This is a genomic window from uncultured Serinicoccus sp. (assembly GCF_947487915.1).
In the GTDB taxonomy this organism is placed as follows: Bacteria; Actinomycetota; Actinomycetes; order Actinomycetales; family Dermatophilaceae; genus Ornithinicoccus.
On sequence record NZ_CANKYH010000007.1, the window covers coordinates 54,023 to 167,630 of the forward strand.

Below are 113,608 nucleotides of genomic sequence, written 5' to 3' on the forward strand. Positions count from 1 at the left end.
CGTGGCGTCGACCACCAGGGCGCCGATGCTGCCGGGGTATGCCTCGGGCACCTCCCGGGTACGTCCGTCGCCGTCCGTCTCGCTGACCCGGGTCTGGGGTTGGTCGACGAGCGCCGCGCGGGTGGGCACACCGAGCAGCTCGAGGGTGCGCACGGCCAACGTGCCGCCACCGACGGCGCCGGCTGCCACCGGCCCGGAGGGCAGCGCGCGCCCCCGCCGGAGCCGGGTCGCCTGCGGCACCCCGAGCTGCTTGGCGAGCGGGTTGGTGGTGAGCAGCTGCATCAGGTCGGCCATGTCAGCACCCTTCCAGGATCGCGACGACACCCTGGCCGCCGGCCGCGCAGACGGAGATCAACCCGCGCGAGCCGGGCCCCAGGTCGTGGAGCATCTTGGCCAGGGTGGCCACGATACGACCGCCGGTGGCGGCGAACGGGTGTCCGGCGGCCAGCGAGGAGCCGTGGACGTTGAGCCTGCTGCGGTCCACCGTGCCGAGCGGGCCGTCCAACCCCAGCCTCCCGGTGCAGAACTCCTCGGACTCCCAGGCGGCCAGGGTGGCCAGGACCGTGGAGGCGAAGGCCTCGTGGATCTCGAACCGGTCGATGTCGTCCAGGGTCAGCCCCTGACGAGCGAGGAGGCGGGGGACGGCGTACGCAGGAGCCATGAGCAGCCCCTCGTCGCCGGACACGTAGTCCACGGCCGCGACCTCGGCGTCCACGAAGCGGGCCAGGGCGGGCAGCCGGTGCTCGGCCGCCCACTGCGGACTCCCGAGGAGCACCAGCGCGGCCCCGTCGGACAAGGGCGTGGAGTTGCCGGCCGTCATCGTCGCGCCCTCCCCCTTGCCGAAGACGGGGGACAGTCCGGCGAGCTTGTCGACGGAGGTCTCCGGTCGCAGCCCCTCGTCGCGGGAAAGCCGCAGGAAGCCGGTGGCGAGGTCGTCGAAGAAGCCGGCGTCCCACGCCGCCGCGAGCTGGTGGTGGCTGGCCGCCGCGAGCTCGTCCTGCGCCTCCCGGGTGATGCCCCACTCCCGGGCGGTCAGGGCCTGGTGCTCCCCCATCGACAGGCCCGTGCGTGGCTCGGCGTTGCGCGGCGTCTCCGGGGCGAGGTCACCGGGGCGGACCGCCGCCAGCGCCTTGGCCCGGGCCATCGGGGTGCGTGCCCTGCTGGCGCCGAGCAGGGCCTTGCGCAGCCCCTCGCCGACCGCGATGGGCGCATCGCTGGCCGAGTCCACGCCCCCGGCGACACCGGAGTCGACCTGCCCGAGCCGGATCTTGTTGGCGACCTGGATGACCGTCTCCAGGCCGGTGCCGCAGGCCTGCTGCAGGTCGTAGGCCGGAGTCGTCGCGGCGAGCGCCGACCCCAGGACCGCCTCCCGGGTGAGGTTGAAGTCGCGGGCGTGCTTGAGCACGGCGCCCGCGGCGACCTCGCCCAGGCGCTCGCCCGCCAGCCCGAAGCGGGCGACGAGCCCGTCGAGGGTGGACGTGAGCATGGCCTGGTTGGAGGCATCGGCATAGGCACCCCCCGCCTTGCCGAACGGGATCCGGTTGCCGCCGAGGATGACGGCATCGGTGAGCTGGTCGGGCATGGGGAGATCTCCTCGCGGGCGGGGTCACGACGGGGCAACTATCTGATACCGACTGTAGCCGATACAGCGGGTACGCGGTACTCTCGAGGGTATGACGATCCAGACCGCCGGGCCGGGCCGGGCCGCGGCCGAGCCCCGGGACGGGCGGGACTCCCGGTGGGAGGCCCACCGCACCCGCCGCCGCCGACAGCTCGTCGAGGCCGCCCTCAAGGCGATCCGCCGCCACGGTGCCGGTGTCGGCATGGACGAGATCGCCGCGCAGGCCGGCACCAGCAAGACCGTGCTCTACCGCCACCTGGGGGACCGGGCCGGGCTGTACGGCGCCGTCGTGCAGGCGGTCGACGAGAACGTCCTCACCGACCTGGAGGCTGCACAGCAGCAGGGTGGTGACGTCGTCACCCGGATCGAGGCCATGGTGCGGTCCTACCTGGCGCTGGTGCAGCGGGACCCGGAGATCTACCGCTTCGTCATGACCCGCCCCCTGGAGACCACCGAGGGCGATCCCGACGACCCGGTGCATCGACTCACCGACCGGGTCGGCGAGCAGATCGCCGTCGCGATCCGGGACCACCTGGTCGCCGCCGGCCGCGCGGCCGAGGCGGACACGCTGGCCCTGGCCTGGGGCCACGGCATCGTCGGGCTCGTGCGCGCCAGCGCCGACCACTTCCTCACCGGCCGCAGCACCACCCAGCTCAGCGTCGACGCGGCCACCCACGCCGTCGTCGAGCTCATCCGACCAGCACTCGCAGGAGGACCCCGCCCATGACCACGTCCGCCCAGCCGCAGACCCACACCCCGCAGCCGGACACCGACGTCAGCATGCCCGCCAGTGCCGACGCGGCGGCGACCCGACCGCGCTCGCAGGAGGAGCTCACCGACCTCGGTGAGGCGCTGCGCCGGGCGACCGGAGGCCGCTACGGCCCGGTCCGCGACCTCGCCCGGGCGACCGTCTCGGCCGCGACGATGGTGCGCGACCCCGAGCTCACGATGCCGCAGGCCCGCGAGTGGACCACCGACGCCCTGCGGCGGCTCGTCGACCTGGGGATGGCCGGGAGCGGCTTCCCCGTGGCCCAGGGAGGCCTGGACGACGTCGGTCGCTCCTGCGTCGACTTCGAGATGACCGCCCACGGGGACCTGTCGCTGACGGTGAAGTCCGGCGTCCACTTCGGCCTCTACGGCGGGGCCGTCACCGCGCTCGGCACGCAGTGGCACCACGAGACCTTCCTGCCGCCCATCCTGTCCATGGAGCAGGTCGGGTGCTACGCCATGACCGAGTTCGGGCACGGGTCGGACGTCGCGTCCTTGGAGACCACGCATACCTATGACCCGAGCACGGACGAGATCGTCGTGCACTCCCCCACCCCCTCGGCGACCAAGACCTACATCGGCGCGGCCGCCCACGACGCGCACGTCGCCACGGTCTACGGCCAGCTCGTCGTGGACGGGGAGTCGCACGGCGTGCACGTCGTCGTGGTCCCGATCCGCGACGAGGACGGGCACCCCGCGCCCGGCGTCACGCTCGGCGACAACGGCGCCAAGGGCGGGCTGGCCGGGGTGGACAACGGGACGATCACCTTCGACCAGGTGCGGGTCCCGCGCAGCCACCTGCTGAACCGCTACGGCGGGATCGACGACGAGGGCCGCTACGTCTCCGACATCGACAGCGACGGCAAGCGCTTCTTCACCATGCTCGGGACCCTGGTGCGCGGGCGCATCTGCGTGGCGGCCGGCGCCGCCACCGCGTCCCGCAAGGCGCTCTCCATCGCCACGCGGTATGCCCTGCGCCGGCGCCAGTTCAGCGCGCCCGGGCACGACGGCGAGGTCCTCCTGCTGGACTACCTCGCCCACCAGCGCAAGCTCATCCCCGGCATCGCCACCGCCTACGCCCACATGTTCGCGGTCAACGAGCTCACCGAGCGGCTGCAGGAGCTGCACGAGATGCCGACCAAGGACCAGGAGGCGCAGCGCGAGCTGGAGACCCGGGCCGCCGGGCTCAAGGCCGTCACCACCCGGTTCGGCAACGACACCATCCAGATGTGCCGCGAGGCGTGCGGCGGCGCGGGCTACCTCGCCGAGAACGGCCTCACCACGCTGCGTGGCGACGCGGACGTCTTCGCCACCTTCGAGGGCGACAACACGGTGCTGCTGCAGCTCGTCGCCAAGGGTCTGCTCTCGGGATACAAGGAGATGTGGGGCGACCTCGACATGCGCGGCATGGTGCAGTTCGCCGCGCGCGCCTTCGGCGGCCAGTTCGTCGAGGCCACGGCCGCCCGGCCGCTGGTCGAGCGGCTGCGCTCGGCGGCCGCCCGCAAGGGCGACGACGACACCCTGCTCGATCGCGGCTGGCACCTGGCGATGTTCGCCGACCGTGAGCGCCACGTCCTGGAGACCCTCGCGACCCGGCTGCGCCGCCGCGCCGACGACCAGGACTCCTTCGAGGCCTTCAACTCGGCGCAGGACCACGTGCTCCTCGCGGCGCGCACCCACATGGACCGGGTCGTGCTGGAGGCCTTCGTCTCCGGGGTCGAGGCGTGCGAGGACGAGCAGGTCCGTGAGGTGCTCGAACGGCTCTGCTCGCTCTACGCCCTCAGCTCCATCGACGCCGACGCCGGCTGGTTCCAGGCCCACCACCGGATGTCGGCGGGCCGCGCCAAGGCCGTCATCGCCCAGATCAACACGCTGTGCGCCGAGCTGCGGCCGCAGGCGCTCGAGCTGGTCGAGGGCCTGGGCATCCCCGAGCCCTGGCTCAACTCCCAGATGCTGCAGGACGAGACCGCCGCCCGCTGGACGCCCGGCGCCCCGGTCTGAGCGCCGCTCAGCGCACGCCGTGCGCCCACAGGTCGCGCAGCAGCGCCACCTCGGCGAGGTGGTGGATGACCTCGCGGTTGATGTGCAGCACGAGGGTGAGCATCGGGGCGTCCGCCCACGGACCCTCCGCCGGCCCCACCGGGCGCCCCAGCGCCTCCTCGTCGAGCCCGCGCACCCCGGCCGACCAGGCGGCATACGCCGCGTCCAGCTGGTCGAGCGCCCCGGCCGCGGTGCCCGCGTAGTCCCAGCTGAGGATGTCCGCCGGTGGGCCGCCGAAGTGGCTGTGCGCGCGGGCGCCCAGCACCCCGACGACGACGTGTCCGAGCCGCCACGCGATCGAGGTGACGGGCGCCGGCTCCGGCTCCGGGTGAGCCCAGTCCAGGAGCCACTGCCCGCCCCCGGCCCGCGCCGTCACCGAGGGTGGTGGTGCGGCGTCCCGCGGACGCGCGCTCCAGGTGCCCGGGGCGGACTCCCAGAGATACTCCTCGTCCGTCAGCCCGTCCAGCCTCGGTCTTGCCTGCCCGTGCCAGTGCCAGTCCAGCTGCTCCAGCAGATCCGTCGTCAGTGCGTCCATACGCCGAGGACACCACGCGAGCCGGACAGGTGATGTCCGCGGTCGTGGCACAGTGGCGCCATGACCGATCCGACGACCCGGGTGCTGAGGTTGCTGGGGCTCTTCCAGACGCGGGCGCTGTGGACCTCCGAGGAGCTCGCCGAGCGGCTCGGCGTGACCACCCGCAGCATCCGGCGCGACATCGACCGGTTGCGCGAGCTCGGCTACCCGGTGCGGGCCAGCAGTGGGACCGGGGGCGGCTACCAGCTGGGCGCAGGGGGCTCGCTGCCCCCGCTGCTGCTCGCCGAGGACGAGGCGGTCGCCATCGCCGTGTGCCTGCGGCTGGCCGCCGGCGGCAGCGTGGCCGGCGTCGCCGACAGCGCGGTGCGGATCCTCGCCAAGCTCGACCAGGTCATGCCGGGCTCGGCCCGCGAGCAGGTCTCCGCGCTCCACGACAGCCTGGTCACCGTCGGCACCCCCGCCGCGGTGGTCGACCCCTCGATCCTCATGGCGGCCTCGCGCGCCTGCCGCGACCGGCTGCGCGCGACGCTGCGGTACGTCGCTCGCGACGGCGAGGAGTCGTGGCGCCGGATCGAGCCCGCCAGCCTGGTCGCGGTGAGCTACCGGTGGTACCTGCTCGCCTTCGACCTCGACCGGGACGACTGGCGCAGCTTTCGACTGGACCGGGTCCAGGAGCTCGTCGTGGGCACCCTGCGCGGCGCCGTCCGCGAGGTCCCCGACCCCGCGGCCTACATCACCCGGTCGGTGACCCGCTCCCCCTACCGGTTCGTGGCGACCGCCCGGGTCCGGATGTCCCTGCCGGACCTGGCTGACCGGGTGTCGCCGCTGGCCGGGGAGATCCGCGACCTGGGCGAGGGGTGGTGCGAGCTCGTGACCGGCGGGGAGTCACTGGACTACCTCGTCGTGGAGCTGCTCCTGCTGGGCGCGGAGGTCGAGGTGGTGGACCCGCCCGAGCTGGTCGAGCACCTGCGGACGGTGCTCGACCGGCTCGGGGGCGGGGGCCAGGGCAGCGCGCGTCGCAGCAGCCCGTAGGACGCCAGCGCCAGGAGCGCACGAGGTAGAGCAGGCCCGCCACGGCCCGGCCCTCGGACCAGACGCCGGGCACCTGGAAGAAGACGCTGACGTCGACCGGCAGCAGGGGCACGTGGGCAGGAAAGGGGTGGTCAGGAGGAGAGGCCGGACCGGGTCGCCGAGCGTGGACCGGGTCGCCGACGGCGTCCGGGTGCCGGCGGTGGTCAGCGGGCGGCGAGGCCCGCCAGCAGCGCGCCGCCGAGGACGACGACCGTGGCGAGGGCATGCGCCCACCCGGCCTGCTTGAGCACGATGAGCAGCTCGCGCAGGTAGGCCGCAGCAGGATCCGTCGGCACCCGCACCCCCACCACCCGGATCGGCAGCCGGTGCCGTCGGACCAGCCACCGGGTCCGCGGAGCGTGGTAGGCGCTGGTCACCACCGCGTAGGGCGGCGGCGCACCCCGGTCGCGCAGCAGCGCCGCGGAGAGCCGGAGGTTCTCCACGGTCGTGGTGGCGCGGTCCTCGAGGACGATCGGAGTCAAGGGGTCGACCGCGTGCACCCACCGCCCCATCGCGACGGCCTCGGCGGGGCGACCCCGGGTGCCGCGGCCTCCGGTGAGCACGAGCGGGAGGGCGGGTGCGTCCTCGTCGAGGCCCCCCTCCTGCTCGCCGGCCCCGTCGCCGCGTCCGGACCCTGCCCCGAGGGCGGCCCGTGTCGCCAGCCCGCCCCGCAACCGCGCCGCGAGTTCCTCCCCCACCTCGCCGTCCGGCACGGGGGCGCCGAGCACGACGACCGCCCCGCAGCCGGACGCCGTCCCGGGACGGCAGAGCCGCCACCGCGCCACCAGGAGGATGAGGAGGGCGAGGCCCGGCCAGGCGGCCAGCAGCAGCAGACCCGCGCCCAGCCCGACCGCGACCGGGCCGGGGGCGTACCCCAGGAGGGTGAGCCCGACGACCGGCACGAGCGCCGTGCCCAGCCCGCCGACCAGCGCCCCGCGGGTGTCACCGTCGCGGCGGCCCCGCGCGAGCCGGCTCGAGGCATACCTCAGCAGCAGCCCGGGGAGCCCGAGCCCGAGCGCCGCGAGGACGACCCCGCTCCCGAGGAGCGGGACGAAGAGCGCCTCGCTCAGCCGCGGGCCTCGGCGAGCACGGCGGCCAGCGTGTCGGTGACCTGCCTCAGCTCGTCCTCGGTGATCGTCAGCGGCGGGGCGAGGCGGATGGTCGAGCCGTGGGTGTCCTTGGCGAGGACGCCCCGGTGGGCCAGCGCCTTGCACGCCTCCTTGCCGGTCATCAGGTCCGGGTCGATGTCGATGCCGGCCCACAGACCGCGCACGCGCACGGCCTTCGCGCCCTGGCCGACCAGCGCGCCGAGCTCTGCGGCGAAGACGCCCTCGAGCTCCTTGGCGTGCGCCTGGTGCTCGCCCGTGGCGAGCAGGTCGACCACGGCCTTGCCCACCGCGGCCGCGAGCGGGTTGCCGCCGAAGGTCGAGCCGTGGGTGCCGGGGGTGATGACTCCCATGACGTCGGCGTCCGCGGCGACGGCCGAGACCGGGACGATGCCGCCGCCCAGGGCCTTGCCGAGGGTGTACATGTCGGCCTCGACGCCCTCGTACTCGCAGGCCAGCGACGTGCCGGTGCGCCCGAGACCCGACTGGATCTCGTCGGCGATCATGAGGACGTTGGTGCTGGTGCACAGCTCGCGCAGGCCGGGCAGGTAGCCCTCCGGGGGGATCATGACACCCTGCTCGCCCTGGATCGGCTCCACGAGCACGGCGGCGGTGTTGTCGGTGATCGCCGCCTCGACGGCCGCCAGGTCGCCGTAGGGCACCGCGACGAAGCCGGGGGTGTAGGGACCGTAGTGGTCGTGCGCCTCCGGGTCGTCAGAGAAGGAGATGATGGTCGTCGTGCGGCCGTGGAAGTTGCCGTCCATGACGATGATCTCGGCCTGTCCCTCCGACACGCCCTTGACCTGGTAGGCCCACTTGCGGGCGATCTTGAGCGCCGTCTCGACGGCCTCCGCACCGGTGTTCATCGGCAGGATCATGTCCTTGCCCACCAGGCGGGCCAGCGCCTCGCAGAACGGGCCGAGCTGGTCGTTGTGGAAGGCGCGCGAGGTCAGGGTGGAGCGGTCCAGCTGGTCCTTGGCGGCCTGCACCAGGCCCGGGTGCCGGTGCCCGAAGTTCAGGGCCGAGTAACCCGAGAGCGCGTCGATGTAGGTGCGGCCCTCGACGTCGGTCACGTGGATGCCCTCGGCGTGCCCCACGACCACCGGGAGCGGGCTGTAGTTGTGGGCCGCGACCTGGTCCTCGAGGTCGATGTAGGCCTGGTTCGTGGACAGCTCAGTCATGCTCGTCATCCTAGGGGTCGCGCGGGGGTCGGGAGGCAGGGCCCGGGGGTCGGGGTGCACGACTCCACCGCACCGTGTAGTCATGCATACCTCAGTATACCTATGCAGCCGGTGCACCGGTGCGGCCCTGACCGCGCATCCGGTGCGGCCCTGGGGTCGGGTGGGTCAGGTGGTCTCGAGGGCGTCGCCGGCCTGCTCGGGCAGCAGGAGGTAGGCCGCCACCGCGCCGACGACGAAGGCCGCACCGAAGATCGCGAACAGCGCGGCGTTGCCCCAGGCGCCCAGGATGACCGGCACGAGCAGCGGGGCCGCGATCGAGGCGATGCGCCCGAAGCCGGCCGCGGCGCCCGCACCGGACGCGCGGACGCTGGTGGGGTAGATCTCCGGGGTGATGGCGTACAGCGCGCCCCAGGCACCGAGGTTGAAGAAGCTCATCGCGCAGCCGGCGGCGATGATCTGCCAGACCTCCCCCGCCAGACCGAAGCAGACGGCCGCGGCGGCCGACCCCAGCAGGAAGGTCGCGAGGGTGACCCGCCGGCCCCACACCTCCACGAGGACGGCGGCGAGGGCGTACCCGGGGAGCTGGGCCACGGTGATGACCAAGGTGTAGCCGAACGAGCGCACGAGGTCGAAACCCTGGGCGTAGAGCAGGCTGGGCAGCCAGATGAACGCGCCGTAGTAGGAGAAGTTGACGCAGAACCACACCACCCAGATGCCGGCCGTGCGGACGCGGTAGGAAGCCGACCACAGCGCCCCGGGCGTCTTCGGAGGCGCCTCGGGCAGCGCCCGGCTCTCCTCGTGCGGCACCCCGGCGGACTCCTCGAAGGCCCGCACCACCTCCTCGGCCTCGGCTGCCCGGCCGCGCCGCTCGAGGAAGAGCGGCGACTCGGGCATCCCCCACCGGATGACGACGGCGTAGAGCGCCGGGACGAGGCCGAGCGCGAAGGCCCAGCGCCAGCCGTGGTCGCCCAGCGGCACGACGAAGAAGCCGATGAGCGCCGCCAGCAGCCAGCCCACGGCCCAGAAGGACTCCAGGATGACCACCATCCGGCCCCGGATCCGGGTCGGGGACAGCTCGCTGACCAGCGTGGAGGCGACCGGCAGCTCGGCGCCCAGCCCGATGCCGACGAGGAAGCGCAGCACCAGCAGCGCCGCGAGCCCGGTCGCGAGCGCCGACGCCCCCGTCGCGAGCCCGTAGACGAGCAGGGTGAGGGCGAACACCGTGCGGCGGCCGTAGCGATCGGCGAGCATGCCGCCGAACGTCGCGCCCAGGGCCATGCCGACGAAGCCGATCGACAGCAGCCAGGACTGCTCGGTGCGGGTCAGGTCCCACTGCGTGGCGATCGCCAGCCCGACGAAGGAGATGAGGCCGACGTCCATGGCGTCGAGGGCCCAGCCGGTGCCGGAGCCGAGGAGTACCCGGGTGTGCGCCCGGGTGTAGGGCAGGCGGCCCATCCGCTGCGGCCGCGTGGGCAGGGACTGGTCGGTCACCCGTGTGCTCACCATGAGCATAGATGGTATGCCCCGGCCCCCGGTCGACGCACGCGCCCCACGCGCCTGCGGCCCCGCCTCAGCGCGGCAGGGAGGTGAGCAGGGCCAGGATGCGGTCCACCGAGTCGGGGGGAAGCACGCCGCTGCCGCCCAGCGCGGTGCGCACGTAGATGCCGTCGCTGACCCGGAGCACGAGGAAGGCGAGGTCGGCGTCCCCCAGCGCCTCCGTGAGCGCCGCCAGGAAGTGGTCGTCCAGCCGCACCAGGGCGTCCCTGGCCACCTGGTGCTCATCGAGCTGACCGAGCTTGAGGAGGGCCAGGTAGGTCCGGTCCAGGGGCTGGTCGGCGGCGATCGACTCGCGCAGGAAGACCTCCAGGGCGTCCGGCATCCCGGACAGCCGCTCCTCCTCGGCGGCGCCGTAGACCTCCAGCCGGTCAGCCAGGCCCTGGACCAGGGCGTCCTTGGAGCCGAAGTGGTAGAGCAGCCCACCCTTGGAGACCCCCGCCTGGTCGGCCGTCGCCGCGAGCGTCCCGGCTCGCTCCCCGTGCTCGATGACGAGGTCCTGGAAGGCGTCGAGAAGACGCGACCGTGTCTGCTCACCCTTGGACATGGCCCCATCCTAAGGGTTGGTACTAAACCGTCCAGACGGTACAGTGGGAGCGTGACCACGACCGCTCTGCCCGCACCCGCAGCGACCCTGCGCGCCACCCGGCGCGACTGGGCCGGCCTCGCCGTCCTCATGCTGCCCGTGCTCCTCGTGTCCATCGACACGACCGTGCTCAACTTCGCCCTCCCGCAGATCGCCCGGGACCTCTCCCCCACCGCCGTCCAGCAGCTGTGGCTCATCGACGCCTACCCGCTGGTCCTGGCCACCCTGCTGGTGACCATGGGCACGGTGGGGGACCGGGTCGGTCGGCGTCGAACGCTGCTGGTCGGCGCCACGGGCTTCGCCGGGGTGTCCGCGCTGGCCGCCTTCGCCCCGACGGCCGAGCTGCTGCTGCTCGCGCGCGTGGCCCTCGGCGTGTTCGGCGCCACGCTCATGCCGGCCACGCTGTCGCTGCTGCGGACCATGTTCCTCGACCGCGCCCAGCGCCGCCTGGCCATCGCCATCTGGGCGACCGCCTTCTCCGTCGGCTCGGCCCTGGGCCCGGTGGTGGGCGGGATCCTGCTGGCCCACTTCGCCTGGGGGTCCGTCTTCCTCGTGGCCGTGCCCATCCTGCTGCCGCTGCTCGTCCTCGGCCCCTTCCTCATCAGGGAGTCGCGGGACCCGGCGCCCGGCCGGGTGGACCCGGTCGGCATCGCGCTGTCGATGGCCGCCCTGGGCGGCCTGGCGTGGTCGGTCAAGCACACCGCGGTGGGAGGGGTCGACCTCGTCGCGGTGGCCGCCCTCGTCCTCGCACTGGGTTCCGGCGTCCTCTTCGTGCGTCGCATGCGGCGCACGGCCGACCCGATGCTCGACGTCGGTCTCTTCGCCGTCCCGGTCTTCTCAGGTGCCCTGGCGGTCAACCTGCTGAGCATCGTGGCCCTGACCGGGTTCCTCTTCTTCGTCACCCAGCACCTGCAGCTCGTCGAGGGGATGCCGGCGCTCGACGCCTCCCTCGTCCTGGTGCCGGGGGTCGTGGCCATGGTGGCCTCCGGCCTGCTGGTGGTCCGCGTGGTGCGCCACGTCCGACCGGCCCTCGCCGTGGTCGGCGGACTCACCTTCTCCTTCTCCGCCTACGCGCTGCTGGCCGTGGGCGGCGAGGGGGTCACCGTGCCGCACATCGCGCTGGCCTTCGCCCTGCTCGGGGTGGGCATCGGCGCGGCGGAGACGATCTCGAACGACCAGATCCTCACGGCCGTCCCCCCGGCGAAGGCCGGGGCCGCCTCGGCGGTCAGCGAGACGGCCTACGAGTTCGGTGCCGTGCTGGGCACCACGGTGCTGGGCGGGGTGCTGACGGCCGTCTACCGTTCCTCGCTCCGCATCCCCGCCGGGACCGACGAGGAAGCCGCCGCCGCGGCGCGCGAGACCCTGGGCGGCGCGGCCGCGGCGGCCGAGCGGACGGGCAACCCGCAGCTGCTCGAGGCGGCGCGCTCCGCCTTCGACGCCGGGGTCGGGGTCACGAGCACGGCGGGCGCCCTGCTCGTGGCCGTGGCCGTCGTGGTCGCCTGGACCACGCTGCGCCGGGCCGAGAGCTGAGCAGCCCGGGGGCTACCGGTAGTTGGTGAACTGCAGGGCCACGTCGAGGTCCTTCTCCTTGAGCAGCCGCTGGACCACCTGCAGGTCGTCGCGGGACTTGGAGGTGACCCGCAGCTCGTCGCCCTGGATCTGGCTCTTCACCGTCTTGGGGCCCTCCTCGCGGATGATCTTGGCGATCTTCTTGGCGTTCTCGCTGGAGATGCCGCTCTTCAGTGCCGCCTCGAGGCGGTACTCCTTGCCCGACGCGTAGGGCTCGCCGTCGTGCGTGTAGTCGAGGTGCTTCAGCGACACCCCGCGCTTGACCAGCTTGGTCTGCAGCACGTCGAGGACGGCCTTGCACCGCTCCTCGCTGTTGGCGGCCATCGAGATGCTCTCGCCGGCGAGCTCCACCCGGGCGCCGACGTTGCGGAAGTCGTAGCGGGTGGAGATCTCCTTGGCCGCCTGGTTCACGGCGTTGGCGACCTCCTGGTGATCGACCTTGCTGACGATGTCGAAGGACGAGTCGGCCATGGGCATACCTCCTGTGTCGTGGCGGTCCGGCGGCTCCTGGACGAGTTCGGAGCACCGGGGCATCACTGTTAGCATGTCACCCGCGCTTAGCGCACTGGCAGGTTGTCCGAGCGGCCAATGGAAGCGGACTGTAAATCCGTCGGCGTATGCCTACGCAGGTTCGAATCCTGCACCTGCCACCAGCGAAACCGCAGGTAGAGGGGCATCCGGACTTCAGGTCCGGGTGCCCCTCTCCTCGTCTTTGGCGGGGCAACCCCACCGGAACCCCTCCAGTTGTCCACATCCAGCGGGTCCAGCCAGAGCGGCGCGAGCCAGATGCGAGGATCAGCACCATCCCGACCGCGACGCGCGTCGGCCACGCAGAGCAGACAGACGAGAGGTAAAGTTCAGGCATGGAACATATGTTCGAACTTGACGGCCAGACTGTCCACTTCAGGTCTTCGGAGGATCTAAGCCATCTCCCCGACGAGTCGGTGGATCTCGTCATCACGTCTCCTCCCTACTGGAACCTGAAGGACTACGGCCACCCGGAGCAGATCGGAAACGAGTCCTACGAGGGCTACCTAGAGCGCTTGGATGCAGTTTGGGCAGAGTGCTACCGAGTCACTAGGCCGTCGGGCGTCTTCGTCCTCAACGTCGGCAACCGCCGCCACAAGAAAGTCTTCTACCCGATCGCCATGGACATCGTTGGCCGCATAGAGGGCTGGCAACTGTGGGATCACGTGATCTGGTATATCCCCAATGCCCTTCCGCAGCCGAACGCCTACCGAGAGCGTCTTCTAGACAACAAGTTCGAGAATCTTTTAGTCTTCACGAAGGATGGAAGGACAGACTTCAAATTTCATAAACCCCGTGTCCCGCAGAAGTACGCCACGGCCGATCCCCGAACTCATAATAAGAACCCCCTGGGTAGGTGCCTCGGAAACATCCTCCGGATCCCTGCCTACCGACCCCCGACAGTCAAGAGGATGGGCTACCATGTTGCGGCCTTTCCGGAAGAGTTGGTCGCCTTCTTCCTAGCGTGCTACACCGACCCAGGGGACATAGTCCTCGACCCGTTCGTCGGATCCGGAACCACCCTCAAGGTGGCACGCCACATGGAACGCCAGGGAATCGGGGTGGAGATCAATCCGGAGTTCGAAACGCTCTTGCGACAGCGCATAGTTGAGCGGTTCGAAACTCCTGATTGGAAATCACTTGACATCCTGCACTCTGCTACCAACGTTCCAGGGATGAACGGGTCCCGAAAGGCTCACCTTCTTCGCGGGGTCCAACAGCAAGATGGGACCCCTAATATCCTGCCCTTCTAGCCCTTCTATCCCTTCTAGGTGACCTTGGGGTCCCTCATGCTCGAATGAAGGCCTCCCCGGCATCCACCCATAGGCCCTCTTCGTCCGCCTCCGCATGGATCAGAACGGCATCGCCATAACGGTCGAGGAAATCAAAGTGGTTCCGAGCGTCGGGCAAGACCACGTGCAGTCGTACTCCGGTGTGATACGCGGCCACGACGGCGACCTTCCATAAGGTGGCCAGCTGGAAGAATTCGTCCGCTACCCGCAGGATCCCATCCAGCCCCGCCGTGTTGCTTTCAAAGCCGTGACCGTCAGCTAGCACCGCAAGCACCATGTCCTCATCCACCGCGTTCAGGGCAGACCGGGCTCGCTCGGCGTCCGCCGCCTTGGATTCCCCATACTGACCGATGTTGGACGAATGCAGCATGGAAATTACACACACCCGCGGCTCCGCCTGGGTGGGAACCACCAAGTCGAACGACTCACCGGCAACGCTGGCATCAGCAGTCATGCCATTTTCAGCCTTACCTTCCGGTTCGAATGGGATGCCCAGGCTTCGCAACAGGATCGCGACTCGCTGCTCCGCATAGTGGCCAGACCTCTTCGCGCGTTCCTGTCGAATGTAACCTGGATGAGTGCCTTGTTGGAGTGCTTCCAGCGCTCCAGGCAACGAGGATTCAGGCACGGAGAGCAGCGGAGTGAAGACCATACGCATTCGAGCAAGGAGATACGGCGCCGCCACCCCCCAAGCTGCATGACCGGCGATTTTGTCTATCTTGCTCGGCGTAGGAGTACCGCGCTCGCGAAGTGCTGGTTTTATGTCACTTCGTAACTTCTCGCGTGTTAGCCCAAGCAACTTGACCAGAGTGAAGATCAGTTCAGGGTGAGCTATCAGGCTGCCCTTCAACAAGGAGACAACCAACTCATCTGGCTCTGCGTCGAGGGATTGTATGATCTCGATAAGGGCCTCAACGTGCGCGACCGGGAGCGGCGGGCACTGATCGAACGTTTGTTGGAATGGGTCCTGCGTGTGGTCCCAGACGTGGGCTTCATATTCGCGGCGGCGCTCATGCAGTTGTGTCATGCGTGGCAATGTACGCACCTGTACGCCGCGCAGATGCACCGGGAAGCCGCTCGCCGAACGGCGAGCAACGCGCCGTGCGCCGCGGGAACGAACGCCTCCGGGGACGAGTAGTTCCGCGCAGAAGCCGCAAAGACGACCGGCACTACCCTGGCCGACTCTTTCGGCTATCCCAGCGCGAGTGGGGCACCGGCACCCCCAAGTTAGCCCTGTCCCGCAGCAAGGTGCCCCCGCTGGTCGACGCTCTCGTGGAGGACCTTTGTCGCGTGCCGGGTGCGATGGAGGCTTTCATTCCACGGAAGGATGAGAGTCATGGCAGCACCGAGGAAGTACCCGGAGGAGCTTCGGGACAGGGCGGTCCGGATGGCGCTCAATCTGCGGCGTGACCCGGCAACCAGGACCGGCGCGCTGCGCCGGGTGGGTGAGCAGCTGGGGATCAATCCCGAGACGCTGCGCAACTGGGTCACGCAGGCCGAGATCGACCAGGGTCACCGTCCTGAGACGACGAGCGAGGAGACCAGACGGATCACCGAGCTCGAGCGCGAGGTCAAAGAGCTACGACGGGCGAACGAGATCCTGCGGACGGCCTCGGCGTTTTTCGCCGCTGCGGAGCTCGACCGCAAGCTGAGGTGAGCATCGCGGTGCTGGTCGACTACATCGACCAGCACCGCGACAGGTTCGGGGTCAAGCCGATCTGCACCGTCCTGGCACAGGCCGGGATGCCGATCGCCCCGAGCAGCTACTACGCCGCCAAGACCAGGCCGCCCTCGGCGCGGTCGGTGGCCGACCAGGGCCACCGGGAGGCGATCCGGACCGTGCACGCCGACAACTACGGCGTCTACGGCGTCCGCAAGATGCACGCCGAGCTGAACCGGACGGGACACCGCATCGCCCGGTGCACCGTGCACCGGCTCATGCGGGCCGAGGGACTGCGCGGGATCACCCGCGCCAAGGGACCCAGGACCACGATCCCGGGCACCGGGCCGGACACCCGCCCGGACCTACTGGACCGCGACTTCCAGGCACCCGCACCGAACCGGGGTGTGGGTCGCCGACATCACCTACTGCTGAACCCGGGGCGGTTCAATCTTGACAGCTCGAGCCCCGGAAACCCCGCATCAACGCGGCGACCAGGCAGGCGTGCTGGTCGGAGATCACCAGCTGCACACCGGACAAGCCGCGTTTCTTCAGGCCGGTCAGGAACGCCCGCCAGAAGACCTCGTCCGCCCCCGCAAGCGGGAGGTACCCCCAGCTGTCGCCGACGTCCAGGCCCAGGATCTCCCGGCGGCCGAGCTCGGTGACACCGGTCGCGATCACCACCGCCTTGGACACCACCATCGCGGCCTCGGTCCGCACATGCAGGTACGTCGCGTCCAGGTACACGTACGGGAAGGCGGCGTGGTCCAGTCGGCGGGTGCAGAACGCCCCCACGGACTCGTCCAGGCCGGCGCAGATCCGCGACACCTCGGACTTGGAGATCCCCGTCCCGCCGAGGGCGACCACGAGGTCGTCGACCGAGCGGGTCGAGACGCCGTGGACGTAGGCCTCCATCACCACCGCGTACAGCGCCTGGTCGATCCGCCGGCGTGGCTCCAGGATGGACGGGAAGAAGCTGCCCTGGCGCAGCTTGGGCAGCGCGACGGTGACGTCACCGCCCTTGGTCGTCACCAGCTTCGGGCGGGTCCCGTTGCGCTCGGTAACCCGCGAGGCAGTGCGTTCGTACCGGGCGGCGCCGATGGCCTCGGTGGCCTCGGCCTCGATCAGCTCCTGCAGGACCATGCGCACGGACTCGCGCACCAGATCCACGCCCTCACCGGCGCGAAGTGCATCCAGCAGGTCGGACACGGCAGACTGGGGAAGGGTCATCGGTGAGATCTCCTCTGGTGAGTACTTGGCGGTACACACCTGGGGGCACCTCCCGCTTGCGGGGGCGCATCTCGCCGATGACCTCCCCACGTCACAGAGTCACACCCACTCCCCAAACCCACTACTCCGCGGGACTCTTACCCGTTTCCCCCCTCGCCGCCAGGCCCCGGTAGGCCGTGGCAGCGGCCGGCTCGCGGGCTCCGGCGCGACTGCTGCAACAGCCCGGCCGTCCGCGACATAGTCCAGGTGCACGGGTCGACGTGGCCCGACCCCAGACCGCAGGAGGACCGATGGCCCTACGCCTCGCCGGGACCGGCCCTCACCAGGGCGGGTCCGGGAGCGCCCGGGACACGGCGTGGTTCGACGGGTTCTTCGCCCAGCACGCGACGCAGATCCACCGGTACTTCGTCCGCAGGGCCACCGGCAACGACGTCGAGGACCTCACCGCCGAGGTCTTCGCGACCGCGTGGCGGCGCCGCGACCGCATCCCGGCCGAGCACGAGCTGCCCTGGCTGTACCGCACCGCGTCCTACGTGCTGGCCAACCACCGCCGCAAGCCGACCCTCACGCTGCTGTCCGACTACTCCGGCCAGGACGACGCCCCCGACCAGCACATGCGCAGCGTCGACCCGGCCGACCTCGTCATGGCCGACGACGAGGTGCGCCGCGCCCTCGCCGGGCTCAGCGCCCGCGACCGGGGGATCCTCATGCTGCACGCCTGGGAGGGGCTGGACGGCGAGGGCCTCGCCCAGGCCCTCGGGCTCACCCGGGGCGGGGCGGCCGCCGCCCTCTCCCGCGCCCGGGCCCGGCTGCGCGAGGCCTGGGAGCACGACCACTGACCTCCCGGGCCCGCCCGGCACCACCGCACCACCCGGCACCACCGCACCACCCGGCACCACCGCTCGAAGGAGACCCTCATGGTCCAGCACCACGGCGACGAGGCCCTGCACCGCCTGCAGGCCAGCGACCCGGCCACCGGGTCCCACCCCGACCTCCACCGGCTGCGCTCCCTCGTGGCGCACAAGGCGCCCGCGAGCCAGGGTGCCGAGCGGGCCAGCCGGGTCGACGACGACCTGCTCCGGGGGCCGTCGATCCGGGCCCCGTGGGTGGCCGCGGCGTGCATCGCCGCCCTCGCCATCGGTGCAGGGGGGTATGCGCTGGGCAGCCAGCGCGCCAGCGGCACCCTGCTCGTGGCCGGGGAGGACTCGCTGCTCTCCCCCGCCGGCGCCGGCATCGACGCGGGCCTGGGCGCCGAGCTGGCCGGGCAGTCCTTCTCCACGAGCAGCTCCTCGGCCGAGGGCGCCGCAGAGCCCTACGACCCCGGCCCGGTCCGGCTCGTGCCGGGCGCCGGCCTCTCCGCCGAGCGGACCACCGCGCCGGTGCGCGTGCTGCGCAGCGAGGAGGACCCGCAGGCGTTCGTCGACGACTGGGCCCGGACCCTCGGGCTCCAGGGCGCGCCGATCCCGACCGACGTCGAGTTCCTCCCCGAGGACAACGTCGGCGTGGCCGAGGCGGAGACCGGGCGGATGATCATGGCCTCGACCGAGGGCGGCGGGCTGCACGTCAGCTACACCGACGTCTTCTCCTCCCCCGAGTGCCGGGAGACCCTCGAGCTGGGCTATGCGCAGGAGCGGGAGATGCTGCAGGAGTTCTGGGAGAGCACCTTCGGCCCGGACGCGCCGCTGCCGACGGCGCAGGACTGCCGCGACGTCGGTGACGCACGGCCCAACGACGAGCAGGCCCTCGCTGCCGCCCGGGACTTCCTCACCCTGGCCGGCATCCCCACCGAGGGGTTCGACGTCCGGGTGCAGGACTACCACGACGAGGGCTCGAGCACCGTCTACGTCGAGGCCGCCCCGGAGGGCGGGGCCTACGGGCCGCGCCACATCACCCTGACCGTGGGCCCGGCCGGGGTCGTCGACGCCTACGCGGGGCTGGGCGAGATGGTCTCGATCGGCGACTACCCCGTCATCTCCCCGGTGGAGGCGGTCCAGCGCTACGGGCTCCGGGAGTTCTCGATGGAGTACGGCGTGCAGCTGCCCGAGGACCTCGACGAAGCACCCGTCGGGGACGAGGTGCTGACCTTCGTCGAGCCGCAGATCCCGGACAGCCCGGAGGTCACCGACGGGATGGACCTGCCCCTGCTCCTCAAGGACAAGGAGGTCACCGGGGCCACCCTGGTCCAGGGGACGATCTACACCCAGTCCGGCAGCATGGAGGTGCCGACCTGGGAGCTCACCACCGACGACGGCATGAGCTACCCGGTCATGGCGGTGGCCGACGAGGCCATCGACTGGGTCGCCTGGGAGTGAGCCGCCGGGTGGGACGATGCCGGGCATGAGCCCGCCCGCCCTCCGTCCGGTCTCCCTCCCCCGCCCACCGGCGCTCGTGCTGCGCGGTCGGACCCTCGACGCCGGCAGCCCCGGCGTCATGGCCATCGTCAACCGGACGCGCGACTCGTTCTGGGCGGGCAACCGGCACGCCGCCCTCGAGGACGCGATGGCGGCCGTCCACGAGGCCGTCGCACAGGGCGCCGACATCGTCGACGTCGGAGGCGTCCGCGCCGGTCAGGAGGGTGAGCACGTCGGCGCCGCCCAGGAGATCGACCGCGTGGTGCCGGTGCTCGAGGCGGCGCGGCAGGCCTACCCCGACCTGGTGCTCTCCGTCGACACCTGGCGCAGCGAGGTGGCCCGGGCGTGCGCCGGGGTGGTGGACCTGGTCAACGACACGTGGGCCGGGCACGACCCGGAGCTCGTGCACGTGGCGGCCGGGCTGGGTGCCGGGGTCGTCGTCTCGCACACCGGCGGGTTGCCGCCGAGGACCGACCCGGTCGACGTGGTGTATGCCGACGGCCAGGGCGACGACGAGCTCGCCGTGGTCCGTGACGTGCTCGACGTGCTCGCCCGGGGCGCGCGCGTCGCGGTCGGGGCAGGGGTCCCGCCGGAGCGGGTCCTCGTCGACCCGACGATGGACTTCGGCAAGACCACCCGGCACTCGCTGGTCACGCTGCGGCACACCGCCGACGTCGCGAGCCTGGGCTACCCGGTGCTGCAGGCGCTCTCCCGCAAGGACGTCGTCGGGGCGACCCTGGACCTGGAACCGCAGGACCGGCTGGAGGGGACCCTGGCGGCGACCGCCGTGGCGGCCTGGCTCGGGACGAGCGTCTTCCGGGCGCACGACGTCCGGGCCACCCGGCGCGCGGTCGACATGGTCGCCAGCATCCGCGGGGACCGCCCGCCGGCCCGCGCCGTCAGGGGCGAGCCGGCGGCCGGCACCCCTCACGACGGGCGCGCCGGCTGAGTCTGTGCACGCCACGCGGGCTGGGACGCCTGCCGCCACCTTCCCTACCCGGGCGACACCTCAGAGACGCTCGATGCCGGGCTGGTTGCCCTGAGCCATCTGCTCCAGGCGGGCGATGCGCTGGCCCATCGGCGGGTGGCTGGCGAACATCCGGGTGGCGTCGTTGGCGCGGAACGGGTTGGCGATCATCATGTGGCTGGCGTTGACGAGCTGCCGCTCAGGAGCCAGCGGAGCCCGGGCCGTGCCGGCCTCCAGCTTGCGCAGGGCGGAGGCGAGGGCGAGCGGGTCACCGGTGAGCTGGGCGCCGTCCTCGTCGGCGTCGTACTCCCGGGTCCGGCTGATGGCCATCCGCACGACCGAGGCGGCCAGCGGCGCGAGCAGGGCCATGGCGAGCATGGCGATCGGGTTGCCGCCGTTCTCCCGGTTGCCCCCGAAGAAGAAGGCCATCTGCGCGACCGAGGTGATGACACCCGCGATGCCGGCGGCGACGGAGCTGGTGAGGATGTCGCGGTTGTAGACGTGCATGAGCTCGTGCCCCAGGACGCCGCGCAGCTCGCGCTCGTCGAGCAGGTGCAGGATGCCCTCGGTGCAGCAGACCGCGGCGTTGTCCGGGTTGCGGCCGGTCGCGAAGGCGTTGGGCGCCGCGGTCGGGCTGACGTAGAGCCGGGGCATCGGCTTGCGCGCCCGCTCGGACAGCTCCTCGACGATGCGGTACATCTGCGGCTGCTGCTCCCGGGTCACCGGCTGCGCCCGCATGGCCTTGATCGCCAGCTTGTCGGAGTTCCAGTAGCTGTAGAACGTCGTCCCGACCGCGAGGAGGCCGAACAGCCAGATGAACCGGCCGTTCCCGATGATCGCGCCCATGCCGAGGAAGATCGCCCAGATGGCGCCGAAGAGCAGCGTGGTCTTCAGCCCGTTGTAGTGCCGGTTCATGCCCGCTCAACGACGAGGCGTCGGGCCGGTGTTCCCGACGCCTCGGACCAGGTTCGGTAGCCCTCGGAGCACCCCGCGCCCGCGGTCAGAGGGCACCGACGGGCAGGACGCTGCCGACCACGAGCAACGCCGTGAGCACCCCGGTCAGCGCCCAGAGACGCGCCGGCACCCGGGACGGAGGAGGGCCGGCCTCGGTGGGGGTCGGCGCGAGCAGGACGGCGACCCAGCGCAGGTAGACCGCCAGCCCGAGGGCGATGTTGACGGCGGCGACCAGGGCCAGCCACCACGTATCGTCCCCGAGCACGGGTCGCAGGGCCACGATCTTGGCCACCACGCCGGCGACGGCGGGGGGCAGCCCGGCGAGGGTGAGCAGCGCCAGCGCCAGCGGCAACGCGAGCAGCGGGTGGGTGCGCAGGAGGCCGCGCTGGGACTCCAGGGAGGTGGCGCGCGCGGACGGAGACACGGCGACGACGGCGGTGAGGACGACGAAGGCCAGCACCGTGGCGGTGACGTAGACGACCAGGTAGGACCCCGCCGCGCTGGCCGCCTGCGCGGACAACGAGGCCAGGGGCAGCAGCACCCACCCCGCCTGCGCGATGGTCGACCACGCCAGGAGACGGACCGTGTCCTGCTGCACGAGCGCCACGAGGTTGCCCACCGTCATCGAGGCCGCGGCGAGCACCGCCACGGCGACGAGGGTCGCCCCGTCGACCGGCCCGAGGGCGCGGACGACGACCACGAGCCCGCCGAGCGCCGCCACCTTGGAGACGGTGGCGAGGTAGGCCGTCACCGGCAGCGGCGCGGCGGCATACGTGATGGGCGTCCAGGCGTGGAAGGGCACCGCGGACACCTTGAAGGCCAGCCCGGCCACCAGCAGCACCGCGGCCAGGACGATGAGCTGCGGATGGTCCACCTGCGCGCGACCGTCGAAACGGGTGCTCCCGGTGGCGGCGACCCAGAGCGCCGCCCCCAGCGCCAGCAGGCCGAAGGAGACCAGGGAGGTGGTGAGCAGGGAGACGGCACCGTCCACCGCCCGGGCGCGGCGGTCCGCGGCCCACGTGGTCCGCACCAGGGCGACCAGCGCGACGGTGGGCAGCGTCGCGAGCTCGAGGGAGACGAGGAGCGAGCCGAGGTCGCCGGAGGCCGGGACCGCGACGACCCCGGCGGTCGCCGCCAGCAGCAGGGCCGTGACGACCGGCGCCCGGCCGGTGCCCTCCGGGCCGCCGTCAGGGCCGGGCGCCGCCCAGTCCCGCCAGGTGAGGACGAGCACGACGAGGGCGGCGCCGAGGGCGCACACCTGGAGCGCGGAGACGAGGTGGTCGGCGCGGTAGGCGCACCAGCCGCCGGGCAGGCAGAGCGCCGAGCGGGCCTCGCCGGCGCCCAGCCCCAGCCCGGGCAGCGCCCCCAGGAGCCCCGCGACGAGCCCACCGGCCCCGAGCACGAGGTGCGGCTCACGGCGCCCGGGCACGGCGACGTCCAGCAGCAGCACGAGCACCGCCGCGGCCACGGGGGCCAGGACGGGCAGGACCGACACGAGACCCAGCTCCAGGCTCATCGGGCCAGCACCCCCTCGACGAACGGGGCAGTCACACCGAGCAGGAGCGTCGGCGCCAGCCCCAGGACCAGCACGAGGAGACCGAGCAGGCGCAGCGCGGTCCGCTCGGTGAGCTCGGCGTCCGGGACCCGGGGCTCGACCCGGTCCCCGGCCCAGACCTCGCGGAGCACCCGGACCGTGTAGGCCACCGCCAGCGCCCCGCCCACCGCCGCGAGGACGGCGAAACCGCGGAACCAGCCCTCCGGCCGGTCCGCAGCGGGCCCCCAGGCGGCCAGGACGGAGCCGATCTCGCCCCAGAAGACGGCGAGCCCGGGCAGTCCGCTGGACGCGGCCATGCCCAGCACCAGCGCGAGTCCCAGGCGCGGGGCGACCTCGCGGACGGCGGCGCGTCGCCGGCCCAGGTCCGCGCTGCCCCACCGGTGCTTCAGGCCGCCCACCACCACGAAGAGCAGGGCCGAGACGAGCCCGTGGGCGACGTTGCCGAAGAGCGCCGCCTGCAGCCCGGCCTGCGTGCCGGTGGCGAGACCGAGCACGACGAAGCCGAGGTGGGCGACCGAGGACCAGGCGATGAGCCGCTTGAGGTCCCGCTCGACGAGACACACCAGCGAGGCCCACACGATGCCGGTGACCCCGAGGCCCGCCAGCAGCGGCGACCAGGCCGCGAAGCCCTCGGGCACGACGGGCAGGACCAGCCGCACGACGCCGTAGGTGCCGAGCTTGAGCAGGACCGCAGCGAGCAGCACCGACCCGGCCGTCGGGGCGGTCGCGTGCACCCACGGCAGCCAGGTGTGCAGCGGGAAGACCGGGATCTTGAGCCCGAGACCGACGAGGAGGACCGCCGCGACCGCGAGCTGGGATCCCCGGCCGAGCGAGGCGCCCCCCTCCGCCGCCCAGAGCGCCAGGTCGGTGGTGCCGGTCGCGGACGCGACGGCCAGGATGCCGAGCAGCACGAGCGAGGACCCGACCACGGTGACCAGCAGGAAACGCAGCGCGGCCCCCTCCCGGTCGCTGCCGGGGTCGCCGTAGCGGGCCACCAGCACCCACATGGGCACCAGCACCAGCTCGAAGCCGATGAAGAAGACGAGCGCGTCGCCGGCCAGGAAGGCGACGAGGGCCCCGAGCAGCACGACCTGCAGGCACGCGTGGTAGGTCGCCAGGCCGGGGACGTCCTGGCCACGGACCACGGGGATGGGCGAGGTGGGGTCGGTGTCGGCGAGGTCGACGGGCTCGGGTCGGGGCTCCCGCGCCGGGTGCAGGTGCAGGGCGGTCGCGACCACGCCCACGAGCGCGGTGAGCAGCAGCAGCGGGACCGACAGCCCGTCGGGCCGCAGGCTGAAGGACACGCCGAGGCTGGGGATCCAGCTCAGCTCGAGGACGGGACGGTCCAGGGCGACCCCGGCCACCCCCACGGCGCTCAGACCGGCGGCGGCCATCGAGCCCCGGTGCACGACCCGGCGCCCCGGCGGCACCCGCCGCCGGCCGAGGCCGAGCAGCAGCAGCGCCACGAGGAGCAGCGGGAGGAGGGCGAGGGCATACCACCAGACCCCGAGGTCGGGCACCAGGGCGAGGAGGTCCTCGCGCATCCGGCCGGCGGCGCCGCTCACGCGGTCACCACCCCGATCGCGCCCAGCACGAGCATCCCGACCAGCACGAGGGCGAGGGCCGGCGTGGCCCGACGCGGGCTGGTGAGGTCACCCGCGCGGCCCAGCAGGCGCGCCCCCAGACCCGCACCCCGCACCCAGGAGTCCAGGACCTGGTCGTCGAACCACGCGACCGCCCGGGCCAGCGCCAGGACGGGCGTCGCGACGACCGCACGGTAGGCGAGGTCGGCGTGCAGACCACGCTCTGCCGCCAGGCTCACCCCCGCCGGGATGCGGGCTGCCGCGTCCCGGGTCCGGACGCCGCCCGCGGCCAGCCGCACGAGGAGCGCGCTCACGACCATGAGCAGGAGCGTCGCGACCAGCAGCTGCAGGTCCACGTGCACCTGCGGGCCCCACACCGGCAGCAGCAGGAGGATGCCGCCGAAGAGCGTCATGAGCATGAGCGCGGACGTGCCCATGCGGGCGGAGGAGCTGATCGCCGCTTCGGCGCGCTCGACCCCCTCGGCCTCCTGCACCACCTGCGGCTCGTCGAAGAAGTCGTCGATCCGCTCCACCGGTCCCGGCTCGTAGAGGCGCGCGTGCCCCTGGACGGCCGTGGGCCGGCTGAGCACCAGCCAGGCCCGCATGCAGTAGGCGGCGGTCAGCGGCGCGGTGGCGCCGACGGAGGCCAGGACGAGCACCGGGACGAGACCCCCGTCGGTCGCGGCCGTACCGGCCTCGGCCGTCCCGAGCACGGCCTCCTTGGAGAAGAACCCGACGAAGGGGGGCACCCCGGCGAGCGCCAGCAGCCCCCACCCGAAGCGGTGCCGGAGCACGCGGTAGCGCCGGGCCCCGGAGGCCATGAGGGCCATCGCGGTGCCCCCGACGAGGACGCCGAGCCACCCGGTGGTGAGGAAGAGCAGGGCCTTGAACCAGGCGTGCGCCACGAGGTGCTGGAGCGCGGCGTCCGGCCCGGTCCCCATGGTGGCCGCGGCGAGCACGGCCAGCATGAGCGCGACCTGGCTCACGGTCGACCAGGCGAGCAGCCGCTTGAGGTCGCCCTGCGCGAAGGCCAGCACGGCGGCGCCGATCATCGTCGTGCAGGCGAGCACCGCCAGCAGCAGCCGGGCCGGGCCGGACACCGCCAGGAGGGGGAAGAGCTGCGCCAGGACGACGGTCCCTGCCGCCACCATCGTCGCGGCGTGGATGAGCGCCGAGGCGGGGGTCGGTCCCTCCATGGCGTCCGGCAGCCAGTCCTGGAAGGGGAACAGGGCGGACTTGCCGGCGACACCGACGACGAGCAGGGTCATGGCCACGGTGAGGGTGGGCGAGGTCCCGGCCGCACCCCAGTGCGCGACGACGTCGCTGGTGCGGGTGGTGCCCGCCCCGCTGGCGAGGACGACGAGCCCGAGGACGAAGCCGATGTCCGCGGTGCGCGTGACGAGCAGCGCCTTGCTCGCCGCCCGGGTGGCGGCCGCGCGGGTGGACTGGTGCCCGATGAGCAGGTAGGAGCACCACCCCATCACCTCCCACCCCACGAGGGTGAGGAGCAGGTCGTCGGAGAGGACGAGCAGCAGCATCGCCGAGGTGAACAGCGAGACGGTGGCCGCGAACGGCCGGTAGCGGGGGTCGTACCAGAGGTACCAGCGGGCATACCCCTGCACCACCAGGGCGACCGCCGCGACGGTGAAGGCCACGATCGCCACCGGCCAGGTCACCAGCAGCCGCAGCGGCACGTCGAGCTCGTCGCCCAGCGGGAGGGCGCCGATGGTGCCGACCCCGCGCCGGGCCCCCTCGATCTGGGTGAGGGTGTAGAGCTGCCAGCAGGTGGCGAGGAAGGCGACCAGGCCGCCGCCGACGCCGACCCACGCGGCGAGCCGGTTGGACCGGCCGGTCACCCCCAGGCCGGCCAGCGCGGCCAGCAGGGTCGCGAGCACCGCCCAGTGGGCCGGGGACCCCCACAGGTCGGGGGCGGGCAGCTCGGGCAGCGGCAGCGAGGGCAGCTGCAGGTCGGACCAGGGCACGTCCGGCAGGTCAGGCACGTCCGCCCACCTCGCCCTCGGCGCGGTCGTCCAGCTCGGCGTGCAGGTCGACGTGGCCGCGCGCGCGGAACAGCGCGAGGAAGATCGCCAGGGCGAGCACGACCTCGGCCGCGGCGATGGTGATGACGAAGAGCGTGAGCACGGCGGCCCCGGGGTCGCCACCCGCGCCGGTCTGCGCGACCGTGACGAGCAGGAGCCCGGCGGCCCCCAGCACGAGCTCCACGCCGATGAGCACGAGCACCGCGTGCCGGCGCGCGAGGATGCCGTAGACCCCGAGGCCGGCGAGGACGGCGGCCAGGAGATAGGGCAGGGCGGGACGGATCACGGCCGCTCCCCCTGGACGGCCTCGATCTCGGCCGGGGGGTCCGGTCGCTGGCTGGCGTCGTCCTGGCCGCCGACCGGCGCCCGGGCCACCGCCACCGCGGCGACCAACGCCATGAGGAGCAGCACCGACAGCAGCTCGAAGGGCCAGACGTCGGTGCCGAAGATCGTCGCGGCGACCTGGGTGCTGTCACCGCCGTCGATGGCCACGCTCCCCCACCCGAAGGCCGAGAGCAGAGCACCCCCGAGGACCACCGTGGTGCCCGCCCCGACGAGGCCGGCGGCGACCCGCTGCGGCACGCCGGTGACGACCGGCACGCCCCCGGCGCGGGTGAGCATGAGGGCGAACAGCACGAGGACGACGACCGCGCCGACGTAGACGAGGAGCTGGACCAGCGCGACCAGCTCGGCGCCGAGCACGAGGTAGCACCCGGCCAGCCCGCCGAGGGTCACGACGAGCCAGAGCGCGGCGTGCAGCACCTGGCGGGAGGTCACCGACAGCGTCGCAGCCCCGGCCGTGAGGAGACCTACCGCGAGGAGGAGGACGTCCAGTCCGCTCACCGGTCCGCCTCGTCGTCCGGGGTCCGGTCCAGGTCCGCAGCCGTCGGGCCGTCCGGGGTCGCGGACCCGGCGGGGTCGGCGTCCACGGCCGCCGGCGCGCGCTCGTAGCCCTCGGGGAGGGCGGTGGCCGGCACCGAGGCCATGAACGTCCCCAGGCGCTCCTTGCCGTGCAGCAGGTTGCGGATGTCGCCCTCCGCGTAGGCGAAGTCGGGCGCCCAGAACAACGCGTCGAACGGACAGACCTCGATGCAGATGCCGCAGTACATGCACAGCGAGAAGTCGATGTCGAAGCGGTCCAGGACGTTGTGCGAACGCTCCTTGCCGCCCTCGGTCTCCGGGGGCCGGGTCTCCTTGTGGGAGTCGATGGTGATGCACCAGTCCGGGCACTCGCGGGCGCAGAGCATGCACGAGGTGCAGTTCTGCTCGAGCAGCGCGATGACACCTCGGCTGCGCTCGGGAAGCTCGGGCTCGGTATGCGGGTACTGGACCGTGTGCGGGCGTCGCGTGAGCGTCCGGAAGGTGGTGCCGAGGCCGCGCAGCAGGCCGGTGACGCCGCTCATCCCCAGACCACCACCCCGACACCGGTGACCGCCAGCTGCAGCAGGGCCACCGGGATCAGGACCAGCCACGCGAGACGTTGCAGCTGGTCCTCACGCACCCGCGGCCAGGCGACCCGCAGCCAGAGGAACAGGACGCCGACCCCGGTCGCCTTGAGCAGCGTCCACAGCACCCCGACGACGCCCGCCCCCGCGTCCGCCCAGGGTCCCCGCCAGCCGCCGAGGAACAGCACGGTGAACAGCAGCGCCATGACGACCATGCCGGCGTACTCGGCCAGCAGGAAGAACGCGAAGCGCAGCCCGGTGTACTCGGTGAGCGGGCCGAAGACGATCTCGGCGTCGGCCACCGGGGCGTCGAAGGGCGTGCGCTGGAGCTCGGCGACGCTGGCCGCCAGGAAGACCACCGCGGCCGGGGCCTGCCAGACCAGCCACCACCACGACCACTGCCCGACGATGCCGGTGAGCGACAGGGTGCCGGCCGCCATCGCCACGCTGGCCGCGGCGAGGATCAGGGGCAGCTCGTAGGAGACCAGCTGTGCCCCGGCCCGCAGCCCGCCGAGGAGGGAGTACTTGTTGCCCGAGCCCCAGCCGGCCATGAGCGTGCCGATGACCCCGACGCTCGTGACGGCGAGGACGAGCAGCAGGCTGGCCGGGACGTCGACCGCCACCCAGGCGGCGCCGAGCGGGAGGGCGGCCAGCGCGACGAGGTAGGGCACGAGCGCGACGGCGGGAGCCAGCCGGAAGACCGGGCGGTCGGCCGCCGCGGGGGTGATGTCCTCCTTCTGGGCGAACTTGATGCCGTCGGCGACCAGCTGGAGGACGCCGTGCGGCCCCGCCTCCATCGGGCCGAGCCGCCCCTGCATGTGAGCCATGAGCTTGTGCTCGAGCTGGCCGAGGGCCAGGGGCAGCGTGAGGAACGCCGCCAGCACGGCAGCGGCCTTCAGCACGGCCTCGAGGGCCCAGGGGACATCGGCGAGCATCGCGTTCACCCTAACGAGTGAGCCGGCCGGCCGGGCGACGCCGCACCGCTGGGTCCTCCGGCGCCGGCCGGCGGACCGCACCGCCCCACCCTCCTGGCCCTTGCCATGACGCCATAGTGATGTCATGATGGCGTCATGGACCTGCAGCCATACCTCACCGCCCTGGCCGAGGACCTGGACCGGGCCACCTCCCTGGCCGACGACGCGACCCGCGAGGTGGTGCACCGCATCGCCCCGGCGGTCGAGCCGGCCGTGCGGCTCGCCATCGTCCAGGCCCTCTCCGACGCCGCGGCCGCCATCACCTCCCAGCTGGAGGAGTCGGTGGTGACCCTGCGGATGGAGGGGCGCGACCCGGTCCTGGAGGTCCGGCCCCTGGGCACCGGGGCGGACGGGCACCCCCCGCCGGCACCCGGTGACCACGGTCCGCACCCCGAGGACCTCGACGACCGGGACAGCACGCTGTCGCGGGTCTCGCTGCGGCTGCCCGACCAGCTCAAGCTGGCCGCCGAGCAGCACGCGGCCGGGGCCGGCCAGTCGCTCAACACCTGGGTCGTCCAGGCGGTCCGCACCGCCACCCGGGCGGCCGGTCCCGACGGCCCCGGCCGCCGGAGCACCACCCACCACCGATCCCGCCGGGTCACCGGATGGGCCTGAGAGGACAGCGCATGGACACCACGACCCGGACGACCCGCACCTGCACCTTCACCGAGGACGACCTCGTGCACCTGGAGGTGAAGAACCACAGCGGCGACATCGCCGTCCGCTACGACGCCCCTCCCGGCACGGCCGAGGTCACCCTCTCCTGCGCCCGGCCGGTGGACTTCGAGCCGGTCACCGCGGTCTCCCAGCGCGGCCGGGTGCTCGTCGACGTCCCCGCGCTGGTCAGCCCGGAGGGCGGTGGGCGCGGCTTCTCGGTGTCGATCGGGTCCTTCTCCCTCGGCACCGGCCACGAGCGGGTGCACGTGGAGGTGCACCTGCCCGAGGGCACCGAGCTGCGGGCCAGCACCAGGGACGGCGACGTCGTGCTCCAGGGCGCCGGTGGGGCGGCCACCGTCCGCACGGGATCCGGCGACCTGTCGATCGAGGAGGTCGGCGTGCTGCGCGCGAGCACCGGCTCGGGGGACGTGCGCGTGGGCCGGCTCGTCGCCGGCTCGGTCACGAGCGGTTCCGGCGACGTCGTCGTCGACAGCTCCACCGGCCCGGGTCCGCTCGAGGTCCGCTCGGGCAGCGGGGACATCCGCGTCCACGACAGCCATCAGGACGCCACCGTCGCGACCGGCAGCGGCGACGTGGACGTCGCGCACGCCCACGGCGAGCTGGCGGTGCGCACCGGGACCGGTGACGTGCGGGTGCGGGTGCCCCGCGGCATACCGACGTGGCTCGACCTGTCCAGCGGTCTCGGTGAGGTGCGCCGCGACCTCGAGGGGACGGGCGAGCCGGCGCCGGGCCAGGACTACCTGACGGTGGGCGTCCGCACCGGGACCGGGGACATCACCGTGCACCACTGAGCGGGCAGGATGGAGGTATGCAGATCCTCCCCCTGTCCCCCGACCACGCCGAGGTCGCGGCCCGGCTGTGGTCCGAGAGCGGTCTGACCCGGCCCTGGAACGACCCGCGGGCCGACTTCCGGATGGCGGTGTCCGGGTCGGCGTCCGCGGTGCTCGGCGCCGTGGTGGACGACGCCGTGGTCGGCACCGTCATGGTCGGCCACGAAGGACACCGCGGCTGGATGTACTACCTCGCCGTCGCACCCTCGCACCGTGGCTCGGGCCTCGGGAGGAGGCTGGTGGAGGAGGCGGAGCGCTGGGTCGAGACCCGGGGCATCCCCAAGGTCATGCTCATGATCCGGGCCGAGAACGAGGCCGTCGCGCGCTTCTACGAGCGGCTGGGCTACGTCGACCAGGGCGTGCAGGTCCTGGGCAGGTTCCTCGACGAGGACCTCCAGCGCCTGCGCGAGGACACGCCTGACCGCTAGTCGCGGCGTGGGCCCCAGGACGGGTCGGGCACGCCGGGAGGAAGCAGCCGCCTGCGTGGCCGGCGCCCCCGCGGTGCCGCCCCTTCGGGCCCCTCCCCCGGCTCCTTCGCGCCGGGCCACGGCTTCGAGGCGCGGGCGGCGAGCACGAAGTCCTTGCGCAGCGGGGTGCCCTCGAAGCCCTCCGGCAGCAGCAGCGGCCGCAGCCCGAGCCCGGTGCCGTCGTCGAACCCCTCGACGCTCACCCCGAACATCTCGTGCGTCTCCCGCTCGTGCCAGGCCGCGCCGGGGAACAGGTCGGTCACCGAGCGCAGCGCGCCGCCCTCGGGCACCCGGGTGCGGAGCAGGAGCCGGTCCAGCCCGCCCGGCCCGGGGGCACGGACCCGTAGCAGGTGGCACAGGACGTCGACGCCCGGGAGGAGCCTCGCCTCCCCGGCGTCCTCGCCCGCCGCGGCGTCGGTCCCGCTCCCGTCCGGGGCCTCGGTCGCGACCACGGCGTCGCTCTCGTCCACGGCGGAGAGCCAGTCGAAGAAGGCATACCCCTCGTCGCGGGCGGAGCGCACGGCCTCGTGCCACTCCCCGACGTCGACGCGGCGGGTCTGGGGCGGCAGGGCGTCACCGGGCATGACCCGAGGGTAGCCCCGGCCCTCGTGCGGTCCGTGGCCCGCGCGTCCGGCGCGATAGCCTCCCTTCATGAGGGAGGCCAGGGCGGGGGTGTCGGACGCCGTGCTCGCCGGGGACGCCCTGGCGGCGCGGTCCCTCGTCCGGGACGCACCTGCGGCCGGGTCCGACGACCTCCTGCAGGAGCTGGCCGGGCTCGCCGCCGGCGGGTCGACGCTCGCCACCGAGCTCCTCGTGGAGCAGTTGGACACCTCCGGCCTGGTCCGTCGCTTCGTGCGCAGCTCGCTGCTCGACCCCTCCGCCGTGGACGACGTGTGCCAGGACACGCTCATCTCGGTGGCCAGCTCCATCCGGTCCTTCCGCGGCGGCGCCCGGGTGTCCACCTGGGTGCACAGCATCGTCCGGCGACGGGTGGTGGACCACCTGCGCCGCCAGCGCGCCACCGCGCCCCTGCCCCCGGAGGAGGAGGGGCCCGCCCAGCGGATGAGCTCCATGCTGGCGACCCGAGAGACCGTGCGCGCGGCCCTGACCTCGCTGCCCGAGCTCTACCGGGAGCCGGTGGCCCTGCGGGACGTGGAGGGGCTCACCTACGCCGAGATCGCCGACCGGCTCGACCGCAACCTCGGCACGGTCAAGGCGCAGATCGCCCGGGGCCGGGCCATGGTCGCGGGTGCGCTGGACCCCGCGGAGTGGAGCGCCCGGTGACCACCCCTGCGCGCCACCTCTCCGCGGGCCGCTACACGGCGCAGGAGGTCATCGGCGTCGGCTCGTTCGCGACCGTCTACCGCGCGACCGACGACCGGCTGGACGCCCCCGTGGTCGTCAAGATCCTCGCGGAGAACCACAGCCTCAACCCCGAGGTGCGCGAGCGCTTCATCACCGAGGGCCGGGCCCTGCGCCGGGTCAGCAGCCCGCACGTCGTCACCCTCTTCGACATCGGCGAGAACGAGCGCCAGCAGCCCTACCACGTCCTCGAGCACGCCGACCGTGGCACGCTCGCCGAGCGGGTCGAGGGGCTGCGGCCGACGGGGTGGACCGCGTCGCGGGCGGAGGTGCTGGTGCTCGCAGGGCACCTGGCCAGCGCCCTGGCTGCGGTGCACCGGGCGCAGCTCGTGCACCGTGATCTCAGCCCGGCCAACGTCCTGCTCAGCTCCACCGGAGGCACCGGCGACCCGGAGACCGGGAGCCGCACCGGCCAGCAGCTCGTCCGCGAGGACGAGCGGGTGCTCGTCGCCGACCTCGGGATGTGCAAGGACCTCGCGGTCAGCTCCGGGCTGACCGTGGCGGGCGGCACGACCGGCTTCCGCCCCCCGGAGATGCGCGGCGGCCCCGCGCTCGTCGACGGGCGGGCCGACCTCTACTCGCTGTCCGCCCTGCTGAGCTGGGCCTGCGAGGACGCGGACCTCCCGCCCGCGCTGGGAGCGGTGCTCGACCGGGGGCAGGCGCCCGACCCCGAGGACCGGCAGCCCGACGTCGAGACCTGGCTGACGGAGGTCCGCGCCGCGCTGGAGCCGGCCGCCGCCCCGAGAGCCCCGGCCCCGGTCGCCCCGAGCGGCGGTCGGCGTCGCCGGTTCCGGGCAGCAGGGGCCGCGCTGCTGCTGGCCCTCGGTGCCGTCCTCGGCTGGGGAGCGGCCGCTGCCGGGCCGGACGACCGGACGACCAGCGCCAGCGTCGGCATCGCCGGGCCGGAGGAGCTCACCACCGGCACCAGCGCCACCTTCAGCATCGAGCAGGAGGGTCTGGAGTCGTGGGTGTGGCTGCTCCCCGGCGGCCGCTACGTCAGCGACCAGTCCTCCGTCACGCTCTCCCCGACGCTGCCCGGACGGGCCCGCCTCGTCCTCACCGGCCGGGACGAGCAGGGTCGCGAGCTCCGGGCCGTCCACCAGCTGTCGGTGGCCAGCGCGCAGGGGTGACCCGGCTCCGGTCACAACCGCCTCGATCCGGACGCAACCTTCCGGCCGGTCCTGGCGACATACCTCCTGTCAGATCCACTCCACGACCACGAGGAGCACCCATGCACACCAGGACCCGCACCACGGCGCTGGCCCTCGCGCTGGCCGCCGGGCTCGCCCTGTCGGCCTGCGCCGGGGACGACCAGGCCGAGTTCGCGCAGGAACCGCCGTCGGGCTCGGCGGCCGACCCGGGCACCGAGCAGGAGGACCCGCCGACGGACCAGGCGGACGCGACGGAGGAGACCGAGGGGGCCGAAGAGGCCACGACCGTCGAGCCCGCCGCCGAGCGGACCGTCGAGGTCGAGGAGAGCGAGTCGGTGAGCACCGAGGACGTCGCCTTCACCCTGACCGTGCACCGGCTGGTCGTGCACGACTACTACCTCGAGGCGGAGGTCACCGTCGTCAACGACGGGACCGAGTCCGTCGACACGTGGTACGGCTCCGGCAACGGGTCCACCGAGCCGCGTGTCTTCGACGACCGAGGCCGGGTCTACCCCTTCGTCGTCCAGGCCGGCGGCGACGGCCAGCGGTTGACGCTGGAGCCCGGCCAGGGCGTCGAGGCCGGCCTGGTGTTCCCGGGCCGCCTGGACCCCGACGCGGAGCAGGTGACCCTGGACTTCGAGGCCATCGGCGGGGAGTGGGAAGGCCTGCTCTTCGAGATCCCCGTCGGGGGCGCGTCGTGAAGGCGGCTGCCCGCACCCCCGGTGCCATGGCCGTCGGCGCCCTCCTCGTCCTCGCCGGCTGCGGCGCGACGGCGGTCGCCGGTGAGTCCGCCCCGGTGCCGGAGGACTTCCAGGCGCCGCGCTCGACCGTGGACGTCTACACCGCGTGGGAGGCTCCCCTGACCTCGGTCTCGTTCTTCTACACCGACCCCGAGGACGTGGGGACCGAGGAGCTGGAGGAGGCCCTCGACGCCGAGAGCGAGGGGGAGGCGACCGTCGTGCAGATCTCCGACCAGTTCCTCTTCGACTTCGGCTCCGCGCAGCTGCGTCCCACCGCCACCCGGAGCCTGGACACCGTCGTGGCCGTGCTCGAGGAGGGCGAGGCTCCGGTGGAGGTCACCGGGCACACCGACCCGGTCGGCGGCGACGCCGTCAACCAGCCGCTCTCGCAGGACCGGGCCAGGGCCGTGGCCGACTACCTGGTCGAGCAGGGCATCGAGGAGTCCCGGATCACCGCCGAGGGCCGGGGCTCCTCCGAGCCGGTCGCCCCCAACACCCACGAGGACGGGCGCGACGACCCCGAGGGCCGTCAGCAGAACCGCCGGGTGGAGATCAGGTACTCCGAGGGGTCCTGAGGCGGCTCACCCGAGGTGGCTCACCCGTGGTCCGGCGGCGCGACCAGGCCACGGGTGACCTCGGCCCCGCTCACGGGGCGGTCGGCATACCTCGAGCCGTGCACCGCCCCGGCCCGCGCGCGACCCGGGGTCTCCGCGGCGATCTGCTCCTGCAGCGTGACGATGCCGTGCAGCAGCGCCTCCGGCCGCGGGGGGCAGCCGGGCACGTAGACGTCGACCGGGATGATCTGGTCGACGCCCTTGGTGACCGAGTAGCTGTCCCAGTAGGGCCCGCCGGAGTTGGAGCAGGCGCCGAAGGAGATGACGTACTTGGGCTCGGGCATCTGGTCGTAGAGCCGGCGGATCGCCGGGGCCATCTTGTCGGTGACCGTGCCCGAGACCACCATGAGGTCGGACTGCCGCGGCCCGGGCGCGAACGGGATGACGCCCAGCCGGATGAAGTCGTGCCGCGCCATGGAGGCGCTGATGAACTCGATCGCGCAGCAGGCCAGGCCGAAGTTGAAGACCCACAGGGAGTACTTCCGGCCCCAGTTGAGCACGACCTGGACCGCACGGGGGGCGCGCTCGACCGGCGCACCGACCCGAGGGGTCGGCAGGCTGGTGGTATGCCGCTCGCTCACCTGCTCGCCCACGTCACCACCACCGCAGCAGACCGCGTCGCCACACGTGCAGGAGGGCCACGACGAGCACGCCGATGAACAGGCCCATCTCGACCAGGCTGGCCGGCCCGAGGTCGGAGCGCAGCACCAGCGCCCAGGGGAAGAGGTAGACCGCGTCGACGGCGAAGACGACGTAGAGCAGGGCGTAGACGAGGTAGCGCACGCTGCCCTGCTCCCAACCCGAGCCGACCGGGTCCACCCCGGACTCGTAGGTCGTCACCTTGGCGGGGGTCAGGTCGCTCGGCGCCAGCAGCCGGCGCGCGCCCGTGGCGGTCGCCACCAGGGCGACCCCGAGCAGCGTCACCAGGGCGACGACGACGTAGTCCGACATCACCGGTCAGCCTAGCCGCCGGAGTCCACGAGGTGCTGCAGGCCGGCACCGACGACGGTCGCGGCGCGCAGCTGGTCGACCGGCTCCGTGCTGCGCGTCTGCACGACCAGCACGAGGCCCTCCGGCGCCCCGGCCCCGGGGCTCTCGCCCTCACCCTCCTGCGGCTCGACGTAGAACGACATCGCGAGCACGCCGGGCAGGGAGCCGCCCTTGAACGCCTGGTAGCCCACGCCCTCGGGCGGAGGCAGCCCCGGGTTGCGGGCGAGGATCTCCCGCACGGGCCCACCGGCGGGCCCCCCGGCGAGCTGCTGCAGCCGGGCGTGCAGGGAGCAGACCTGCGCACCGGTGAGGAACCAGCCGATGCCGTCCTGCCACCGCGGCTCGGTCACCGTCTCCGGGGCGATGTCGAGCTCGTCGGGCAGGTCCGCGAGGATCGCCTCGCGGGTCTCGGGCACCTGGGCCTCGGCCCACCGCGTCCGCACCTCGCTGTCCACCTGCCACCCGAGCTGGAAGACCTGCCGGGTGGTCGGGACGGGCATGGTCGCGGTCGGGTCCAGGCCCGCGTCGACCGCGGCCTCGCGCAGGGCGCGCTGGCCCACCCGGTCCATGAGCAGGTCGGTGGCGGTGTTGTCGCTGATCGAGATCATCAGCTCGGCAGCCTCGCGGACCGGCACCGTGGACCCCTCCGGGCGGTCCTGCAGCTCACCGGAGGGCAGGCTCACGACGCCCGCCCCGAGGGTCAGCTCCTCGTCCCACGTCAGCCCGCCCGACCGCACCTCCTCGGCCACGGCGAGCAGGACGAGCAGCTTGACCACCGAGGCGCTCGGGACGGCGTCGCCGCCCGGCTCCACCCCCGAGGTCGTGTAGGTCGTCTCGCAGGTGCCCCCCTGGACCCGGCCGACCACCACCTGGCTGGTGCCGCCGAGCTCGGCGAGGGCGGCGTCGAGGTCGGGCCAGGCGTCGACCACGGGCGGCTCCCCCGAGGTGTCCGGCTGGAGGAACACGGTGGCGATCCGGCCCTGCTCGTCCACACCGACCGTCATGAGCAGCGGGTCCTGCGCCGCCAGGCTGAGGGTGGCGGCGCGGCCCACCCCGGAGCTCGGGACGACGCCGGTGACGACGTAGGGGCCGGCGCTGCGGACCTGGGCCAGCACCAGGCCCAGCTCGACCGGGGAGACCTCCTCCAGGAAGTCCGGGGCGAAGCGCTCGGTGGCCTCCTGCACGGTCGGCCCCTCGGCGTCCTCCTCCAGCAGCTCCAGCACCCACTCGACCGCGCCGAGCAGCTCGGCGTCGCCGATCGCGTCGGCCGGGTCGACCGGCTCCGGCGGGGACGGGGTGGCGCCGCCCTCGGGCGGGCCGGAGGTCGCGGCGGAGTCCTCCGGCGCAGCCGTCTGCACCACCAGCGGCGGGGTGGAGGTCACCGCGACGTCGTCGTCGTACTCGTCCGTGCACCCCGCGAGCAGCAGCGAGGCCACGAGCACCCCACCGATGACCCGCCGCACGACCGCCTCCTCACCTCACACCCCATCTCAGCACGTGCCCCGGCCAGCCGGCGGACCGGCCTGTCCCTCGGTCAGCCCCGGGCGGCGCGCAGCGCGTCGCCGGCCTGCGCGGCATACCCGCCGCCGAAGAGGAGGACGTGCACGAGCAGCGGCACCGTCTGGAAGACCGCGGTCCTGCGCTCCCATCCCTCGGCCAGGGGGAACGCCTCGACGTAGGCCGCGAGCACCCGCCCGCTGAACCCGCCGAACAGCTGCATCATCGCGAGGTCCACCTCCCGGTGGGCGTAGTGCGCGCACGGGTCGATGAGCCAGCTGCGGCCGCGGTCGTCGACGAGCCGGTTGCCGGCCCACAGGTCCCCGTGGACCAGCGTGGGCGGCTCGACCGGTCCCAGGTGCCCGGCACCCAGGGCCCGGGCGTCCTCCATCGCCGAGGGGTCGAGCCGGCCGGACTCGACCGCCCGGCGGGTCAGCGGCACCACCCGGCGGTCGAGCCAGGACTCCGCGAGGGTGTCGCAGGGGGCGAGGTCGACCGGGCAGTCCCCGAGGTATGCCGTGGGCTCGCCGTCCACCGCGCCGTACCGGTCTCCCGTGGTCCGGTGGAGGGCGGCCAGCTCGCGACCGAAGGCCTCCTCCGAGGCGGCGGTGCGGTGACCTCCGGACGGCACCTGCTCGATGCTGATGCGGGTCCGCGAGACCCCGAGCACCTCGGGCACCCGCGCACCCGCCGCAGCCAGGGCCCGCAGCCCCACGGCCTCCCGGTCGAAGAACAACGCCGGTGCGTCCGCGCGGGTCTTGGTGAAAGGTCCGTCCGCCCGTGTCATGGCCCCACCCTTGCAGCCGGCGCCGGTGAGAGGGTGGGGGGCATGCACATCATGACCGTCTGCCTGGGCAACGTCTGCCGCTCCCCCGCCGCGGAGGCCGTGCTCGTCCGCGCGTTGGACGAGGCCGGGATCGAGGGCGTGAGCGTGAGCTCGGCCGGGACGGCCGACTACCACGTGGGTGAGCGACCGAACCCGGCCTCCAGCGCGGAGGGCGAGCGCCGCGGCTACGCCTTCACCACCCGGGGGGCGCAGTTCGGCGCCGACGACTTCGACCGGGCCGATCTCGTGCTCGCCATGGACTCCTCCAACGAGGAGGACCTGCTGGCGCTGGCCCGGACGCCCGAGGAGGCCGCCAGGGTGGTGCGCCTGGGGGCCTTCGCCCCCGACGCGGGCGGGGGCGTCCGGGACGTGCCCGACCCCTGGGGCCGGTCCCGCGAGGCGTTCGTCGCGATGTACGACCAGGTCGAGGAGGCCGTGGCCGGCCTGGTCGCCGCCCTCCGGGAAGGCCGGCTCGAGGAGGTCCTCACGACGCAGCGGGCCCGGCGCTGAGGTCAGGCGGGCCCGGCCCGGCCCGGCGCGGTCCCGTCCAGACCCACCTCGCGCCGCATCCAGGCCACGGTCCGCGCGGCCTCCCCGCGGTCCAGGGCCCGCGCGGAGCGTCGGATCAGCGTGGGCCGGCCGCGCAGGTGCTGCCACCCGTCGGGACCGACGTAGGACCCGGGCGGCAGCGGCTGGGTGAGCGAGAAGAGCACGGCGGCGGCCCCCTGGGCGGCCGTCATCGCGAGCGGCCGGCTGGCCATGGTGACGAGCCGGTCGACGCGCGCGTGGCCGCTGGCGTTCTGGAGGTTGGTGACCACCCAGCCGGGGTGCGTCAGCTGCACCTGGGTGCCCGCCGGCATCCGGGCGCCGAGGTCGAGCCCCCAGAGCATCGCGGTGAGCTTGGCCCGGGAGTAGGCCCGGGGCAGGGTCCACCGGGTCCGCCGGAAGTGGGGGTCGTCGTGGTCCATCCGGCCCGAGGTGTGCGCGTGCGACGTGACCAGGACCACCCTCTCGCGCACGACGGGCAGGAGGGACTCCGTGAGGAGCATCGGGGCCAGCGCGTTGACCCCCAGCAGCAGCTCGAACCCGTCCACGGTCTCCCGCCGACCCGGCGACACCACCCCGGCCACGTTGACCAGGTCGGCCCGCTCGCCGTCCAGCAGACCGCGGATGTCGCTCGCCGCGCGCCGGTCGCGCACCGGGAGGACGAGCCGGGCACCCCACCGGGCCAGGTGCAGCGCGCTCTCCCGCCCGATCCCGTCGCTCGCCCCGGTCACCACCACGGTCCGGCCCCGCAGGTCGGGCGGCACCAGGTGCTCCCACCCGAGGGCGTCGACCGCCTCTCCCGCGACTGTCTCGACCATGGTCCCCGAGTGTGCCAGCGCCCCGGCTCGTCGTCCTCGGAGGGTGCCCGCCCGACGGCTACCCTGTCGCCATGACCCTGACCCTGGAGACGGCCACCGACCGCGCGTCCTACATGGCAACCCTGCTCGACCTGCCGGTGAGCAGCCCCCTGCAAGGCTGGGGCTACGGCGAGGCCCGGCGGGTGCTGGGTCAGGAGCCGGTGCGCTACCTCGTGCGCCAGGGCGGGCGCACCGTCGGTGCCGTGCAGCTGATGCGCAAGTCGCTGGCTCCGGGCGTCAGCACGTTGTATGCCCCCCGCGGGCCGGTCCTGGCCGACCGGTCGCTGCTGCCCGAGTTCGCCCGGGCGGTCCGTCAGGTCGCACGCCGCACCGACCACTTCCTCACGATCGAACCGCCGGAGCCCCTCGTCGCCGGTGACAGCCCCGAGCAGGAGGACCTGGCGGCCGAGCAGGCGGTCATCCCCGACCGCATCGGTCCCTTCCGACGCGCCCGGACCGAGCAGCCCGAGCACACCATCCTCATCGACACCAGCCAGGAGCCGGACACCGTCTTCGCCGGGCTGCACAAGATGGCCCGCCGCAACGTGCGCACGGCCGAACGGATGGGGGTGCAGGCCGGCCGGGACGAGAGCTTCGAGGACTTCTGGGAGATCTTCACCGCGACCAACGAGCGGTCCAGCCTGGGCGCCTTCCCCCGCCGCTACTACGAGACGCTCCTGCGGGAGGCCGACCAGGACGGCGGCGAGGCCTACCTGGTGCTCTCCCGGCACGAGGGCCGCGCGCTCGCGGGCGGCTTCTTCCTGGGGCTCGGCGACACCACCGCCTACCTCTACGGCGGGTCGGTGCGCGACGACCGCCCGCCCTCGGAGGGCGAGAAGCGCAAGGACGCCAAGGCGCCCGACGCGTTCTACTGGTCGGCGATCACCGACGCCCACGAGCACGGCTACTCCCGGCTCGACCTGTGGGGCATCCCGCGGCTGCTGGACGAGAAGAAGCACTCCTTCGGCGTGCTGCGGATGAAGCTGAAGTTCGGGTCGCAACGCTACTGGTTCCCGGCCTACGACCTCTCCCTGTCGCCGCTGAGCACCCCGCTGCGCACGGCGCTCAAGGTGCGCCGGTCCTACCTCAACTACCGCAGCTTCGGCACCACCGACGACATCCTCTGAGACGCCGACGGACCCGCCGCGTGCCATGCTGGGCCGATGGACGAGCAGGCGCGTGGGGAGCTGGAGGCCAAGCGGGCCGAGGTCGTCGCCCAGATGGAGCAGCTGAGCGCCCCCGTCCAGGACCAGGGCAGCATCTCCTTCGGCAAGCGGGTCGGGGACGGCACCGCCATGGCCGTCGACCGGCTGACCGCGGTGAGCGCCCACGACAACCTGCAGGGCCTCCTGGCCGAGATCGACACGGCGCTGGCCGCGCTCGAGGACGGCGGTTACGGGCGCTGCCGGGTGTGCGGCGAGCGCATCCCCGAGGGCCGCCTGGAGGCCCGGCCCTGGGCGACCACCTGCGTGCGCCACGGCTGACGGCGGGCTGCGGCGGGGTCCGAACCGCTATTAGGGGAGAGTAGTCTTGTCTATTGACATGTCTTCTACTCCACTGCACCAGCTCGAGCGCGTCGTGATCCGTTTCGCCGGGGACTCCGGGGACGGGATGCAGCTCACCGGCGACCGCTTCACCTCCGACACCGCGGCCCTGGGCAACGACCTGTCCACGCTGCCGAACTTCCCCGCCGAGATCCGCGCGCCCCAGGGCACGCTGCCGGGCGTCAGCTCTTTCCAGGTCCACTTCGCCGATCACGACATCGCCACCCCCGGGGACGCGCCGGACGTGCTCGTCGCGATGAACCCGGCGGCGCTCAAGGCCAACCTGCCGGACCTGCCGCGCGGCGCGACGGTCATCGTCAACTCCGACGAGTTCACCCGGCGCAACCTCGCCAAGGTGGGGTATGCCGCCAACCCGCTGGAGGACGACTCGCTCGCCGACGCGGGCTACCACGTGCACGCCCTGCCGCTGACGTCGATGACGGTCGAGGCGCTGGCCGCGTTCGACGGGCTGACCCGCAAGGAGAAGGAACGCGCCAAGAACATGCTGGCGCTGGGCCTGCTGTCCTGGCTGTACTCGCGCGACACCGCCTCGACCGAGGCCTTCCTGCGCGCCAAGTTCGCGCAGGCGCCCGAGATCCTCGAGGCCAACCTCACCGCACTGCGCACCGGCCACGCCTACGGCGAGACCACCGAGGACTTCGCGGTGCGCTACCAGGTGGCGCCGGCGCCGATGACCCCCGGGACCTACCGCACCATCACCGGCAACCAGGCGCTGGCGCTGGGGCTGGTGGCCTCGGCCTACCGCACCGGGCTGCCGCTGGTGCTCGGGTCCTACCCCATCACCCCCGCCTCGGACGTCCTGCACCAGCTGTCCACGCTCAAGGCGCACGGCGTCACCACCCTGCAGGCCGAGGACGAGATCGCCGCCATCGGGATGGCGCTGGGCGCCAGCTTCGGGGGGGCCCTCGGGGTGACGACCACCTCCGGGCCGGGCCTGGCGCTGAAGAGCGAGACCATCGGGCTCGCCGTCGCGACCGAGCTGCCGCTGCTCGTCATCGACATCCAGCGCGGTGGTCCCTCGACCGGGCTGCCGACCAAGACCGAGCAGGCGGACCTGCTGCAGGCGCTGCACGGCCGCAACGGAGAGTCGCCGGTCGCCGTCGTGGCCGCCCAGTCGCCGACCGACTGCTTCGACGCGGCACTGGAGGCGGTCCGCATCGCGACGACCTACCGCACCCCGGTCATCCTGCTGTCCGACGGCTACCTCGGCAACGGCTCCGAGCCCTGGCAGATCCCGGCGGCCGCCCAGCTGCCCGACCTCACCGTCCGGCACACCACCGAGCCCAACGCCACCGACGAGCGCGGCGAGCCGGTCTTCCACCCCTACCTGCGGGACGAGCAGACCCTCGCCCGACCCTGGGCGGTGCCCGGCACCCCCGGGCTGGAGCACCGCATCGGCGGCATCGAGAAGGCCGACATCACCGGCAACATCTCCTACGACCCGGCCAACCACGACCGGATGGTGCGCCTGCGGCAGGCCAAGATCGGGGCGATCGCCGACTCCATACCGCCCCTGGAGGTGGACGACCCCAGCGGCGAGGCGCGCGTCCTCGTGCTCGGATGGGGGTCGACCTACGGCCCCATCGGTGCCGCCACCCGGTTGGTGCGCGCCACCGGTGCGAAGGTCGCCCGGGCCCACCTGCGCCACCTCAACCCCTTCCCCGCCGACCTCGGGGACGTCCTGCGCCGCTACGACCGGGTCGTCGTGCCCGAGATGAACCTCGGTCAGCTCGCGCTGCTGCTGCGCGGGACCTACCTCGTCGACGTCCGCAGCCATACCCAGGTCCGTGGCCTGCCGTTCACCGCCGGTGAGCTCGCGCAGGTCGTCCACGAGAACCTCATGGAGGTCCAGTCGCAGGAGGTGACGGTATGACCACGCACAGGGGCTCCGCCCCCGTGAACCCCCGGAACGACTCCAGGGGCTCCGCCCCCGTGAACCCCGGGAACAGCACCACCGAGCTCGGCCTGCCGACCCGCCGGGGCACCGAGGGCGTGCCCACGCTCGGGGACGGCTCGACGCAGACCAAGAAAGACTTCACCTCCGACCAGGAGGTGCGCTGGTGCCCCGGGTGCGGCGACTACGCCGTCCTGGCGGCGGTGCAGGGCTTCCTGCCCGACCTCGGGCTGCGCCGCGAGAACATCGTGTTCGTCTCCGGGATCGGCTGCTCCAGCCGCTTCCCCTACTACCTCGACACCTACGGGATGCACTCCATCCACGGGCGCGCGCCGGCCATCGCCACCGGTCTGGCGACCTCGCGGGAAGACCTGTCGGTCTGGGTCGTGACCGGGGACGGTGACGCGCTGTCGATCGGGGGCAACCACCTCATCCACGCGATGCGGCGCAACGTCAACCTCACGATCCTGCTGTTCAACAACAAGATCTACGGCCTGACGAAGGGGCAGTACTCCCCCACGTCGGACGTCGGCGCGGTGACCAAGTCGACGCCGTCCGGCTCGGTGGACCATCCCTTCAACCCGGTCTCGCTCGCGCTGGGCTCGGAGGCGACCTTCGTGGCGCGGACGATGGACTCCGACCGTGCCCACCTCACCGAGGTGCTCAGGGCCGCCGCCGCGCACCGCGGCACCTCCCTGGTCGAGATCTACCAGAACTGCCCGATCTTCAACGACGGCGCCTTCCAGCTGCTCAAGGACCGGGACGAGGCGACCGGCCGGGTGGCGCACCTGCGCGCCCACGAGCCGGTGCGCATCGGCGCCGAGGGGAGCCCGGAGGCCAAGGTCGTCGTCCGCGACCCCGAGGGCCGCCTGCAGGTGGTCCCGGAGCAGGCCGTGCCGCAAGGGCATACCGTCGTCGTGCACGACCCGGCCGACCCCGACCCGACGAGCGCCTTCGGGCTCTCGCGCCTCGACGACCCGAGCATGCAGACCGTGCCCATGGGCATCTTCCGTCAGGTGGAGCGCCCCACCTACGACGACGGCGTGCGCGAGCAGGTGCAGCAGGCCACGGCCGGGACCACCCGGGACACGGCCTCGCTCGACGCGCTGCTGCACGGCCGGGACACCTGGACCGTCGACGGCACCCGGCCGGGGCAGGTCGAGCAGCTGCTCGAGGGGGAGACCACCGAGGGCCCGACGCCAGCCGCCGGGGAGGCGCTCGTCGAGGAGGGCGAGGAGGTCTACGAGGACGAGGGCACCCCCTAGGATGCGACGGTGACGGATGAGGCCGAACGCCGACGGCAGCACGGCACGGCCTACGGCTTCCTCGCCTACCTCCTGTGGGGCGTCTTCCCGCTCTACTTCGCCGCTCTCCGGCCGGCCGGGCCGTGGGAGATCGTCGCGCACCGCATCGTGTGGACCCTGGTGCTGTGCCTCGCCGTCCTGCTCCTCACCCGGGACCTGCGCTGGATGGTGGAGCTCGCCCGCACCCCCCGGAGGCTGGGTGGGGTGATGCTCGCGGGGCTGCTCATCACGACCAACTGGGGCATCTACACCTACGCCGTGCTCACCGGTCATGTCACGGAGGCGGCGCTGGGCTACTTCCTCAACCCCCTGGTGACCGTGGCCCTCGGCGTCCTCATCCTGCGTGAGCGCCTGCGGAGGCTGCAGTGGACCGCGGTGGGCATCGGCGCCGCTGCCGCGGTGTACCTCTCCGTGGACTACGGCTCACCGCCCTGGATCAGCCTCGCCCTGGCCTGCTCGTTCGCGAGCTACAGCCTGCTGAAGAACCGCCTCGGGGTGTCGTTGAGCCCGCTGCGCTCGCTCGTCGGCGAGACGGCGACGGTGCTGCCGCTGGCGCTGCTCATCCTGTGGTGGCTCGACCAGGCCGGGGAGACCACGTGGGGCGGCCACGGCGAGCTGCACACCGCCCTGCTCATGTCGACCGGTCTGGCCACCGCCGTGCCGCTGCTGCTCTTCGCCGCCGCGGCGAGCCGGGTGCCGCTGTCGACGGTCGGCCTGCTGCAGTTCCTCACCCCCTTCCTGCAGCTGCTCACCGGCGTCCTGCTCCTCGGCGAGACCGTGCCCGCCTCCCGCTGGGTCGGCTTCGCCCTGGTCTGGGTCGCCCTGGTGGTGCTGTCCGCCGACATGGTGCGCCAGGTCCACCGGACCAGGGCGCAGCGTCGCGCCCGGGCCCGGGACGCCCGGGACGCCCGGGAGGAGCGCCCCGACCTGGCCGACCCGGCCTCCTGCTAGGTCGAGCACACCTGCACGCGGTGCAATTTTGCACACCGTGCAGGTTTACGTATGCTCGATGGTGTGACTGTGCGACCGGACTCCGTGGGGGGCGGCGGGCCGGACCCCGCAGCGCCGGGCCGTCGCGAGCTCAACAAGGTGCGCACGCGTGCGGCGATCGTGGGGGCGCTGCGCGAGCTGGTCGCCGAGCTCCCCGCCGCGGACGTCACCGTGGACCAGGTCGCCGAGCGGGCCGGGGTGTCCCGCCGCACCTTCTTCAACTACTTCGGCAGCATCCCGGCGGTGCTCAGCGCCGTCTTCGCCGACCACGCGGCGGCGATGATCGTCCAGCTGGACCCCGAGGTCATCGGTGACGACCCTGTCACCGCCCTGCGCGGGCTGACCCGCACGCACGGCATCCCCGAGGACCTCCTCGGGTGGTTCGTCGCCCTGAACCGCCACGGCGCGGACACCGACGCCACGGTCCTCCTGGAGCGCACGGTGTGGGCCGACCTGGCCGCGTGGCTGCGCGAACGGCTGCACGACGTGCTGCCCGGGGCCGACCCGCTCTTCGTCGCCACCCTGGCCTCGGCCGTCATGAGCTGCTTCCAGGCCACCGAGGAGGCGTGGCTCAAGGACCTCGACGTCGACCGCCCCGAGCAGCTCTCCCCCGCCGACGTCACCCGCTTCCACGACCACCTGGACCGCGCCCTCGGCCTGCTGGCCGACGGCTGGCGCTCCCCCTCCGCCTGACCCACCGAAAGGACCACCGTGGCCACCCTGCTGCACCGACTGGGGCGCTGGTGCGCCCAGCACCGCCTGGGCGTCGTCGCCATCTGGGCCGCCGTGCTCGGCCTCACCGTCACCGGCATGCTCACCATGGCCAAGCCGCTCTCCAACGAGTTCTCCATCCCCGGAAGCCGGTTCGAGGCGGTCCTGGAGACGCTGCAGGAGGAGATCCCGGACGCCGCGGGCACGACGGGCACCGTCGTCTTCCGCAGCGACGACGGCTTCACCGACGCCCAGCGCTCGGCCGTCGCCGACGCCGTGCAGGAGTGGGAGGAGCTGGACGGCGTCACCGCCGTCGACCCCTTCGAGGCCCAGGACCAGCTCGACGCCACCCAGGGCGACCTCGAGGACGGGCGGGCCGAGCTCGCCGACGCCCGCGAGCAGCTGGCGGACGGACGGGACCAGCTGGAGCAGGGACGCGCCGACCTGGAGCAGGCCCGGCAGGAGCTGACGGACGGGCGGGCCCAGCTCGAGGAGGGCCAGGAGGAGCTGGACGCCCAGGCCGCCACCCTCGAGGAGTCGCAGGCCGAGCTGGACGCCCAGCTGGAGCAGCTCGAGGCCGGTGTCGCCGCCGGTCAGGTGCCCCCGGAGGCCGAGCAGCAGGCCCGCGCCGAGATCGCGGCCGGGCAGGCGCAGCTCGACGCCGGCCGCGAGCAGCTGGCCGCCGCCCAGGCCGAGATCGACGCCCAGCGCGAGCAGCTCGAGGCGGGCGAGGAGGAGCTCGCCTCGGGCGAGCAGGAGCTGGAGAGCAGCGCCACCGAGCTGGAGGACGGGGAGGCCGAGGTCGCCCAGGGCGAGGAGGACCTCGCCGCCGCCGCCCGTCTCGCCGACCTCACCGAGGGCTTCCGGGTCGTGAGCGAGGACGGGACCACGGCGCTGACCCAGGTCTCGGTCGCCGACGCCGAGGGGTTCATCCCGCCGGAGACCACCGAGGCGATCCAGCGCATCGGCAACGACGTCGAGAGCGAGGGGCTGGCGGTCGACTTCTCCAAGGAGATCACCGACGACCTGTCCAGCCTGCTCGGACCGGGCGAGGTCATCGGCCTGGTCATCGCGGCGGTCGTGCTGCTCGTCATGCTGGGCAGCCTCATCGCCGCCGGGCTGCCGATCCTCATGGCGCTCGTCGGCGTCGGGGTCGGCCTCACCGGCGCCCTGGCCCTCTCCCGCTTCGTCGACATGCAGTCCATCACCCCGGTGCTGGCCCTCATGCTCGGCCTGGCGGTCGGGATCGACTACTCCCTGTTCCTCATCAACCGGCACCGCGAGCAGCTCCGCCGCGGTATGCCGATCGCTCCCTCGATCGCGCTCGCGGTGGGGACCTCCGGCAACGCGGTGACCTTCGCCGGCCTCACCGTCATCATCGCCCTCGTCGCGCTCACCCTGACCGGGATCCCCTTCCTGGGGATCATGGGTGTCGTGGCGGCGGCGACGGTCGCCATCGCCGTCCTGGTCGCCATCACCCTCACCCCAGCCATGCTCTCGCTCATGGGTGAGCGGGTGCTGCCCCGGCGGGAGCGCTCCGGCGGCGTCCAGGGGCGTCACGAGGAGTCCCCGGCCGAGCAGGCCGACGATCTGGGCCGCGGGTGGGCCGCCCGTGTGCAGCGCCACCCGTGGCTGTCGCTGGCGGGGGTCCTCCTCGTCGTCGGCGCGCTCGCCTGGCCGACCGCGCAGCTGCGCCTCGGGCTGCCGGACGGTGGCACCGAGCCCGCCGGCTCCACGGCATACACCACCTATGACACCGTGCGGGAGGAGTTCGGCGCCGGGGCCAACGGCCCGGTCCTCGTCGTGGCCGAGCTGGACGAGCCGGTCGCCGAGGGCGACACGGCGCTCTTCACGACCCAGGCGGACCTGGGCGAGGAGCTGGCCGCCGTCGACGGGGTGGAGCAGGTGCTCCCGGCCGGCGTCAACGACGACCGGGACGTCCTGGCGTTCCGGGTGCAGCCCGAGGGCGGGCCGGCCGACGCCTCCACCGAGGCGCTCGTCGACCGCCTCGGCCCCGCGGTCGAGCAGATCGGGCAGGACCAGGGCGCGACCCTGGGGCTGACCGGCCAGACCGTGGCGAACATCGACGTCTCGGAGCAGCTCGCCGACGCGCTGCCGATCTACCTCGTCGTCGTGGTCGGGCTCTCGCTCATCCTGCTGCTGCTCGTCTTCCGGTCGGTGGTCGTGCCGCTGCTCGCGACCGGCGGGTTCCTGCTGAGCATCGGTGCGGCCTTCGGTGCCGTCGTCGGGGTCTACCAGCTGGGCCTCGCGTCCAGCTTCTTCGGGGTCAATGAGGCCGGTCCGATCCTGTCCTTCCTGCCGATCCTGCTCATCGGCATCCTCTTCGGCCTCGCCATGGACTACCAGGTCTTCCTGGTGTCGGCGATGCGCGAGGAGCACGTGCACGGGCGGGCGGCCCGGGACGCCGTGGTGGCCGGCTTCAACCACAGTGCGCGGGTCGTCACCGCCGCGGCGATCATCATGATCTCGGTCTTCGCCGGCTTCGTGTGGGCGCACCTGACGATGGTGCGACCCATCGGGCTGGGCCTGGCCGTCGGTGTCCTCGTCGACGCCTTCCTCGTGCGGATGACCCTGACCCCGGCGGTGATGTCGCTGCTCGGCGAGCGGGCGTGGTGGCTGCCGCGCTGGCTCGACCGGATCCTGCCCGACGTGGACGTCGAGGGGGCCAGCCTGGAGCGTCACCTCGGTGCCGGAGCCGGTGCGCAGACCGACCTGCCCGGTCAGGAGGCCGAGCCCGCTCCGACCCGCTGACCCGCGGCGCGCAGCAGCGTCCGGGCGCCGACCCGCGCGGCCTGGTCACCCTCGGTGATCTGCAGCGCGAGCCGGCGCCCGGTGCGCAGGTAGACCACGATGCCGGGACCGCCGGCGTCGACGATGTAGGCGGTGCGGTCCGGGAGGGCCCGCAGCCCGATCCCGCCCCAGCGCATGGGGTCGAGGTCCTGCACGTCCACCCCGACGACCTGCCCGGCGCGGACCCGGAGGACGGGCACCCGGAGCACGCGCGACCGCACCCGGAGCCCGTCCTCGTCGACCTCGACGGTGACGGCGGACCACAGCAGCGCCAGCCCGCCCGCGCCGAGCCCGGTGACCAGGACGACCACGAGCAGCACCACGCCCTCCCCGGCCGCCAGCAGCACCACCGCGACGACGGCGAAGACCACGAGCAGACCGACGGCCAGCACCCTCAGGGTCCGGGACGAGACGTCCGAGACCCACGGGTGCACCGGCTGCACCGCCCGTCCACGCACCGGCTGCACCCGCGACCGCTCCGGGACCAGGTCGGCCAGCTCCTCCGCGCTGGGCACCCACCGGCCGTGCACGGCATACCCCACGAGCCCGGCGAGCAGCGCCCCCAGGACGGCCAGCAGCGGCCACCCCTCGCGAACGCCCTGCGCGCCGTCGACGCCCACCCTCCAGGCCGTCACGAGGTAGAGCAGGACCGCACCCCAGGAGACCCCGGCGACCGCCGCGAGGACCCAGCGGCCCCAGCTCGGGGGGACCAGGCGGCGCGCGACGGAGGCGACGGCCGCGAGGACGGTGCAGACGACCACGGTCGCGAGGACCCCCGCCACGAAGCCCGGCCCGCTCGCGAAGCCGTCGGGCACCCGGCCCGACCAGTGCGTCGGCACGCGGTCCGGGGGCGGCACGACGGCCAGGGCGAGCAGCAGGGCCGCCAGCGGCAGGATCGCCCAGAGTCCGGCCAGGGTGCGGCGCACGTCCGGCCTCCTTCCAGTGGGGAGGTCCAGCGTAGTCGCCGCGACCGGCGCGAAGACGTCACCGGACCGACCGCGGGGATTCATCTCCGCGTCGTCGGGAGGGGTGCTGGCCGGGCCTAGGTTCGCAGACGTCCGGGGTCACGGCCCGGACCTGTCCCTACGGGAAGGACCCCCATGAACCCGCTCACCGAGCGCCGGAACCTGCTGCCGCTCCTCGCCGCCCACCCCGGCGGACGCAGTGCCGCGACCTGCCGCTACCGCTGCGGGGACGCCTGCTCGCAGCCCGTGCCGAACACCAGCGACAACAGCTACTTCGGCGACGTGGTGCGGTCCGCCGTGGCGCGCCGCACGGTGCTCACGGGAGGGACCGCCGCGCTGGCCGGGGTGGCGTGGACCGCGGCCGCGACCCCGGACACGGCAGCCGCGGCCGGGGAGGCGCAGGGCGACCTGGCGGGACCGGAGGGCCGTCGGCGCGGCTTCCCCTCCATCTCCCCCACGCCCGCCGATGTCGACGACCTGGTCGTGCCGGAGGGGTTCACCTGGGCGGCGGTCATCTCCTGGGGCGACCCGGTCGAGCCCGGCGCGCCCCGTTTCGACGTCGACCGGCAGAGCGTCGAGGCCCAGAAGGGACAGGCCGGCTACAACGCCGACTACCTCACCCTGCGTCAGGACGGCGATCGGGGCTGGCGGAGGCGGCGCGGGGTCATCGTTGTCAACAACGAGTACACCAACCCCGAGCTGATGTTCCCGGACTGGAGCGGTGCGGTCACCCCGGAGCAGGCCGAGATCGAGATGGCCGCACACGGGATGACCATCGTCGAGGTCCGCCGCAAGAACGACCGGTCCCCGTGGACCTACCAGCGGCGCGGGGACCGGAACCGCCGCATCCACGCGTGGACCACCTTCGCGCTCGACGGCCCCGCCGCCGGGCAGGAGTGGATGCGGACCAGCACCGACCGTCGTGGGCGCCGCGTGCTCGGCACGCTGAACAACTGCGCCGGCGGGGACACCCCCTGGGGCACCGTGCTCTCCGGTGAGGAGAACGTCAACCAGTACTTCGACGCCACCGGCGCCCCGGACCCCGAGGGCAGGCTGGCCCGTTACGGCATCACGTCCGGGGGACGCGGCTGGGAGCAGGCCGACCGCCGCTTCTCCGTCCTCGAGGAGCCGAACGAGGTCAACCGCTTCGGCTGGATCGTCGAGGTCGACCCCGACGACCCCGGCTCCACCCCCGTGAAGCACACGGCGCTCGGGCGTTTCAAGCACGAGGGAGCCACCATCCGGCTGGCCCACGACGGGCGGGCCGTCGCCTACATGGGCGACGACGAGCGCTTCGACTACGTCTACAAGTTCGTCTCCCGCCGCCGCTACCGCGAGGGCGACCAGCGCCACAACATGCGGCTGCTCTCCGACGGCGACCTCTACGTCGCGCGGTTCACCGGCGACGGCCTGCAGGACGGGCAGTACGACGGCGACGGCGAGTGGCTCCCGCTCGTGGTCGGCGGCGAGTCACGGGTCGAGGGCATGACCGTGGCGGAGGTCTGCACCTGGACGCGGCTGGCCGCCGACACGGTGGGACCCACCAAGATGGACCGACCCGAGGACGTGCAGCCCGACCCGTCGACCGGCCGTGTGTACGTCGCGTTGACCAACAACACCGCGCGCACGCCGGGCCAGATCGACGAGGCCAACCCGCGGGCGAACAACAAGTTCGGGCACGTCATCGAGTGGCGTGAGGACGGGGACGACGCCGCGGCGCTGCGGTTCCGGTGGAGGATCGTCCTGGTCGCCGGCGACCCCTCCGACCCCAGCACCTACTTCTCCGGCCTCGACCGGCGGGAGGTCACCCCCATCAGCTGCCCGGACAACGTCGCCTTCGACGGTGAGCCCGGCCACCTGTGGATCAGCACCGACGGGGCGCCCGGCACCATCGGTACCTGCGACGGCCTCTTCCGCATGCCGACCACCGGGCCCGACCGGGGCCTGGTCCAGCAGTTCCTCTCGGTGCCGACCGGTGCCGAGTGCTGCGGGCCGGTCATCTCCTGGGAGGACCGCTCGGTGCTCGTCACCGTGCAGCACCCCGGGGAGGGTGGGGCCAGCGCGTACCCCTACCTGGGCGACAGCGTCCCCCGGCCCGGCGTGGCTCACGTCTACCCGGGGCGGCGCCGGCGCTGAGCCCGGCCCGCGGCGCCCGCTCCCCCGGACCGCGGCGCCCGCTCCCGCGGACCGCGGCTGGTCAGCGGGAGCGGTCGGCGACGCCGTCGACGAGCGCCCGGAGGGCGTCCACCGCCGCCGAGGGCTCCAGGCCCTCGAGGAGCGAGCGCGCCCGTGCCGCCATGGCGAGCGTGCGTTCCCGGGCCTGCGCCATCGCCGGGTGGGCGCGCAGCAGCTCCAGGGCCTCGGCCAGCTCGGCCGGGTCCTCGATCGGGCCGGCGAGGAGCTCGTGCAGGCGGGCGTCGGCGGGGTCCGAGCTCCCGCGGGCGTAGAGCACGGGCAGGGTTGCCTTGCCCTCGCGCAGGTCGGTCCCGGGGGTCTTGCCCGAGGCGTCGGCCTCGGAGGCCACGTCGAGCAGGTCGTCGGCCAGCTGGAAGACGACCCCGAGGGTCTCGCCGTAGGCCGTGAGCGTGCGCACGGTGTCCTCGTCGCAGCCCCCGAACATCGCGCCGTAGCGCGCGGCCGTGGCGATGAGCGACCCGGTCTTGTCGGCGAGGATCGACAGGTATGCCTCGACCGCCGCGTCGTGCCCGTCCGCACCCGGCGCGGCGGCACCCTGGCGGTCGTCCCGGATCTGGCCGGCGCACAACCGGATGAAGGTCTCCGCCTGGATCTTGACCGCCTCGGGGCCGAGGCCGGCCACCACGGCGGAGGCGGTGCCGAAGAGCAGGTCCCCGACGAGGATCGCCGTCGCGTTGCCGTAGCGGGCGTTGGCGCTGCGCACGCCCCGTCGCAGGTCCGCCTCGTCCATGACGTCGTCGTGGTAGAGCGAGGCGAGGTGGGTGAGCTCCACCCCCACCGCGGCGTCCACCACCTGGTCGTCCCACCCCCGGCCGACCTCGCTGGTCAGCAGGGTGAGCAAGGGCCGGAACCGTTTGCCGCCCGCGCGCGCCAGGTGCAGGTTCGCCTCCGCGATGAAGGGGTCGTCGTGGTCGACGACCTCCTCCAGGCGCGCTGCGACCCGGTCCAGCCCGGTCTGGACCCGCCCGGTCAGCGCGTCGTCGGAGCCCGGGACGGTCGCGGTGCTCACCGCAGGAACGCCGCGGTGCTCTGCGCGAGATCCAGGACCGGGGAGGGCATGACCCCGAGGGCCAGGGTGATGGCGACGCCCACGAGGATCGCGAACGACGTCATCCAGGACGGGCGCACCACGACGGTCCCGGCCGCGTCGCTCGGGTCGCCCAGCCACATCTGCACGACCAGGACGAAGTAGATGTAGGCCGTGACGGCGCTGGCGAGCACACCGACGACCGCGAGCCAGGCCCAGCCCTGGCTCACCGCTGCGGAGAAGACCGCGAACTTGCCGGTGAAGCCGGAGGTCAGCGGGATGCCCGCGAACGCCATGAGCAGGAAGGTGAAGCTGGCCGCGATCCACGGCGAGCGACGACCCAGGCCCGCCCACTGGTCGACGAGCGTGGCCTCGGTGCCCGCGCTGCGCACGAGGGCGACGATGGCGAACGCCGGGATGGTCATGAAGCCGTAGGTCGCGAGGTAGAACATCGTGCTCGACACGCCGGCCACGTCCAGGGCGACGACGCCGGTGAGGATGAACCCGGCGTGGGCGATCGAGGAGTAGGCCAGGATCCGCTTGACGTCGGTCTGGACGATCGCGAGCAGGGCACCGACCACCATCGACAGGGCGGCGACGACGGCGATGACCGGCTGCCACTCCAGCCGGGCGCCCTCGACGGCGACGTAGAGCACGCGCAGCATCGCGCCGAACGCGGCGACCTTGGTGCAGGCCGCCATGAAGCCGGTGACCGGCGTGGGCGCGCCCTGGTAGACGTCCGGGGTCCACGCGTGGAAGGGCACGGCGCCGACCTTGAAGAGGAGCCCGACGGTGACGAGCAGGACGCCCGGGACGAGCAGTCCGTCCATGCCGACGTTGCTGCTGATGGCGGCCGCGATGTCGGAGAACCTCGTCGAGCCGGCGTAGCCGTAGAGCAACACCGCCCCGAAGAGGTAGAAGGCGCTGGAGAAGCTGCCGAGCAGGAAGTACTTGAGCGAGGCCTCCTGCGACAGCAGGCGGCGACGCCGGGCCAGGCCGGCCAGGACGTAGAGCGGCAGGGACAGGATCTCCAGCGCCACGAAGAGCAGGATGAGGTCGTTCGCGGCGACGAAGAGCATCATGCCGCCGACGGACATGAGGGTGAGCGGGTAGACCTCGGTGGTGGTCGCCCCGACCTTGGTCGCGAGCGTCTCCTCCGCCGAGCCCGGAGTGGACACCCCGGACTGGGTGAAGGCGTCGGGCTGCTCCCCGCCGAACCGCTCGCTCATGACGAGCAGGCCCAGGATGGACAGCACGAGCACCAGGCCCTGCAGGGCCAGGGTGACCCCGTCGACGGCCACCGTCCCGGCCGCCGTGATGCCCTCGTTGTCCCGGCCGAGCAGGACCAGCGCCAGCAGCGCCAGGACGAGGGTGGCGATGGACAGCGGGACCTGCACGGCATACCTCGTGCGCCGGGAGGCGAATCCCTCGACCGTGACCCCCACCAGGCCGCCGACGAAGACGATGATCATCGGGAGCAGCGCCGTGTAGTTGATGTCGGGCGCGACGAACATGGAGCCACCCATCAGTGGTCACTCCCCTCGGTCGAGTGGTTGGCGGTGTCGACGGCGGGTGCCGGGTCACTGATCCCGACCGTCTGCAGCGTCTGCTGCACGGCGGGCTCCAGCAGGTCGAGCACCGGCTTGGGGTAGAAGCCGAGCACCAGGAAGGCCGCGATGATCGGGGCGACCACCCACTTCTCCCGGCCGCTCATGTCCACGACGTCCTCGACCTCGGGCCCCGTCGGCCGGGGGCCGGTCGCGACCTTCTGGTACATCACGAGGATGTAGACGGCCGCCAGGATGACCCCGATCGCGGAGATGACCGCGAGCCACGGGTGCCGCCCGAAGGTGCCGACGATGACGAGGAACTCGCTGACGAAGGAGTTCAGCCCGGGCAGGGCCAGGCCGGACATGCCGGAGACGAACAGCGCGCCGGCCACCAGCGGGGTGACTCGCTGCCAGCCGCCGAAGTCCCGCAGGTCGCGCGAGCCGCGGCGGACGATGAGCATCCCCGCGACGAGGAACAGCCCGGCCGTGGTGAAGCCGTGGTTGACCATGTAGAGCGTCGCCCCGGTCTGGCTCACCGTGGTGAAGGCGAAGATGCCCAGCACGATGAAGCCGAAGTGGCTGATCGAGGTGTAGCTGATGAGCCGCAGCATGTCCGTCTGGCCGATGGCCAGGAACGCCCCGACGAAGAGCGAGACCAGCGCGAGGGCCAGGATCACCGGGGTGGCCCACTGGCTCGCCTCGGGGAACAGCGTGAGGCAGAAGCGGATCATGCCGTAGGTGCCCACCTTGTCGAGGACGCCGACCAGCAGGACCGAGGTCGCCGGGCGGGCCTGCTCGGCGGCCAGCGGCAGCCAGGTGTGCACCGGCCACATGGGGGCCTTGATCGCGAACGCGATGAAGAAGCCGACGAACAGCCACCGTCCGGCGTCCACCGACAGGTCGATCCCGGTGAGGTTCGACAGCAGGAACCCGTCGGTGCCCCGCGGCCCCGCGAGGTAGACCCCGATGACGGCGACGAGCATGATGAGCCCGCCCGCCAGGGAGTAGAGCAGGAAGGAGGTGGCCGCCCGCGCCCGACGGCTCCCGCCGAAGACCCCGATGAGGAAGTAGACGGGGATGAGCATCGCCTCGAAGAAGACGTAGAAGAGGAACACGTCGATGGCCGCGAAGACGCCGACCATCATCGAGGTGAGCGCCAGCATGAGCGCGAAGTAGGCGTGCTGCCGCCGGCCCACGGCCGGCACGTCGTCCCAGGCCGCGACGATGCAGATGGGCACGAGCACCAGCCCGAGCAGGATCATCGACAGCGAGATGCCGTCGACCCCGAGGGCGTAGGACACCCCGAACTGCGGGATCCAGGAGTAGACCTCGGTGAGCTGGAACTGCTCCCCCGCGGTGCCGCCCCCGATGCGGAACTGGGTGGCCGCACCGATGCCGACGACCAGGGTCACCAGGGCCACGCCGAGCGCGACCGGGCGGACGATCGTGCTGCCCTTGGGCAGCAGGGACACCACGAGCGCGCCGACGAGCGGCAGCACGAGCAGCGTGGTCAACCAGGGAAAACTCATCACTGCATCACCCAGACGGCACCGAGGATCACGACGACGCCCAGGAGCATCGTCAGGGCATAGGAGCGGACGAAGCCGTTCTGGGCACGGCGCAGGACACGGGACAGGCCGTTGAGCCCGCCGGTCGTGCCACCCGTCACCGCCCCCTCGACCAGCACGCTGTCGGCCTCCACCGAGGTCCGCGCCAGGGTCATGGTGGGGCCGGTGAAGAGCGCGTCGTTGACGTCGTCCTGGTAGAAGTCACGTCGGGCGGCCCGGGTGAGCGGCCCGGCCTCCGGCGCGGTCTGCGGGACCTCGCGCCGGCCGTACATCATCCAGGCCAGCCCGGCTCCGACCAGCATGAGGACGAAGGCGAGGATCTGGATGGCCAGGACCGGGATGAGCGGCTCACCGTGCTCGGCGTGCCCGAAGACCGGCTCCAGCCACGCGGTGATGATGCCGGTCGGGTAGAGCACGACGCCCAGGACCAGCGACCCGAGAGCGAGGACCATCATCGGGACGGTCATGACGAGCGGCGACTCGTGCGGGTGGGCGTCCTCGTGCCAGCGCTGCCCACCGAAGAAGGTCATGAAGAACAGCCGGGACATGTAGAAGGCGGTGATCCCGGCACCCAGGAGCGCGACGCCGCCGAAGACCCAGGCGCGCCAGCCCGGCTCGGCGAAGGCGGTCTCGATGATGTAGTCCTTCGAGTACCACCCCGCGGTGAAGGGGAAGCCGATGATGGCGAGCCACCCGGCCATGAAGGTGAGCCAGGTGATCTTGATGTCCGCCCGCAGGGCACCGAAGCGGCGCATGTCGACCCGGTTGCCCATCGCGTGCATGACCGACCCGGCACCGAGGAACATGTTGGCCTTGAAGAAGCCGTGCGTGACCAGGTGGAAGATCGCGTAGAGGTAGCCGACCGGGCCCAGCCCGACCGCCAGCATCATGTAACCGATCTGGCTCATCGTGGAGGCCGCGAGGGCCTTCTTGATGTCGTCCTTGGCGCAGCCGACGAACGCGCCGTAGAGCAGGGTGACCGCCCCGACGATCGCCACGACCAGCCGCGCGTCCGGGGTGAGGTCGTAGATCGCCTGGCTGCGGGCGATGAGGTAGACGCCGGCGGTGACCATCGTCGCCGCGTGGATGAGCGCCGACACCGGGGTCGGGCCGGCCATCGCGTCCCCGAGCCAGCTCTGCAGCGGGAACTGGGCCGACTTGCCGCAGGCCCCCAGCAGCAGCGCGAGGCCGATGAGGGTGAGCGTGAGGTCGCTCGCCCCGCCGGCGCTGCCGTGGACGGTCGCGAAGTCCAGCGCCCCGAAGGTCGCGAGCATGATGGCCATGGCGGTGATGAGCCCGACGTCACCGACCCGGTTGACGACGAACGCCTTGTTGGCGGCCGCGGCGTAGTCGGGGTTCCAGTTCCAGAAGCCGATGAGCAGGTAGGAGGCCAGGCCCACGCCCTCCCAGCCGACGAAGAGCAGCAGGTAGGAGTCGGCGAGCACGAGGATGAGCATCGCCGCGACGAAGAGGTTGAGGTAGGCGAAGAACCGGCGCTTGTCCGGGTCGTCCGCCATGTAGCCGAGGGAGTAGACGTGGATGAGGCTGCCCACGAAGGTGATGAGCATGACGAAGGCCAGCGACAGCGGGTCCAGCAGCAGCCCGGCCGAGAGCGACAGCTCGCCCACGCTCACCCAGTCCCACAGCGGCACCGAGAGCGAGCGCTCCTCCGGGCCCAGCCCGGTGAGCTGGACGATGACGAGGACTCCGACGACGAAGCTGCCCCAGGACAGCGCGGTCGCCAGCGCGGGCCCCCACCGGTCGGTCGTCCGGCCACCGAGCAGCAGGACGGCAGCGCCGACCAGCGGGAGCGCGACGAGCAGCCAGCCGAAGGCCGCCAGGCCGTCGGCCTGGGTGGCGTGGACGGCGCTCGCTCCCCCTTCATGTTCGGCCGCCGCGAGGCTGAGGGTGGCCAGCCCGTGACTCAGGTCGTGCACAGACACGAGCGCTCCTTACAGCTTGAGCAGGTTGGCGTCGTCGACCGAGGCCGAGCGACGCGCACGGAAGATGGACATGATGATCGCCAGCCCGACGACCACCTCGGCCGCGGCGACCACCATGACAAACAGGGCGTAGACCTGCCCGTCGAGGGTGCCGTGGATGCGGGCGAAGGTGACCAGCGCCAGGTTGCAGGCGTTGAGCATGAGCTCGATGCCCATGAAGACGATGATGGTGTTGCGCCGCGTCAGGACGGTGATCGCGCCCAGGGAGAAGAGCACCACCGACAGGTAGATGTAGGCCTCGAGTCCCATCAGCGCTCCTCCCCGTCCGACCGCTCGCCGCGCTCGGGGTCAGGCCCGTGGCCACCCCGGTCGGGCTGCTCCGAGCCCTCCTGCTTGGTCATCTCGTTGTCGGTGGCGGCGTTGGTCCCCGTCGGCAGGTCCTCGCGGGCCTGCTCGGCCGGTGGCTGCCCGTCGGAGCGGCCGCTGCCCGCGGGCAGGCGGTACTCCCCGGGGTTGGTGACCTGGCCTCGGGCGACCAGCACGCGAGGGACGGACTCCTCGACCGGGCTGCCGTCCGGCGCCAGGGCAGGGGTGTCCGCGGCGTTGTGCCGGGCATACACGCCGGGATTCGGCTTGCCGGCGAGCCACTCACCGCCGCGCAGCCGCTCCTGGGACAGCTGGCGCTGGGTCCGCTTCGGGGTGAGCCGCTCGCGGTGCGCCAGGACCATCGCGCCCATGACGGCGATGACGAGCAGCGCTCCCAGCGTCTCGAAGGTCAGCACCTGCCGCTCGAAGATCTCCCGGGCCAGGGCGGTGACGGTGCCCTCGGCCTGCACGGTCTCCAGTCCGACCGCCGCCGGCCAGGTGACGCGGGTCAGGCCGTAGACGGCGGCGGCGACGAAGAGCGCGCCCAGGCCGAAGGCGAGCACCCGCTGGAGGGGCAGCGTCTCCACGGGGGAGTCGGAGGCGTCGACGCCGACGAGCATGACGACGAAGAGGAAGAGCATCATCACGGCGCCGGAGTAGACGAAGATCTGGATGATCCCCACGAACTCCGCCTGCTGGACGATGTAGATGACGCCGAGGCTGATCATCGTCATCGCCATGGCCATGGCCGCGTGGACCGCCTTGCGGGCGAAGAGCAGTCCGAGGGCGCCGGCGACGGCGACGACGGCGAGCACCCAGAAGAGACCGACCTCCATACCGTCGATCCGGTCGGGGGTCATGAACGCGCCTCCACCTGCGCCGCGTCGGCGTCGGCGTCGGCGTCGGGCTCGTCGCGCCGCGCGTCCCGCTGCTCGACGTAGTCCTGCTGGCCGCGCGTGGCGCCGGTGACCTTGCCCCGGTAGTAGTCGCGCTCCTCCATGCCCTCGGCCATGGGGAACGGCGGGGTGAGCATGTCCGGGCGCAGGGGGGCCAGCAGCTGGTGCTTCTCGTAGATGAGCGGGGCCCGCTCGGAGTCGGCCAGCTCGTACTCGTTGGTCATGGTCAGCGCCCGGGTCGGGCACGCCTCGATGCACAACCCGCAGAAGATGCAGCGCAGGTAGTTGATCTGGTAGACGCGGCCGTAGCGCTCACCGGGGCTGAACCGGGCGTCGTCGGTGTTGTCCGCACCCTCGACGTAGATGGCGTCGGCCGGGCAGGCCCAGGCGCACAGCTCGCAGCCCACGCACTTCTCCAGGCCGTCCGGGTGCCGGTTGAGCTGGTGGCGACCGTGGAAGCGGGGCGCCGTCGGGCGCTTGACCTCGGGGTACTCCTGCGTCGGCACCTTGCGGAACATGGTGCCGAAGGTGACGCCGAAGCCGGCCACCGGGGCGAAGAGCTGGCCGAGCAGGCCCGGCTCCTTCTTGCCGCCCTCCGGGGCGGTCTCGCCGCGACGGGCGGGGGTGCTGTCGGCGTGGGTGCGGGCGGGCTCGTCGGTATGAGGCTCGGTCGGGTCAGCCACGGCGCTCCTCCTCGGTGGTGCGGTCGGTGCCAGGGTCGTCGCCGTCGCGGTGGCCGGCGGCGACGGTCACCGGTCGGGCCTGCTCGACGGCCGGCCGCGGCTCGACGAGCCGTTGGCCGGGCATGGGTGGGACGGGGTACCCGTCGGCGAACGGGTCGATCTCCTCGGGGACCTCCTGCGCCTCCTCGCGTGCCGCGGCACGCCGTTGGGCGTAGCGGTCCCAGAGGAGGATACCGATGAGGACGAACACGCCGATGCCGCCCAGCGTGAGCACGGTCACCCAGCGGCCCTCGCCGAAGTAGCCCTCCTGGGCGGACCGGATGAGCATGACGGCCACGACCCACACCAGCGAGAGCGGGATGAGGATCTTCCAGCCGAGCGCCATGAACTGGTCGTAGCGCACCCGGGGCAGCGAGCCGCGCACCCAGACGTAGAAGAAGATGAAGCCCCACATCTTGGCGGTGAACCACAGCAGGCCCCACCAGCCGGAGTCCAGGGCGCCGTCGAAGAGCACGTTGAGCGGCCACGGGGCGTGCCACCCGCCGAGGAAGAGCGTGGTGGCCAGCGCGGACACCGTGAACATGTTGATGTACTCGCCGAGGAAGAACATGCCGAACTTCATCGAGGAGTACTCGGTGTGGAACCCGCCGCCGAGCTCGCCCTCGCCCTCCGCGAGGTCGAAGGGCAGCCGGTTGGTCTCACCGATCATCGTGATGACGTAGACGACGAAGCTGAAGAACAGCGGCACGATGTACCACAGCGGGATGCCCAGCACGGTGCTCTGCTGCTGCGCCTCGACGATCTGGCTGGTCGACATCGAGCCGGCGTAGAGGAACACGGCGACCAGGGACAGGCCCATGGCGATCTCGTAGGAGATGACCTGGGCGGTGGACCGCAGCCCGCCGAGCAGCGGGTAGGTCGAGCCCGAGGACCAGCCGGCCAGCACGAAGCCGTAGGCGGACACGCCGGCCACCGCGAGGACGAGCAGCACCGCGACCGGGGTGTCGGTCAGCTGCAGCGGGGTCGTGTGCCCGAACATCTGCACGTCCCCGCCGAGGGGGATGATGGCGAAGGAGACGAACGCCAGCGACGCGACAATGAGCGGCGCGGCGTAGAACATCAGCTTGTCCGCGCCCTTGGGCGTGACGTCCTCCTTGAGGAACAGCTTGATGCCGTCCGCGGTGGTCTGCAGGATCCCGAGCGGGCCGAGCCGGTTGGGCCCGGGGCGCTGCTGCATGCGTCCGATGACGCGCCGCTCGAACCAGATGACGATGACCACGGAGATCATCACGTAGACGAACAGCAGGAACGCCTTGAAGAGCGAGAGCCACCACGGGGTGTCGCTGAAGTCGGCGGCCGGGAGGTCCTGCGCGACGAGCGGGACGCTCGCCAACACCTCGGGGTATGCCGTGAGCAGGCTCATGCCTCACCTCGCGCGGTCGGTCGGTCGGGTCCGGCGGAGCTGCCGGCGGACAGCGAGACCACGGCCCCGGCGTCCACCCCGAGGGTGGCCCGGACCGTGGAGCCCGGGGAGTTGGTCGGCAGCCAGACCACGCCGTCCTGCATGGGGGTGACCTCGACCGGCAGCTCCAGCGAGCCGGTGGTCGTGGAGACCCGCACCGTCCCGCCGGGGCCGACCCCGGCGTCGGCGGCCGTGGCCGCGGACACGCGGGCCACCGCCCGCGGTGCGGTGCCCGCCAGGAAGGGCTCCCCGTCCTGGAGGCGACCGGCGTCCAGCAGGTGGTGCCAGGTGGCGAGGACGGCCTCGCCGTCGGCGGGGCTGGCCGGACCCGCCGCGGCCACCGTCGGGGCGCTCGGTCGGGTGCCTGCCCACCGGTCCAGCCCGGTGAGCTCGCGGCGCACCTCGGTGACCGTGCCGGTCCCGAGCCGGACGCCGAGGGCGTCGGCGAGCCGGTCCAGGATGACGTGGTCGGAGCTCGCCCCGCTGTCGATGGCGCGCTCGAAGGGCCGCAGCCGGCCCTCCCAGGTGACGTAGGCACCGGCCTTCTCCTGCTGCGGCGCCACCGGGAGGATGACGTCGGCGTAGGCGTGCACCTCGCTCTCGCGGACCTCCAGGGAGACCACGAAGGCGCGCTCGAGCGCGCGCCGGGCCAGGGCGGGGTCGGGCAGGTCGTCGATCTCGATGCCGCCGACCACCAGGGCGGCCAGCTCGCCGTCCGCGGCCGCCTGGAGGATCCCGGTGGCGTCCCGTCCGACGGTGCCGGGCAGGGCGTCCACGCCCCACCGGTCGGCGACCTCGGCCACCGCGCCCGCGTCGCCGACCGGGCGACCGCCCGGCAGCAGCCCGGGGAGGGTGCCGACGTCGACGGCGCCCCGTTCCCCGGCGCGGCGGGGCACCCACGCCAGGGAGGCGCCGGTGGTGTGCGCGAGGGCCACGGCGGCCGACAGCGCCCCCGGGGTCGCGGCGAGGCGCTCCCCCACGAGGATCACCGAGCCGGCGGCCAGCGCGTCGGAGGCGGCGTGCACGGGGTTGACGTCGAGGGCCTCGACCGGGCCGTCGTCGGCCGTGCCGGGGCCGTCGGTGCGACGCCGGGCCAGCGCGTGCAGGACCTCCGCCTCGGTGCCCGGCGCGGAGGACAGCAGCATGCCGTCCAGCTTCTCCAGCCCCCGGGTCGCGAACGGCGCGACCGCGAAGACCTGGGTCGCGTGCTTGCGCAACCCCTTACGCAGCCGCAGGAAGACGATGGGGCTCTCCTCCTCCGGCTCCAGCCCGACGAGCAGGACCGAGGGCGCGGCCTCGAGGTCGGCGTAGCTCACCTCACGCTGCCCGGCGACGGCGGCGGCCAGGAAGTCGGCCTCCTCCGTGCTGTGCGGGCGGGAGCGGTGGTCGATGTCGTTGGTGCCGAGCGCGACCCGCGCCAGCTTGGCGTAGGCGTAGGCGTCCTCGACGCTCACCCGGCCACCCGGCAGGACGCCGACTCCGCCGGCCGACCGCGCGCGGGACAGCCCGGCCGCCGCGGCGGCATACGCGTCGCGCCAGGAGGTGACGGCGTAGTCGCCGTCGCTGCCGCGCACGACCGGGTCGTGCAGACGGTCCGGCAGGGTGGCGTAGGCGAAGGCCCACCGGCCCTTGTCGCAGTTCCACTCCTCGTTGACCTCGGGGTCGTCGAGGGCCATCCGGCGCAGGACCTGACCGCGGCGGTGGTCGGTGCGCAGGGAGCAGCCGGAGGCGCAGTGCTCGCACACGCTCGGGGTGGAGACCAGGTCGAAGGGGCGGGAGCGGAAGCGGTAGGCCGCGCCGGTCAGCGCCCCCACCGGGCAGATCTGCACGGTGTTGCCGGAGAAGTAGCTCTCGAAGGGCTGCTCCTCGTAGATCCCGACCTGCTGCAGGGCCCCGCGCTCGATGAGCGCGATGAACGGGTCGCCGGCGATCTGCTCGGAGAACCGCGTGCACCGGGCGCACAGGACGCACCGCTCGCGGTCCAGCAGCACCTGGCTGGAGATGTTGACCGGCTTGGGGAAGGTCCGCTTGACGTCCTCGAAACGCGAGGTGGGACGGCCGTCGGACATCGCCTGGTTCTGCAGCGGGCACTCGCCGCCCTTGTCGCAGACGGGGCAGTCGAGGGGGTGGTTGACGAGCAGCAGCTCCATGACGCCGGTCTGCGCCTTGTCGGCGACCTCGGAGGTGTGCTGCGTGCGCACCACCATGCCCGGCGACACCGCGATGGTGCACGACGCCTGGGGCTTCGGCATGGGCTTGAGGTTGCCCTCGCGGTCCGGGGTGGACACGTCCACCAGGCACTGGCGGCAGGCCCCGACCGGCTCGAGCAGCGGGTGGTCGCAGAAGCGCGGGATGTGGATCCCGACCTCCTCGGCGGCCCGGATGACCAGGGTCCCCTCCGGGACCGCGAGCTCGACGCCGTCGATGGTGACCTCCACCTTGGGCACGTCCTCCTCGGCCACCTCGTCGGGGATGGTCGGGTCACTGATCTCCACGCTCATGCGGGCTGGCTCTCCTTCGCGAAGAGGGTGTTGCGCCCGGCCGGGAAGGTCTCCTGCCAGGGCGTGTGCATGGCCTCCTCGAACTCCTCCCGGAAGTACTGGATGGCCGAGGTGATGGGGCTGGTGGCGCCGTCCCCGAGGGCGCAGAAGCTGCGGCCGAGGATGTTGTCGCAGATGTCGTCCAGCTTCTCGATGTCGCCCGGGCGACCCTGGCCGGCCTCGAGCCGCTCCAGGATCTGCTTGAGCCAGAAGGTGCCCTCCCGGCACGGTGTGCACTTGCCGCACGACTCGTGCGCGTAGAAGTCGGTCCACCGCGAGACCGCCCGCACGACCGAGACCGTCTCGTCGAAGATCTGCAGCGCCCGGGTGCCCAGCATGGATCCCTCGGCGGCCACCGACTCGAAGTCCAGGGGCACGTCGAGGTGGGCGTCGGTGAAGATCGGGGTCGACGAGCCGCCGGGGGTCCAGAACTTCAGCTTCTTGCCGCCGCGCATGCCGCCGGCCATCTCCAGCAGCTCGCGCAGGGTGATGCCGAGCGGGGCCTCGTACTGACCGGGGCGCTCCACGTGTCCCGAGAGGCTGAAGAGCCCGTAGCCCTGGGACTTCTCCGTCCCCATCCCGGCGAACCAGTCGGCGCCGTGCAGGACGATCGAGGGCACCGAGGCGATGGACTCCACGTTGTTGACCACGGTCGGTCGGGCGTAGAGGCCGGCGACGGCCGGGAACGGAGGCTTGAGACGGGGCTGTCCGCGACGACCCTCGAGGGAGTCCAGCAGCGCGGTCTCCTCGCCGCAGATGTAGGCCCCCGCCCCGGCGTGGACGGTGATGTCCAGGTCGAAGCCGGACCCGAGGATGTCCTTGCCGAGGTAGCCCGCGGCATACGCCTCCTCCACCGCCCGCATGAGGCGGCGGTAGACGTGGACGATCTCGCCACGGACGTAGATGAAGGCGTGGTGGCAGTCGATCGCGAACGAGGTGATGATCATCCCCTCGATGAGGAACTGCGGGGCCGCCATCATGAGCGGGGTGTCCTTGCACGTGCCCGGCTCGGACTCGTCGGCGTTGACGACGAGGTAGCGGGGGCCGCCGTCCGGCGGGGGCAGGAAACCCCACTTCATGCCGGTGGGGAAGCCGGCGCCGCCGCGGCCGCGCAGGCCGGACTCCTTGGCGGCGGAGACGAGGTCGGCCGCGTCCCCGGCGAGCGCCGTGCGCAGGGCGCGGTAGCCGTCGTGCTGCTCGTAGGTCTCCAGGGTCCAGGACCGCTCGGCGTCCCAGAACTCGGACAGGATCGGGGTCAGCTGTGCGCTCACAGCTCGTCTCCCTTCGTCTCGTCGACGTCCTTGACGCCCTCGGAGGTGGGCACCTCGTCGGGCTCGTTGGCATTGGTGTTGACCGAGCCGTACTGCCCCTGCGCCCTGCCTCCGGCCTGTCCCTCCGGGGTGGCCTCGGTGTCGGTCCCGGAGTCGGGCCGCGGTGCGGTCCACCCCTTCTCCTTGGCGAGCAGCGTGCCCCTCAGCGAGGCCTCCCCCGCACCGGGCCCCTCGTCGGCCAGCCCGTCGGGGAAGCCGGCCAGCACCCGGCTGACCTGCTTGAAGGTGCAGACGCGGGACGGGCCGCGGGTCGGGGTCACCGGCTCACCGGAGCGCAGCCGGTCGGTGAGCTCCTTGGTGCTCTCCGGGGTCTGGTCGTCGAAGAACTCCCAGTTGACCATGACGACGGGGGCGTAGTCGCAGGCCGCGTTGCACTCCACCCGCTCCAGGGTGATCCGGCCGTCCTCGGTGGTCTCGTCGTGGCCGATCCCGAGGTGCTCGCTCACCTCGTCGAAGATCTGGTCGCCGCCCATGACGGCGCAGAGGGTGTTGGTGCAGACCCCGACGGTGTACTCCCCGTTGGGGTGCCGCTTGTACTGGGTGTAGAACGTCGCCACCCCGCTCACCTCGGCGGTCGTGAGGTCGAGCAGCTCGGCGCACAGCCGCACCCCCCGGCCGGTGACGTAGCCGTCCACCGACTGCACGAGGTGCAGCAGCGGCAGCAGGGCCGAGCGCTTCTGCGGGTAGCGCGCGATGACCTGCTCGCCGTCGGCCTTCAGCTGGGCCAGCACGTCCTCAGGGTAGGGCTCCTCCGAGGCGTGCAGCGGGGTGTGGTGGTGCAGGGGTCCGTGGTCGGAGTGACCGGGCACGCTGTGGTGCACGCGTCGCTCGGACGCCTCGTCCAGCTGGCTGCGCATGTCCTCGCGCTCGTGGGTGCTGCTCTGCTCCGGGCTCATCGGTCCACGCCTCCCATCACGGGGTCGATCGAGGCCACCGCGACGATCACGTCGGCGACGAGGCCTCCTTCGGACAGCGCGGAGGCCGCCTGCAGGTTGGTGAAGCTGGGGTCCCGGAAGTGCACGCGGTAGGGGCGGGTGCCGCCGTCGGAGACGGAGTGCACCCCGAGCTCGCCCTTGGGCGACTCGACCGCGGCGTAGGCCTGCCCGGGCGGCACGCGGAAGCCCTCGGTCACCAGCTTGAAGTGGTGGATGAGGGCCTCCATGGACTCGCCCATGATCTCCCGGATGTGGTCCAGGCTGTTGCCCTGGCCGTCCGCGCCCACGGACAGCTGGGCCGGCCAGGCGATCTTCTTGTCGGCCACCATGACCGGCTCGCCCTCGCTGGCCCGCAGCCGCGCGATCGCCTGCTCGGCGATCCGCAGCGACTGCCACATCTCGTCCAGCCGGATGCACAGGCGGCTGTAGGCGTCCATGTCGCGCCGGGTGACGACGTCGAAGTCGTAGGTCTCGTAGCCGCAGTAGGGCTCGGCCTTGCGCAGGTCGTGCGGCAGCCCGGTCGAGCGCAGGATGGGCCCGGTGATGCCCAACGCCATGCAGCTGGCCAGCGACAGGTAGCCGACGTCGACCAGGCGGCCCTTGAGCACCGGGCTCTCCAGCAGCAGCTTCTCCAGCTCGCTGATCCCCCGGCGCAGCAGCGGCAGCTCCTCCTCGAACTGGTCGAGGTGTTCGGGCAGGACGTCCTGCGCCACGCCGCCGGGGCGGACGTAGGCGTGGTTCATCCGCAGCCCCGAGACCGCCTCGAAGAAGCGCAGCAGCCGCTCCCGCTCGCGGAAGCCGATGGTCATGACGGTGGTGGCGCCCAGCTCCATCCCGCCGGTGGCCACCGCGATGAGGTGGGAGCCGATCCGGTTGAGCTCCATCATGAGCACCCGGATGTCGTTGGCCCGCTGCGGGATCTGGTCGGTGATGCCCAGCAGCTTCTCCACGGACAGGCAGTACGCCGCCTCGTTGAAGATGGGGGTGAGGTAGTCCATCCGGGTGCAGAACGTGGTGCCCTGCGTCCAGGTGCGGACCTCCATGTTCTTCTCGATGCCGGTGTGGAGGTAGCCGATGCCGGCCCGCGCCTCCTGCACGGTCTCGCCGTCCAGCTCCAGGATGAGCCGGAGCACGCCGTGCGTGGATGGGTGCTGCGGGCCCATGTTGACGACGATCCGCTCGGCACCCAGCGCCGCCACGTCCCGGGCGATGTCGTCCCAGTCCCCGCCGGCCGCGGTGAAGACGGCGTCCCCGTCGGGGTCGCTCGTCGGGCCCCCCTCGGCATACAGGTCGGTGGGGGTGGAGTCGAGGTATGCCGCGCCCTCGTCGGCCGGGCTGCCGGCCACCTGCTCGTCGGTGCTGTTCGTCGTCGCCATCAGGTGTAGCTCCTGCGCTGGTCGGGGGCCGGGATGGTGGCACCCTTGTACTCGACGGGGATGCCGCCCAGCGGGTAGTCCTTGCGCTGCGGGTGGCCGGGCCAGTCGTCCGGCATGAGGATCCGGGTCAGGCCGGGGTGGCCCTCGAAGACGATCCCGAACATGTCGTAGGTCTCGCGCTCGTGCCAGTCGTTGGTCGGGTAGGTGGCGACGATCGAGGGGATGCGCGGGTCGTCATCAGGGCAGGTGACCTCCAGGCGGACCCGGCGCACGCCGTGGGTGATCGACTGGAAGTGGTAGACCGCGTGCAGCTCCGCACCGGTCTGCTGCGGCCAGTGCACGCCCGAGACGCCGGTGCACACCTCGAAGCGCAGCCGCGCGTCGTCGCGCAGCGGCCGCACCAGCGCCTGCAGGTGGTCGCGGTGCACGTGCAGCGTCAGCTCGCCGCGGTCCACCACCACCCGCTCCAGGCCTGCGGCGAAGGCCTCGGGCGCCGCGGCCTCGAGGGCGTCGACCACCTCGTCGAAGTAGGAGCCGTAGGGACGCTCCGCGGCGCCGGGCAGCAGGACGGGCACGTCGAGCCCGCCGTAGCCCGAGGTGTCGTTGCCCAGGGACCCGCCGAACATGCCCTTCTTGCGGGCGACCTGGACCGGCTCGCGGTCCTCGGCACGGAGCTCGGCCGGGACCGAGCCCCCACCGCTCTCCTGCGCGTGGGTGGGGCTGACCTTCTGGTCCTCGGTGCGCTCCGGGGCGTTGACCGGGTCCTGCGTGGTCTCGTGGACCACCGGCTGCTTGTCCGGGGTCTCCGGACCGCTGCTGCGCCCGCTCACGCCAGCAGCCCCTTCATCTCGCTGGTCGGCATCGCCTTCATGGCGGCCGACTCCGCCGCCCGGGCGGCCTCCTCGCGGTTGACCGAGAACTTGAACTCCCGGATCTGCTTGTGCAGCTCGAGCACCGCGTTGAGCAGCATCTCGGGCCGCGGCGGGCAGCCCGGCAGGTAGACGTCGACGGGGACGATGTGGTCGACCCCCTGGACGATCGCGTAGTTGTTGAACATGCCGCCGGAGCTGGCGCAGACGCCCATGGAGATGACCCACTTGGGGTTGGGCATCTGGTCGTAGACCTGCCGCACGACGGGGGCCATCTTCTGGGACACCCGGCCGGCGACGATCATGAGGTCGGCCTGCCGCGGGGTGGCGGCGAAGCGCTCCATGCCGAAGCGGGCGATGTCGTAGTCGGGCGTGCCCACGGCCATCATCTCGATGGCGCAGCAGGCGAGCCCGAAGGTGGCGGGCCACACGGAGTACTGGCGGAGGTGACCGGCCAGCCCCTCGACCGTGGTCAGCATGATCCCGCCGGGGATCTTGTCCTCGAGTCCCATCGTTCAGCTCACTTCCCTCGTGCTCAGTCCCATTCGAGGCCGCCCCTGCTCCACTCGTAGACGAAGGGCACCGACACCACCACCAGGAAGAGCAGCATGGCCAGGACGGAGAAGAGCCCCACCTGGTCGAACGCCACCGCGAAGGGGTAGAGGAAGAGCACCTCGACGTCGAAGACGATGAAGAGCATCGCGGTCAGGTAGTACTTCACCGGCACACGACCGCCCTCATGGGCCTGCGGCGTCGGCTGGATCCCGCACTCGTAGGCCTCGGCCTTGGCGCGGTTGTAGGTCGTCCGCCCCAGCAGGGCACCCCCGAAGACCGACCCGAAGGCGAACAGGAGGCCGAACAGCAGGAAGAAGACGACCGGCAGGTACGGGTGGTAGTCCATCAGGGCCAGCACTCCTTTCGAGGGATGCCCGGCGTCGGGCTCGCCAGGGTCGCGCGCGTTCCAATCCTAGGGGTGGACGTGGCCGTCATGCCGCAGGGGTCATCCGGCTCAGCGCGTTGATCACCCGGTCGTCCATCCCACCGCCGCGCTCCTGCGGCAGGTTGGCCATGATCTTGAGGAGCAGGCGCATGAGGGAGCGCCGCGGCAGACCGTACCGCACCGCCAGGCGCATGACCTCCGGCTTGCCGATGAGCGTGGCGAAGTGGCGACCCAGGGTGTAGTAACCACCCAGCGAGGCCTTCATGGCCGCGGTGTAGGAGCGCAGCACCGCCTCGGTCTCCCCCGGGGTGGGCCGCACCAGCGCCGAGGCGATGACCTCGGCGGCGTGCCGGCCGGACTCCATCGCCTCGGCGATGCCCTCGCCGTTGAACGGGTTGACCATCCCCCCGGCGTCGCCGACGAGCAGCAGGCTGCGGTCGTAGAGCGGCTGGCGGTTGAAGCACATCGGCAGGGCCGCCCCACGGATCGGGCCCTGCTGCGTCTCCTCCGAGAAGGTCCAGTCCTCCGGCATCGTCGCGATCCAGCGGCGCATGACGTCGCGGTAGTCGAAGGTCCCGAACGCCTCCGCGGTGTCCAGGATGCCGAGGCCGACGTTGGCCGTGCCGTCCCCGACCGGGAAGATCCAGCCGTAGCCGGGCATGAGGACGTCTCCACGACCCTGCTCGGCATCGTCCCCGCGGGCCCAGAGCTCCAACCAGGACTCGAGGTAGGGGTCGGCGTGCCGGGGGGTCTCGAAGTAGGCGCGCACCGCGACCCCCATCGGCCGGTCGTCGCGCTTGGGGCGGTCCATGGCCAGCGACAGCCGGCTGGAGTTGCCGTCGGCGGCGACGACCACCCGGGAGCGGAACTCGCGGCGCTCGCCGGTGGGGCGTCCGTCGGGGCCCATGACCTTCGCGCGCACGCCGCAGATGTGGCCGCGCGCGTCCAGCACCGGCTCCTGCACGTTGATGCCCTCGAGCAGGCGGGCGCCGCGGGTCACGGCGTGCCGGGCGAGGATCTCGTCGAGGTCGTGCCGCGTCCGGACCAGGCCGAAGCCCGGGAAGGTCTCGTTGGCCGGCCAGTCCAGCTCCAACCGCATGCCCCCACCGAGGATGCGCAGACCGCGGGTGCGGTGCCAGCCGTCGGCCTCGTCGATGGGCACCCCCAGGCTGATGAGCTCACGCACGGCGCGCGGGGTCAGGCCGTCGCCGCAGATCTTGTCGCGGGGGAAGGTCGACTTCTCCAGGAGGAGGACGTCGAGGCCGTGGGCGGACAGGTATGCCGCAGCGCTGGCCCCTCCCGGCCCGGCTCCCACGACGATGACGTCGGCGGTCTCGACCTGCTCACTCACGGTGTACGCCTCGCTTGTGACAACCTTCACGAACGGTGCCGAGTCTAGGCCCGCAGCCCCACGGGGATCGGCCCAGGGGGGCCTGAGAGCGAATACGTCATGCGGCCCGCCCCAAATCCCTCACCGGGCCGTCACCGTCACCGCGCCAGGACGTCGCCGAGCCGCAGCGGGCGCCCGTGCTGCTCGGCCAGCTCCGCGGACTGGGCGAGGAAGAGCTCGGCGCAGGCGAGCGCGTCGGTGAGCGCCGAGTGGGCGCGGTAGCGGGGCAGCCGGTAGTGCCGGCGGCAGGCGTCCAAGCGCAGCCGCCCGGAGGCCAGCTCCGGCGTGGGGACCCGGAGCATCCGCTGCGCCAGCGTCAGGGTGTCGACCACCTGGAGCGGCACCTCGGTGCCGTAGAGGCGCCGACAGGCCGCGGAGAGGAACGCCGTCTCGATCTGGGCGAAGTGCGCGAGCAGCACCCGGCGCACGGGCCGCACGCCCTCGCCACCCCCGGTCCGCAGCGCCTCCAGCACCCCCGGCAGCACGAGGGCCAGGTCGGGGCCGTGGGCGAGCCGGTCGTCGGTCAGCCCGTGGTGGACCGCGGACTCCCCCACGGGCCCCTGCGGCCGGACCAGCTCGTGCCGGGCCTGCGCCAGGACGATCCTGCCCTGCACCACGGGGACGTGCCCGACAGAGAGGACCTCGTGGCGGCGCGGGTCGAGCCCGGTCGTCTCCAGGTCCAGCGCCAGCAGCTGCACCTCTGCCAGCGGGGTCCCGCGGTCCACCGCGGACGCCTCCGCCAGGTCGGCCAGGGCGGTGCCGGGGGTGGGACGGGGACGGCGGCCGGGGAGCAGCCCGCGCAGACCCATCACCCCACCTGCGGCGAGCGGGAGGACAGACCGTGCTGCGCCGCCCGCACGATGGCGAAGGCGTCGCGGAGGTGGCGCCGGTCCAGGCTGCCCAGCCGGCGCGGGTCGAGGTGGTTGTCCGGCGCCTCCCCGGCGGCCACCTGGGCCGCCTGGTGGCGCAACCGGAGGTAGGACAGCAGCTCCAGGGCGTCCGTGAGGTCCGTGGCGGCCTCCGCCGCGATGAGGCCGGCGTCGCGGGCCGCCGTCAGCCTCGCGCCGGTGCCGAGCGCCGTGGACCGTGCGCGCAGGGCGTGGACCCGGGCGAGCTGCACGATGGCAGCGATGCCCCGCTTGAGGTCGAGGGTGTCCCGGTGCTCGCCGGCGTCCTCCAGCACGAAGCCGCGGAAGAAGCCGATGGGTGGGCGCATCCGGGCTGCCTGCGCGGTGAGGTGGGCCAGCAGGAGGTCCGAGCGGCCGCCCAGCGGCACGACCTCGGCGCGCAGCCCCTCGACGAGGTCGGCGTCGCCGTGCACCGCCCGCATGTCGTAGAAGATGGCCGCCTGCAGCACCGCGTCCGGGGCGGGCTCGTCGCTCCACCGGCCGAACTGCACGCGCCACCCGCCCACCCGCAGCCGCCACCGAGGGTTGGTCGCCATGACGTCACCGTCGCACCGGGGCAGCCCGCAGGCCTCCAGCCCCTCGGTCACCCGCTCGGCGAGCGCGGCCCACCAGGGGTCGGAGGGGTCGGCGTCGTCGGCGAGCACCAGGGCGTGGTCCTGGTCGCCCCCCAGGCCCTGCTCCTCGCGGGCGGCCGACCCCAGGGCCGCCCAGGCGTAGCGCCCCGGGGCCGGGCCGAGCGCGGACTCGGCCAGGACGACGAGCCGGCGGGTCAGCGCGTCGGTGAGGGCCGCCACGACGCGGCCCACGTCCGCGGCGCTGGCGTCCTCCCGGACCAGCTGGCCCACGACGGCGGGGATCCGGGCCGCCTGCTCGACCACGCCGGCGACGTCGGCCTGCCGCTGGACGTCGGCGACGACGTAGACCGGGTTGGAGCGCTCGAGCCGCACGAGGTCGGTGGTGGTGACGAGCCCGAGCACCCGCCCGTCCTCCACGACGGGCAGGTGGTGGATGTTGCGACCGGTCATCTCCAGCATGGCCTCCAGCGCCAGGGCCTGGGCCGGCAGCGTGACCGGGTCCGGCGTCATGACCTCCTGGACCGGACGGTCCGGCGCGACCCCCGCGGCGAGCACCCGACGGCGCAGGTCGCGGTCGGTGACGATGCCGAGGAGCGCGGCGCCGTCCATGACCAGCAGCGAGGAGACCCCGGCCTCGGTCATGACGCGGGCCCCCTCCGCGACCGTGGCCGACGGCGCGACGGAGACGGGATCCACGCGCAGCAGGTCGCGCACCGAGGTCTTGAGCACCGCCGAGCCGCGGGCCGGGGCCTGCAGCTGGGCGATCGCGGCGGTGATCCGCCCATGGTGCGTGGCGGCGAAGTGGACGGCCACGGACGGGTGCTCGGCCACCAGCGCGTCGAAGTCCGGCTGCGGCAGCTCCAGCAGCAACGTGTCCTCCCGGGCGGTGGCGGCATACCGGGTCGGGACGTGCTCGACCAGGGCGGACATGCCGAACCCGCCGCCGGCCCCCACCCGGTCGACGAGGTGGCCGTCATCGGTGATGTCCACCGCGCCGGACCGCACGAGGTAGAGCCGGTCGCCCCGGTCGCCGGGGCGCAGCACCACGGTGCCGCGCCGGGCGTAGCTCACGGTGCACCGGGCGGGCAGGCGGTCGAGGACGTCGGCGGGGAGCGCGTCGAAGGGCGCGTGCTCGGCCAGGAAGTCCCGGATCTCGGCGAGCTCGACGTCCATGGCCGTGTCTCTCCTACACCCCGTCGACGGTGTCGTCCGGGGCGACGGCGTGGTGGAGGGCGACGACGCCACCGGTGAGGTTGCGCCACCGCACCTGCCCCCACCCGGCGGCACGCACCTGCTCGGCCAGCTCGCGCTGCGCCGGCCAGGCGCGGATGGACTCGGCGAGGTAGACGTAGGACTCGGGGTTGGAGCTCACCCGGCGGGCGACCTGGGGCAGGGCCCGCATGAGGTAGTTGCGGTAGACGGTCGAGAAGACGGGCACGACGGGGCGGCTGAACTCGCACACCACCAGGCGCCCGCCCGGACGGGTGACCCGGTGGAACTCGCGCAGGGCCACACCCACGTCGGCGACGTTGCGCAGGCCGAAGCTCACCGTCACCACGTCGAAGGCGTCGTCGGCGAAGGGAAGCCGCATCGCGTCCGCGGCGGTGAAGGGCAGGTCGGGGCGGCGGCGGTAGCCCTCGGCGAGCATGCCGTGGGAGAAGTCGGCGGGGACCACCTGGACCCCGCGGTCGGCGTGGGGCTCGCTGGACGTCCCCGTGCCCGCCGCGATGTCGAGCACCCGCTCCCCGGGGGCGGCGTCGACCGCGCGGGTCACCGCGCGCCGCCAGAGGTGGTCGATGCCCCCGGTGAGGACGGTGTTGGTGACGTCGTAGCGCCGAGCCACCGCGTCGAACATCCGGGCCACCTCGTGCGGTTGCTTGTCCAGGTCGGCTCGCGTCGGGCTCATGACCGGCATTCTCCCACCACGTCCTACGATGGTCGGCTGTGGCTGTGACCCGTCCCGTGCCCCGTCTGCGCGCCCGCACCCTCGCGGTGGACGCGCCCGGCGACCTGCTCACCCGCATCCCGGACGAGATCGACCCCAGCGACGTCGTGGCCTGGCTGCGGGAGGGCGACGGCCTCGTGGGCTGGGGCCGGGTCGCCGGCCTGCGCACGAGCGGCGCGGACCGGTTCGGCGAGGCCGAGCGGTGGTGGACCGCGGTGCAGGAGCACGCGCAGGTCGAGGACGGCGTGCGGCTGCCGGGCACCGGGCTCGTGACCTTCGGGTCGTTCACCTTCTCCCCGGACTCGGCCGACGCCAGCGTGCTCACCATCCCCCGCGTCGTCATCGGCCGGCGGGACGGCCTGGCGTGGGTGACCCAGGTGGTGGTGGACGACGAGCCGTGGCCGACCGCGCACCCGGCCGAGCTGCTCGGGCGCACCAACGCCGACATCGAGGTGCTCGACCCCCTCGTGGAGGCTCCCGGCGCGGTGGCCGCCGACCGGTGGCCGGTCGTCGTGGAGCAGGCCGTGGGGCGGATCGGCCGCGGCGAGGTCGAGAAGGTCGTGCTGGCGCGCGACGTGCGGGTGCGCCACCGCGACGGGCACGTGGTGCGGCTGGCCCCGGTGCTCGAGCGTCTGGAGAAGCGGTATGCCGCCACCTGGACCTTCGCCGTCGAGGGGCTGGTGGGCGCCACCCCGGAGATGCTCGTGCGGCTGCAGGGCGGCCGGGCGCGCTCCCGGGTGCTGGCGGGGACGATCCGCCGGCCCAACGGCATACCGGTGCGTCGGGTCGGGGACACCCTGGCCGCTGCGCCCGACCCCGAGCACCCGGTGGACCCGCGGCTGCGGCTGGTGAGCAGCGAGAAGGACCTCGACGAGCACGCCTTCGCGGTGCGCTCGGTGGCCGAGGCGCTCGCCCCCCACTGCGCGGACCTCGTGGTACCCGAGGCGCCCTACGTGCTCGAGCTGCCGGACGTCTACCACCTCGCGAGCGACCTCACCGGGACGATGCGCAGCGGCGCCACCTCGTTGCGGCTGGCCGCGGCGCTGCACCCGTCCGCGGCGGTCTGCGGCACCCCCACCGAGCCCGCCGCCCGGCTCATCGCCGAGCTGGAGGGCATGGACCGGGGCCGCTACGCCGGTCCGGTCGGGTGGATGGACGCCTCTGGCGACGGGGACTGGGGCATCGCGCTGCGCTGCGGGGAGCTCGCCGAGGACCGGCACTCGATGCGGCTCTTCGCCGGCGGCGGGATCGTCGCCGCGTCCGACCCGGAGGCCGAGCTGGCCGAGACCGAGGTCAAGCTCACCGCCATGCGGCATGCCCTCGGGCTGGGCGGCGTCTGAGCCCCGCCGCTTCCTCAGCCCGGCCCCGCCTGGCCCCTCTGGACGCCGACAGGTCAACTGCACGCCGGCACGTCAGCTGGCAGCCCCCTCGACGCGGCCGAAGGTTGACATGCCGGCTGGAGGTTGACCTGGCGGCCGGAGGTCGGCCCTGCGGACCGGGGCGTCAGGCGTCGATCCAGTAGCGGCGCTGGGGCACGCCCCCGCCGGGCGGGACCCGCACGTCCTCCAGCACACCCCCGCAGCGCTCGATGGTGGCCGCGGAGGCAGCGTTGCCGTCGTCGCAGGTGACCAGCACCCGCGCGACGCCGAGGCCGCGCAGCCGCTCGACCGAGAGCCGCAGGATCTCGGTGGCGTGGCCGCGGCGGCGGAACGGCGGGGCCACGGCATACCCCACGTGGCCGCCGAGGTCGCGCAGGAAGGGCGTGAGCTCGTGCCGGATCGAGACGCGACCCACCGGTATGCCGTCCACCTCGGCCACGAGGAAGTCCGCCCGGACCCTCCCGGCGGGCAGGTCGCGGCCGTCGGCCTCCTGCTGCAGCTGCGCCAGGACCTGCGGCCAGGTGCCCTCGGCGAGGAGGAAGGTGAACCCCTCGACGGCGAGCTGCTCGTGCATCGCGCGCAGCGCGGCCTCGTCGCGGGCGGTGGGCGGTCGCAGGGTGAGCATCACCCCACCATGGCCGCCCCGGCGCGGTCCCGGCCACCGCTCTTCTCCCGCATGACCGGGGACAGCACGAGCAAGAGGGCGAGGAAGCCGACGACGAGGAAGAGCGCACGGTCCAGACCGATCTCCTCCGCCAGCAGCCCGATGGTGGGCGCCCCGAAGAGGAAGGCGCCGTAGGCGATGGTGGACACCACGGTGATCGCGCGGTTGCCGCGGCCGGGCACCTCGCCCGCCGCCGAGATTGCCGCGGGGAAGATCGTGGCGACACCCAGCCCCCACAGCAGGCCACCGGCCAGCGCGAGCGCGAGCGAGGAGCTGAGGGTGACCACGAGGATGGCGACCGCGGCCAGCATCCCCCCGGCGCGCACCACTGCGGCCCGGCCGAAGCGCTCGATCGCCGGGCCGCCCAGCAGCCGCCCGATCATCATCGTGAGGTTGAACGCCGTGAGCGTGAGGGCGCCGAAGGCCGCCGGGGCGCCGTGCACGTCGACGAGCAGCAGCGCCAGCCAGTCGTTGGCCGAGCCCTCGGCCAGCGCCCCCGCCAGGCAGATGAGCCCGATGAGGAGCTCCGCCGGGGTGACGCCGCGCCGAGCCGGGCCGGCCTGCGCCGTGGCCACCGCCGCCTCGGCCGCTCCCAGGGTGGGCTCGGTCACCGCCCCGGTGCCCGTGTCGGCGTCGGCCTCTTCGGCGACCCCCACGTCGCCCGTGGTCGCCTCGGGGACGAAGCGGCTGGCCCCCCACACCCCGGCCACCGCGGCCACCGCCGCCAGCACGGGCAGCTGGGCGAGTCCGATGCCGAGCCAGGCCGCGAGCGCGCCGGAGCCGGCCCCCAGCACCGCGCCGCCGGAGAAGGCCGCGTGGAAGAAGGGCATGAGCGAGCGCGAGCGGGCCTGCTCGACGTGGGTGCCCTGGATGTTCATGGCGACGTCCCAGATCCCGACGTTGGTGCCGGTGAGGACGAGCACGGCCAGGAGCACCGGCACCGAAGGGACGGCCGTCACGGCAGCCCACCCCAGGCAGCCGAGGATCACTGCGACGGTGACCACGCGCCCGCTGCCGAAGCGGTCCACGAGCCACCCGGTGAACGGCATCGCCAGGAGCGAGCCGAGCCCCATACCCATGAGCGCCAGACCCAGCGCGCCGGTGTCGGCGCCCAGGTGGTCGCGCACGGCGGGCACCCGCGCGAGGGCCTGGCCCATGACGAAACCGGCGCTGGCGAAGACCACCAGCACGGCCAGCACCGAGCCGCGCACGTCGCGCCCCACGGGCCCACTCCTTGTCCTCGACGTCATCGGAAATCCCCCGGCGCACCAGGGTAGTTGGTCCAGACTGGGGCGGTGACCATCTCGCTCCCCGCCCCCGTCGACCTCACGCCTGAGGACCTGCCCCGCATCCGGGACCTCGTGGAGACCGTCTGGTTCTCCGTCGTGCCCGGCAAGACCCTGCAGCACCTCGACGAGGAGATCGACCTGCGGCACGCCCGCGGCATCCCGCGACCGGACGGCCCGCTGCCCGGTGAACCGGCCGCCGCGGCGCCGCTGCTCGGCCTCTACAGCGCCTTCGACCTCGGGCTCAGCGTCCCCGCCGCCGACGGCGACCTCACCCGGGTGCCGATGGACGGGCTGACGATGGTGAGCGTGCACCCGGACGCGCGCCGGCAGGGCGTCCTGCGCCGGATGATGACCGACCACCTGCACCGGGTGCACGACCGCGGGGAGGCGGCCCTCGCCGGGCTGCACGCGTCCGAGCCGGCGATCTACGGGCGCTTCGGCTACGGCCACGCGAGCGCCGAGGCCAAGCTGACGATCGGCCGCGGGACGACGCTCGCGGCGCCGGCATCGCTCGCGGCCCGCGCCGACGAGATCCGCACCCACGTCACCGACCTCGACACCGAGGAGGCGCTCGCCGCGGTCCACCGGACCCACCTGGCCTGCGCCGACGTGACCCTCGGCGCGGTCACCCGCCCGGAGTCCACGGAGCAGTCGTGGTTCGCCTTCCGGGACCACCCCCTGGCCCGCGCCGGCAAGGAGCCGAACCGGGTGATGTTCGCCCGGCGGGACGAGGAGCTCACCGGGTATGCCGTCTTCCGCCGGGAGAGCAGGTGGGACGACGGCCAGCCCGCGGGTGAGGTGAGCGTCGCCGAGCTGACGGCCACCGACCACGCCTCGCTGCTGGCGCTGGCCCGTCGCCTGGTCGACATGGACCTCACCGGACGCACCGTCTTCTGGTCGCGGCCGACGGACGACCCGCTCGCCTGGTGGGCCGGCGGGCCGCGCTCGGCCGGCATGCGCGTCTTCGACGCCCTCTGGCTGCGGCTGGTCGACGTGCCGCGGGCCCTGCGCGAGCGGGGCTATGCCGCGGGGGCGCCGCTGGACCTCGTCGTGCAGGTCGAGGACGAGGTGTGCCCGTGGAACGCCGGGCGGTGGCGGCTGCAGGTCGACGGCGACGGGTCCGCCCAGGCGGGCCCCACCGACGCGGACCCGGACGTGGTGACGCCCGTGGCGGCGCTGGGGGCGGCATACCTCGGCGGGCGGACCCTGCTCGCGCAGGTGCCCACGCTCGGCGTGCAGGAGCGCACCCCCGGCGCCGTGGCCGCCCTGTCCCGGGCGATGCGGGCCGAGCGCGAGCCGGTGCCGGCGATCGGGTTCTAGCCCGCACCACGGTGGTGCAGGAACGGTGCTGCACCCTGGTCGCCAGGACGACCGGGATGCAGCACCGTTCTGGCACCAGGGTCAGCGCAGGGCGTCGCGGACGCGCCGGTGGGTGGCCCGGTCGACCGGCACCTCCAGCACCCGCAGGCCCTCGGCCCGCTCCGCCAGCCGCTCCTCCAGCGCGCCCAGGGAGTCCAGCCGCTCGTGCGGTACGCCGTGCGCGGCGCAGAGGGCGCCCAGGTCGGTGCCGTGGGGGGTACCGAACACCCGCTCCGCCGCAGCCGCGCCCGTGGGGCTGGCGAGGCGGTCGGGGTCGCCGTACTCCAGCGTCGAGAAGATGCCGCCCCCGTCGTCGTTGACGACGACGACGGTGAGGTCCGGGCGCGGCTCCCCGGGCCCGATCACCAGGCCACCGGCGTCGTGCAGGAAGGTCAGGTCCCCCATGAGGGCGAGGACGCGGGGCGGGCCGGTCGGTGGCTCCCCGCCCTGCACGGCGAGCGCCACGCCCACGGCGGTGGCCACCGTGCCGTCGATGCCGGCCAGACCCCGGTTCGCGACGACCCGCGCCGCGGCGGCGGTGCCGTCCAGCGAGACCGCCAGGTCGCGCGGCACCGTCGAGGAGCCGAGCACGAGCACGTCGCCGGCCCCCAGGGCGCCGGCCACGACCCGGGCGACGCCGACGCCCGTCGGCTCCGTTCCGGCCGCCGCGGCGACCCGTCCCGCCAGCGCCTCGCCCGCCGCCGTCCAGGCGTGCACCCACGACGAGGCCTCGGTATGCCGTCGCGGCGGCGCCACCAGGGCGCCGGGCCCGTGGACGCGGCTCACCACGTGCGAGGGGTCGGTCCAGCGCTCGTGCGCCGAGACGTGCTCCACGACCACCCCCGGCAGCCGGAGCAGCGCGCCCAGCTCGCGGAAGAGGGTGAGCCGCCCCACGACGACCACCCGCTCGGGCAGCAGCTCCGTGAGCTCGCCGCGGGCCACGGCGGCGGCGAGGAGCGGGCCGTGCGGCACCACGCCGGGCCCGGTCGGGAGCCGGCCGAACGGCTCGGCCAGGACCGGCCAGCCCGCCTCCTGCGCCCAGGAGAGGGCCCGGTCGGCCGACGCGGGGTCGGGCAGGTCGCCGAGCAGCACCAGCGTCCGGTGGCCCGGCGCGAGCGGGGCGGGCCGGGCCGCCGGCACCGGCGCCACCGTGACCCAGGGGACCCCGGAGGCCCGCCCGGCGAGCAGGTCGTCGGCGCCGGCCGCAGGCACGGGCACGGGCGCGAGGGGGTCGCGGAAGGACACGTTGAGGTGCACCGGCCCGGCGCCGGCACCGGCGACCGGCCCGGCGCCGCGCGCGGCGGCCAGCGCACGGCATACCGTCGAGCGCCAGTGCGCGCCCGCGCCCGGGGTCACCGCCTCCGGGGCCGGCAGGTCGACCTCCCACCGCACCGCGCCGGCGAAGATGCCGGGCTGCACCGTCGTCTGGTTGGCCCCGGTGCCGCGCAGCTCGGCGGGGCGGTCGGCGGAGAGCACGACGAGGGGTATGCCGCTGTGCGAGGCCTCGAGCACCGCCGGGTGGAGGTTGGCGACGGCGGTCCCGGACGTGGTGACGACCGCGACGGGTGCGCCGCTGCCGCGCGCCAGCCCGAGCGCGAGGAAACCGGCGCTGCGCTCGTCGATCCGGACGTGCAGACGCAGCCGGCCCGCGCGGTCCGCCTCCTCCAGGGCGTAGGCCAGCGGCGCCGAGCGCGACCCGGGGGCCAGCACCGCCTCCCGCACCCCTCCGCGCACCAGCTCGTCGACGAGCACGGTGGCCAGGGCGGTCGAGGGGTGCACGCCCCGATGGTCGCACGGAGGCGGGGCGGGTCGACCGATGCCCGCGATCCGCGTCGTTCCGCCTAGAGTGGGCGCTCATGGCCTCGAACTTCGACATCGAGCTGAAGGACGCCGTCGCGCCGCTGGTCCTGGCGATCGACGTCGGCTCCACCGCCAGCAGGGGCATGGTCTACGACGCGCACGGGCGTCCGGTCGGCAAACGGGCCAAGGTCTCCCACACCTTCACCACCGCCGGGGACGGCACCTCGGAGATCGACCCCGACCAGCTCGTGGGCGAGGTCCGCACCATCATCGGCGAGCTGCTCGGCGCGCTCGACGGGCACGAGGTGGCCGGTGTCGCCCTCGACACCTTCGCCTCCTCGCTGGTCGTCGTCGACGCCGACGGGGCACCGCTCACCCCGTGCTTCACCTACGCCGACGGGCGGTGCGCAGACCAGGTGCGCGAGCTGCGCGAGGAGCTCTCGGAGGAGAACCTCCAGCAGCGCACCGGTACCCGGGTGCACTCCAGCTACTGGCCCGCCCGGCTGCGCTGGCTCGCCGCCGAGCGGCCCAAGGTGATGAAGAAGGCGGCCACCTTCCTCTCCCTCGGCGACTACCTCCTCATGAGTCTCATCGGCACCGTCGCCACCGGCACCTCGACGGCGTCGTGGACCGGCCTGGTCGACCGGCACACCGCGCAGTGGTACCCCGAGCTGGTCGAGATCTGCGGCATCGACGCCGACCGGCTGCCGCCCATCCACCACCTCGACGAGCCGGTGGAGGTGGCCGACTCCCACGTCGACCGCATCGCCGCTGACTGGCCCGGGCTGGTGGGCGCGCGCTGGTACGCCCCCATCACCGACGGCCTCGCCGCCAACGTCGGCCTCGGGGCGCACGACGAGACCGCCATCGCCGCCTCCTGCGCCACCTCGGGGGCGCTGCGGGTGCTGGTGCGCGAGATGCCGGAGACCCTGCCGCCGGGGTTGTGGTGCTACCGCGTCTCGCACGACCGGGCCCTGCTCGGCGGTGCGCTCAACGACGTCGGCCGGGCGCTGGCGTGGGCCGACGTCACGCTCGCCGTGGACCAGGTGGGCCCGGAGTCGCTCTCCGCGGCGCTCACCGCCGAGCCGCACCCCACGACCCCGATCGTCCTGCCCTTCTTCACCGGCGAGCGCAGCACGGGGTGGGCCTCGGAGGCCCGCGCCGTCCTGGCCGGGGTGACGGCAGCCTCCGCGCCCGCGGAGGTCTACCGCGGGGTGGTGGAGGGGATCGCCCTGTCCTACGCCCGGATCGCCAGCCAGCTGCGGGAGGTCGCTCCCCAGCCGGAGAAGCTCTACGCCGGCGGCTCGGTCGCCTCCGACCGCCCCGAGCTCATGCAGATCATGGCCGACGCCATGCGCACCCCGGTGACCCCGGTGACGATCAAGCGCTCCACGCTGCACGGCACCGCGCTGCTCGCCCTGGAGAGCCTGGCCCCGGACGTGCGCCGGGCCCGGCCCCACCGCGGCGCGACCCTCTCCCCCGACTACGCGCGCCGGCCGTACTACACCGACCGGTTCCGCCGCTTCCAGCAGGTCTACGAGGCCCTCTTTGACTGAGCCGCCCGTCCGTTCGCTCGCCGACGACCTGCGGGGCCGGACCGACGACGAGCTCGCCCGGCTGCTGCAGACCCGGCCCGACCTGGCCCGTCCTGCCCCGGCCGACGTGACCGCCCTCACCGGGCGCGCCACCACCCGGGCCAGCGTGCAGCGGGCGCTGGAGGGCCTCGACCTCGCGCACCTGCAGGCGCTGGAGGCGATGATCGTCGCCTCGCCGGCGTCGGTCGGCGCCGTCGCCGCGCTGCTGGACACCGACGAGCACGAGGCCCGGGCGGCCGAGCTCGTCGACGACCTGCACGCGCTGGCCCTGTGCTGGCGCTCGCCGGAGGGTATGCGGCCCGCCCGCGCCGTCGCGGACGTCGTCGGCGTCCCCGGGGGGCTGGGGCCGGTGGCGGCCGGGGGGCCGACGGGCGAGCAGCTGGAGACGGCGCTCGCCGGGCTGCAGCCGCGCCACCGCAGCCTGCTCGAGGCCCTGACCTGGGGCCCGGCGCGCGGGGCGGTGGCGGCGGTGCCCGGGGTGGGCGAGGCCTCGCCGGTGTCGCTGGCCGCGCAGGAGCTGGTCGAGGCGGGTCTGCTCCAGCGCGAGGACGAGGGTCATGTCGTGCTCCCCCGCCAGGTGGCCCTCGCCCTGCGCGGCGGCCGGCTGCACCGCCACCCGGCCATCGAGCCACCGGCCGTGGAGCACACCACGCTGGACCAGGACGTCGTGGACGCCGCCGCGGGCGGTCGCGCCGCCGAGCTCGTCGTCCTCGTCACCGAGGTGGTCGAGGAGTGGGGGGCCCGCCCGCCGAGGGTCCTGCGCTCCGGCGGGTTGGCGGTGCGCGACCTCACCCGGTTGTCCGCCCACCTGGAGACCGGCACCCAGGAGGTGGCCTGGCTGCTGGAGACGGCGCACGCGGCGGGACTCGTCGCGGTCGACGACGGCCGGCGGCAGACCGTCGCCGAGGGCACCCCCGTGTGGGCGCCGACCACGCTGGCCGACGACTGGCTGGACGAGCCCGCCGGCGCGCGCTGGGCCGCCCTCGCGCAGGCGTGGTGGACCACCTCGGCGGCACCCGGCCTCGTCGGGACGTCCGACGGGGGGCGCGTCAACGTGCTGTCGACCGCGACGTCATACCCCCTGGCGCGGCAACGCCGGCACGACACCCTGCGGGCCCTGGCCAGCCTGCCGCCGGGCGCGGTCGGCGCGGTGGAGCCGCTCGGCGAGCTGCTGCGCTGGCGGCACCCGCTGCGCTCGGCGCGGTCCACCGGCGACCACGGTGTCGGCCCGGACACGGCGCTGCGCGAGGCCGAGTGGGCGGGCTTGACCGGTCGTGGCGCCCTGTCGACCCCGGGGCGCGCGGTGGTGGCCGGCGACCCCGCGGCCGACCTCATGGAGCCCCTCGTGCCGCCCGCGGTGGACCACGTGCTGCTGCAGGCCGACCTCACCGCCATCGCACCGGGCCGCCTCGACGGCCCGGCCCGCACCCTGCTGCGCCTCGTGAGCGACGTCGAGTCCCGCGGCGGCGCGACGGTGCACCGCTTCGGCGAGCAGAGCGTGCGGCGTGCCCTCGACCTCGGCTGGACGGCCGACCGGGTGCTCGAGGAGCTGGCCGCCGTGTCGCGGACCGGGGTGCCGCAGCCGCTCGACTACCTGGTGCGCGACGTCGCCCGCCGCCACGGGGTGGCCCGGGTCGGGGCGTGCGCGGCCTACCTGCGCTGCGACGACGCCGCCCTGCTGGACCGCATCGAGCACGACCGCGCCCTCGGGATGCTGCAGTGGCGCCGGGTCGCCCCGACCGTGCTCGTCTCGCCGGTCGCCGCACCCACGGTCATGGACCTGCTGCGCGAGGAGCAGTACGGCCCGGTCGCGGACGGCGCCGACGGCAGCCTCGCCCTCGCGGTGCAGCGCCACCGCGCCCCCCGGACCACCACGCCCGCCGTGCGGGTCAGCGGGGTCGACGAGACGGTCGCCCGGCAGGTCGTCGGCGTGATGCGCCGGGGCGACGCGTCGGCCGCGGCCGGCGGTGGTGACTGTGGGGCCGACGCCAGCACCGACCCGGTCGTGGTGAGCGCCACGGTGCGCGAGGCCGCGGTCGACGGGCAGGCCCTGTGGATCGGGTATGCCGACGACGCCGGCGGGGTCGCCACCCACCTGGTGCGACCGCTGGCGGTCGAGGGCGGCCGGCTGCGGGCGAGCGTGGGCGACGCCGACGTCACCCGCACCTTCCTGCTGCACCGGATCACGAGGGTGAGCCCGGCGCAGTGAGCCCGAGCCGCACCGGCCCCCGCACGGACCGTCGTGAGGAGGCCGCCCCCTCGCGCCCCCCGCGAGACGCGCCGCCTCCCGGCGACGGCACTGGCGACGACACTGGCGCCGGCACTGGCACCGCAGTCCCCCCGTCGCTGACCGCGCGCTACCGCCCCGAGCTGCACGGCCTGCGCGGTCTGGCGATCGCCCTGGTCGTCCTCTTCCACGTCTTCGGCGACGGCCGCGTGTCCGGCGGCATCGACGTGTTCCTCGCGATCTCCGGCTTCCTCTTCACCGGGATGCTCGCCCGGGAGGCGGTGCGTACCGGCGGCCGGGTCGACCTCGGGCGCTACCTGGGCCGCATCGTGCGCCGCCTGCTGCCCACGGCCGTGCTCGTGCTGGCGGCGACCTGGCTGGCCGGGCGGTTGCTGCTGCCGGAGACCCGGTGGGTGCAGCTGGGGCGCGAGGTCCGCGCGAGCCTGACCTACGTCGAGAACTGGGAGCTCATCGCCTCCCAGCTGGGCTACGGCGCGGCGGGTGCCTCGACCAGCCCGTTGCAGCACTTCTGGTCGATGTCGGTCCAGGGCCAGTTCTACCTCCTGTGGCCGGTGGTGGTGGTGCTCGGCGTGCTCCTGGCGCGGGGCCTGCGGGTCGGCCCGCGGCCGGTGCTGCTGGGCGTGGTCGCCGGGGTGTGCGTCGGGTCGTTCGGGTATGCCGCGTGGCTGCACCAGGCGGACCAGCAGGTGGCCTACCTGCACACCGGGGCGCGGCTGTGGGAGCCGGCGCTGGGCGGCCTGGTGGCGCTGCTCGCGCTCGACGCGCGCCTGCCGCGGGCTCTGCGGCTGACGCTGGGGTGGGCGGGGGTCGGCCTCGTGGCCAGCTCCGGGCTGGTGCTCGACGGCGGGGCGCTGTTCCCCGGACCGGCCGCCCTCTGGCCCGTGGGCGGCTTCGCGCTGGTCCTGGCCGCCGGGTCGACGGACAGCCGGTGGGGGGCCGACCACTGGCTGTCCGGTCGGCTGCTCGGCTGGGTCGGCGACATCGCCTACCCGCTTTTCCTGTGGCACTGGCCCGTCGTCGTCTACACCCTCGTGGTGACCGGGCAGGAACGGCTCGGGCTGGCCGCGGGAGCCCTCGTCATCGCGGCGTCGGTGCTCCTGGCCCACCTCACGCACGCCCTGGTGGAGCGGCGGGTGACCGCCTCGCCGATGCGCCGGCCGTGGCTCGTCATCGGCGTCGGCGCCCTCGTCGTCGCGCTCGGGGCGGGGCTGGTCGGCGGCTGGACGGCCGCCCTGGTGCGCGAGCGGGAGGCTGCCCTCGCCCAGGCGGCGCAGGACTCCCCCGACCATCCGGGGGCGGCCGCCCTGGACGAGCCCGGCTTCGGCAACACCGGCGCCACCCCGGTCCCGGCCCTGGCTGCCGCGCCGCAGGACAACGCCGACGTCTACCGGCAAGGGTGCATCCAGGGCCACGAGGACACGCAGGCCGCCTCGGAGGTGCTGGTGTGCCCCGGCACCGACCCGGGCGCCGAGCACACCCTGGTGGTGACCGGCGGCTCCCACGTCGTCCAGTTCCTGCCCGCGCTGGAGGTCGTGGCCGACGAGCAGGGGTGGAACCTCGTCGTGGCCAGCCGCTCGGGCTGCCACCTCACGACCAACACCGGCGCCTACCCGCAGCAGACCGACGCCACCCCGACGGACAGCTGTGTCGCCTGGAACGCCGGCTTCCTGGAGACCGTCGAGGAGCTGGACCCGGACGCCGTGGTGACCCTGGGGTCGACGACCCAGCCCGGGTCCGAGCAGGTGTCGCGCGGCTTCGTCGAGGTGTGGCGCGAGCTGGACCGGCGCGGGATCGACGTCGTCGGCCTGCGGGACACCGCGCGGATGCCGCAGGACGTGCCCGACTGCCTGGCCGAGCACCCGGAGGAGCCGCGGGCCTGCGCCATGCCGCGGGAGCCGGCATACCGCGACTCCGCGCCCTACCTGGGCCGGGACGACCTGCCGGCCAACGTCTCCTTCGTCGACGTCGTGGACCAGATCTGCACGGACCGGACCTGCCCGGCGGTCGCGGGCGACGTGGTGGTCTACAGCGACCACAGCCACGTCACCGCGACCTACATGCGCACCCTCGCCCCGGCCCTGGACGCACGGCTGCGCGAGGCGGCGCCCCAGCTCTACCGCTAGTCGGACGGGCCGGCACCGGCCGGCGGCGGGACCGCCCCCGGTTGGGGGCTAGAAGATCCGCACCCGGTCCTCGGGGTCCAGCCAGAGCGCGTCGCCCTGCTGGGTGCCGAAGGCCTCGTGGAAGGCGTCGACGTTGCGGACCGTGTTGGCCCGCAGGTCGGCCGGGGCGTGCGGGTCGATCGAGAGCAGCCTCCGGGCCTCCTCCTCCCGAGCGACGGTGCGCCATACCGAGCCCCATCCGAGGAAGAAGCGCTGGTCGCCGGTCCAGCCGTCCACCTCGGGCGCGGAGCCCTCGGTGGCGATGGTGTAGGCGAGGTAAGCCAGCTCGAGCCCGCACAGGTCACCGATGTTCTCGCCGACCGTGAGACCGCCGTTGACGGTGGCGGTCCCGCCGGGGATGTCGCGCGGCGACAGGGTGTCGAACTGCTCGACGAGCCGCCGGCTGCGGGCGTCGAAGGCCTCCCGGTCGGCCTCGGTCCACCAGTCGGTGAGCGAGCCGTCCCCGGCATACCTGCTGCCCTGGTCGTCGAAGCCGTGGCCGATCTCGTGCGCGATGACCGCCCCGATGCCGCCGTAGTTGGTGGCGTCGTCGGCGTCGACGTCGAAGAACGGCGGCTGCAGGATGGCGGCGGGGAAGACGATCTCGTTGAGCATCGGGTGGTAGTAGGCGTTGACGGTCTGCGGGGTCATGAGCCACTCGTCGTGGTCGATCGGTCCGCCGACCTTGGCCAGCTCGCGGTCGGTCTCGAACGCGGCGCCGCGGCGGACGTTGCCCACGAGGTCGCCGGGGTCCAGCTCGTAGGCCGTGTAGTCGCGGAAGGTGGCCGGGTGACCGATCTTGGGACGGAAGAGCGCGAGCTTCTCCTCGGCGCGCTCCCGGGTCTGCGGACTCATCCACTCCAGCTCGCCGATGCGGCGGCGGAAGGCCTCGGTGACGTTGGCGACGAGCTCGGTCATCCGCTCCCGGGCTGCCGGGGGGAAGTGCGCCTCGACGTAGAGCTGCCCTGCGGCCTCGCCCAGCAGCGCCTCGACGATGCCGACGCCGCGCTTCCACCGCTCCTTGTTGGCCGGGGTGCCCGACAGCGCCCGGCCGTGGAAGTCGAAGTGCGCCGCGACCAGGTCGTCGGTGAGGTAGGGCGCGAGCGAGTCGAGCAGCCGGACGGCCTGCCAGGCCTGCCAGTCGGCGAGCCGCACCCGGGTCAGCGTCTCCCCCAGCGCGGCGAGCACGTCGGGCTGGCGGGCGACGACGGCGTCCAGGGCGCCCGCGGGCGCGCCGAGACCGTCGGCGAAGGCGTCCCAGTCCATCCCGGGGGTGAGCCCGGCGAGCTCCTCGCGGGTGAGCCGGGTGTAGCTCTTCACCGCGTCGCGCGCGGCGACCCGGTCCCGGTGGGCGGCGGCGAGGCGCTCCTCGAGGGCGTAGACACGGTCGACGGCGTCGTCGCCCACGACCTCGTCCAGACCGGACTCGGCGAGCGCCGGCCCGGCCGCCTGCAGGAGCCGGGCGAGGTAGGTGCGGTAGGCCTCGCGCACCGTCGCGTGCTCGTCCGCGGTGTAGTAGGCCTCGTCGGGCAGGCCGATGCCGCCCTGGTGGAGGTAGACGATGTAGCTCTCCGGGTCGCCCGCGTCGGCGGTCACCCAGAGGTGCGTGAGCCCGTCGACGCCCTCGCGCTGCAGCTGCGCGGAGAGCCGGACGAAGGCGCTGACGTCCTCGACCTGCGCGATCCGCTGCAGCGGGTCGGTCAGGGGGGTCAGGCCGACCCGCTCGACCTGGTCGGTGTCCATGAAGCTCGCGTAGAGCGCGCCCACCTTGCCGGCCGGGGTGTCCAGCTCGGGCTGCGCCTGCGCCGCCTGCTCGATGAGCTCGCGGACAGCGGTCTCGGCACTCTCCCGCAGGAGGTCGAAAGCGCCGTAGCGGGAGCGGTCCTCCGGGATCGTCGCCGAGGCGAGCCACCCCCCGTTGACGTGGCCGAACAGATCGTCCTGGGGCCGCACGTCGGTGTTCATCCCTGCACGGTCGATACCTGACTTCATGGGTTCACGGTATGCCGTGCGCCCGCCGAGGGCGCACCCACCAGCCTTCCGTGGCGTCAGAGAAGGAGTCCGGGACCGGTCCCGGGGGACGCCGTGCCGCCGACCCGCCCAGCACCAGCGGCTCGGGCGTTCACGTGCGCGGCTGAGCCGGTCCGCCCCGGGCGCGTCGCGGCATACCTCGCAGGTATGCCCTCAGAGCAGGTCGGTGAGGGCGTCCGGGACGAGGCGGGGCAGGTCGGTGCCGGTGGCCGGCCGCCAGACCCCCAGGTCGGTGGGCGCGTCGAGCACGGGGTGCGGGCCGGGCCGGTGCATCGCGTCGTCGAGGAAGCGGGCGTCGTGCAGGACCACCCACTCGTGGCCCGGACGGCCGTTGAAGACGAAGATGTTCTCCAGCACGGCGACCCGCTGGCCCACCTCGATCTCGGTCTCGAACTCCTCGCGGAACTCTCGGCGCAGCGCCTGCTCGGCGGTCTCCCCGAACTCGATGCCGCCGCCGGCCGGCCGGTGCAGGCTCTCGCCGCGGGCGGGGTCGAGGTACTCGGTGACGAAGAGGGCGCCGGAGGACGGGTGCCGGATGAGCGCGAGGGCGAGCACCCGGATGTACGTCGGCGGGAGGTACTGGCTCGCGCTCGGCCCGTCCTCGGTCACGATGTCCACCGGGCCACTGTAGGGCCAGGCACCGCCCCTGCGCGTGCGACCGCCGGGCCCAGGACCTCCCCCCGGGCCGCGCCACAGGAGTAGCGTCCGCCTCATGAACGCCATCGAGCTCCAGGCGGTGACCAAGCGGTTCGGGCGCACCACCGCCCTCGACGGGCTGACGATGCAGGTGGCGACGGGTGAGGTGCACGGCTTCCTCGGCCCGAACGGCTCCGGCAAGTCGACGACGATCCGGGTGCTGCTCGGGCTGCTGCGGGCCGACTCCGGCACCGCCCGGCTCCTGGGCGGCGACCCGTGGTCGGACGCCCCCGCGCTGCACCGCCGCCTGGCCTACGTCCCCGGCGACGTGGCCCTGTGGCCCAACCTCACCGGGGGCGAGGTCATCGACCTCCTGGGGCGGCTGCGCGGGGGCACCGACCCGGCGCGCCGGGCGGCGCTGCTGGAGCGCTTCGACCTCGACCCCACCAAGAAGGGCACGACCTACTCCAAGGGCAACCGGCAGAAGGTCGCGCTCGTCGCCGCCCTGGCCTCGGACGTCGAGCTGCTGCTCCTCGACGAGCCCACCAGCGGGCTCGACCCGCTCATGGAGGCGCAGTTCCGCGCGGTCATCGCCGATGAGCGCGGGCGCGGCCGCACCGTGCTGCTCTCCAGCCACATCCTCTCCGAGGTGGAGCACCTGTGCGACCGGGTGTCGATCATCCGCTCCGGCCAGGTCGTGGAGTCCGGCACCCTCGCCGAGCTGCGCCACCTCACCCGCACGCTCGTCGTCGCCGAGCTGGCCGCCCCCGTCCCGGAGGGCCTGGCCACGGCACCCGGCGTCCACGACGCCGAGCTCGACGGCCACCGCATCACCTGCCAGGTGGACGACACCGAGCTCGGCCAGGTCATGTCGCGGCTGTCCGCGCTCGGGATCCGGTCGATCACCTCGACGCCCCCGACGCTGGAGGAGCTCTTCCTACGGCACTACGACGAGTCCGGGCGATGACCGGGCTGGGCTCCCTGGTGCGGCTCGCGCTGCGGCGCAGCCGGTGGTTCTACCTCGCCTGGGTGCTCGCCCTCACCGCGGTGGTGCCGCTCACGGCGGCGGCCTACGAGCAGATCGTCGACCCCGGCAACGCCGACCTGCTCATCGCGACGATGACCAACAACCCGACCATGCGGGCCATGCTCGGGCCGCCGGTGGACCTCACCAGCGCCGGCGGGTTCACGGTATGGCGCGTGGGCACCTTCGCCGCCGCCATGGCCGGGATCATGGCGGTCCTCGGCGTGGTCCGCTCCACCCGGGCGGAGGAGGAGGACGGGCGCACCGAGCTGCTGCGCTCCGGCGCGACCGGTCGGCACGCCCCGCTGGTCGCCGGGGTGCTCGTCGCGCTCCTCGCCTGCGCGGCGCTCGGGGTGGCGGTGGCGGCCTCGATGACGGCCGTCGGGGAGCCGGTCGCCGGCTCGGTGGCCTTCGGCGCGGGGCTGGCGCTGGTCGGAGCGACCTTCGCCGGCGTCGGGGCGGTCGCCGCCCAGCTCACCGCCTCGGCGCGCACCGCCAAGGCGCTGGGCCTGTGGACCCTCGCCGCGGCATACACCCTGCGGGCCGTGGCCGACGGCTCGACCGACGAGGCGGTGCGTCAGCTCGCGTGGGGGTCGCCGGTGCAGTGGATGGCGCTGACCAGGCCGTATGCCGACGAGCGCTGGTGGGTGCTCGCGCTCCCCGCGGTGACGGCGGTGGTGCTGCTGACGCTGGCCGTGGGGCTGGAGACGCGGCGGGACCACGGGTCCGGGCTGTGGGCGGCGCGGCGGGGCCGGGCCGAGGCGGTGGCCTCCCTGGCCACCCCGGGGGCGCTGGTCCGGCGACTCCAGCGCGGGCAGGTGATCGGCTGGACCATCGGGCTGCTGCTCTTCGCCCTGGCGATGGGGTCGCTGTCGACGGCCTTCGACGACATGCTCGAGCAGGTGCCCCAGCTGCGCCTGATCTTCCAGCGGATGGGCGGCGGCGCCGAGCAGCTCGTCGACGCGTTCTTCGTGGCCCTGCTGTCGATCGTGGCCGTGCTCATCGCCGTCGTCGCGGTCCAGCTCTTCTCCCGGCTCGCGGCCGAGGAGGAGCGTGGCCACGCCGAGCTGGTGCTCTCGACCGGGGCCACGCGGGGGCGGCTGCTCGGGGCCTACCTGCTCGTCGCCGCGCTCGCCCCGGCGCTGATGCTGGTCGCGGTCGGCGCGGTCATGGCGCTCAACCAGGCCCGCGCCACCGGCGACTGGGGCATCGTGGCGGAGGTGGCCGGCGCCGGGGCGGCGCTCGCGCCGGGCGGCCTGCTGGTGCTCGGCATCGCCGTGCTGCTGCACGGGTGGGCGCCGAGGCTGGCCTGGCTGACCTGGGTGGTCGTGGCCTGGAGCCTCGTCATGGTCTGGGTCGGGGCGGCGCTGGACCTGCCGGAGTGGCTGACCGAGCTGACCCCCTGGTCGCCACTGCCGCAGCTGCCGGTGGAGGACATGGACTGGCTCGCCGTCCTGGGGATGACCGGCCTGGCCGCGCTGCTGCTCGGCCTCGGTGCCGTGGGCTACCGCCGCCGCGACATCACCAGCACCTGACGCACGACCCACCGAGCGCCGCACATGGTTGCCCCCCGGACCACCGAGCGCCGCACATGGTTGCCCCCCGGACCACCGAGCGCCGCACATGGTTGCCCCGGAGCACCCGCGCGGCGCCGCGACGGCTCAGTCGCCGGCGAGCGCCTTGACCACGCGCGAGGGGGCGGGGCGGCCGAGCTGCTCGGCCATCCAGGTGCTCGTGGTGACGAGAGCGTCCAGGTCGGCGCCGTGCTCGATGCCCAGCCCGTCCAGCGCCCACACCAGGTCCTCGGTGGCCAGGTTGCCGGTCGCCGACTTCGCATAGGGGCACCCGCCGAGCCCGCCGGTCGAGGCGTCGACGACCCGCACCCCGCGACGGATCGCGGTCATGGTGTTGGCGAGCGCCTGGCCGTAGGTGTCGTGGAAGTGCACGGCGACCTGCTCCATACCGATCCCCGCGTCGTCCAGGGCGTCGAGCAGCCGCAGGACGTGCCCGCTCGTCCCGACACCGATCGTGTCGCCGAGGGACAGCTGGTCGCAGCCGAGGTCCATGAGGCGGGAGCAGGCGTCCACCACCTGCTCGACCGGCACCGGCCCCTCCCACGGGTCGCCGAAGCACATCGAGACGTAGGCGCGCACCCAGGCGCCGGCGTCGAGGGACCGCTTCACGACCGGGGCGAACATCTCCACCGACGCGGCCACCGAGCGGTTGAGGTTCTTCTGCGCGAAGGTCTCGGTGGCGCTGCCGAAGATCGCGACCGAGGTGACGCCCTTCTCCAGCGCCCGGTCGAGGCCCCGCTCGTTGGGGACGAGGACCGGGCGCTGCTGCCCCAGACCGTCCTCGCCCAGCAGGTCGAGCAGCTCCTCGGCATCGCCCAGCTGGGGCACCCACGTCTGCGGGACAAAGCTGGTGAGCTCGACCGTGCTCAGCCCGGCGGCCAGCAGGCGCCGCACGAACTCGGCCTTGACGGGCGTGGGCACGACGGACTTCTCGTTCTGCAGGCCGTCACGCGGGCCGACCTCGTAGATGGTGACGCGGTCCGGCATCCCTGGCGTCGGCTCGGTCATCGGCAGCGTGCGCGTCATGGCGCCAGCCTGTCAGATGCCGTCGGGGCAGGGGCGCCTGCGACGAGGGCCGACGGCAGGTGTGCCCGTGACCCGGTGGACCGAGGGGTATGGGCGGGTCGTCGGCCCAGGCGTTCACGTGAACGGCTGAGCCGGTCCGGCCGGGCGTGTCGTCGGCCCAGGCGTTCACGTGAACGGCTGAGCCGGTCGGAGGGTGGAGACTGCACGCCTCAGCGCAGGGCGAGCGCGGTGGCGACGGCGGCGGTGGCCGCCTCGTGCCCCTTGTCCTCCTGCGACTCCGGCAGGCCCGCCCGGTCCAGCGCCTGGGCCTCGTCGTCGCAGGTCAGGACGCCGAAGCCCACGGGCACACCGGTGTCCACGCTCACCTGGGTGAGCCCGGAGGTCGCCGCCTGGCACACGTAGTCGAAGTGCGGGGTGCCCCCGCGGACGACGACGCCGAGGGCGACGACCGCGTCATACCCCTCCCGGGCCAGGCGCGCGGCGGCCACCGGCAGCTCGAAGCTGCCCGGCACCCGCACCTCGCGGACGTCCTCGACGCCGGCCTCCTGCAGCCCTCGCCGCGACCCGTCCAGCAGGCCGTCCATGACCGTGGTGTGCCAGGACGCCGCGACCACGGCGACCCGTAGGCCGCGTCCGTCGACGCTGATGGTGGGGGCTCCGTGGCCGCTCATGCTGTGCTCCTGCTCTCGTGGGTCTGGCGGGGATCGTCGGTGCTGGACAGAGGCGTCTGGGGCCCGTCGCCCGGGAACCGGTGTCCAGACGTGCCGGCCGGGGCATGCGCCGCCGGGTCCGACAGGTGGGGCAGGTGCCCCAGCCGCTCGACCTTGGTGCGCAGGTATGCCGCCGCCTCGGCCGGCGCGGGCCGTCCGGAGGGCACCATCTCGGCGACGGTGAGGCCCAGTCCGGTGAGCGCCGCCACCTTGTCCGGGTTGTGCGTCAGCAGGCGCAGCGGCCGACCGGCCAGGCCGAGGTCCTCGAGGATCGCGGCGGCGGCCGTGTGGTCGCGGGCGTCCACCGGCAGCCCCAGCGCCTCCTGCGCGGCGACGGTGTCGAGGCCGTGGTCCTGCTGGGCGTAGGCGCGCAGCTTGTCGATGATGCCGACGCCGCGACCCTCGTGGCCGCGCAGGTAGACGACGGCGCCGCCCTCGCGGGCGACCCGGGCCAGGGCGTCCTGCAGCTGCGGGCCGCAGTCGCAGCGGCGCGACCCCAGGGCCTCCCCCGTGAGGCACTCGGAGTGCACGCGCACCAGCGGCCGCGGGCCGGGGTCCGGGTGCCCGAGCAGGGCGAGGTGCTCGACGCCGGTGACGAGGTCGCGGTAGCCGTGGACGACGAGCTCGCCGTGCTCGGTCGGCAGGACCGAGCTGGCGACGCGCTCCACCCGGTCGTGCCGCCGCCGGTAGGCGACGAGCTCGGCGATGGTGATGACGGGCAGGTCGTGCTCGGCGGCCAGGGCGTGCACCTGGGGCCCGCGCAGCATCTCGCCCTCGTCGTCGACCAGCTCGCCGATGACCCCGACCGGGGCGAGCCCGGCGAGCCGGCACAGGTCGACGGTCGCCTCGGTGTGCCCGGGCCGGGTCAGCACCCCGCCCGCACGGGCGCGCAGCGGGATGAGGTGCCCGGGCCGGCGCAGGTCGGCCGGACCGCTGGCCGGGTCGGCGAGCACCCGGGCGGTGCGGCAGCGGTCACCGGCGCTGATGCCGGTGGTGACGCCGGCCGCCGCGTCCACGGTGACGGTGTAGGCCGTGCGCAGGTGGTCCTCGTTGTCGCGCACCATGAGCGGCAGGTCGAGGCGGTCGGCCACCTCCGCCGGCAGCGGCGCGCACAGGAACCCCGAGGTGTGCCGCACCGCCCAGCCCGTCCACGCCGGGGTCAGCGTCTGCGCGGAGAGCACGACGTCGCCCTCGTTCTCCCGGTCCTCGTCGTCGAGCACCAGCACCGGACGTCCCTCGCGCAGCGCCGCCAGCGCCTGCGGCAGTCCCGCGGCGCTCATCGGTCCAGCTCCGGGTCGAGCAGCCGCTCGGCATACTTGGCGAGCACGTCCACCTCGACGTTGAGCGCGTCACCGGGCTGGCGGTGGCCCAGCGTCGTGAGGTCCAGCGTGGTGGGGATGAGCGAGACCTCGAACCAGTCCCGGCCCACGGCCGAGACGGTGAGCGACACCCCGTCGAGGGAGACCGAGCCCTTGTGGGCGACATAGCGGGCCAGGTGCGGTGGCAGCCCCAGCCGCACCACCTCCCACCTCTCCCCCGGGGTGCGGGAGAGCACGGTCGTGGTGCCGTCGACGTGGCCCTGGACGATGTGGCCGCCGAGCCGCCCGGTGACCGGCAGCGAGCGCTCCAGGTTGACCGGGTCGCCCGGGGCGAGCGCACCGAGCGTGGTGACGGCCAGCGTCTCGGCCATGACGTCGGCCTCGAAGCCCTCCTCGGTGTGCCGGGTCACCGTCAGGCAGACCCCGTTGACGCTGATCGAGGCGCCGTGCGTGGCGTCAGTGACCACCTGGGGGCCGCGGATCTCGACGACGCTGGCGTCCGGGCCGTCGGTCCGGGTGACGAGCGTGCCGAGCTCCTCGACGATGCCGGTGAACATCAGTCCTCCTGGGCGGGGGTGGTGGGGCGCAGCCGCAGCTGCAGGTCGGGGCCGAGCGTGGTGACCTCGACCAGCTCGAGGCGGGCGGCGTCGGCGATGGTGCCGATGCCGAGGTCGGGTATGGCGTGCGGGCCGGCACCGAGGAGGGCGGGGGCGAGGTGCACGAGCAGCTCGTCGACGAGCCCGGCGCGCCAGAACGCGCCGCCCACCGTCGGGCCGCCCTCCACCAGCACGCTGTGGACGCCCCGCTGACGCAGGTCGGCGAGCACCTCGACCGGGTCGTGGGTGCGCAGGTGGACGACCTCGCCGGGGCGGGGGTCGTCCGCGTCGTGGTCGGCGGGTCGGCGGCCGGCGGCGGCGTCCGCGACGGCCGCGGCCAGCCGGGAGCCGACCGGCAGGTCGCGCGTGCCGACGACGACGCGCAGCGGCTGGTCGGGCGCCAGCATGCCGTTGTCGTCGCGGGCGGTCAGGCCCGGGTCGTCGGCGTGCGCGGTGCCGGTGCCCACGAGCACGGCACCGACCCGGGAGCGCAGGGCGTGCGCGGCCTCCCGGGCCTGCGGGGAGGTGATCCACCGGCTGGAGCCGTCGGCCGCGGCCACCCGGCCGTCCAGCGTGCTGGCGATCTTCCAGGTGACGTGCGGGCGACCGAGGCGGGCGGCGCGGGCCCAGTCGGCGACGACGTCCTCGGCCCCGGGGTGCGGCTCCCGGCGCACGTCCACCCCACCGGCGGCGAGCACCTGCGCACCGCCGCCCGCGGCGGTGACGTCGGGCACGGCATACACCACCGCGGCGACGCCGGCCTCGACGAGCGCGGTGGCGCACGGCGGGGTGCGGCCGTGGTGCGTGCAGGGCTCGAGGGTGACGACGGCGGTCGCCCCGCGGGCGCTGCCACCGGCGGCGGCCAGGGCGGCGGTCTCGGCGTGCGGGGTGCCGGCCCCACGGTGGGCGCCCTCGGCGAGGGTGGAGCCGTCCGGGGCGAGCAGGACGCAGCCGACGCGGGGGTTGGGGTCCCGGGCGGGGCCGCGGCGGGCCAGCTCGACGGCGCGGTCCAGGGCCCGCTGCAGGGCGGCGTCGGCGATCGTCGACTGCTGGGTGGCGGTCACCTCACGTCCTTCCCGGTCGATGCCCGGGGGGCGTGGGGAGGACGAGGTCGGGGCGGGTCGTCGCCGAGGTCGGGCCGTCGGCCCGACGAGATGGCGACGGGAGGACCCGCCGACCCGCGCTGCCTCCCTTCCGGACTTTCACCGTCGGTCCTGGAGTTTCACCAGGTCAACCGGCCGCTGGCTGCGGTCGGGTCGCGGACTGTCACCGCCGGCTCGGAGTTGCACCGACCCCGGAGCGCGTATGTCGTTCGCCACCAGTGTAGACCCGCGTCCGGACCACCCCCACCGAGCGCCGCACATGGTTGCCAGCGCCCCCACCGAGCGCCGCGAATGGTTGCCAGCGCCCCCGCCGAGCGCCGCGCATGGTTGCCAGCGCCCCCACCGAGCGCCGCGAATGGTTGCCACCACCCCCACCGAGCGCCGCGCCCTCGGCCCCCGCGGAATGCGGGAGGGGCGGCATACCGTTGAGCGCACGATGAACGGCCCCCTGATCGTCCAGTCCGACAAGACCCTCCTCCTCGAGGTCGACCACGACCGTGCCGAGGCGGCGCGGCGCGACATCGCGCCCTTCGCCGAGCTCGAGCGCGCGCCGGAGCACGTCCACACCTACCGGGTGACGCCGCTCGGCCTGTGGAACGCGCGCGCCGCAGGGCACGACGCCGAGCAGGTCGTGCACGCCCTCCTCGAGCACAGCCGCTACCCCGTCCCCCAGTCGCTGCTGGTGGACGTCGCCGAGACGATGGCGCGGTACGGCCGGCTCACGCTCACCAAGGAGGTCGTCGGCGCCGAGGACGAGCCGGTCCTGCTGCTGCGCACGACCGACCGGGCCGTGCTCGCGGAGGTGCTGCGGCACAAGAAGATCCAGCCGCTCGTCGGCGACCGCGTCGACGACGACACGGTGCGGGTGCACGCCTCCGAGCGCGGCCACCTCAAGCAGGAGCTCCTCAAGGTGGGCTGGCCCGCCGAGGACCTGGCGGGCTACGTCGACGGCGAGGCGCACCCGATCGGCCTCGACGAGGCCGACTGGTCGCTGCGGCCCTACCAGCAGCAGGCCGTCGACGGCTTCTGGGACGGCGGTTCCGGTGTCGTCGTGCTGCCCTGCGGGGCGGGCAAGACGCTGGTGGGCGCCGGGGCCATGGCCCGCTCGTCGACGACCACGCTCATCCTCGTCACCAACACCGTCAGTGCCCGGCAGTGGCGCGAGGAGCTGCTGCGCCGCACGACGCTCACCGAGGACGAGATCGGCGAGTACTCCGGGTCCCGCAAGGAGATCCGGCCGGTGACGATCGCGACCTACCAGGTGCTGACCCTGAAGCGGAAGGGCGTCTACCCCCACCTGGACCTGCTGGACGCGCGCGACTGGGGCCTCATCCTCTACGACGAGGTGCACCTCCTCCCGGCGCCGATCTTCCGGATGACCGCCGACCTGCAGGCCCGCCGCCGGCTCGGGCTGACCGCCACGCTGGTGCGCGAGGACGGCCGCGAGTCCGACGTGTTCTCGCTCATCGGGCCCAAGCGCTTCGACGCCCCCTGGAAGGACATCGAGGCGCAGGGCTACATCGCTCCTGCCGACTGCGTCGAGGTCCGGGTGAGCCTGTCCGACTCCATGCGGATGGCGTATGCCGTCGCCGAGCCGGACGCGCGGTACCGGTTCGCCGCGTGCGCCCCCGCCAAGGACGCGGTGGTCGAGCAGCTGGTCGGCAGGCACGAGGGACAGCCGACGCTGGTCATCGGGCAGTACCTCGACCAGCTCGAGCAGCTCGCCGGCCGCCTCGACGCGCCGCTCATCACGGGGGAGACGACCGTGGCGCAGCGGCAGGAGCTGTTCCGGCAGTTCCGCGAGGGCGAGATCAGCCTGCTCGTCGTGAGCAAGGTCGCCAACTTCTCCATCGACCTGCCCGAGGCGAGCGTGGCGATCCAGGTGTCGGGCACCTTCGGGTCCCGCCAGGAGGAGGCCCAGCGGCTGGGTCGTGTTCTGCGGCCCAAGGGCGACGGCCGGACGGCGCACTTCTACACCCTGGTCGCCCGCGACACGGTCGACGCCGAGTTCGCCGCGCACCGGCAGCGCTTCCTCGCCGAGCAGGGCTACGCCTACCGCATCGTCGACGCCGACGACCTCGACACCGCCACCCCCGACCCCGCCTGACCCGGCCCCACATGACCCACGCGTCCGGCGCGAAGGGCGCGCAGGGGATTCCCAGGAAAGTTCCAGGCTGCGCGCGCACCATGGGGGTATGACCGCGAGCCAGACCGAGCCGGAGGCCACGCTCCTCGTCGTCGAGGACGAGACCAACATCCGCGAGCTGCTCACGACGAGCCTGCGGTTCGCCGGCTTCTCCGTGCACGCCGCCCCGGACGGGCGCAGCGCGCTCCAGCTCTCCGGCGAGCACGACTTCGACCTGGCCGTGATGGACATCATGCTCCCCGACATGGACGGCTTCACCGTCACCCGCACGCTGCGCGAGCGCGGGCTGGACCTGCCCATCGTCTTCCTCACCGCCAAGGACTCCCTCGACGACAAGATCAAGGGCCTGACCGTGGGAGGCGACGACTACGTCACCAAGCCGTTCAGCCTGGAGGAGGTCGTGGCCCGCATCCGGGCCGTGCTGCGCCGTACCCGGGTGGCCGACGAGGGGGACGACCACGCGCTGCGGGTGGCCGACCTCGAGCTCGACGAGGACAGCCACGAGGTGCGCCGGGCCGGCAAGGTCATCGAGGTCTCCCCCACCGAGTTCAAGCTGCTGCGCTACCTCATGCTCAACCCGGGACGGGTGCTCTCCAAGAGCCAGATCCTGGACCACGTGTGGGACTACGACTTCCGCGGCGAGATGAACATCGTCGAGTCCTACATCTCCTACCTGAGGCGCAAGATCGACGTCGTCGGCGAGCCCCTCATCCACACCAAGCGCGGCGTGGGCTACGTGCTGCGCGAGCCGCGCTGAGGCGGCATACCCCTCTCGTGCTGCAGCACCTGCGCCGCGCCGCCTACACCAAGCTCCACGGACTCTCCCTCACCCGACGCCTGGTGACGGTGCTCGTCCTGCTCGTCCTCGCCGCCTACCTCCTGACGACGTCGGTGACCATCACCATGCTGCGCGGCTACCTCGTCGACCGGGTGGACGCCGACCTGGAGACCTACATCACGCCGCTCGCCGAGCGGGTGTCGGCGCAGCTGCTCGAGGACGCCACGGGCCGGCAGGACACCAGCGCCGAGCTGTGGCTGCCGCCCAACTCCTACTACATCCTGCTCACGCCCCTGGACGACGCGGCCCCGCCGGTCTCGCTCGCCTCCCGCGGCATGGACGACACGCCGGACCTCTCCCGGGTGGCCATCGACGACGGTCGCCTCGGCGAGCCCTTCACCGTCGGCAGCGACCAGGGCGCGGGCACCTGGCGGGTGCTCGCCCTGCCGCTGGAGAACGAGCAGGGACTGGTGTCCGGGACGATCGCGGTCGCCCTCCCCCTGGACGAGGTCGACAGCACGACCCGGCAGCTCGCCTTCCTCACCATCGTCATCGGCCTCACCACGATGGTGGTCGTCGGGGTGCTCGGCTGGTTCGCGGTGCGCCGCGCCTTCCGTCCGCTGACCCGCATCGAGGACACCGCCGCCGCCATCGCGGGTGGCGACCTCGCCCGGCGCATCCCGCCGCACGGCGCCCGGGACGAGGTCGGCTCGCTGTCGGACTCGCTCAACCGCATGCTCGCCCGCATCGAGCACTCCTTCGGCGTCCGCGAGGCGTCCGAGCAGCGGATGCGCGACTTCGTCGCCGACGCCTCGCACGAGCTGCGCACACCGCTCGCCACCGTCAAGGGGTATGCCGAGCTGCACCGCTTCGGGGCGATGTCCGACCCCGAGGACGTCGCCGGGGCGATGCGCCGGATCGAGGACGAGGCCACCCGGATGACCCGGCTGGTGGAGGACCTGCTGACGCTGACCCGCTGGGACTCCCAGCCCCAGATGGCCCCGACCCGGGTGGACCTGACCGTGCTCGCCTCCGACGTCGTGCAGGACGCCCGGGTGCGGGCGCCGGACCGCACCGTGCGGCTCGTGCCCCTGGCCGGCAGCCTGCCGGACGCGCCGCCCGAGGTCGTCGGGGAGGACGGCGCGCTGCGGCAGGTGCTCACCAACCTCGTGGCCAACGCCCTCGCGCACACCCCTGCGGGCACGGCGGTCGAGGTGGCGGTCGGCCGGGTCGACGGCACCGTCGCGGTCGAGGTGCGCGACCACGGCACCGGGCTGGACGAGGACACCGCCGAACGCGTCTTCGAGCGGTTCTACCGCGCCGACAAGTCGCGCAGCCGGGCCTCCGGGGGGACCGGTCTCGGGCTGGCGATCGTCGCCGCCATCGTGGGCCGCCACCAGGGGTCGGTGCGGCACCATCCCACCCCCGGCGGGGGCGCGACCTTCCGGGTCGAGCTGCCCGCGGACCCACGTCCAGCAGATTCCTAGTCGACACCCAGGTGGCGCCGACCTGCGGGTGGTGTCATGGGTGTCATGACCACCCCACAGCACGACCCGCAGGGCCCGTTCGACGGGCAGCGCTCCGACGACGCCACCGCCCCCGTCCCCACCACCGCGCACCAGGGGCCGGTCCACGGGCAGCCCGGCGACGCCACCGCCCCCGTGCCGACCACCCCGCACCAGGGGTATGCCGCACCGCACCAGGGCGCCGCGACGCCCACCTGGCAGCAGCCCACACCGACGCCGCCCCGTCAGCGTCGCCGCTACGGTGACATCGCGGTGGCGAGCGTCCTCGCGGCCCTGCTCGCCTCCGGCGGCACCTTCGCCGCCGTCGAGCTGGCCGGCGACTCCCCCAGGGCGGCGCAGAGCAGCGCGTCGGGTGACGGCGCGGCCAGCGGGGCCGCCCGCGGCACGACGGTCTCCCTCTCCGGCGAGCAGGACTGGGCCTCGGTCGCCGAGGCCGTCACCCCCAGCACGGTGTCCATCGCGGTGGCCGGCGCGGCCGGCGAGGGCTCCGGGTCGGGTGTCGTGTGGGACACCGAGGGGCACATCGTCACCAACTCCCACGTCGTCGCCGGCGCGCAGCAGGTGCAGGTGACGCTGCCCGGCGGCCGGTCCTACCCCGCCGAGGTCATCGGCAGCGACCCCTCCAGCGACCTCGCGACCCTCCAGCTCGACACCGTGCCGGACGACCTGCAGCCCATCGCGCTCGGCGACGACGGCGCCCTCGGGGTCGGCGACCCGGTCATGGCCGTCGGCAACCCGCTGGGGCTCTCGGGGACGGTCACGACCGGCATCGTCAGCGCCCTGGACCGCCCGGTGACCACGCAGGGCTCCTCCTCCGACCCTGCCGACCCCGGCGCCGCCGTGGTCACGAACGCCATCCAGACCTCCGCCGCGATCAACCCCGGCAACTCCGGCGGCGCCCTGGTCAACGCGGCCGGTGAGCTGGTGGGCATCAACTCCTCCATCGCCGCGCTGCCGTCCGGTGGTGGCGGGCAGAGCGGCTCGATCGGCATCGGCTTCGCCATCCCCTCCGGCAAGGTGCAGCTCATCGTCGAGCAGCTCATCGACTCGGGCACGGCGACCCACGCCTTCCTCGGCGTCGGTCTCGACAACGCCCAGGCCGAGGTGGACGGCGCCACCCTCACCGGCGCCGCGGTCACCCAGGTGGAGCCGGGCTCACCCGCCGAGGGCGCCGGTATGCGGTCCGGTGACCTCATCGTGGGCATCGACGACGAGCCGGTCACGAGCGCGACCGCCCTGGTGGGCCAGGTCCGCGAGCGCGGCGCCGGCGACGAGGCGCGGGTGGCCTACATCCGCGACGGCGAGGAGGCCGAGGTGACGGTGACCCTGGCCTCCCGGCCGGACGAGCAGGGCTGAGCCACCGGCATACCGGCGCGGGCCCCTCAGCGGGCCCGCGCCACCCGGCCTCACCGGGCCGTCCGTCGTCCGCCAGGTCAAGCCCTGATCGCGCGCCGGGCCGTCCGTCGGCCGCAAGGTCAACCCTCGTCCGGAACGTCATCTGACAGCCCCCTCGACGAGGCTGATGGTTGACTGGCCGGCCGAGGGTTGACCGTGAGGCCGACAGTGGAGGCCCTCTGGCGGTGGAAGCCTCGCCGCGGGCGGGTCGCCGCGCACCGACCGCGCGCGGTCCGGCCCGTCAGCGGGCCCGCGCCACCCGCCCCTCGTCCCAGACCGGCCCGTCGGTCTCGCGCACGCGCCCGTCGGCGGCGAGGACGAGGTAGCGGTCGAAGGACGCGGCGAACCACCGGTCGTGGGTGACCGCGAGCACCGTCCCCTCGAAGGCGTCCAGCCCCTCCTGCAGCGCCTCGGCGGAGTGCAGGTCGAGGTTGTCGGTGGGCTCGTCCAGCAGCAGCAGGGTCGCCCCGGACAGCTCCAGCAGCAGGATCTGCAGCCGCGCCTGCTGGCCCCCGGAGAGCGACTCGAAGCGCTGCTCCCCGGCCCGCGCGAGCTCGTAGCGGTCGAGCGCGCGCGCGGCCTCCTCACGCGGCATACCCCGTCGGTGCTCGTCCCCGCGGTGCAGGATCTCCAGCAGGGTGCGCCCGCGCAGGGCCGGGTGGTCGTGCGTCTGGGCGAACCAGCCCGGGCGCACCCGCGCGCCGAGGCGCGCCACCCCGGTATGCCGGACCGGCGCCGGGACGACGTCGCCCACCGGGCGCTGACCCGGCTCGGGGTCGCTGCCGCCGGCCGCGAGCAGCCGCAGCAGGTGCGACTTGCCCGACCCGTTGGAGCCGAGGACGGCCACCCGGTCGCCGTACCAGACCTCGAGGTCGAAGGGCCGCATGAGCCCGGTCAGCTCCAGGGCCTCGCAGACGACAGCGCGCTTGGCGGTCCGCCCGCCGCGCAACCGCATCCGGACCCGCTGCTCCTGGCTCACCTCCTCCGGCGGCCCCGCCTCCTCGAAGCGGCGCAGCCGGGTTTGTGCCGCCTGGTACTGGCTGGCCATGTCGGCGTTGTAGGCGGCCTTCGCCTTGTAGCGCAGCATGAGCGCGCGCAGCGTGGCGTGCTCCTCGTCCCACCGTCGCCGGGCCTCCTCCAGCCGCACGTTGCGCTCGGCGCGCGCCTCGTGCCAGGTGGCGAAGCTGCCCGGGTGCACCCACAGCGTGCTCCCGGCGGCCCCGGGCTCGAGCGTGGCCACCCGGGTCGCGGCCCGGGCCAGCAGCTCCCGGTCGTGGCTGACGAGCAGGACGGTCTTGGCGCTGGCCCGCAGCTGCTCCTCCAGCCAGCGCTTGCCGGGGACGTCGAGGTAGTTGTCCGGCTCGTCCAGGAGCAGCACCTCCTCGGGTCCCCGCAGCAGCGCCTCCAGCGCCAGCCGCTTCTGCTCCCCGCCGGACAGGGTGTCGGTCCCCCGCCACTGCGCCTGCTCGAAGGGTATGCCGAGGGCCGCGACCGTGCAGACGTCCCAGAGCGTCTCCTGCTCGTAGCCGCCGACGTCGGCCCAGTCGGCCAGCGCCTGGGCGTAGGCGAGCTGGGCCGGCTCGTCGTCGACGGTCATGATCGCCAGCTCGGCGGCGTCCAGCGCCCGGGCGGCCGCCCGGATCCGCGCAGGGGCCACCGAGACGAGCAGGTCACGCACCGTCGGAGGCTCGTCGCCCGCGCCCACCTGACGGCCCATCGTGCCGATGAGCTGCGGCATGACTCCGAGCCCGCCGCTGCGGGAGATCGAGCCCTCGTGCGGGCGCAGCTCGTCGGCGACGATCCGCAGCAGCGTGGTCTTGCCGCTGCCGTTCGGGCCGACGAGGGCGACCCGTGCGCCGTCGCCCACGCGCAGACCGATGTCGCGCAGCAGCGGGCGGCCGTCGGGCAGGGTGTAGCCGACGGCGGCGACGTCGACGTGTCCCATGGGTCCATCCTGCCCGCCGGCGGCCCGTCGGACCCACCCCTTTTCCGGCCCGGCCCGGTCCGGCCCGGTCCGGCGACGCCCGGCCTCCCCGGCGGCATTGATACCTTGACCCGAGCATGCGCGCGGCCCGTGGCCCGCCCCCGACGTCAAGGAGTCACCCGTGAAGATCGCTGTCCTCGGCGGTGACGGCTTCTGCGGCTGGCCCGCGGCGCTGCACCTGTCCGACCTCGGCCACGACGTGGTCATCGTCGACAACCTCGTCCGCCGGCGCATCGACGAGGAGCTCGGGGCCTCCTCGCTCACCCCCATCGCCAGCCCGCAGGAGCGGCTGGCCGCCTGGGAGCAGGTCGGCGGACGGCCCATGGAGCTCGTCGAGCTCGACCTCGCGCAGGACTACGACGGCCTGGTCGCCCTCCTCGCCGAGCGGCGCCCGGACGCGGTCGTGCACTTCGCCGAGCAGCGCTCGGCCCCCTACTCGATGAAGTCGGCGAAGCACAAGCGCTTCACCGTCGACAACAACACCAACGCTACCCACAACCTGCTCTGCGCCATGGTCGAGACGGGCCTGGACGCGCACCTGGTGCACCTGGGGACCATGGGCGTCTACGGCTACGGCACGGCAGGTATGGCGATCCCCGAGGGCTACCTCGACGTCGAGATCGCCGCCGAGGACGGGACGCGGGTGGGGCAGGAGATCCTCTACCCCACCAACCCGGGCTCGATCTACCACATGACGAAGTGCCTGGACCAGCAGCTCTTCGCCTACTACGCGAAGAACGACGCGCTGCGCATCACCGACCTGCACCAGGGCATCATCTGGGGCACCCACACCGAGCAGACGATGCGCGACGAGCGCCTCGTCAACCGCTTCGACTACGACGGCGACTACGGCACGGTGCTCAACCGCTTCCTCATGCAGGCCGCCGTCGGCTACCCGCTCACCGTGCACGGCACGGGCGGCCAGACCCGGGCCTTCATCCACATCCGCGACATGGTGCGGTGCGTGCAGATCGCCCTGGACAACCCTCCCGCCGCGGGCGACCGCGTCAAGATCTTCAACCAGATGACCGAGACCCACCGGGTGCGCGACCTGGCCGAGCTGGTCGCGCGGATCAGCGACGCCGAGGTCGAGCTCGTCCCCAACCCCCGCCACGAGGCGGCCGAGAACGAGCTGCACGTGCACAACGAGACCTTCCTCGACCTCGGCCTGCAACCGACGTTGCTCGAGGAGGGCCTGCTCATGGAGGTCGAGGACGTCGCCCGGCGCTACGCCGACCGCGCGGACCTCGACAAGATCCCCTGCACCTCGGTGTGGACCTCTCGGCAGCAGGCCGGCGTGCCGGCCTCCCGCGGCGCCGCCGTGGAACGCACGGCCTGAGCCCGGCGACGGCATACCGGATGCGCATCGCCCTCTTCACCGAGGTCTTCCTGCCCAAGGTCGACGGGGTCGTCACCCGCGTCACCCGCACCCTCGACCAGCTCGCCGACCTCGGGCACGAGGCGCTCGTCTTCGCACCGGGCGAGCCGCCGAGCCGCTACGGCCCGCACCGGGTCGTCAAGGTCCGGTCGGTGTCCTTCCAGCCGTGGTACCCCGAGATCATGGTGGGCCTGCCCACCGCCCGGATCGCCCGGGGGATGCAGGCCTTCCACCCCGACATCGTGCACGCCGTCAACCCCGTGTGGCTCGCGGCCTACGGCGTCATCTCGGCGCGACGGCGCAACCTGCCGCTGCTCGCCAGCTTCCACACCGACGTGCCGTCCTACACGACGCGGCTCGGCAACGGGCTGCACCTGCTGCGCGCCCCGAGCCAGGCGTGGATCACCGGCATGCACAACCTGGCCGAGGTCAACCTGTGCACGTCCGCGCAGATGGTGCAGCGGGCGCGCGAGGTGGGGATCCGGGAGGTCGACCTGTGGCCGAAGGCGGTCGACACCGAGGGCTACCACCCCTCGCGACGCAGCCGGCAGATGCGCGAGCGGCTCACCGGGGGGCACCCGGAGGCGCCGCTCGTCCTCTACGTCGGGCGGCTCTCCCGGGAGAAGGACCTCGACCAGCTGCTCGAGCCGATCCGGGAGCTGGCCGGTGAGGGGGTGCGGCTGGCGTTCGTCGGGTCGGGCCCGGCGCGCAAGGAGCTCGAGGCGATGTTTGCCGGCACCCCGACCGTCTTCACCGGCTACCTCGCCGGCGAGGAGCTGGCCACGGCCTACGCCAGCGCCGACGCCTTCGCCTTCCCGTCCACCACCGAGACGCTCGGGCTGGTCGCGCTGGAGTCCATGGCCAGCGGGGTGCCGGTCGTCGGCGCGCGGGCCGGCGGCATCCCCTTCGTCATCGACGACGGCGTCACCGGCTTCCTCGTCGAGCCGGGCGACACGGCGGGGTATGCCGACCGCCTGCGCCGACTCCTGCTCGAGCCGGGGCTCAAGGACCGCATGGGCGCGGCCGCCCGCGCGGATGCGCAGACCCACTCCTGGCGCGCCTCGACCGAGTCGTTGGTCAGCTCCTACGAGCTCGCGATCGAGCGGCACGTCGGCCGCCGCCCGGTGCCCAAGCCCCTGCGGGCTCGCACGCACCGCGACCTGCCCCCGCCCGGGTAGCGGCTCCCCACGCCCCACCGAGCGCCGCGCATGGTTGCCCCACGCTCCACCGAGCGCCGCGCATGGTTGCCCCACCCACCATAGAGCGCCGCAAATGGTTGCCCCACGCCCCACCGAGCGCCGCGAATGGTTGCCGTCGTGGCCGCCGCTGCGATGGGTCGACCGGTGCTAGCGTGCCGCCCATGGTGATCGAGGGCGAGACCAGGACCGCGAGCGAGCGCTCGACGTGGCGGAGCCGCTGGGGGGCGGTGGGGCCGGGGCTGCTCGCCGCGTCGGCGGCCATCGGGGCCTCCCACCTCATCTCCTCCACCCAGGCGGGGGCGCTCTTCGGCTGGCAGCTGGTGTGGCTCATCGTCCTCGCCAACGTGCTGAAGTACCCCTTCTTCCGCTTCGGCCCGCAGTATGCCGCCGAGACCGGCCGCAGCCTGGTCGAGGGCTACGCGCGGCGCGGGAGGGCATACCTCTGGGTGTTCTTCGTGCTCGCCGCCGTGTCGTCGGTCATCTCGACTGCGGGCGTGGCGCTGCTGTGCACGGTGATCCTGGCCTACCTGCTGCCGGCGTCGTGGGGCCTCGGCGTCCCCGTGCTCGCGGCGGGGCTGCTCGCGGTGACGTGGGTGCTGCTCGTCGGCGGCCACTACAAGGCCCTGGACGGCGTCACCAAGGTCATCATGGTGCTGCTCGCCCTGTCCACCGTCGTGGCCGTGGTCATGGCCGCCTCCCAGGGGCCGGTGCGCCAGCCGGCCTTCGAGGACCCCTCGCCGTGGACGCTCGCGACGCTGCCGTTCCTCGTCGCGGTCATCGGCTGGATGCCCGCCCCGATCGAGATCAGCGCCCTGAACTCGCTGTGGGTCAAGGCCAAGGGTGCCGACCGCCGGCTCGCCGTGCGCGACGTCCTCTTCGACTTCAACCTCGGCTACGTCGTGTCCACGGTGCTCGCCGTCTTCTTCATCGGCCTGGGCGTCTTCGTGCAGTACGGCAGCGGCCAGGAGATGGAGATGGCCGGCGGCGCCTACATCCCCCAGCTCATGAGCATGTACGGCGCGGCGATCGGGCAGTGGGCGGTGCCGCTCATGGCGCTCATCGCCTTCGCCTGCATGTTCGGCACCGTCATCTCCGTCGTCGACGGCTATGGCCGGGCGGCCGCCGAGTCGCTGCGGCTCATCCGCGGCCAGGAGTCGATGAGCCGCCGCTCCAAGGACCTGTGGATCACCGGCATCTCGGTCGTCGCGCTGGCGATCGTGGTGTGGATGAGCGCCTCGCTCGCCGACATGCTGCGCTTCGCGATGGTCAGCGCCTTCCTCACCGCGCCGGTCTTCGCGTGGCTGAACTTCTCGATCATCCGCGGCGAGCGCCAGCTCTCGACGAGCATGCGGATCCTGTCCTACGCGGGCCTGGTCTTCCTCGTCGGCTTCACCCTGCTCTTCCTCGCCTCGCAGACCGGGCTGCTGGGCTGACTGTGGAGATCCCCTCGGCAGCCTGATGGTGATGGGCGGTGGCTGGTGGCCGCCCACGGGACCCTTGGCCTGACTGTCTTCCTGCCTTCGGCGTGACTGGTGCGCTCGCAGTCCTCGGCCCCGTGCAGGTCGGAGCAGCTGGCCCGATCAGGAGCGTGACCGCCCCCTCCGGCCCGGAGGGGTGCGACTGCACCGGGTATGTCGTGGAAACGCCCGAGCGGGCGACGTATCCGCTGCAGTCGCGCACTACCGGGACGCGGGACCGGGCCGCACCGGACGTCGCGACGAACGAGACGAGCGTGGCTGCACCGGGGCACCGCGCTCGGTGGCCCCCCTCCCCACCTGGGGCTCAGCCGTCGGAGAGGTGGGCGTTGACCCGGTCGACCTTCTCGGTGAGCTGGCCGGCATACCCCGGGCGCAGGTCGGCCTTGACCACGAGCGAGACCCGCGGGGAGTGCTGCGCCACCGCGTCGCAGGCCGCCTTGATGACCGGCATGACCTCGTCCCACTCCCCCTCGATGGTCGTGAACATCGAGGTCAGCTCGTAGGGCAGGCCGGAGTCGCGGACCACCCGGATGGCGTCGGCGACGGCCGCGCTGACCGAGCCGGACTCGTCGGCGGACTGCGTGGGGGCAACGGAGAAGGCGAAGAGCATGCCACCACGCTAGCCCTCGGGCGGTATGCCGGCTTGACCGGCAACCATTCGCGACGCCAGGTGGGGGTCAGGGCAACCATTCGCGACGCCCGGTCGGGGTGAGGGCAACCATTCGCGACGCCCGGTGGGAGTCAGGGCAACCATTCGCGACGCCCGGTGGGAGTATCGTGTCCTCCCCCCTCCTCACCACCCTCCCGCGAGGTATGCCGCGATGCCCGCTCCCGTCCCACGCACCCCGACCTCCTCCACCCCGACCGACCCGCGCGCCGAGCTCGCCGCCGAGCAGGCGCACCTCGCGCGCGCCCGGACCGAGCTGGCGCGGATGCGCGAGCACACGCTGTCGCTGACCGCCGACGGCGGCGACGCCATCGCCGGCGAGGCGCTCGCCCAGACCCTGTGGCTGCGGGCCAAGGCCCTCCAGGACGACCCGGGGACGACGCTGTTCTTCGGCCGCATCGACCGCGAGGCCGCGCCCGGCGACGGCATGGAGGAGCGGCTCTACATCGGGCGCCGCCACGTCTCCGACGGCCACGGCGACCCCGTCGTCATCGACTGGCGGGCGGGGGTGTCGACGCCGTTCTACCGCGCGGGCACCCACGACCCGATGGGCCTGCGCCTGCGTCGCCGCTTCGGGGTCGAGGGCGGGCAGATCACCGCCTTCGAGGACGAGCCGTTGGGAGCCGCCGAGGACGGTGGGCCGGCCGACGGCGGGTCGGGCGGCGGTGGGTCGGCCCGCGGTGCCGGCGGCGGTCCGGCCTCCGGCGGGGCGAGCAGCATCCTCGCCCGGGAGATCGAGCGACCCCGGATCGGGCCGATGCGCGACATCGTCGCCACCATCCAGCCCGAGCAGGACGAGATCGTGCGGGCCGACGTGGCCACGACGCTGTGCGTGCAGGGCGCGCCGGGCACCGGCAAGACCGCCGTCGGTCTGCACCGCGCGGCCTGGCTGCTCTACGCCTTCCGCGAGCGGCTGGCCCGCACGGGCGTCCTCGTCGTCGGCCCCAACCGCGCCTTCCTCGAGCACGTCGGCGCGGTCCTGCCCTCGCTCGGCGAGGTCAGCGTCCGGCACACCACGGCCGACGACCTGGTCGTCGGCGGCACGACCGCGCGGGTCCGCGCGACCGACAGCACCGAGGTGGCCCGGCTCAAGGGCGAGGCCCGGATGGCCACGGTCCTGCGGGAGGCGCTCTGGGGCGCGGTGGGCCCCGCCACCGAGGCGCTCGTCGTCCCGCGCGGCTCGCGCCGGTGGCGGGTGCCGGCCTACGAGGTGCAGGACATGATCGAGGAGCTGCGCGGTCGCGGAGTGAGCTACTCCGCCGCGCGGGCGATGCTGCACCAGCGGCTGGCGCACGCGGTCATGGTGGGGATGGAGCGCTCCGGGGACTCCCCCGACGACCGGGTGCAGGACAGCGTGGCCCGGTCGGCGCCGGTGAAGGCCTACGTCAAGGCGGTCTGGCCCGAGGTGAGGCCGGGCGCCGTCCTGGCTCGCGTGCTCTCCACCGGCGCCCACCTGGAGGACGACCAGCAGGCCATGGTGTGGGAGAAGCCGCCGCGGACGGCGGCCGGGGCGCGCTGGAGCGCCGCCGACCTGGTGCTGCTGGACGAGCTGGCCGACCTGCTGGACCGGACCCCGAGCCTCGGGCACGTCGTGCTCGACGAGGCCCAGGACCTGTCTCCCATGCAGCTGCGGGCCGTCGGGCGCCGGGCCTCCACCGGGTCGCTCACCGTCCTGGGGGACCTCGCCCAGGGCACCACGCCATGGTCGACGGCCTCGTGGGAGGAGTCGTTGCGGCACCTGGGCAAGGACCTCTCCGCCCCGACGACCCACCTGGAGGAGCTGGTCCGCGGCTTCCGGGTGCCCTCGGCCGTCATCGACTTCGCCGCCCGGCTGCTCCCGGCCATCGCCCCCGACCTGGCGCCCCCGGAGTCGGTGCGCTCCAACCCCGGGCGGCTGGACGTCATACCCGCCAACGACGCCGTGTCAGGTGCTGCTGCGGCGACGACCGACGCGGGCGCGCACGAGGGGTCGGTCGGCGTCATCGTGCCCGACGCGTGGATGGAGCGGGTCGGGACGGCGCTGCGCGCGGCCGGGGTCCGGTACGAGGTCATGGACGGGACGCACGCCGAGGAGGGCCTGGGCGTGCGGGTCTTCCTCGTGCCAGCCACCGTGGCCAAGGGGCTGGAGTTCGACCAGGTGGTGGTCGTCGAGCCGGCCGCGATCGCCGCCGCCGAGCCCGACGAACGGACCGGCCTGCGCCGGCTCTACGTCGTCCTCACCCGTGCGGTCAGCGGCCTCACCGTGGTGCACGCCGAGCCGCTGCCGCCCCGGCTCGCCGCCACCCCTGAGGCCATCTCCCGCCCCCGGCCGGCCACACCCGCCCAGCACCCGGGAGTCCCGGGCCGGGAGGTCAGTCCGGCGGATCCTCGCCGGGAGGTCAGTCCCGCGGCTCCTCGCCGGTGAGGCTGTCGTGGGCGACGTAGTAGGTCGGTCGGCCGAGCTGCATGGTGTAGGTCCGGCCGACGTACTCCCCCAGGATGCCCAGGCAGAGCAGCTGCAGCCCGCCGACGGCCGTGACGACCATGAAGGTCGAGGTCCACCCGGGGACGGTGAGGCCCACGGCATACCCCACGAGCGCATAGACCAGCAGCACCAGCGCGACGAGCGCGCCGACGAAACCGAGCCAGGTCGCGAGCCGCAGCGGCGCCAGGCTGGCGCCGGTGATCGAGTCGACCGCCAGCCGCAGCATGCGGGACAGCGGGTACTTCGAGGTGCCCGCCGCGCGCTCGCCACGGCGGTAGGTGAGCACGCCCGAGGGGAAGCCGAGCGAGGGCACGACGAGCCGCAGCACCCGGTGGTGCTCCGGCAGCGCGGTGACCGCCGCGACCGTCGCCCGCGACATCAGCCGGAAGTCCCCCGCCTGCGTGGGCCCGTGGTCGGCCCCGAGCCGGCGCATCGTGTCGTAGTAGCCGTGGGCGGTGACCCGCTTGAACCTCGTGTCGCTGCGGCGGTCGTCGCGCACGGCGTAGACGACGTCCAGCGACTCCTCCCGGGCCAGCCGCACCATGTCGGCGATGAGCTCGGGCGGGTCCTGCAGGTCGGCGTCGATGGTGACGACCAGGTCGCCGCGCGCCCGCTCCAGCCCGGCCGAGATCGCGGCCTGGTGGCCGGCGTTGGCGCGCAGCCGGACCACCCGCAGCTGCGGCCAGGTATGCCGGGCCCGCTGCAGCACGACCGGGGTCGCGTCGGTGCTGCCGTCGTCGACGACGAGCACCTCGTAGTCGACCTCCAGGGCGTCGAGCACCGGTCGCAGCCGCTGCACGAACAGCGGCAGCACGTCCTGCTCGTCGAAGACCGGCACGACGACGCTCAGCGCGTTCGCGCCATGCTGTGCAGGGGTCATCGTGCCTCGGGGGTCGCCGGTCGGTCGTCGGCCGATCCTAGCCCGCCTCGCACCACCCAGGCCGACGTCATACGGTAGGGCCGAGCAGTTCCCGCGCCATTCGAGGAGAGAGCATGCACCCCACCCACGCACCGTTGCGGATCGCCACCGGCGCCTTCGTCCTGAACTCCGGTCTCGGCAAGCTCAAGGCCGGCGAGGAGGAGGCCGAGCAGATGCACGGCTGGGCCTCCAGCGTCTACCCCGTGTTCAAGGACATGAAGGCGGGCGACTTCACCAAGGCCCTCGCCTACGCCGAGATCGGTCTCGGTGCCGCACTGCTGCTGCCGACCGTGCCCTCGGCCGTCGCCGGCGCCGGTCTGGCCGCCTTCGGGGTGGGCCTCACCGGCCTCTACCTCAAGACCCCGGGCATGACCCAGGAGGACGGCATCCGACCCACCCCGGACGGCATCGGCCTGGCCAAGGACGTGTGGCTGGTCGGCGCCGGCCTGACGCTGGCCACGCAGTCGTTCCTCTCCGGAACCAAGCACGCCGCGCAGTCGGTCGCCGACGGCGTCGGAAACGCCGCGGGTGCCGTGGCCGGTGGCGTCACCGGCGCTGCCGGAGCCGCGGCCGCCGGGGTCACCGGGGCGGCCAGCTCGGTGGGCCACGGCCTCGCCGACGCCGTCGGCGTGAGCAGCAAGGGCAAGGCCAAGGGCACCCTGAAGGGTCTGTCCAAGGGCGCCCACGACGCCCGTGAGGACCTGTCCGAGGCCCTCGCCGACCTCGCGGACTCGCTGCTCGGCAAGCGCTGAGTCAGCCCAGCCACCTCTCGAGGCCGTCGCGCAGCTGCGCGGCGGCCTCGAGGTAGCTGCGGCGCCGTCCGGGGTCGGTGGTGGCCGCCGCCACCCGGTGCAGGTGCGGCTGGATGAAGAACGTCTCGTGCAGCAGCCAGACCTCGCGCCGCACCAGCAGCGGCGCCAGGTCGACCGGTGACCCGAGCCGCTCCCGCTCGCGGGCGTAGGCCTGCGCCTGGGCGCGGACGCGACCCTCGTCCATCGCGGCGTACCACGGGTCGGCGTGCACCGCCCCGCCGGAGAACGCCAGGTCCCGCGCGGGGTCGCCGACGTGGCCCCACTCCCAGTCGATCAGCCGGGGGACGCCAGCGTCGATGACGACGTTGGCGAGGCAGGCGTCGCCGTGCACCAGGGCCTTCTCGACGGAGCCGAAGGCCGGGAGGCTCTGCTCGCTCCGGCGCAGCACCGCGGGCCAGAGCGGGTCCAGCACGGCCGCAGGACCCGGCTCGTGCTCGCGC

Annotated in this window: 98 protein-coding genes, 1 tRNA gene, 2 pseudogenes, 1 riboswitch and 1 other annotated feature (2 of these 103 cut by a window edge); of the genes and pseudogenes, 43 read left to right on the forward strand and 58 right to left on the reverse strand. The window is 73.5% G+C overall.

Going from position 1 to position 113,608, the window contains the following annotated elements; genetic code table 11:
- Window positions 1-294 carry the start of a 3-oxoacyl-ACP reductase gene (locus tag Q0795_RS10335; protein ID WP_298889399.1) on the reverse strand. 1,128 nt of this gene lie to the left of the window's left edge, so only the first 294 of its 1,422 coding nucleotides appear in the window; it begins with the start codon at window positions 292-294; its stop codon lies off the left edge, out of view.
- A 1-nt stretch (window position 295) separates the two neighbouring features.
- Entirely contained in the window at window positions 296-1,582 is a 1,287-nt protein-coding gene (locus Q0795_RS10340) for an acetyl-CoA C-acetyltransferase (protein ID WP_298889401.1), read from the reverse strand.
- A 91-nt stretch (window positions 1,583-1,673) separates the two neighbouring features.
- On the opposite strand from Q0795_RS10340, the gene Q0795_RS10345 reads away from it, so the two are divergent.
- Complete coding sequence (locus tag Q0795_RS10345; RefSeq protein ID WP_298889403.1) at window positions 1,674-2,348, forward strand: TetR/AcrR family transcriptional regulator; 675 nt, start codon at window positions 1,674-1,676, stop codon at window positions 2,346-2,348.
- Complete coding sequence (locus Q0795_RS10350) at window positions 2,345-4,390, forward strand: acyl-CoA dehydrogenase (RefSeq protein ID WP_298889404.1); 2,046 nt, start codon at window positions 2,345-2,347, stop codon at window positions 4,388-4,390. Before Q0795_RS10345 ends, Q0795_RS10350 begins: the two co-directional genes overlap by 4 nt.
- Window positions 4,391-4,397: 7 nt before the next feature.
- Here Q0795_RS10350 and Q0795_RS10355 read toward each other — a convergent pair whose 3' ends face one another.
- Window positions 4,398-4,964 (reverse strand): DinB family protein, encoded by a 567-nt coding sequence (locus tag Q0795_RS10355; RefSeq protein WP_298889406.1) that lies wholly within the window; start codon window positions 4,962-4,964, stop codon window positions 4,398-4,400.
- Between the two features lie 60 nt (window positions 4,965-5,024).
- Between Q0795_RS10355 and Q0795_RS10360 the strand changes: the two genes are divergently transcribed.
- Window positions 5,025-5,996 carry a YafY family protein gene (locus Q0795_RS10360; RefSeq protein ID WP_298889408.1) on the forward strand — a complete coding sequence of 324 codons (972 nt, stop codon included), beginning with the start codon at window positions 5,025-5,027 and terminating at the stop codon, window positions 5,994-5,996.
- Window positions 5,997-6,199: 203 nt separating this feature from the next.
- On the opposite strand, the gene Q0795_RS10365 is transcribed toward Q0795_RS10360, so the two are convergent.
- The 4 genes from Q0795_RS10365 to Q0795_RS10380 form a co-directional block, all read right to left on the reverse strand.
- A complete protein-coding gene (locus tag Q0795_RS10365) occupies window positions 6,200-6,937 on the reverse strand; it encodes a YdcF family protein (protein ID WP_298889409.1) in 738 nt (245 codons plus the stop codon).
- Between the two features lie 164 nt (window positions 6,938-7,101).
- The gene (gene rocD / locus Q0795_RS10370) at window positions 7,102-8,322 is read right to left on the reverse strand and encodes an ornithine--oxo-acid transaminase (RefSeq protein WP_298889411.1); all 1,221 of its coding nucleotides are present in this window, start codon (window positions 8,320-8,322) and stop codon (window positions 7,102-7,104) included.
- 165 nt (window positions 8,323-8,487) lie between these two features.
- Window positions 8,488-9,828 carry an MFS transporter gene (locus Q0795_RS10375; RefSeq protein WP_298889413.1) on the reverse strand — a complete coding sequence of 447 codons (1,341 nt, stop codon included), beginning with the start codon at window positions 9,826-9,828 and terminating at the stop codon, window positions 8,488-8,490.
- Between the two features lie 64 nt (window positions 9,829-9,892).
- Complete coding sequence (locus Q0795_RS10380) at window positions 9,893-10,423, reverse strand: TetR/AcrR family transcriptional regulator (protein ID WP_298889415.1); 531 nt, start codon at window positions 10,421-10,423, stop codon at window positions 9,893-9,895.
- A gap of 51 nt (window positions 10,424-10,474) precedes the next feature.
- On the opposite strand from Q0795_RS10380, the gene Q0795_RS10385 reads away from it, so the two are divergent.
- Entirely contained in the window at window positions 10,475-11,992 is a 1,518-nt protein-coding gene (locus Q0795_RS10385) for an MFS transporter (protein WP_298889417.1), read from the forward strand.
- Between the two features lie 12 nt (window positions 11,993-12,004).
- On the opposite strand, the gene Q0795_RS10390 is transcribed toward Q0795_RS10385, so the two are convergent.
- Window positions 12,005-12,502: a YajQ family cyclic di-GMP-binding protein gene (locus Q0795_RS10390; RefSeq protein ID WP_298889419.1), complete on the reverse strand. Its 498-nt coding sequence runs from the start codon at window positions 12,500-12,502 to the stop codon at window positions 12,005-12,007.
- Between the two features lie 96 nt (window positions 12,503-12,598).
- Between Q0795_RS10390 and Q0795_RS10395 the strand changes: the two genes are divergently transcribed.
- Together Q0795_RS10395 and Q0795_RS10400 are read left to right on the forward strand one after the other, a co-directional pair.
- A tRNA-Tyr gene (locus Q0795_RS10395) sits at window positions 12,599-12,684 on the forward strand.
- 210 nt (window positions 12,685-12,894) lie between these two features.
- Window positions 12,895-13,812, forward strand: coding sequence for a site-specific DNA-methyltransferase (locus Q0795_RS10400; RefSeq protein ID WP_298889421.1), 918 nt, complete (start codon window positions 12,895-12,897; stop codon window positions 13,810-13,812).
- Window positions 13,813-13,846: 34 nt separating this feature from the next.
- Here Q0795_RS10400 and Q0795_RS10405 read toward each other — a convergent pair whose 3' ends face one another.
- Window positions 13,847-14,878 carry a hypothetical protein gene (locus Q0795_RS10405; RefSeq protein WP_298889423.1) on the reverse strand — a complete coding sequence of 344 codons (1,032 nt, stop codon included), beginning with the start codon at window positions 14,876-14,878 and terminating at the stop codon, window positions 13,847-13,849.
- A gap of 309 nt (window positions 14,879-15,187) precedes the next feature.
- Here Q0795_RS10405 and Q0795_RS10410 point away from each other — a divergent pair, with 309 nt between their 5' ends.
- On the forward strand, window positions 15,188-15,508 hold the full coding sequence (locus Q0795_RS10410) for a transposase (RefSeq protein ID WP_298889425.1): 321 nt from the start codon (window positions 15,188-15,190) through the stop codon (window positions 15,506-15,508).
- Window positions 15,466-15,609 (forward strand) — a sequence feature (AL1L pseudoknot). Its footprint overlaps the gene before it by 43 nt.
- Window positions 15,595-15,816 (forward strand): annotated as a pseudogene (locus tag Q0795_RS17260) (IS3 family transposase); the annotation flags it as partial. Its footprint overlaps the feature before it by 15 nt.
- Before the next feature lie 148 nt (window positions 15,817-15,964).
- Here Q0795_RS17260 and Q0795_RS10415 read toward each other — a convergent pair.
- Window positions 15,965-16,741, reverse strand: a pseudogene (locus Q0795_RS10415) (IS256 family transposase); the annotation flags it as partial.
- A 290-nt stretch (window positions 16,742-17,031) separates the two neighbouring features.
- Here Q0795_RS10415 and Q0795_RS10420 point away from each other — a divergent pair.
- The 3 genes from Q0795_RS10420 to folP all read left to right on the forward strand — a co-directional run bounded on the left by Q0795_RS10420 (window position 17,032) and on the right by folP (window position 20,041).
- The gene (locus Q0795_RS10420) at window positions 17,032-17,580 is read left to right on the forward strand and encodes an RNA polymerase sigma factor (RefSeq protein ID WP_298889427.1); all 549 of its coding nucleotides are present in this window, start codon (window positions 17,032-17,034) and stop codon (window positions 17,578-17,580) included.
- A gap of 78 nt (window positions 17,581-17,658) precedes the next feature.
- Entirely contained in the window at window positions 17,659-19,053 is a 1,395-nt protein-coding gene (locus tag Q0795_RS10425) for a hypothetical protein (protein WP_298889429.1), read from the forward strand.
- 25 nt (window positions 19,054-19,078) lie between these two features.
- The gene (gene folP / locus Q0795_RS10430) at window positions 19,079-20,041 is read left to right on the forward strand and encodes a dihydropteroate synthase (RefSeq protein WP_298889431.1); all 963 of its coding nucleotides are present in this window, start codon (window positions 19,079-19,081) and stop codon (window positions 20,039-20,041) included.
- 60 nt (window positions 20,042-20,101) lie between these two features.
- Here folP and htpX read toward each other — a convergent pair whose 3' ends face one another.
- The 8 genes from htpX to Q0795_RS10470 form a co-directional block, all read right to left on the reverse strand.
- Window positions 20,102-20,974: a zinc metalloprotease HtpX gene (htpX, locus tag Q0795_RS10435; protein ID WP_298889433.1), complete on the reverse strand. Its 873-nt coding sequence runs from the start codon at window positions 20,972-20,974 to the stop codon at window positions 20,102-20,104.
- An 85-nt stretch (window positions 20,975-21,059) separates the two neighbouring features.
- Window positions 21,060-22,529, reverse strand: coding sequence for a proton-conducting transporter membrane subunit (locus Q0795_RS10440; protein WP_298889435.1), 1,470 nt, complete (start codon window positions 22,527-22,529; stop codon window positions 21,060-21,062).
- Complete coding sequence (locus Q0795_RS10445) at window positions 22,526-24,133, reverse strand: NuoM family protein (RefSeq protein WP_298889437.1); 1,608 nt, start codon at window positions 24,131-24,133, stop codon at window positions 22,526-22,528. Before Q0795_RS10445 ends, Q0795_RS10440 begins: the two co-directional genes overlap by 4 nt.
- Window positions 24,130-26,151: a proton-conducting transporter membrane subunit gene (locus Q0795_RS10450; protein WP_298889438.1), complete on the reverse strand. Its 2,022-nt coding sequence runs from the start codon at window positions 26,149-26,151 to the stop codon at window positions 24,130-24,132. The genes Q0795_RS10445 and Q0795_RS10450 overlap by 4 nt, the downstream gene beginning before the upstream one ends.
- Complete coding sequence (nuoK, locus tag Q0795_RS10455; protein WP_298889440.1) at window positions 26,144-26,476, reverse strand: NADH-quinone oxidoreductase subunit NuoK; 333 nt, start codon at window positions 26,474-26,476, stop codon at window positions 26,144-26,146. The genes Q0795_RS10450 and nuoK (Q0795_RS10455) overlap by 8 nt, the downstream gene beginning before the upstream one ends.
- On the reverse strand, window positions 26,473-27,033 hold the full coding sequence (locus Q0795_RS10460; RefSeq protein WP_298889442.1) for an NADH-quinone oxidoreductase subunit J: 561 nt from the start codon (window positions 27,031-27,033) through the stop codon (window positions 26,473-26,475). Before Q0795_RS10460 ends, nuoK (Q0795_RS10455) begins: the two co-directional genes overlap by 4 nt.
- A complete protein-coding gene (locus tag Q0795_RS10465; RefSeq protein ID WP_298889444.1) occupies window positions 27,030-27,593 on the reverse strand; it encodes an NADH-quinone oxidoreductase subunit I in 564 nt (187 codons plus the stop codon). Before Q0795_RS10465 ends, Q0795_RS10460 begins: the two co-directional genes overlap by 4 nt.
- Window positions 27,590-28,570: a complex I subunit 1 family protein gene (locus Q0795_RS10470; RefSeq protein ID WP_298889446.1), complete on the reverse strand. Its 981-nt coding sequence runs from the start codon at window positions 28,568-28,570 to the stop codon at window positions 27,590-27,592. The genes Q0795_RS10465 and Q0795_RS10470 overlap by 4 nt, the downstream gene beginning before the upstream one ends.
- Before the next feature lie 135 nt (window positions 28,571-28,705).
- Here Q0795_RS10470 and Q0795_RS10475 point away from each other — a divergent pair, with 135 nt between their 5' ends.
- Genes Q0795_RS10475 through Q0795_RS10485 form a run of 3 tightly spaced genes read left to right on the forward strand, consistent with a single transcriptional unit; the run spans window position 28,706 to window position 30,545 of the window.
- The gene (locus Q0795_RS10475) at window positions 28,706-29,224 is read left to right on the forward strand and encodes a toxin-antitoxin system HicB family antitoxin (protein WP_298889448.1); all 519 of its coding nucleotides are present in this window, start codon (window positions 28,706-28,708) and stop codon (window positions 29,222-29,224) included.
- Window positions 29,225-29,235: 11 nt separating this feature from the next.
- A complete protein-coding gene (locus tag Q0795_RS10480; protein ID WP_298889450.1) occupies window positions 29,236-30,078 on the forward strand; it encodes a DUF4097 family beta strand repeat-containing protein in 843 nt (280 codons plus the stop codon).
- Between the two features lie 17 nt (window positions 30,079-30,095).
- Window positions 30,096-30,545 (forward strand): GNAT family acetyltransferase, encoded by a 450-nt coding sequence (locus Q0795_RS10485; RefSeq protein WP_298889452.1) that lies wholly within the window; start codon window positions 30,096-30,098, stop codon window positions 30,543-30,545.
- On the opposite strand, the gene Q0795_RS10490 is transcribed toward Q0795_RS10485, so the two are convergent.
- Window positions 30,542-31,168: an NADH-quinone oxidoreductase subunit C gene (locus Q0795_RS10490; protein ID WP_298889454.1), complete on the reverse strand. Its 627-nt coding sequence runs from the start codon at window positions 31,166-31,168 to the stop codon at window positions 30,542-30,544. The two genes, Q0795_RS10485 and Q0795_RS10490, sit on opposite strands and share 4 nt — an antisense overlap.
- 67 nt (window positions 31,169-31,235) lie before the next feature.
- Here Q0795_RS10490 and Q0795_RS10495 point away from each other — a divergent pair, with 67 nt between their 5' ends.
- The 4 genes from Q0795_RS10495 (at window position 31,236) to Q0795_RS10510 (ending at window position 34,412) form a co-directional block, all read left to right on the forward strand.
- Window positions 31,236-31,868, forward strand: coding sequence for an RNA polymerase sigma factor (locus Q0795_RS10495; RefSeq protein WP_298889456.1), 633 nt, complete (start codon window positions 31,236-31,238; stop codon window positions 31,866-31,868).
- Entirely contained in the window at window positions 31,865-33,076 is a 1,212-nt protein-coding gene (locus Q0795_RS10500) for a serine/threonine-protein kinase (RefSeq protein WP_298889457.1), read from the forward strand. Before Q0795_RS10495 ends, Q0795_RS10500 begins: the two co-directional genes overlap by 4 nt.
- 101 nt (window positions 33,077-33,177) lie before the next feature.
- Complete coding sequence (locus tag Q0795_RS10505; RefSeq protein ID WP_298889459.1) at window positions 33,178-33,798, forward strand: hypothetical protein; 621 nt, start codon at window positions 33,178-33,180, stop codon at window positions 33,796-33,798.
- Window positions 33,795-34,412 carry an OmpA family protein gene (locus tag Q0795_RS10510; RefSeq protein WP_298889460.1) on the forward strand — a complete coding sequence of 206 codons (618 nt, stop codon included), beginning with the start codon at window positions 33,795-33,797 and terminating at the stop codon, window positions 34,410-34,412. The genes Q0795_RS10505 and Q0795_RS10510 overlap by 4 nt, the downstream gene beginning before the upstream one ends.
- 20 nt (window positions 34,413-34,432) lie before the next feature.
- Here the strand turns inward: Q0795_RS10510 and Q0795_RS10515 are convergent, their stop codons facing one another.
- The 4 genes from Q0795_RS10515 to Q0795_RS10530 form a co-directional block, all read right to left on the reverse strand.
- Window positions 34,433-35,044, reverse strand: a complete 612-nt coding sequence (locus tag Q0795_RS10515) for an NADH-quinone oxidoreductase subunit B family protein (protein WP_366942465.1) — start codon at window positions 35,042-35,044, stop codon at window positions 34,433-34,435.
- Window position 35,045: 1 nt separating this feature from the next.
- Window positions 35,046-35,402 carry an NADH-quinone oxidoreductase subunit A gene (locus Q0795_RS10520; protein WP_298889796.1) on the reverse strand — a complete coding sequence of 119 codons (357 nt, stop codon included), beginning with the start codon at window positions 35,400-35,402 and terminating at the stop codon, window positions 35,046-35,048.
- 11 nt (window positions 35,403-35,413) lie between these two features.
- On the reverse strand, window positions 35,414-36,904 hold the full coding sequence (locus tag Q0795_RS10525) for a serine hydrolase (protein WP_298889462.1): 1,491 nt from the start codon (window positions 36,902-36,904) through the stop codon (window positions 35,414-35,416).
- A gap of 71 nt (window positions 36,905-36,975) precedes the next feature.
- Window positions 36,976-37,725 carry a fructosamine kinase family protein gene (locus Q0795_RS10530; protein ID WP_298889464.1) on the reverse strand — a complete coding sequence of 250 codons (750 nt, stop codon included), beginning with the start codon at window positions 37,723-37,725 and terminating at the stop codon, window positions 36,976-36,978.
- A gap of 42 nt (window positions 37,726-37,767) precedes the next feature.
- Between Q0795_RS10530 and Q0795_RS10535 the strand changes: the two genes are divergently transcribed.
- Window positions 37,768-38,274, forward strand: a complete 507-nt coding sequence (locus Q0795_RS10535; protein ID WP_298889466.1) for a low molecular weight protein-tyrosine-phosphatase — start codon at window positions 37,768-37,770, stop codon at window positions 38,272-38,274.
- 2 nt (window positions 38,275-38,276) lie between these two features.
- Here Q0795_RS10535 and Q0795_RS10540 read toward each other — a convergent pair whose 3' ends face one another.
- Entirely contained in the window at window positions 38,277-39,128 is an 852-nt protein-coding gene (locus Q0795_RS10540; RefSeq protein WP_298889468.1) for a hypothetical protein, read from the reverse strand.
- Window positions 39,129-39,199: 71 nt separating this feature from the next.
- Here Q0795_RS10540 and Q0795_RS10545 point away from each other — a divergent pair, with 71 nt between their 5' ends.
- The 7 genes from Q0795_RS10545 to Q0795_RS10575 all read left to right on the forward strand — a co-directional run bounded on the left by Q0795_RS10545 (window position 39,200) and on the right by Q0795_RS10575 (window position 48,403).
- Entirely contained in the window at window positions 39,200-40,294 is a 1,095-nt protein-coding gene (locus Q0795_RS10545; protein ID WP_298889469.1) for a peptidoglycan bridge formation glycyltransferase FemA/FemB family protein, read from the forward strand.
- A gap of 36 nt (window positions 40,295-40,330) precedes the next feature.
- Window positions 40,331-40,651: a TraR/DksA C4-type zinc finger protein gene (locus tag Q0795_RS10550; protein ID WP_298889470.1), complete on the forward strand. Its 321-nt coding sequence runs from the start codon at window positions 40,331-40,333 to the stop codon at window positions 40,649-40,651.
- 58 nt (window positions 40,652-40,709) lie between these two features.
- The gene (locus Q0795_RS10555) at window positions 40,710-42,605 is read left to right on the forward strand and encodes a 2-oxoacid:acceptor oxidoreductase subunit alpha (protein ID WP_298889471.1); all 1,896 of its coding nucleotides are present in this window, start codon (window positions 40,710-40,712) and stop codon (window positions 42,603-42,605) included.
- Window positions 42,602-43,891 (forward strand): 2-oxoacid:ferredoxin oxidoreductase subunit beta, encoded by a 1,290-nt coding sequence (locus tag Q0795_RS10560; RefSeq protein ID WP_298889473.1) that lies wholly within the window; start codon window positions 42,602-42,604, stop codon window positions 43,889-43,891. Before Q0795_RS10555 ends, Q0795_RS10560 begins: the two co-directional genes overlap by 4 nt.
- 9 nt (window positions 43,892-43,900) lie before the next feature.
- Window positions 43,901-44,881 carry an EamA family transporter RarD gene (gene rarD / locus Q0795_RS10565; RefSeq protein WP_298889475.1) on the forward strand — a complete coding sequence of 327 codons (981 nt, stop codon included), beginning with the start codon at window positions 43,901-43,903 and terminating at the stop codon, window positions 44,879-44,881.
- A gap of 63 nt (window positions 44,882-44,944) precedes the next feature.
- Window positions 44,945-45,613, forward strand: a complete 669-nt coding sequence (locus Q0795_RS10570) for a TetR/AcrR family transcriptional regulator (protein ID WP_298889477.1) — start codon at window positions 44,945-44,947, stop codon at window positions 45,611-45,613.
- An 18-nt stretch (window positions 45,614-45,631) separates the two neighbouring features.
- Window positions 45,632-48,403 carry an MMPL family transporter gene (locus tag Q0795_RS10575; protein WP_298889479.1) on the forward strand — a complete coding sequence of 924 codons (2,772 nt, stop codon included), beginning with the start codon at window positions 45,632-45,634 and terminating at the stop codon, window positions 48,401-48,403.
- Here the strand turns inward: Q0795_RS10575 and Q0795_RS10580 are convergent.
- Window positions 48,373-49,368: a hypothetical protein gene (locus tag Q0795_RS10580; RefSeq protein ID WP_298889481.1), complete on the reverse strand. Its 996-nt coding sequence runs from the start codon at window positions 49,366-49,368 to the stop codon at window positions 48,373-48,375. The two genes, Q0795_RS10575 and Q0795_RS10580, sit on opposite strands and share 31 nt — an antisense overlap.
- 174 nt (window positions 49,369-49,542) lie before the next feature.
- Between Q0795_RS10580 and Q0795_RS10585 the strand changes: the two genes are divergently transcribed.
- Window positions 49,543-51,543, forward strand: a complete 2,001-nt coding sequence (locus Q0795_RS10585) for a PhoX family phosphatase (RefSeq protein WP_298889483.1) — start codon at window positions 49,543-49,545, stop codon at window positions 51,541-51,543.
- Between the two features lie 61 nt (window positions 51,544-51,604).
- Here Q0795_RS10585 and Q0795_RS10590 read toward each other — a convergent pair whose 3' ends face one another.
- The 19 genes from Q0795_RS10590 to Q0795_RS10680 form a co-directional block, all read right to left on the reverse strand.
- Window positions 51,605-52,612 (reverse strand): polyprenyl synthetase family protein, encoded by a 1,008-nt coding sequence (locus Q0795_RS10590; protein WP_298889484.1) that lies wholly within the window; start codon window positions 52,610-52,612, stop codon window positions 51,605-51,607.
- A complete protein-coding gene (gene nuoN / locus Q0795_RS10595) occupies window positions 52,609-54,156 on the reverse strand; it encodes an NADH-quinone oxidoreductase subunit NuoN (protein ID WP_298889486.1) in 1,548 nt (515 codons plus the stop codon). Before nuoN ends, Q0795_RS10590 begins: the two co-directional genes overlap by 4 nt.
- On the reverse strand, window positions 54,156-55,709 hold the full coding sequence (locus Q0795_RS10600) for an NADH-quinone oxidoreductase subunit M (protein WP_298889488.1): 1,554 nt from the start codon (window positions 55,707-55,709) through the stop codon (window positions 54,156-54,158). Before Q0795_RS10600 ends, nuoN begins: the two co-directional genes overlap by 1 nt.
- Window positions 55,709-57,685, reverse strand: a complete 1,977-nt coding sequence (gene nuoL, locus Q0795_RS10605; protein WP_298889798.1) for an NADH-quinone oxidoreductase subunit L — start codon at window positions 57,683-57,685, stop codon at window positions 55,709-55,711. Before nuoL ends, Q0795_RS10600 begins: the two co-directional genes overlap by 1 nt.
- Before the next feature lie 15 nt (window positions 57,686-57,700).
- Window positions 57,701-58,000, reverse strand: coding sequence for an NADH-quinone oxidoreductase subunit NuoK (gene nuoK, locus Q0795_RS10610; protein WP_058890552.1), 300 nt, complete (start codon window positions 57,998-58,000; stop codon window positions 57,701-57,703).
- Window positions 58,000-58,917, reverse strand: coding sequence for an NADH-quinone oxidoreductase subunit J (locus Q0795_RS10615; protein WP_298889490.1), 918 nt, complete (start codon window positions 58,915-58,917; stop codon window positions 58,000-58,002). Before Q0795_RS10615 ends, nuoK (Q0795_RS10610) begins: the two co-directional genes overlap by 1 nt.
- Window positions 58,914-59,525: an NADH-quinone oxidoreductase subunit NuoI gene (gene nuoI, locus Q0795_RS10620; protein WP_298889799.1), complete on the reverse strand. Its 612-nt coding sequence runs from the start codon at window positions 59,523-59,525 to the stop codon at window positions 58,914-58,916. The genes Q0795_RS10615 and nuoI overlap by 4 nt, the downstream gene beginning before the upstream one ends.
- Window positions 59,526-59,628: 103 nt before the next feature.
- A complete protein-coding gene (gene nuoH, locus Q0795_RS10625; protein WP_298889492.1) occupies window positions 59,629-61,059 on the reverse strand; it encodes an NADH-quinone oxidoreductase subunit NuoH in 1,431 nt (476 codons plus the stop codon).
- Complete coding sequence (locus tag Q0795_RS10630; protein WP_298889494.1) at window positions 61,056-63,599, reverse strand: NADH-quinone oxidoreductase subunit G; 2,544 nt, start codon at window positions 63,597-63,599, stop codon at window positions 61,056-61,058. The genes nuoH and Q0795_RS10630 overlap by 4 nt, the downstream gene beginning before the upstream one ends.
- Entirely contained in the window at window positions 63,596-64,909 is a 1,314-nt protein-coding gene (nuoF, locus tag Q0795_RS10635; RefSeq protein ID WP_298889496.1) for an NADH-quinone oxidoreductase subunit NuoF, read from the reverse strand. Before nuoF ends, Q0795_RS10630 begins: the two co-directional genes overlap by 4 nt.
- Window positions 64,906-65,865 (reverse strand): NADH-quinone oxidoreductase subunit NuoE, encoded by a 960-nt coding sequence (gene nuoE, locus Q0795_RS10640; protein ID WP_298889498.1) that lies wholly within the window; start codon window positions 65,863-65,865, stop codon window positions 64,906-64,908. Before nuoE ends, nuoF begins: the two co-directional genes overlap by 4 nt.
- Window positions 65,862-67,280 carry an NADH-quinone oxidoreductase subunit D gene (locus Q0795_RS10645; RefSeq protein ID WP_298889500.1) on the reverse strand — a complete coding sequence of 473 codons (1,419 nt, stop codon included), beginning with the start codon at window positions 67,278-67,280 and terminating at the stop codon, window positions 65,862-65,864. Before Q0795_RS10645 ends, nuoE begins: the two co-directional genes overlap by 4 nt.
- The gene (locus tag Q0795_RS10650; RefSeq protein ID WP_298889502.1) at window positions 67,280-68,110 is read right to left on the reverse strand and encodes an NADH-quinone oxidoreductase subunit C; all 831 of its coding nucleotides are present in this window, start codon (window positions 68,108-68,110) and stop codon (window positions 67,280-67,282) included. Before Q0795_RS10650 ends, Q0795_RS10645 begins: the two co-directional genes overlap by 1 nt.
- A complete protein-coding gene (locus Q0795_RS10655) occupies window positions 68,107-68,661 on the reverse strand; it encodes an NADH-quinone oxidoreductase subunit B (RefSeq protein WP_058890547.1) in 555 nt (184 codons plus the stop codon). The genes Q0795_RS10650 and Q0795_RS10655 overlap by 4 nt, the downstream gene beginning before the upstream one ends.
- A gap of 23 nt (window positions 68,662-68,684) precedes the next feature.
- Window positions 68,685-69,050 (reverse strand): NADH-quinone oxidoreductase subunit A, encoded by a 366-nt coding sequence (locus tag Q0795_RS10660; protein WP_010146291.1) that lies wholly within the window; start codon window positions 69,048-69,050, stop codon window positions 68,685-68,687.
- 85 nt (window positions 69,051-69,135) lie between these two features.
- On the reverse strand, window positions 69,136-70,440 hold the full coding sequence (locus tag Q0795_RS10665) for a geranylgeranyl reductase family protein (RefSeq protein ID WP_298889504.1): 1,305 nt from the start codon (window positions 70,438-70,440) through the stop codon (window positions 69,136-69,138).
- 137 nt (window positions 70,441-70,577) lie between these two features.
- A complete protein-coding gene (locus tag Q0795_RS10670) occupies window positions 70,578-71,288 on the reverse strand; it encodes an exonuclease domain-containing protein (RefSeq protein WP_298889506.1) in 711 nt (236 codons plus the stop codon).
- Complete coding sequence (locus Q0795_RS10675; RefSeq protein ID WP_298889507.1) at window positions 71,288-73,135, reverse strand: DUF294 nucleotidyltransferase-like domain-containing protein; 1,848 nt, start codon at window positions 73,133-73,135, stop codon at window positions 71,288-71,290. Before Q0795_RS10675 ends, Q0795_RS10670 begins: the two co-directional genes overlap by 1 nt.
- 13 nt (window positions 73,136-73,148) lie before the next feature.
- On the reverse strand, window positions 73,149-73,868 hold the full coding sequence (locus tag Q0795_RS10680) for a demethylmenaquinone methyltransferase (RefSeq protein WP_298889509.1): 720 nt from the start codon (window positions 73,866-73,868) through the stop codon (window positions 73,149-73,151).
- 38 nt (window positions 73,869-73,906) lie between these two features.
- On the opposite strand from Q0795_RS10680, the gene Q0795_RS10685 reads away from it, so the two are divergent.
- Window positions 73,907-75,247, forward strand: a complete 1,341-nt coding sequence (locus Q0795_RS10685; RefSeq protein WP_298889511.1) for an isochorismate synthase MenF — start codon at window positions 73,907-73,909, stop codon at window positions 75,245-75,247.
- Between the two features lie 163 nt (window positions 75,248-75,410).
- Here Q0795_RS10685 and Q0795_RS10690 read toward each other — a convergent pair whose 3' ends face one another.
- Both Q0795_RS10690 and Q0795_RS10695 read right to left on the reverse strand, forming a co-directional pair.
- Window positions 75,411-75,911 carry a GNAT family N-acetyltransferase gene (locus Q0795_RS10690; RefSeq protein WP_298889513.1) on the reverse strand — a complete coding sequence of 167 codons (501 nt, stop codon included), beginning with the start codon at window positions 75,909-75,911 and terminating at the stop codon, window positions 75,411-75,413.
- Window positions 75,911-77,173, reverse strand: a complete 1,263-nt coding sequence (locus tag Q0795_RS10695; RefSeq protein ID WP_298889515.1) for an MFS transporter — start codon at window positions 77,171-77,173, stop codon at window positions 75,911-75,913. The genes Q0795_RS10690 and Q0795_RS10695 overlap by 1 nt, the downstream gene beginning before the upstream one ends.
- 72 nt (window positions 77,174-77,245) lie before the next feature.
- Between Q0795_RS10695 and Q0795_RS10700 the strand changes: the two genes are divergently transcribed.
- Window positions 77,246-78,559 (forward strand): GNAT family N-acetyltransferase, encoded by a 1,314-nt coding sequence (locus Q0795_RS10700; RefSeq protein ID WP_298889517.1) that lies wholly within the window; start codon window positions 77,246-77,248, stop codon window positions 78,557-78,559.
- A gap of 81 nt (window positions 78,560-78,640) precedes the next feature.
- Here the strand turns inward: Q0795_RS10700 and menD are convergent, their stop codons facing one another.
- The gene (menD, locus tag Q0795_RS10705) at window positions 78,641-80,377 is read right to left on the reverse strand and encodes a 2-succinyl-5-enolpyruvyl-6-hydroxy-3-cyclohexene-1-carboxylic-acid synthase (RefSeq protein ID WP_298889519.1); all 1,737 of its coding nucleotides are present in this window, start codon (window positions 80,375-80,377) and stop codon (window positions 78,641-78,643) included.
- A 77-nt stretch (window positions 80,378-80,454) separates the two neighbouring features.
- Here menD and Q0795_RS10710 point away from each other — a divergent pair, with 77 nt between their 5' ends.
- The 3 genes from Q0795_RS10710 to Q0795_RS10720 are packed head-to-tail and all read left to right on the forward strand — an operon-like array spanning window position 80,455 to window position 86,364.
- A complete protein-coding gene (locus Q0795_RS10710; RefSeq protein ID WP_298889521.1) occupies window positions 80,455-81,954 on the forward strand; it encodes a gluconokinase in 1,500 nt (499 codons plus the stop codon).
- The gene (locus Q0795_RS10715) at window positions 81,947-84,202 is read left to right on the forward strand and encodes a helicase-associated domain-containing protein (RefSeq protein ID WP_298889523.1); all 2,256 of its coding nucleotides are present in this window, start codon (window positions 81,947-81,949) and stop codon (window positions 84,200-84,202) included. Before Q0795_RS10710 ends, Q0795_RS10715 begins: the two co-directional genes overlap by 8 nt.
- A complete protein-coding gene (locus tag Q0795_RS10720; protein WP_298889525.1) occupies window positions 84,199-86,364 on the forward strand; it encodes an SGNH hydrolase domain-containing protein in 2,166 nt (721 codons plus the stop codon). Before Q0795_RS10715 ends, Q0795_RS10720 begins: the two co-directional genes overlap by 4 nt.
- 48 nt (window positions 86,365-86,412) lie before the next feature.
- On the opposite strand, the gene Q0795_RS10725 is transcribed toward Q0795_RS10720, so the two are convergent.
- Both Q0795_RS10725 and Q0795_RS10730 read right to left on the reverse strand, forming a co-directional pair.
- On the reverse strand, window positions 86,413-88,395 hold the full coding sequence (locus Q0795_RS10725; RefSeq protein WP_298889527.1) for a M13-type metalloendopeptidase: 1,983 nt from the start codon (window positions 88,393-88,395) through the stop codon (window positions 86,413-86,415).
- A 192-nt stretch (window positions 88,396-88,587) separates the two neighbouring features.
- Window positions 88,588-89,052, reverse strand: coding sequence for an NUDIX domain-containing protein (locus Q0795_RS10730; RefSeq protein WP_298889529.1), 465 nt, complete (start codon window positions 89,050-89,052; stop codon window positions 88,588-88,590).
- Between the two features lie 94 nt (window positions 89,053-89,146).
- On the opposite strand from Q0795_RS10730, the gene Q0795_RS10735 reads away from it, so the two are divergent.
- Both Q0795_RS10735 and Q0795_RS10740 read left to right on the forward strand, forming a co-directional pair.
- Window positions 89,147-90,037, forward strand: coding sequence for an ABC transporter ATP-binding protein (locus tag Q0795_RS10735; RefSeq protein WP_298889531.1), 891 nt, complete (start codon window positions 89,147-89,149; stop codon window positions 90,035-90,037).
- Window positions 90,034-91,629 (forward strand): hypothetical protein, encoded by a 1,596-nt coding sequence (locus Q0795_RS10740; RefSeq protein ID WP_298889534.1) that lies wholly within the window; start codon window positions 90,034-90,036, stop codon window positions 91,627-91,629. Before Q0795_RS10735 ends, Q0795_RS10740 begins: the two co-directional genes overlap by 4 nt.
- Window positions 91,630-91,755: 126 nt before the next feature.
- Here the strand turns inward: Q0795_RS10740 and Q0795_RS10745 are convergent, their stop codons facing one another.
- The 5 genes from Q0795_RS10745 to ribD all read right to left on the reverse strand — a co-directional run bounded on the left by Q0795_RS10745 (window position 91,756) and on the right by ribD (window position 96,383).
- A complete protein-coding gene (locus Q0795_RS10745) occupies window positions 91,756-92,694 on the reverse strand; it encodes a hydroxymethylglutaryl-CoA lyase (protein ID WP_298889536.1) in 939 nt (312 codons plus the stop codon).
- A gap of 209 nt (window positions 92,695-92,903) precedes the next feature.
- The gene (gene ribH / locus Q0795_RS10750; protein ID WP_298889538.1) at window positions 92,904-93,365 is read right to left on the reverse strand and encodes a 6,7-dimethyl-8-ribityllumazine synthase; all 462 of its coding nucleotides are present in this window, start codon (window positions 93,363-93,365) and stop codon (window positions 92,904-92,906) included.
- Window positions 93,362-94,684, reverse strand: a complete 1,323-nt coding sequence (gene ribB / locus Q0795_RS10755) for a 3,4-dihydroxy-2-butanone-4-phosphate synthase (protein WP_298889540.1) — start codon at window positions 94,682-94,684, stop codon at window positions 93,362-93,364. The genes ribH and ribB overlap by 4 nt, the downstream gene beginning before the upstream one ends.
- Complete coding sequence (locus Q0795_RS10760) at window positions 94,681-95,280, reverse strand: riboflavin synthase (RefSeq protein WP_298889542.1); 600 nt, start codon at window positions 95,278-95,280, stop codon at window positions 94,681-94,683. Before Q0795_RS10760 ends, ribB begins: the two co-directional genes overlap by 4 nt.
- A complete protein-coding gene (gene ribD / locus Q0795_RS10765; protein ID WP_298889544.1) occupies window positions 95,280-96,383 on the reverse strand; it encodes a bifunctional diaminohydroxyphosphoribosylaminopyrimidine deaminase/5-amino-6-(5-phosphoribosylamino)uracil reductase RibD in 1,104 nt (367 codons plus the stop codon). The genes Q0795_RS10760 and ribD overlap by 1 nt, the downstream gene beginning before the upstream one ends.
- A 112-nt stretch (window positions 96,384-96,495) precedes the next feature.
- A riboswitch (FMN riboswitch) is annotated at window positions 96,496-96,626 on the reverse strand.
- A 232-nt stretch (window positions 96,627-96,858) separates the two neighbouring features.
- Here ribD and Q0795_RS10770 point away from each other — a divergent pair.
- The 4 genes from Q0795_RS10770 (at window position 96,859) to Q0795_RS10785 (ending at window position 102,228) form a co-directional block, all read left to right on the forward strand.
- Entirely contained in the window at window positions 96,859-98,529 is a 1,671-nt protein-coding gene (locus tag Q0795_RS10770) for a DNA repair helicase XPB (protein WP_298889546.1), read from the forward strand.
- 88 nt (window positions 98,530-98,617) lie between these two features.
- Window positions 98,618-99,325 carry a response regulator transcription factor gene (locus tag Q0795_RS10775; protein WP_298889548.1) on the forward strand — a complete coding sequence of 236 codons (708 nt, stop codon included), beginning with the start codon at window positions 98,618-98,620 and terminating at the stop codon, window positions 99,323-99,325.
- A gap of 17 nt (window positions 99,326-99,342) precedes the next feature.
- Window positions 99,343-100,833, forward strand: a complete 1,491-nt coding sequence (locus Q0795_RS10780; RefSeq protein ID WP_298889550.1) for a HAMP domain-containing sensor histidine kinase — start codon at window positions 99,343-99,345, stop codon at window positions 100,831-100,833.
- A 45-nt stretch (window positions 100,834-100,878) separates the two neighbouring features.
- Window positions 100,879-102,228 carry a trypsin-like peptidase domain-containing protein gene (locus tag Q0795_RS10785; RefSeq protein ID WP_298889551.1) on the forward strand — a complete coding sequence of 450 codons (1,350 nt, stop codon included), beginning with the start codon at window positions 100,879-100,881 and terminating at the stop codon, window positions 102,226-102,228.
- Between the two features lie 280 nt (window positions 102,229-102,508).
- Here Q0795_RS10785 and Q0795_RS10790 read toward each other — a convergent pair whose 3' ends face one another.
- Window positions 102,509-104,212, reverse strand: a complete 1,704-nt coding sequence (locus Q0795_RS10790; protein WP_298889552.1) for an ATP-binding cassette domain-containing protein — start codon at window positions 104,210-104,212, stop codon at window positions 102,509-102,511.
- A 160-nt stretch (window positions 104,213-104,372) separates the two neighbouring features.
- On the opposite strand from Q0795_RS10790, the gene Q0795_RS10795 reads away from it, so the two are divergent.
- The 3 genes from Q0795_RS10795 (at window position 104,373) to Q0795_RS10805 (ending at window position 108,261) form a co-directional block, all read left to right on the forward strand.
- Window positions 104,373-105,590: an NAD-dependent epimerase/dehydratase family protein gene (locus Q0795_RS10795; RefSeq protein ID WP_298889554.1), complete on the forward strand. Its 1,218-nt coding sequence runs from the start codon at window positions 104,373-104,375 to the stop codon at window positions 105,588-105,590.
- Window positions 105,591-105,610: 20 nt separating this feature from the next.
- Entirely contained in the window at window positions 105,611-106,807 is a 1,197-nt protein-coding gene (locus tag Q0795_RS10800; RefSeq protein ID WP_298889556.1) for a glycosyltransferase family 1 protein, read from the forward strand.
- 182 nt (window positions 106,808-106,989) lie between these two features.
- Entirely contained in the window at window positions 106,990-108,261 is a 1,272-nt protein-coding gene (locus tag Q0795_RS10805) for an Nramp family divalent metal transporter (RefSeq protein ID WP_298889558.1), read from the forward strand.
- Window positions 108,262-108,610: 349 nt separating this feature from the next.
- Here Q0795_RS10805 and Q0795_RS10810 read toward each other — a convergent pair whose 3' ends face one another.
- Window positions 108,611-108,916, reverse strand: coding sequence for an MTH1187 family thiamine-binding protein (locus Q0795_RS10810; RefSeq protein WP_298889560.1), 306 nt, complete (start codon window positions 108,914-108,916; stop codon window positions 108,611-108,613).
- A gap of 211 nt (window positions 108,917-109,127) precedes the next feature.
- Between Q0795_RS10810 and Q0795_RS10815 the strand changes: the two genes are divergently transcribed.
- A complete protein-coding gene (locus Q0795_RS10815; protein WP_298889562.1) occupies window positions 109,128-111,377 on the forward strand; it encodes an AAA family ATPase in 2,250 nt (749 codons plus the stop codon).
- Here Q0795_RS10815 and Q0795_RS10820 read toward each other — a convergent pair.
- A complete protein-coding gene (locus Q0795_RS10820; protein ID WP_298889564.1) occupies window positions 111,352-112,317 on the reverse strand; it encodes a glycosyltransferase family 2 protein in 966 nt (321 codons plus the stop codon). The two genes, Q0795_RS10815 and Q0795_RS10820, sit on opposite strands and share 26 nt — an antisense overlap.
- 113 nt (window positions 112,318-112,430) lie before the next feature.
- Between Q0795_RS10820 and Q0795_RS10825 the strand changes: the two genes are divergently transcribed.
- Window positions 112,431-113,108 (forward strand): hypothetical protein, encoded by a 678-nt coding sequence (locus Q0795_RS10825; protein ID WP_298889566.1) that lies wholly within the window; start codon window positions 112,431-112,433, stop codon window positions 113,106-113,108.
- Window position 113,109: 1 nt separating this feature from the next.
- On the opposite strand, the gene Q0795_RS10830 is transcribed toward Q0795_RS10825, so the two are convergent.
- Window positions 113,110-113,608, reverse strand: partial view of a phosphotransferase gene (locus Q0795_RS10830; protein WP_298889568.1) — the 3' portion only. Its footprint extends 488 nt past the window's final position; the window shows 499 of its 987 coding nt (coding positions 489-987); its start codon lies beyond the right edge, outside the window; its stop codon occupies window positions 113,110-113,112.

Coding starts and splice junctions, on each gene's coding strand:
- Q0795_RS10340 (WP_298889401.1), bottom strand. CDS start 1,582: ATGCCCGACCAGCTCACCGATGCCGTCATCCTCGGCGGCAACCGGATC.
- Q0795_RS10345 (WP_298889403.1), top strand. CDS start 1,674: ATGACGATCCAGACCGCCGGGCCGGGCCGGGCCGCGGCCGAGCCCCGG.
- Q0795_RS10350 (WP_298889404.1), top strand. CDS start 2,345: ATGACCACGTCCGCCCAGCCGCAGACCCACACCCCGCAGCCGGACACC.
- Q0795_RS10355 (WP_298889406.1), bottom strand. CDS start 4,964: ATGGACGCACTGACGACGGATCTGCTGGAGCAGCTGGACTGGCACTGG.
- Q0795_RS10360 (WP_298889408.1), top strand. CDS start 5,025: ATGACCGATCCGACGACCCGGGTGCTGAGGTTGCTGGGGCTCTTCCAG.
- rocD (WP_298889411.1), bottom strand. CDS start 8,322: ATGACTGAGCTGTCCACGAACCAGGCCTACATCGACCTCGAGGACCAG.
- Q0795_RS10375 (WP_298889413.1), bottom strand. CDS start 9,828: ATGGTGAGCACACGGGTGACCGACCAGTCCCTGCCCACGCGGCCGCAG.
- Q0795_RS10380 (WP_298889415.1), bottom strand. CDS start 10,423: ATGTCCAAGGGTGAGCAGACACGGTCGCGTCTTCTCGACGCCTTCCAG.
- Q0795_RS10390 (WP_298889419.1), bottom strand. CDS start 12,502: ATGGCCGACTCGTCCTTCGACATCGTCAGCAAGGTCGATCACCAGGAG.
- Q0795_RS10400 (WP_298889421.1), top strand. CDS start 12,895: ATGGAACATATGTTCGAACTTGACGGCCAGACTGTCCACTTCAGGTCT.
- Q0795_RS10405 (WP_298889423.1), bottom strand. CDS start 14,878: ATGACACAACTGCATGAGCGCCGCCGCGAATATGAAGCCCACGTCTGG.
- Q0795_RS10410 (WP_298889425.1), top strand. CDS start 15,188: ATGGCAGCACCGAGGAAGTACCCGGAGGAGCTTCGGGACAGGGCGGTC.
- Q0795_RS10420 (WP_298889427.1), top strand. CDS start 17,032: ATGGCCCTACGCCTCGCCGGGACCGGCCCTCACCAGGGCGGGTCCGGG.
- Q0795_RS10425 (WP_298889429.1), top strand. CDS start 17,659: ATGGTCCAGCACCACGGCGACGAGGCCCTGCACCGCCTGCAGGCCAGC.
- folP (WP_298889431.1), top strand. CDS start 19,079: ATGAGCCCGCCCGCCCTCCGTCCGGTCTCCCTCCCCCGCCCACCGGCG.
- htpX (WP_298889433.1), bottom strand. CDS start 20,974: ATGAACCGGCACTACAACGGGCTGAAGACCACGCTGCTCTTCGGCGCC.
- Q0795_RS10440 (WP_298889435.1), bottom strand. CDS start 22,529: ATGAGCCTGGAGCTGGGTCTCGTGTCGGTCCTGCCCGTCCTGGCCCCC.
- Q0795_RS10465 (WP_298889444.1), bottom strand. CDS start 27,593: ATGAGCGGCGTCACCGGCCTGCTGCGCGGCCTCGGCACCACCTTCCGG.
- Q0795_RS10470 (WP_298889446.1), bottom strand. CDS start 28,570: ATGCTCGCCGATGTCCCCTGGGCCCTCGAGGCCGTGCTGAAGGCCGCT.
- Q0795_RS10475 (WP_298889448.1), top strand. CDS start 28,706: ATGGACCTGCAGCCATACCTCACCGCCCTGGCCGAGGACCTGGACCGG.
- Q0795_RS10480 (WP_298889450.1), top strand. CDS start 29,236: ATGGACACCACGACCCGGACGACCCGCACCTGCACCTTCACCGAGGAC.
- Q0795_RS10485 (WP_298889452.1), top strand. CDS start 30,096: ATGCAGATCCTCCCCCTGTCCCCCGACCACGCCGAGGTCGCGGCCCGG.
- Q0795_RS10490 (WP_298889454.1), bottom strand. CDS start 31,168: ATGCCCGGTGACGCCCTGCCGCCCCAGACCCGCCGCGTCGACGTCGGG.
- Q0795_RS10495 (WP_298889456.1), top strand. CDS start 31,236: ATGAGGGAGGCCAGGGCGGGGGTGTCGGACGCCGTGCTCGCCGGGGAC.
- Q0795_RS10505 (WP_298889459.1), top strand. CDS start 33,178: ATGCACACCAGGACCCGCACCACGGCGCTGGCCCTCGCGCTGGCCGCC.
- Q0795_RS10520 (WP_298889796.1), bottom strand. CDS start 35,402: ATGTCGGACTACGTCGTCGTCGCCCTGGTGACGCTGCTCGGGGTCGCC.
- Q0795_RS10530 (WP_298889464.1), bottom strand. CDS start 37,725: ATGACACGGGCGGACGGACCTTTCACCAAGACCCGCGCGGACGCACCG.
- Q0795_RS10535 (WP_298889466.1), top strand. CDS start 37,768: ATGCACATCATGACCGTCTGCCTGGGCAACGTCTGCCGCTCCCCCGCC.
- Q0795_RS10540 (WP_298889468.1), bottom strand. CDS start 39,128: ATGGTCGAGACAGTCGCGGGAGAGGCGGTCGACGCCCTCGGGTGGGAG.
- Q0795_RS10545 (WP_298889469.1), top strand. CDS start 39,200: ATGACCCTGACCCTGGAGACGGCCACCGACCGCGCGTCCTACATGGCA.
- Q0795_RS10550 (WP_298889470.1), top strand. CDS start 40,331: ATGGACGAGCAGGCGCGTGGGGAGCTGGAGGCCAAGCGGGCCGAGGTC.
- Q0795_RS10555 (WP_298889471.1), top strand. CDS start 40,710: ATGTCTTCTACTCCACTGCACCAGCTCGAGCGCGTCGTGATCCGTTTC.
- Q0795_RS10560 (WP_298889473.1), top strand. CDS start 42,602: ATGACCACGCACAGGGGCTCCGCCCCCGTGAACCCCCGGAACGACTCC.
- Q0795_RS10585 (WP_298889483.1), top strand. CDS start 49,543: ATGAACCCGCTCACCGAGCGCCGGAACCTGCTGCCGCTCCTCGCCGCC.
- nuoN (WP_298889486.1), bottom strand. CDS start 54,156: ATGGGTGGCTCCATGTTCGTCGCGCCCGACATCAACTACACGGCGCTG.
- Q0795_RS10600 (WP_298889488.1), bottom strand. CDS start 55,709: ATGAGTTTTCCCTGGTTGACCACGCTGCTCGTGCTGCCGCTCGTCGGC.
- nuoK (WP_058890552.1), bottom strand. CDS start 58,000: ATGGGACTCGAGGCCTACATCTACCTGTCGGTGGTGCTCTTCTCCCTG.
- Q0795_RS10615 (WP_298889490.1), bottom strand. CDS start 58,917: ATGACCCCCGACCGGATCGACGGTATGGAGGTCGGTCTCTTCTGGGTG.
- nuoH (WP_298889492.1), bottom strand. CDS start 61,059: ATGAGCCTGCTCACGGCATACCCCGAGGTGTTGGCGAGCGTCCCGCTC.
- Q0795_RS10630 (WP_298889494.1), bottom strand. CDS start 63,599: ATGAGCGTGGAGATCAGTGACCCGACCATCCCCGACGAGGTGGCCGAG.
- nuoE (WP_298889498.1), bottom strand. CDS start 65,865: ATGAGCCCGGAGCAGAGCAGCACCCACGAGCGCGAGGACATGCGCAGC.
- Q0795_RS10645 (WP_298889500.1), bottom strand. CDS start 67,280: ATGGCGACGACGAACAGCACCGACGAGCAGGTGGCCGGCAGCCCGGCC.
- Q0795_RS10655 (WP_058890547.1), bottom strand. CDS start 68,661: ATGGGACTCGAGGACAAGATCCCCGGCGGGATCATGCTGACCACGGTC.
- Q0795_RS10660 (WP_010146291.1), bottom strand. CDS start 69,050: ATGGACTACCACCCGTACCTGCCGGTCGTCTTCTTCCTGCTGTTCGGC.
- Q0795_RS10670 (WP_298889506.1), bottom strand. CDS start 71,288: ATGGGTCTGCGCGGGCTGCTCCCCGGCCGCCGTCCCCGTCCCACCCCC.
- Q0795_RS10675 (WP_298889507.1), bottom strand. CDS start 73,135: ATGGACGTCGAGCTCGCCGAGATCCGGGACTTCCTGGCCGAGCACGCG.
- Q0795_RS10680 (WP_298889509.1), bottom strand. CDS start 73,868: ATGAGCCCGACGCGAGCCGACCTGGACAAGCAACCGCACGAGGTGGCC.
- Q0795_RS10690 (WP_298889513.1), bottom strand. CDS start 75,911: ATGCTCACCCTGCGACCGCCCACCGCCCGCGACGAGGCCGCGCTGCGC.
- Q0795_RS10710 (WP_298889521.1), top strand. CDS start 80,455: ATGGCCTCGAACTTCGACATCGAGCTGAAGGACGCCGTCGCGCCGCTG.
- Q0795_RS10725 (WP_298889527.1), bottom strand. CDS start 88,395: ATGAAGTCAGGTATCGACCGTGCAGGGATGAACACCGACGTGCGGCCC.
- Q0795_RS10735 (WP_298889531.1), top strand. CDS start 89,147: ATGAACGCCATCGAGCTCCAGGCGGTGACCAAGCGGTTCGGGCGCACC.
- Q0795_RS10740 (WP_298889534.1), top strand. CDS start 90,034: ATGACCGGGCTGGGCTCCCTGGTGCGGCTCGCGCTGCGGCGCAGCCGG.
- Q0795_RS10745 (WP_298889536.1), bottom strand. CDS start 92,694: ATGACGCGCACGCTGCCGATGACCGAGCCGACGCCAGGGATGCCGGAC.
- ribH (WP_298889538.1), bottom strand. CDS start 93,365: ATGAGCGGCCACGGAGCCCCCACCATCAGCGTCGACGGACGCGGCCTA.
- ribB (WP_298889540.1), bottom strand. CDS start 94,684: ATGAGCGCCGCGGGACTGCCGCAGGCGCTGGCGGCGCTGCGCGAGGGA.
- Q0795_RS10760 (WP_298889542.1), bottom strand. CDS start 95,280: ATGTTCACCGGCATCGTCGAGGAGCTCGGCACGCTCGTCACCCGGACC.
- Q0795_RS10770 (WP_298889546.1), top strand. CDS start 96,859: ATGAACGGCCCCCTGATCGTCCAGTCCGACAAGACCCTCCTCCTCGAG.
- Q0795_RS10775 (WP_298889548.1), top strand. CDS start 98,618: ATGACCGCGAGCCAGACCGAGCCGGAGGCCACGCTCCTCGTCGTCGAG.
- Q0795_RS10785 (WP_298889551.1), top strand. CDS start 100,879: ATGACCACCCCACAGCACGACCCGCAGGGCCCGTTCGACGGGCAGCGC.
- Q0795_RS10790 (WP_298889552.1), bottom strand. CDS start 104,212: ATGGGACACGTCGACGTCGCCGCCGTCGGCTACACCCTGCCCGACGGC.
- Q0795_RS10800 (WP_298889556.1), top strand. CDS start 105,611: ATGCGCATCGCCCTCTTCACCGAGGTCTTCCTGCCCAAGGTCGACGGG.
- Q0795_RS10805 (WP_298889558.1), top strand. CDS start 106,990: ATGGTGATCGAGGGCGAGACCAGGACCGCGAGCGAGCGCTCGACGTGG.
- Q0795_RS10810 (WP_298889560.1), bottom strand. CDS start 108,916: ATGCTCTTCGCCTTCTCCGTTGCCCCCACGCAGTCCGCCGACGAGTCC.
- Q0795_RS10815 (WP_298889562.1), top strand. CDS start 109,128: ATGCCCGCTCCCGTCCCACGCACCCCGACCTCCTCCACCCCGACCGAC.
- Q0795_RS10820 (WP_298889564.1), bottom strand. CDS start 112,317: ATGACCCCTGCACAGCATGGCGCGAACGCGCTGAGCGTCGTCGTGCCG.
- Q0795_RS10825 (WP_298889566.1), top strand. CDS start 112,431: ATGCACCCCACCCACGCACCGTTGCGGATCGCCACCGGCGCCTTCGTC.